Genomic DNA, 115,343 nt, shown 5'->3' with positions numbered 1-115,343 from the left:
CAGATGGATTAAATACAACTTCTGCTCCTTTTAATCCAAGCAGCCTTGCGCCCTCTGGAAAATGACGGTCATAGCAAATATAAACCCCGACTTTTGCAAAGGCCGTATCAAAGACCGGATATCCTAGATTCCCAGGTTTAAAGTAATATTTCTCCCAAAATCCACAGCCTTCATTTCCAACTCCTACGTGAGGAATATGCTGTTTTCGGTATTTTCCTAAATAAGAACCATCAGCATCAATGACAGCAGCTGTATTATAGTATGTAGCGATCCCTTCCCGTTCATAGATCGGCAAGACGATGACCGTCCCTAATTCCTTGGCAAGTTCCTGGAATCTTTTCGTTGTCGGCCCATTTGGAATTTCTTCTGCAGAATCATACCATTTCGTACTCTGCTCGGCGCAAAAGTATGGTCCATAGAAAATTTCCTGCAGGCATATTATGTTTGCACCTTTTTCAGCTGCTTCCCTTACTAGCTTGATATGTTTTTCAATCGCTTTTTCTTTGTGCACACTGACAGGTTCTCCGCCATCAACATCATGTGTAGCTTGAATTAATCCAATTTTCACCTTATCTGACATTTAAAGTCCTCCTTGTGAATGATTGATTTTATTCAGTTAACAAAAAAAAGCTTGCCTTAATTTATTTCGGTTTTAATAGTAAAATCCCTCCTTAGTTTTCAGAATTTTTTAACTTTTAGTACATTTTACACCTTGTTCATTTGCTAATCACTATACATTATGTAAAACTGAACAGTTGTATGATTGTTCAATTTGTAAAATGGATGGCTGATTTCACTGGAATGAAAATAAAAAAATGCAGCTGTGCATTCAGCACAGCTGCATTTTTTTTAGGCTATTCTTTTATCGAATTTGGCCGTTGCCTCTCATTTTGAACTTCACAGTTGTCAGTGCAGGAAGCCCCATTGGTCCGCGGGCATGAAGCTTTTGCGTTGATATTCCGATTTCTGCACCAAACCCAAGTGCTCCACCATCAGTAAATCGCGTGGAAGCATTGTGGTAAACTGCAGAAGCATCAACAAGATCCAGGAACTTTTTCGCAGTCTCTGCATTTTCAGTGATGATTGCCTCTGAATGCTTCGTTCCATACTGTTCAATATGATCCAAGGCTTCATCTAAATTCGAAACGATTTTTACTGCAATCGCCAAATCCAAATACTCATTTGCCCAGTCTTCTTCTCCAGCCGGGACGGCATCTGTGAAATACTCAAGCGCCTTTTCATCTCCATGTACATTGATTTTTCGGCTGATCAATGTCTCATTTAAAATTTTATGATTTTCCTTCAGCCACTTTTCATGGATAATCAACGTTTCAGCAGCATTACAAACAGCAGGACGATCTGTCTTCGCATTCACGATGATATCCAATGCCTTTTTCACATCGGCATCTTTATCAATATAGAGATGACAATTCCCTACTCCTGTTTCTAATACTGGGACTGTCGCATTATTCACAACAGCTTTGATCAATGAGCCGCCGCCTCGCGGGATCAATACATCCACATACTCGTTCATCGTAAATAGCGCTTGGGTTGCTTCACGGTTTGTAGAATGGATGAATTGGACGGCATCTACCGGTATTTCAGTCTTTTCCAACGCAGAATGGATGACATCCACAATTGCTGAATTGGAAGAAATCGCTGAAGACCCGCCCTTTAAAATAATCGAATTACCTGATTTCAATGCTAATCCCGTTGCATCGACTGTAACGTTCGGACGTGCTTCATAAATCATTCCAATCACGCCGAGTGGAACCGTCACTTTTTCAACATTCAATCCATTTTCCAGCGTCCAATTGGAAATGGTTTTGTCAGTCGGGTCTTCCAGCTTTGCAACTTGGCGCAGCCCGTCTGCAAAGTTAACAATCCTTTCCTTCGACAAAGCCAAGCGATCCATGAAAGCATCTTCAAAACCTTTTTCTTTTCCTTTTTCCAGATCGATTTTATTGCTTTCAAGAATCTTTTCATAATTCGTCTCTAGTTCATCTGCAATGATGTTCAAGGCTTCATTTTTTTGTTCCGTTGTTAATTGACCAAGTTTCTTAGACGCTTTCTTTGCAAGCAATCCTTGCTTCTCAACATCAGCTTTCACATCATTTTCTTTTAAAATCATCCAATTCCTCCTTAGAATTTAGACTCCCATAGGGATAGAAACTTCCAAATGGCAAACCAAATGTTCAATATCCACTGCAACATCCATCAATTCATCTTTATCAACTTTTTCAAGCATCTTTTTCAGTTCATTTGAAGAATAATTCACGACGCCCAATCCGAGTTCATCACCATTCAAATCCAATACTCTGACGACAGAATTTTTCTTGAATCTGCCTTTGACATGATAGATTCCTGATGAAAGAATGCTCTCTTTTTTCTCCGTAATCAATGTTTTCGTATCGTTATCAATGATCAATTCACCTTCAGGACCGGAGTTGAAGGCGATCCACTGTTTCTTTTGATCCAGGTTGATATGGTCCTTATGGGCATCGAAATACGTTCCTTTTGCTCTTTCATGAATGGCATCAATCAATATATTAGGTACATCCGCTCTACCAAGGAATGCTTGAATGCCGGATGCCATCGTGATTTTGAACGCGTCGATTTTGGAACGCATGCCGCCGGTACCGACCGAGCTTCCCGGCTCGCCTGCTGCATCTTCGATTTCCGGTGTAATATCCTCGACTTTTCTCAACAGATTTGCATTTTTATTCTTGCGTGGGTCGTCATCATATAATCCATCAATATCGGATAGAATCATCAACATATCTGCATCGACAAGACCTGATACTTTTGCAGAAAGCGTATCGTTGTCGCCAAATTTCAAACGTTCGATCGTAACAGTGTCATTTTCATTGACGATTGGGATGATTCCGCGTTCTAATAGTACATTAATCGTATTACGGGCATTGTTATATCTTTTTTCATCGGAAAAGTCACTTCTCGTTATTAATATTTGTGACGCTACATAGCCATGTGATAAAAAGATTTCGGAATATGCTTCCATAAGCAGCCCTTGCCCGATGGACGCTGCAGCCTGTTTTTCAGGTAAGGTATCTGGTCTTTCCAGACAACCTAATTTACGATATCCCGCTGCAACAGCTCCAGAGCTTACAAGAAGGACTTCATGACCTTCGTCCTTTAACTGCACGACTTGATCTGATAGTCGTTCCAACTTTCTTCTGCTGATTTCCCCGTGGCTGCTTGTCAATGAACTGCTTCCTATTTTAATGACAACTCTTTTTTTACCGCTATTTTGTGTCAATCCTATCACTCCTGTATTACGTACTGATTTATTGCGTTACCAGTTGTTTTTCCAATTGTGAACTGATTTCTTCCGACCTTTTTGCTGCACCTTTTACAGCTTCTGTAATCGCTTCTCCGCCACCAAAGTTTTTCAGTGCCTCAAGTCCAGCTGCAGTAGTGCCATTCGGTGATGTCACTTTTTTCCGTAGCTCTGCTGGTGTATCTTCCTGCTCCAGCATCATTTTTGCTGCTCCAAGTATCGTTTGAGCCCCGATCTTCCTTGCCAATTCTTTGTCTAGTCCTCCTGCCTGGCCAGCCTTTTCCATATGCTCCATTAAATAATAGAAGTAAGCTGGTCCACTTCCTGCAATTCCTGTAAAGATATCCATTTGTTCTTCATCGATCACATATACCTCTCCAATGCATGCAAGAAGTTCCTTCATTTCGAGAACATGATCCATTGCTACGTACTTTCCTGTGGAAATGGCAGTAGCTGATTCCTGAAGCATGCTCGAAGTATTTGGCATGACCCGGACGACCGGCTGATTTTCTGGCAGCTGTTTCTCCATATATTCCGTAGAGATCCCTGCTAATACAGAAACAATCAGTTGATTTTCATTTACTTTATCTTTAATGGAATCTAGTGCTATATCAATATCTTTTGGCTTCATTGCCAAAATGAAAATGTCAACATCTTCAAATTCCAATTTATCTTTCGGCATGGCTTTGATTCCGTATTTATTTCTAATCTCTTCCAACCGTTCTTCATTGCTTCTATTAGTTGCAATCACTTGATCTTTCGGCATGAGTTCTGAATGTACGATTCCGGAAATCATTGCCTCTGCCATTGATCCTGCCCCGATGAATGCAATTGTTTTATTCTTCAACATCTATACATCTCTCCCGTTTGTTCGCTTTTTTGTTCGTATCTTTTCACAACGTTTTTTATACTAACATGCTGATATATATTATCAAGGGTATTTCCGGAAGTAGTGGGGATATGGTCGAGATAGTGAGTGAAAACGGTATCATTTTCATTTATTTTTATCTAATCCGTTCATATGGAGAATAAACAGAGGAGAGAAGCTTATATAAGGATTTTTGGTTGCCGTATATATAAACGCCCTATCCACAGACTTCTAATATAACTCTTTCGGAAGGATGTTCGCTTTCCGAAGGCCGGCATCAGCTTGAAACCGGCTTACATGGACAACACGTTTATTCTGACCCTAAAAAAAGCCCCGGTATTTTACCGGGGCATGTGAATTATGAGCTATGCAGAAATTTGATCTTGATCTTGATCGGGATTTTTCTGTGCAGCGTTTTGTTTTACCTTTCCATAAAAAAAGATTCCACTTGCAAGCAAGCCTATGCCAAATAGGAATGTTTTCATATCTGCGGTGCCGGCAATGATAACCCAAACTGAATATAACGTGGACAGGAGTCCTACCAGTCCATCGATGATCCTGGTTTTCAATTGATTTTCATACGTTTCCCCAGTCCATGCGAGTTTTACTTGAAACACAGATGAAATAAAATATGGTACAAGATAAGAAAGTGTTGCGACGGTTATCACAAAATTAAACGCATCGGAAATTGAATTTGATATGGTCGAAAAAATGAAAAGCTGTGCCAACCCATTTGAAATAATGAGTGAAAATTTAGGGATGCCTGCTTGATTCTCTCTCAGGAAAGCTGGCAGGAATAGCCCTTGTTTCGCAGCTTGATAAGGTACTTCAGCACTTAGCATCACCCATCCGATCGTGGAGCCCAATAAGCTGATCAATCCCAACCCGGCTAGGCATTTCCCTCCTATTGGCCCTGTTACAGCTGCAATCGCATCGATTAAAGGCTTATCTGAATGAAGAAGCTCCTGTTGGGTAAGCATGCCCATTACGAGAGTACTGATTCCGATATAAATGGCCAATGCGATCAATAGTCCAAGCATAGTAGCTCTTTTGACATCAATTTGATTTTTCGCTCTTGAAGCAAAAACCACAGCGGATTCTACTCCAATGAATGCCCATAAGGTTGCGACTGCCGCATGATTGATTTGGCCAAGCAATCCGATGCTTTTCCCGCTTTCATCGATATGTGGAGCCATAAAAGGAACAATATTGGATTTTTGAAAAGCGAATATCCCAATCACGATGAATAAAAAGAAACCAATCACTTTCGTTGCTGTTGCAGCAAAATTCAATTTCCCTGCATTTTCCAAACCTCTTAGAATGATGAAATGTGTCGCCCATAATAATAAGGTACAAACTAGAAATGTCAGGACATTTCCAACTTTTAGCGATAAGGAGCCTATCGTAAACCATTCCGCCTGACTCGTTAATACTGGGAAAAACGATGATAAATATCCTGCAAACGTAGTAATGATGGCAACATTCCCTGCAAAATTGCCAATCCAATAACCCCATGTAGACATGTATCCGGATAAAATGGATGCTTGGGAGCCTTCTTTGAATAGCTCCTTGGCATATATTTGAGGTCCTCCCGTCAAATTTGGCTTCCTTATGGCTAAATTTCCAAATACCAATGCAGTCACAAGTACGCCAAATCCGGTAAATATCCAGGCAAACATCGCCCCGCCAGGACTTGCGACTTCTGCCAATGTCCTGGGCAGCATGAAAATTCCGGAACCAACCATATTTCCAACGACAAGGGCCGTAAGCACCCAAAGTCCCAATTTATTTGTCTTCTCCAAGATGAATCCCTCTTTCTTTTCTTGTTGTATATCAAGTCACTGTATTTGTTGAATAAAAAAAACACCTGTATAGGGTGTTTGGGCATTCCCCGCATCTAACAGCAAAATGATAGTTCACCATAGGAAATCCTATGACAGTCCTGCACCTATTCGGATACAGTCCCAGCTTCCATCATCAGAGAATGATGGAGCTTCGGCAATGATTCCTTTCAAAGATGAAAAATGAATTCCCTGCTTCGTTCATTCTCTTACTCTTAATCACTGCGCCCTCTACCTCATCTTGCCTTGATGAGGATTTATAATTATTCATTTACATTCATTACGATACATTTTTTGTCGAATCATGTCAACAAAAAGTTTTATTACGATAAAGTGGTAGTGAATTAAAATATCATTCTTTTCGAAAACAGCCTTTTCTTTTTACTTTCTTTTAGGCTAAGTTAAAGCCTATTGTTGATTTGAATTTTAGGGTGTTTCAAGCTGATTGGAACAAAAGTTGTAGACTCCAGCGGGAATAGCGGTTTCAGATACACCCCGCAGCGAAGCGAGGAGGCTCCCGACCCGCCCGCGGAAAGCGAAGACTTGCGTGGAATTCAACAGCGGTATATAAATAAGGCATCCGCTTGATGTTGCATTCATATCCGATGTATTCCTTCCATATACAAAGAATATATATGAGAAAAAAACATTCATTGAGGTGCAGACTATGACAAATGGAATTATTCAAGATGAAATAGAGCGGATTGTCCAGCAATTGAAACTGGATCAATTACCCAATGGATCTTGGGATTATCCATTTGAAACAGGGGTCATTACTGATGCGTATATGATTATTTTGCTGCGTTCATTGGAATGGAATGATGAAGAACTGATCAGATCTCTTGTGGCACGCATTAAAAGTTTGCAAGAAGGCAATGGGGCATGGAAATTATTCCATGATGAACCTGAAGGGAGTCTTTCATTAACGATAGATGCTTATTATGGATTGCTGTTTTCAGGCTATAGTAAAATCAATGAGCCGCATATGATCAAAGCACAAAAGTTTATCATTAAGCATGGAGGATTGAAGGAAGCAAAATTATATACCAAGCTCCTTCTTGCTATGACTGGACAATACAAATGGCCATCTTTCTTTCCTCTCCCACCTGAATTCATGCTATTACCAAAGTCATTCCCCATCAATTTTTATGATATATCCGTATTCGGCAGAGCAAATCTAGCCCCATTGATCATCTTGGCAAGCAATAAATATCATCATGATCAAAGCGGCCCTTCATTGTCACATTTATACATTACTCGGAGCGGACAGGATGACTGGGAAGAATACCGGTCGAAGGATTGGAACACTTTTTTCGCATCTATCCAAAGGGGTATCAAATCACTCGTCGGGGTTCCGGCCCGGTTAAAAACGATGGGAATCGAAAAGGCAAAGAATTACACCCTTGATAGAATTGAAACAGACGGAACGATGCTAAATTACTTTAGCTCAACCTTTTATATGGTTTTTGCGCTATTGAGCCTGGGGTATCCGAGAGATCATGCAATCATTCAAGCTGCGGTCGACGGATTGAAATCAATGGCATGTACCATTGATGGGCATGTACATATCCAATACACGACAGCGAATGTCTGGAATACAGCTTTGATCTCACATGCCCTGTTTAAAGCTGGTGAACCGGAGGAAAGTCAAACATTAATGAACAGTGTGCACTACCTTCTCACACAGCAGCACAATAAATATGGCGATTGGATGTACCATAATGATAAAGCTAAGCCCGGAGGTTGGGGATTCTCACATGATAATACGATCAATCCAGATGTAGACGACACAACCGCCTCCTTAAAATCCACCATACCCTATATCCCTTTGGATCCATATTGTATGGAGGTTTGGCAAAATGGCATTCAATGGGTCATTTCCATGCAAAATCCCGATGGTGGTTGGCCAGCTTTTGAACGGGAATTGAATAACCCCATTTTGCATTTAATACCTATGGAAGGTGCGGAATTTATTCTGTTGGATCCTTCGACACCTGACCTAACTGGAAGGACGTTGGAGTTTCTAGGGAATCACACGCATTCTATAAAGCCAAGAAAGAAGCTGCAGCGTGGCATCGATTGGTTGATAGACAACCAAGAAAAAGATGGGTCATGGTATGGCCGTTGGGGAATTTGCTATATTTATGGCACTTGGGCGGCTGTCATTGGAATGATTGCTGCAGGTATTTCCCCACTTCATCCGTCTGTTCAAAAAGCTGTCCAATGGCTAAAAGATATACAAAATGATGACGGTGGCTGGGGAGAATCTTGCTTAAGCGACACTCGTAAAACCTATGTTCCTTTAAATGAAAGTACACTGACCCATACATCTTGGGCTTTAGAAACTTTAATAGCTGCGTCGGATGAACCGACAAAAGAAATTGAAGAGGGAATTCACTTTTTAATTCGAGAAGGAAGAAGGAATAATTGGACGACAGCTTATCCAAAAGGTCAAGGAATGGCGTCATTCTTCTATATCCATTATCACAGCTATCGACATGTTTTTCCTCTGATGACCCTCTTGAGCTACAAAGAAAATTTTGGCGAAATTTGACTTTTTGTGTCTATTTCCCGAAAAATAAAATTATTCTGAATATTATAAAATATGTACGATATGATGGTGATTTCTGCTGCAGGATTTTCCTTTACGAGGGGCGGGCAGTGGGCCTGCGCGGCTCACACCTTCCGCTCATTTTTAAAGCAATTTTAAGATTGTTCCTCTATACCATTACATGCATTCTTTAAATAGGATAAATACTCTTCCCGCCGTTCCTTTTCCATTGTCTGATTTTCTTCGATGGCTTCGCCGAGGAAGATAAAATTATCGATCAAATGATCTGGTTTCATCCCTCTGCTAACTAAAACGCTATTCAGCCAACATGCATAATCAGCAAATACGTTGCTGTTCTTCACTGAATAAGCACTATCCAAATATCTTAAATGATGAAGATTATCCTCGTAGCATTTCTTTTTGCCTTCTTCCCCATATTTTTGAAGGATCACAGGGTATTTATCATAAATTTTTTGGACTACCTTTTCTAAAACGGGATTGAGCGCTCGTTCAATCATCGTGCCACAACCCTATATTTTTGTATAGTTGGAACTACAGCAGCCAATTCTTGATCTGGATATTTTTTCTCCAGTTCATGGATTTGCTTAAACTCCTTGCTTGTTACCCAATTCATATAATTCTCTTTGGAATCCCATTCCATATGTACGGTTAATTCGCCTTGCCTTTTTTCATTTTGAAACAATAAAAATTTTTGAAACCCCTTCGCTTGATCGACAAGCCTGGAACGATTTTGGTAGATGGAAATAACTTCATCTGCCTTGCTATCTGGAACTTTAAATGTAGAATGGACTACATACATGCTGCACACCCCAATTCGGTTTATTCACGAATAATTACTAATATAATGATAACATGAAAAATGATAGTACATTTACTTGTTCAACTAAAATCCCCAATCTCCATTTTCCATGATTGTCACTTTTCTTCCATCTTTGCAGAATCCTGAGATACACATATCTCCAGAACCGATCATGAAATCTTCGTGAACCACACTCTCATTCAAACCGACTTCCTCTTTTTCAAAGTCATCCATTTCGGTTCCGTTTTGGATGCAAGTAGGATACGCGGATCCGATCGCTAAATGACAAGAGGCATTTTCGTCGAATAAAGTATTATAGAAAAGAATGCCTGAATCGGATATCGGGGATCGATGAGGGACAAGCGCCACTTCACCTAAATATGCTGCCCCTTCATCTGTTCGGATTAATTTCCCAAGTATTTCCTGACCTTCTTGAGCAGTGAAATCCGTTATCTTCCCTTCAATGAATGTCAGGGTGAAATCCTTGATCACTTTTCCTTTATACGCCAGTGGTTTGGTACTGCTGACCACCCCGTTCACCCCTGTTTTCAAAGGAACAGTATACACTTCTTCTGTGGGCATATTCGCAATGAATTCAGTCCCTGCAGGAGTTTGACTTCCGCCAGTAAGCCATTTATGCCCATCCGGGAGCTCAATGACAAGGTCGGTGCCTTTTGACTTGAAGTGAAGTGATTTTAAATTCAAATCATTCAATTGTTGAGCTCGATTGGATAATCGTTTCATATGCGATCGCCATTCAGCTGTCGGGTCCATTTTATCCAACCTGACAGCTTTGAAGATTTCTGTCCATAGTGCTTGCATCCTCTTCTCTGGAATCAAATGAGTAAATACTTTGTCTGCCCATTTTTGTGAAGGCATCGCAATGATTGACCAGCTGATATGATCATTGTCGATTGCTTCATAGAATGACTCCAAAGCAACTCCTTGTGCCTTTTCGTATGACACTATTCTCTCAGGATCAATTCCACTTAAGAGGTCCGGGTTTTCTGCTTCCACTTGCAGAAAGGCAGCATCGTTCTCCACAACCCATTGGTGAGCCGCCACCAACCAGCTCGGATATTCCGTAAAAGCTTCATTTGGTGCCATTTCATAATGGGTCTTTAAAACTTCTTCATCATACCATTGGACTTGTACTGATTTAGCACCCGCCATATAAGCGTATTTTACAATTCTTCTTACAAGCACTTCTGTTCCGAGTGAAGCGGAAATCCATAGAGGTTGTCCTTTTTGAACGTTTACTCCAACTTCCACAGCCATTTTAGCGTATTTATCTAGATATTCTTCGAATTGCTCATTAACCATCATTGAATCAGCCCTTTCCGCACTTATATAACTTTATATCGTCATCTATGCAAATCCTCCAAGATGACTGCATGGAAATCTTTTCATTCCTTCTTCAAACATTTAAATTGCCTATTATGTGACATGGTGTTAAAATTTCTTCATTATTGCACAATGGGGGAATAATATGAGTAAACAACATGAACTCGCCACTTTTGCGGGGGGATGCTTTTGGTGTATGGTTCAGCCATTCGATCAGCAGCCTGGAATCATTTCTGTCGTATCGGGCTATACAGGTGGACACGTTAAGAATCCGACATATGAGGACGTAAAAACAGGTGATTCAGGGCATTACGAAGCGGTCCAAATCACATTCAATCCCGAAATATTTCCATATGAACGGTTATTGGAATTATACTGGCCGCAAATCGACCCTACTGATGATGGAGGTCAATTCCATGATCGCGGAGACTCCTATCGGACCGCGATTTTCTTCCATAATGCGCATCAAAAGGCGTCTGCCCTTCGAACAAAGAAAGAATTGGAAGAAAGCCGCAAGTTCAGCAAGCCGATCGTAACGCAAATTTTACCGGCTGACACATTTTATCCCGCTGAGGATTACCATCAAGATTTTTACAAAAAAAAGCCGGATGCATATAAGGAAGACAGGCAAAAATCCGGCAGGGATGAATTCATCGAGTCACATTGGAAATAATCATTCGAAAAGACCGGCATTAAAATTGGCCGGTCTTTTCCTTTTGTGCTAAAAATATTTTTTCTTCCAAAAGATAAAAGCTGTCACGCTTGCCAAAGCCCCTGCCAACGCCAGAGTAATCAGGAAGGCATGAGTGCTGTGCTGGAAAGGAACATTCACATTCATACCATAAAAGCTTGCCACCATTGTCGGAAAAGATAGGACAATCGTGATGGAGGTTAAAAACTTCATCACGATATTCAAATTGTTTGAAATGATGGAGGAAAATGCATTCATCATCCTGCTCAATATCGAGCTGTATGTTTCAGCCATTTCACTTGCCTGCGTATTTTCGATGATGACATCTTCCAGCAAATCCTTGTCTTCCTCATACATCTTGAGGTAGTTAAATCGCATGATTTTATCCAAAACTACCTTATTCGGCTTTAATGAAGTCGTAAAATATACTAAACTCTTTTCCAGGGCAAGGAATGCATACAATTCTTTGTTCTTCATCGATTGATGCAATTCCCTTTCCACTTCATTCATTTTTTTATTAATCTGTTTTAAATATCGTAAATAATAAGAAGAGATGACCGATAAGATTTGCAGAGCAAATCTTGTTTTCTTGAACGTATAAAATTCTCTTATTTTGTTGCTTTGAAAAATATTAAGTATGGGCGTTTCTTTTAAAGATACCGTAATAAAGCATTTAGGAGTAATTATTAGTCCAATCGGGATCGTTTCATAGATGGGAAAGCCTGATTCATCATGGGATGTGTAAGGGTAGTCAACGATAATCAGTACATTATCATCTTCTTTTTCTATCCTTGACCGCTCTTCATCATCAAGTGCATCTTTCATGAAGTCCAGTGGAATATCTAATTTTTCAGATACATAAAGAATTTCATCTTCTTTCGGTGCAATCATGTTGATCCAGCAGCCGTTAGTAATATCATCCAGCTGCTCCAGTTGTCTTTCTTCATTCGTTTTATAAATTTCGAACATCATTTAACCTCCTTTTCGACAAAGGAAGCCTCAATCTTTAAACGTTTGGAGCTGATATAAAGGAATCGGCCAGCCCCATACAACTAAATATGAGCTTCCTCGATATATATGGGTCTGGATCTGTTGGCATACTCAAAATATCAACTCCCTATTCATGAAATACTTTTCTATTTTATACCCTAGCTGATAAAAGCTCAACACGGATTCAAGGCAAAAAGCAAAAATAAATGGCAGATTCGCCATTTATTCAGCCAATCTGCCTTTTATCTTTTTGTTCCTCTTTCATGATGAGCTCCGCCGTCAATTGTCCGGATAACGACACCATTGGCACCCCTCCGCCTGGATGCGTCGATCCCCCGACAAAGTAAACATTTTTCAATACATGGCTTTTGTTCGGGATTTTAAAGCCGCCATTCAGTTTCCGATCGGTTATGGCACCGTAAATTGAGCCGCCATTGGATCCGTATAAACTTTGTATATCATTCGGAGTGAACGTATATTTATATTCAATATGATCTTGAAGACCCTCCATGCCCATTCGTTCCAATTTTTCCATGATTATCTTTTCATATTTTTCCCTATATCGACACCAATCTTCGCCTTTTTTCAGTGGCGGGACGTGGGTCAACACAAACAGATTTTCCTTCCCTGCAGGTGCCTGAGAAGCATCCGATTTTGAAGAAATACCGATATACACAGTCGGGTCATCTGCCAGTTTCTTTTCGTCGAAAATTTGCTTAAATTCTTTTTCGGGGTCTCCGGAAAAGAAGAAGTTATGATGCGACAAGTGAGGATATGTCTTATTGACCCCCAACAATAAAACCAAACCGGAAACAGTAGGCTGGAATTTCTCTAAGTCCTTAACGGCCATCGAAGAGTAGTCATATTCTTCCAATAATGATTCGTAGCAGGGAATGGCTTCTAGATTTGATACTACTATATCAGCTTCTATCTGCTCACCTGTCTTTAACTTAACTCCTTTTGCTTGAGTCCCATCGGTCTGGATTTTTTCCACTTCTGAGCATACCCTTATTTTCACTCCCAGTTCCTTCAATACCTTTTCCATCGCTTCAGCAATTTTATACATGCCCCCCTTCACATAATAAACGCCAATCCCAAGCTGGACATGTGTCAGTTGTGAGAGGATCGCAGGTGCATGATAAGGTGAAGAACCTATATACATGACCAAAAAGTTGAAAAGCTGCTGAAGATGCTTGCTTTTGAAATATTTTTTTGTGGACTGACTCATTGTTTTCATAGGATCCATTTGCAATAATTCTTTGACAGGGTGCATCATTCTCAAATCATTCAAACCGGATATGCTTTTTTTATAGAAACTTTTCATGCTAAGATCATACATTCTTTGGCAATAGGACAAATAATCAAAAAACTGATTCTTATCGTCATCAGAGACTTTCTTCAATTCATTCAACATTTTTGGTAGTTCGGAAGTTAAATCAAGCACGGTCCCGTCTTCAAAAAAAGTCCTCCAGCCCGGCTCTATCTTCATAATTTCCACATAATCATGGAGATCACGATCAACATGTTCAAACAGTTTTTCAAGCACCCACGGCATTGTCAAGATCGATGGTCCGGTATCAAATGTATACCCATTCCCCTCCCTGATATTTAATTTCCCACCAAGCCGTTCTCCTTTCTCCAAAATCGTCACATCATAATGCTCCGCAGCGAGGCGGATGGCAGCTGACATTCCCGCCAAGCCACCGCCTACAATGACCACTTTCTTTTTCATTCAGAATCCTCCTTATGAAAATCCATTTTTTTGACAACACTAGCGTCTATTAGATCAGGAAAGGAAGTAATACCATGGAAGGTTCCATTAAACCAGCCGATGATATGATAAGCACTGCAAAACGCCAATCAACGTACTGGAAACAAACCAGCATCAATGATCGAATAACTTACCTCAAAAAACTGCAAAATGTGCTTATCAATCAGCTTGATCATTATGTTGCATGGATTTCAAAGCGGACCAATAAACATCAACTGGATGTATTGACAGGGGACTTTTTGATCGTTTTTTCTGCGTTGGATTACTACATCAAGAACGGAACCGAAATCTTGAACCCAGTGAAGAAAAAGTCACCCTTCCCTTTTTGGGGATGCACGAGTTATGTCCGCTATGAACCATATGGTGTGGTCCTGATTTTTTCCCCATGGAATTATCCTTTTCAGCTATCCATTCTTCCCATCATTTCAGCTTTCATAACAGGCAATACAATCATTTTAAAATGCTCTGATCAACTTCCTGGCTTTGCTCCATTCCTACGGAGCATTTTTGATCAACTAAACCTGCCGGATGGGATATTGCAAATAATTGATGGAAATGCCATGGTGGGACAGACGTTGATTGAAGCAAAACCAAATTTGGTCTTTTTTACAGGCAGTCATACTACTGGGGATAAGGTATACCAAAAAGCCGCTTCATTAGGTATCCCCTGCATATTGGAACTGAGCGGAAAAGATCCGATGGTTGTTTTTGACGACTGCCACCTCGACCGTGCTGCAAATGCAGCAGTTTGGGGGAGCCTGGTCAATGGAGGACAAGCATGCGTAAGTGTGGAAAGAATTTATGTTCAGTCTGGAATCTACGGATCGTTCGTAGAAAAGGTGAAAGATATTTTGAAAAAAATTGATTCAAAGTCCTTTTCTGGCATGACCACAAAAGAAAGCATGGAACATGTCAAAAAACAAGTGATGGATGCCATAAATCGAGGGGCCTCCCATTTTCGACCTGATTTCCATGATGAACCTTTCCCCATTTTTCTACCTCCCACATTGTTAACAAATGTTAGCCATGAAATGGAAATCATGAGAGATGAAACGTTCGGTCCAGTCATCGCTGTTATGCCTTTTGAGACAGAAGATGACGCAATCCGCTTAGTCAATGATTCCCCTTATGGATTGAATGCGTATCTTTTTACAAGAAACAAATCCAGGATCCGACGGATGATCCCTTTGATTGAAAGCGGAAGCATTTTCATCAACGATGTCGTTACGAACATTTCCAATATACATCTTCCATTTGGCGGAGTTAAATGCAGTGGAATCGGCCATTATCATGGGCGCGAGGGACTGCTGAACTTCTGCAGCCCGAAATCGGTTATGCAGAATAACAAAAACAGTGGCCGTAATGTCAATTGGTATCCATACAATAAAAAGGCGTATTCGTATATTAGAAATTGGATAAAATGGCGATACAAGGCTAAATAGGAGGTTTAAAGATCATGATGTTTTGGTTCCTGGCATCATTCCTGCTTCACATCGTTTTATTTTGGAGAGTCCCTGTCATACAAAGGGATTGCAATCCACGACATTTCTCTAATGTACGCAAGACCTCTGTCATCATACCTGCCCGTAATGAAGAAAATAACCTTCCCAATTTACTGAATTCCATTCAAAGGCAAGAAGTACAGCCTATGGAAATCATTGTCGTCAACGATGGTTCTACTGATCGAACGAAAGAAATCGCGCTTCGCAAAGGGGTGCGCGTAATCGATGCCCCACCCATTGAACATGGATGGCAAGGGAAGTCATGGGCCTGCTGGCAAGGGGCAAATGCTGCTAATGGGGATTATTTATTATTCATCGATGCTGATGCTTGGTTTGAGGATGGGGGTTTGCTTAGAATCATGGGCGCATACCAGCAGCAGTTGGGAAAAGGCATCATGACTATACATCCCTATCATAAGATCCGTGATTGGTATGAGGTTTTTTCTTCCATTTTTCATTTAGTGACTTTTGCTTCGATTGGATCATCAAATATTTATTCTACTCCCAATTCTCTGTCAGGAGGGTTTGGCCAATTTCTTTATTGCCGGTCCTTTGACTATTTTAAAATAGGGGGGCATCGTGAAATAAGAAGTGCTGTAGTGGAAAACATGGAATTAGCCAAATTGGCCAAATCGAAGAATGAAAGCATTTCTGCTTGGAGCGGAAAGGATGCAGTTTCGATGAGAATGTATCCGAATGGAAAAAAGGAAATGATTTACGGCTGGTCCAAAAGTTTTTTCTCTGGGGCTCTGCAAACCAATCCTATCAACTTCCTGCTTATCGTTTTTTGGATAACAGCAAGCTTATCTTTCATTTTCTCAGGAATTGGCACTCTCTTTTCTGAACCTATCCTTGTACTGTTGTGCATCATCACTTATATTTGGGCATTAACACTGAGTTTAAGAAAAATAGGAAATTTTCACTTCATGGATTTGTTGCTGTTTCCCTTGCATTTGCTCGCTTTTGTTGGGATATTTTTCTATTCGATCTATTTGACTTTCTTCACAAAAAGCTCAACTTGGAAGGGACGATCCATCATCACTTCCAAGGAAAAGGAAGAGAATTTGGAATGAAGGTTCTATTGGTTAATGCAGCTATATGGGCGTTTCTCCATATTTCGATTTCATTTTTTTGTTTAAAATTGAATGAAAGAACAATTTTTAAAATAGGATCCAATTTAAAAATATCCTTGTGGGAAAAAGAATCTGGCTTTTATCAAATGATCGGAATAAAAAAATGGAAAGATCGGCTCCCTGATGCAGCGGATTGGATTAGAGGATTTCCAAGAAAAAGTTTTTCCCAATATCGCAAGGGAGAATTGCTGAATGGATTTTATTGCGAACTTTTACGAGCAGAAATCAGCCATTGGCTGCAAATGCTGCCGTTTCCATTATTTTTCTTATTCAATGATTTCAACAATTTCATTTTAAACATGGCATACGCGATATTCTTTAATTTGCCTTTTATTTTGATTCAGCGGTTCAATCGTACTAGAGTCGAAAAACTGTTCTTGAATAAGATCAGCCGTTACAGCCGAGACCAGAAAAAGTTAGATCAGCCAATGTAGGGGTTGAGACAAAACTAAATCACTTCACTCTGGAGACGAACAATATCAGGAGTAATCATCTGTCATTACACCGCTGTTGATTTCCGTGCAAGGCTTCTCTTTCCGCAGGGCGAGCGGTGAACCTCCTCGCTAAGCCGCGGGAACTCGCCAGTCCCGCTAATCCCTCCGGAGTCTTCGTCTTGCACTCCAATCAACATCAAGAATATGCCAATAATAACAAACACGCTTAAATATGAAAAACCCGAATGAATCCGGAGTCTATGTAAGATTTCGCATTATAGTTCGGGTTTTTCTAGGACAAAAATAGTTTTGTCCGCTACTCTTATGGTGGTTTATTTATACGGCTTAATGTGAAGAAGCGTTGCAACATCAACGAGTTTAAATCCTCGTTTTTGCAGATTTTCAATGACGGAAGCAACAGATTTGGCAGTGACCTCCTGAGAAGAGTTGGTATGCATCAATATGATATCCCCGTTCCTTACGTTTGAAAGTACATTCCTTTCAATATTGGCTGAATCTTTTTGCGACCAGTCCAATGTATCTATTGACCAAAGCACAATATGATCGTTATTTTCTTTTGCCAATTGAACAACCTCGTCACTTGTTTCTCCATATGGCGGTCTTAAAATGGCCGGCTTTTTCCCGATTATTTTTTGGATTGCGCTTTCTGTTGATTGAATTTCATTTTGTACATCATTCTCTTTCAGTTGTGTCAAATCAATATGATCAAATGTATGGTTCAGAATAAGGCTTCCTTGATCATATGCCATTTTTACGACATCTGGGTATTTCTCCACCTTGCTCCCAATAAAAAAGAAGCTGCCTTTTACCCCGTACTTGTTTAATACTCGAACAACTTCAGGCGTGACATACTGATCCGGCCCGTCGTCGAATGTCAAAGCAACTTGTTTCACATTCTGTCCATTAAGGAAGACCTGTTTTGAGTGCTTTTTGGTGAATTGAAGCATATTATTCCGCCAATTCAACATGTTGGTCCAAGCCCGATCGGTTAATTTATTCGAATTCCCTTTTATGGACAGAAAATAATCGGTAACATCACCGTCTTTTTGACCATCGGCAGATTGTGGGCTCGATTGATGGGCACGTGCATTATCATACACGGAAATATGATCAACGAAGCCTGCCGAAGAAGGAATGACGAATTTTAAATCGATAGAATTCCCTAAATGATATACATAAATATTATCATCCATGTTTACTCGGTATTCATCAGGCTTGCCAAGACTTTGTTCAATCTTCATATAATTGATTTCATGCAATAACTGATTATACGACCGTATATCGAAAATGATATTGCTGCCATTATAGCCAAAAGTGGTCATCTTTGAAGGATAACTTACATAGTTCCCGATTGCGAGATGATCCACATGTGATGGTGCTCCCCATTTTTTTTCAACTTCAGAAAAACTTTGATTTATTTCAAAGTCATTTCCAGCTATCCTTCCTTGCTTGGCGAAAGCGACAATCTTTGTCAACATTTCATTTTCGTTGACTTTTGGTGATTCGGTATGGGTTGAAGATTCATGCGCATATTGACTATTTTCCACCGGGGCAGCTTGATCCTTTGTGCAGCCAGCCATCATGACACCGCTTACGATCAAAATGGAAACTAGATGGATTTTTGGCTTTCCTTTCATTTTAAGATCCTTTCTTTGCGTGGTATTTCGAAGCTTTCCTGTTCAAAAAGAGTATTCTATAGTATTTGATATTAATTTGACGTTCCTCGAAGATTTTTGTTTCACTCATGATAGAAAAATTTCATTATTTCCAAAGAGCCATTTGATTGCTGAGGGAAATCTCTTTCTCCAATGAATTTCATTATGTACACCTTCTGAATCCAAGACGAATTTTAATAGATCATTTTTCACTCCATGATGAAGAAGCTGATTCTTTAATTCGTAATGATCCGCTACTGTCTGTACATTAAAATCAGGATTGTCCGATTCTTTTTCCCCGGTGTCCATATATATTTTCAGCGGATCATTCAATCGATTGGTTTTTATCATCTCGAGCAGCCTTCCTTGATCATGCCAGAGAGCATTCGACATCGCTAATACTTTCCCGAACACTTCCGGATATTTAATCGAGGCATAAATGGACATGTATCCGCCCAAAGAACTCCCTGCCATGGCTGTATGCAAACGCCCCCTGATTGTCCGGTATCTTTCATCAATAAAGGGCTTCAACACTTGAACGATAAACTCTAGATATTCGTTCCCCTTCCCTCCAAACTGATGCTCCTCCAAGAACCAGGGATTTAATTCGTTCAGCCTTTCATTTCCGCCGTGGTGAATCCCTACAACAATAAGGTCCGGCGCACCCGGCATGGAGAGTGCGACATCAACTTCCCATTGCTCCCTCCCTCGTTCCACAAATAGATTTTGTCCATCATGCATATATAAAACTGGGTATCTTCTATCGGTACTGCTGTCATAGCCTGGCGGAAGGAAGATGGAACATGTTCTTTCACAATCCAGACCCGGGATAATCAACTTCTCGTTAATGATCATGGAAGCCCACCTCGTCACTATTATTTGCTCTATCATTCTACAAGATTTAAGATTTAAATGGAACTAATTATCGGAAAGGATGGGGACATATTGAGATTTCATAACAAATTGTGCGAATTATTCCATATTGATCTACCGATTATCCAGGCCGGTATGGCAGGAGGCCCAACCACCCCTGAATTAGTGGCAAGTGTTTCAAACAGCGGAGGACTAGGGACCCTCGGCGGTGCATACTTAACCCCAAAAGACCTTCGAAGTGCGATTAAAGAGATTAAAAAACAAACAAACCGACCATTTTCCGTAAATTTATTCTGCACAGAATTAAAGGATTCTGTTGAAGGTACAGGACAAGTACAACACGCCTTAAATGCATTCCGAAAGGAACTGAACATTGATGAAACAGTCGCACCTCCTAACACGGTCAATCACTTTGAGGAACAATTTGCCGTCCTCATCGAAGAGAACGTCCCGGTCATCAGCACCGCTTTCGGACTGTTGCCGACTGATAAAATGAGAACTGCAAGGAAGAATGAGATGAAGATCATCACGATGATCACGACTGTCAAAGAAGCACTGCTCGCCGAGAATCACGGAGTAGATGCCATCGTTGCTCAAGGAAGTGATGCGGGAGGGCACCGAGGCACATTCGATATCCACGAGCATCCGAACGGCGCCAATATCGGCACCTTTTCCCTCATCCCCCAAGTCGCGCAGGCCATAAACATTCCTGTCATTGCAGCAGGCGGTATCATGAATGGGCAGGGGCTGGCCGCGAGCCTTATCCTCGGAGCCCAAGGCGTTCAAATGGGCACGAGGTTTCTAACATGCAAGGAATCAGGCGCGAACTCAACTTATCAGCAGGCTTTATTGAACAGCAATGAAGAGGAAACCGTGATTACGAAAGCCTTTTCAGGTAGGCCTGCCAGGGGCTTGATGAATAAATTCATCCGCCGCTTTGAAGCTTCAGGCATCCATCCGCTTCCCTTTCCAAGCCAAAACACATTGACAAAGGATATACGAAAAGAAGCGGCAAAGCAGAAAAATAAGGAATTCTTATCTTTATGGGCTGGACAAGGGACAAGGCTGCTGACTGGGGACCTTACTGCAAAAGAAATCATCGATGAAATCATGGAAGAGGCTGAAGAAGCGTTCAAAACGATGGAATTTTAATGAGATTCGGAATGGATCATGTTTTTCCTTCAAATGCAGCAATAAGCTGCCCCCTCTTATTAGTAGTATGGGGGCAGCTTATTGAAGAATCATTTATTTAGATGTTTCTTTTTTCTTGTTTGTATTTTTTGCTTCTGCAATTTTTCCTAGAAAAAAACCATCGATTTCATTTATTTTTCCACGCCAAAGGATTTTCCCCTTTGCAGGAGTGGACTTGCTGTCACCACAATAAACTTTAGTGTTCTTCATATGGATGAAATGTGCTTCTGAATCGGGGCTAGAATCAATCGATTCACTTGCGACGGAAAGCTGCTCGCTTAATTGCTGCGCGATTTCACTTCCATCTTCGAAAGACTCGCTCAGTTCATCAAAGTACTCCTTTGCTGATATCAATGTTCCGGAAATGACCGCGCCTTTGACATTTAACGTCAAATCCAGAGTGAACCCATGCGTATTTGATGCTTTTACAAAAAACTCCAAAACGTTGTCTTTTAAAGCGCTGCTCATCTTCTATCCTCCTCCAAACTCTATCTCTATTCATTTCCACAATTCATAAGGAATCACAACGGATATTGTTGAAAATTACCATAAAGGTCGTGTGAAAGGTATTCAAAGTTCATCTAAAACAATTACTAAATATACTAAAAACATAGTGTATTAGATATATCGGCCAATTTTTCTTATATCAGCCGTTTCCATGAAGATATTAGCCAAAAATTCGATATATCAGCCAGTTTTACCCACTTATCGGCGAATCGACAAAATCAGACAAAATTAGGGTAAATGACTCAGCAAAATTTGAGCTCCAATTTTCACAATCTCAACATCCCTGATCAATCAAGCCGCCTCTGCTTTTCTATTAAGCTGATGTATCGTCATCGCTTGAAAGTGAGGTTTCATCAGCATCTTCATCTTCACTATCTTTTTTCGATTTTGATGAGTTCGTTTTTTTCGATTTTGATTTTGTTGACTTCTTTGTGCTCTTTTTATTTTTTACATCGTCTTCCTCTTCTGAATCATCATCTTCTTCATCTTCGTTGTCATCATCCTCTTCTGAGCCATCTGATTTTGCCTTTGTCTTTTTGCTCTTTTTCTTTGTTGGAGCATCCTCATCTTCTTCGTCTTCATCGCTTTCCTGCGCGAATTGATTCATTTTTTCCTCTAGCTTCCGAAGACGTTCCTGAAGCTCTTCATTTTCATGTTTTAATGTTTCATAGTCTTCGTTTTCCCCTTCATCAGAACGCTGTGTTTTATCTTTTTTGAATAGATTTGCTGCTGATGATTTTAGGGTTACTGCGCCTTGCATGGATTTTTCCTTCGCTGCCTTACCGAAATCTGCAGCTTTGTTTTTCAATTCATCCGTATCGATGCGGGCAAGGAGCTTCTTTCCGTTTTCAGGTGTAGCCAAATAACCAATCGATGCACCAAGAAGGCTTCCGGCGACAGTTCTCTTAATCGGTGCGCCTCTTTTCGTTTTCTTTTCTTTTGTAGAATTATCATTTTGGGTATTTTCAACTGTTGTGTTTTCTAATTTTGTTTGGTCTGCCATCATTAATTCCTCCATTTGTTATTGATTATTTGTATTTAAACGATTCGAGCTGACTTGTTTTTCAAGCTGCTCAAGTCGTTCATTCAGTTTTTGGTTTTCTTCTTTCAATTCCTTTGTATGATTTTCAGATGCCTTTGAATTAAGATAAGGGTCATTTTCCCACCAATCCATTCCAATTTCTTTCGCCTTATCTACAGATGCAACGATTAAGCGGATTTTGATGGTCAACAGTTCGACATCCGCGATTCCTACCGTAATATCCCCTGCAATGACCACACCTTTATCCAAAATCTTTTCTAACACATCGACAATCGTACTTGATTGTCCTTGATGTTCAATGGGCATATTCATGTCCCTCCTATTGGCCAGCTTAGGCTAAAGCAAGTTTCCCAACGGGCCAAGATCGATATTCAAGTCATCAGCTGTAAGACCGAAAACTTCTTTTAATTCATCCATTTTTTCTTCCAAGTTCATCAATGCTATTCCGAGGTTTTCAATCTGCTCTTCGGTCAAAGTACCGCCTTCTACCCTTCGCAGTGCATGGCGTTCCACAATTTGCCTGAGAAGCTCGACCACCGTCAGGACAAGCTGTGCAAGGCCATGTTCGGCCTTTTCAGGATCAAGATTGATTCTGCCATTTGTTTGGCTGGCCGTTTGCATCGATTAACGCCTCCCTTTGTATGTCAAATTGTTTGGAATCGATTGTTCTCCGACTTCCATCCCTTGTCTGGACAAGTGTTTCTACGGAAGCAATCAAAACCCTTAAATCCAAATACACCAAATCCACCCCAGCAATGGAAATGATCAGATCTCCCTTTATTGCCACTCCTTTATCCAGAATGACGTCCAATATATCGATCAATGCGATATCTTTGTTTTCCATTGATTCCTTGAGAGACATATGCGGATTCCCCATTTCAGAAATTAAGCAAAGCTTGAAAAGTGATATGCGGGCCATGGCCCGGATGCTTCAAGTCTCCATCCTCGCGATTCCATCTCTTTTTCAAAACGTTGTATCTGTTCCAGAAAGCGTTCGACGCCTTCTTCTGGAAGAAGAAAGACACTGTTCCATGTCATGATTTCCTGTCTTCCAGTCGCGTCCTTGCTCCAATTTTTCTTGATTGCTGCATGTAGTGAAAATTCGGTAAGAACGGTATGGACTTCTTCGCATATTCGGTTCTTTTCATTTTCCAGCTGGGTTTCAGCCAGGCGATCCAGCTTCTTCATTTCAAAAAATTTCCTTCCGGGTGAAAGTTCATTTATTTCATTTCTTTTCGCCTGCATGACAGGATCTTCATTGGTGATATATTCCTTCAAAACAGAGTCATCACAGTATATTTTCAAATTCCACTCTTCGTTTCCATGTAGGGTCGAAAATGATTTTTCCACAATTCCTTTGTTGATTTCCACGGTATGACGAAGGCTTTCCTCGCTTTTATAAATCGTACAAAATTTTAATGGAATGATCGTGAAATATTTATAAAAAGCCGCAACGGTTTCGTGGTGGTGAAAAGCTTTTTCTTGCAGCCAATCCATATCATTTTGGATGTTTTCTTTTATGGATTCTTCTGAGTGCTCATTTGAATCCAGCGTACAAACGATCGCAGTTATGGTATCCATTGGAATGGTGAATATCTCCTCTTTGCCACCAAATCCCTTTAATGAAGGAAACGATGGAACGGATGCCATTTCCTTAGTTGGAATCAAACCGTATAAATAAATCAAACTGTCCATCGCATCTCCCTCATTTCTGATTTTTCGTCAATTTGTTCCATTCTTCCAATTCCTTTTTTTTCGCTGTTTCATATCTTAGCAGCAGCTCTTCTTCCTTTGCTTTAAATGCTGCTTCTGGTATTTCGCCTAACTCATACATCATTTGGAGCTGGATGAGTTTTTGTTGAATGGTCGGAAGGTCATAAAGTTCCTTATCGGCTTCTTCCTTTACCTTTTCTGCAATTTTCACCACAACATTTATTGGAGCAGTAATCAATTTATGAATCATCAAGCTTCCTCTACTTTTAAGCGGATATTTACGAAATTATAAGCTGGCCATGGGCCACTGTAGCTGAAATCGACTTTATCCTTCCATTTTTCATGCACCTGATTGACGATTTGATCAAATTCTTCTTCTTTATCGCGGTCAATCAGAAATGAAGCGTTCAGCAGCATCTTCTCACCTGATAGGTCATTTAACTTTGCAGCTTCGGCAGCATCCTCAAGATCGGGATAAATCTCTTCCTTTACTGTTTTTTGGAGAGAAGCAAACAGTTTCTGCGCTGCCCCTCCGAGTTGAATTCGATCATAATAGCCGGCTGCTTCTGATTTCCCCTGTATCGCTGCAGCCATCTTTTTGACTTCAGAATTTTCTTTGACGACTGATTCCAACCATTCTTTTTTTCCAACCACCTTTAATCCAAGCTCTATTTTTCCTTTTATGGCTGGAAAGAGTTTTTCAAACTGGGGATATAATTTTTCCAATAAAGCCTTAACGTCTTCCTTTGATTGGAAAATGTTACCAAAACTGATTGGGACGACGGTATCATTCCTATTCATAACCTGTGAGACAGCATTTTGGTGCATCATCAGATTCTGCCTGTTAGGATGATAGATTTTCATCGGAACTTCTGCCGCCACCATGGCTGCGTCCTTATAACGGATCAGAAATGTTTTTCTTTCTTCTCCTTCGATGTCAATGGTGCCGAAATCATCATCATTCATAGTTTGTATCCCACAAAAGATATAGACTCCTGTTCCGTTCTGTTCATTCATCATTTCACACTCCCTGATTTCATAAATCTAAATCTATATACTTTTACATTCATCGATAATCATTTTTTCTGCGTCAGCTTTTGGATCTTCCGTTTTCAAACACCGACTTACAGGGTGAGATAAAACATCGATGCATAATTGTTGAAAGCGTTGATCTTCCCCATCTATGGAAATGTCCTCTTCAAAAGCCAGGCTTGCAATCATCAGCGAGGCTCTTAAACTAGGACCATTATTTTTATTAGTTGTGCATTGTCCCCTTAGATTGGCGACAAGCTTGGTGATCATTTTCGTTTCCTTTTGATCAAGCCCAGTTTTTTCAGTCAAAATTTGTGCTTCTTCTTCACTATTTTGATATTGAAGGAAAATGGTGATCATTCGATCCAATAGTGCATCCTGTGTATCATAGACACCTGCATATTCGAGAGGGTTGCTTGTGAAAATGACCGAAAATTCAGGATGAACACGAATAAATGGCTCTGTCAATTTCGTTCCGTATAATGGAAGGATCCCCTCTTCCAGTATGGATAAAAAGATATTATTTGTAGTAGGGCGTGAGCGTGTAAATTCATCATAAACAAGTGTATATCCATGTTTGACAGCCTGAAGCAGCCTTCCATCCCTCCAGGTTTCACTTACATTTTCCTCTTTTTTGTAGACGGACCGCACGAATTGGTCGACTACTTTTTTACTTGTGTATCCTGTGAAACCTCCAATTAAATCATTGTTATTCAACTCATGATTGCCATGGATGAGCATGACCGGCCTCTTTCTCTTTTTTGCCAGTGCCAGGGCAAGGGATGTTTTCCCTGCACCAGAAGGTCCCGTAAAGTGTACCGGGTAGCCTGATTTAAGATATTTCAATGACCTTGAAAGTAGCTCTTTCGTTTCTTTTCCTTGTATTAAGGCTCTTGACTTACTTTTTGCTTTTAAGACCGTCATGTCCTTCCCTCCCAAAGACTCAACAACTAAGTTTCTTGACCGATTGCACTTCGATAGCGGATATCCCTTCTCTTAAAGGATGTCACTTCCTTTTCTTTATTCACCCGGACCTCATAGGTCCCGATCATTTCGTCCTTTGCGTATTTTTTCATATACTCTTTCTCTTCAACGACTTCGATGAGTACTTTCCAGCCACCTTCTTCGGCTGCTTCCACAGAAGTAATTTTATGAGGTGGCGCTACATGTTCAGAGAAAAAGTCTGTAACGGATTGCATTATTTTTTTTATTTCCATAGTCGCCTCCACAAATTGATGATTAAGGGTGGAACCATCCAAAAAAGGATGATTCCTGTGTCCTTGGGAAAATCCGATTTACTTAAAAGCTTTTATATACTGAATTGCGGACTTCGTTCATTTGACTGTGAGGAAATCCCCTGCTCTTCCACTTCATCCCTGAGCAGCCCGACTGCCTCTGCATAGCGCAGCCAAGTATCCACACTTGCGATCACCACACGGGCTTCTACAGTCAGAATTTCAATTCCTACGACGGACACTCTAGCAAATGCATCAATGACAATCCCTTTATCCAAAATTCGATCGATAACCTCCGCCAAGCTTGAACTATCAGCACTTTTTTGCACTGCCATTTTTCAGTCTCCTCTCAAAAAGATTTACGAACTCTGTTTCTTGATATCTTTGGATGTTTTAATATTTTTATAGCTTTTGATGGTTGTGGAGCTCTTAATATCATGGACGCCCTTTATTTGTTGACAGCTCTTTATCTTGTCTTTTTCATCTGATGAAGAGACCTTCTTTTGAAATTCCTCTCCGGCTTCTTTTACTTTTCCCAGCTTATCTTTGACATTCAAAAGGACATCCTGTAATTTCTCTTTCGCTTCTTCTGCTTTTTCATGTAATTTTTCTGCGTTTTTTTCAGTTTTACTCTCAAGCTTTTCAGAAACCTGTTCACCTTTTTCCTGCATTTCTTCCTCTACATGATCAGCAAATTTCTCCTTGGCTTCTTCAATAATCTTTTTTTTGATTTTCTTTCTGAGTGGTGATGGAGCGAATCGAACTAATTTCTTCCCTGCTTTCAATGCAGCTTTTTCAATTTTATGCTTAGCCACCCAATCAACCCCTTATCAACAAAAAGGTCATTTTTTAGAGTCGAGAAGCTGGTTAAGCTTTTCATCAATTTTCGATAAATGATCCTTTAATTGCTTATTTTCCTCTTTCAATTCTTTGTATTTCGTGGATAATTCATTTTCAGGCCCTGTATTGGCGGCAGCTTGATCATCATCTGCCTTTAAGATCTTGGAAGTTATCAGATTTCCCCTTCCTTTTTCCAAATAGCCTGCCGCTGTTTTCCTAATTTGGATAATAGCCTGATCAGTAATCACTTCTTGTGCAGTCCTTCTTAACTCCTTGCCAGCCACTCTTACCGCTTCCGATTGTCCAATGCTGCTCAAAACTTTTTTTCCGGTCCCTGGGTTGGACAGCAAACCGATTCCCGCACCGACAAATCCACCTAAAATGGCCAGATTGATCCGGGATGAATTTTCATTATTCTGAATTTCGCTCTTCTCTTTGGGCTCGCTTTTATCATTGTTCGCCATACTATCACTCTTTCTTTTCGTATTCTCTAATTTAATGATTCAGATTTCATATTTGCTTAAAAACTGAATTGTTGACTACGTTCATTTTGCTGATTAAGAAGGCCCTTTTCCTCGACCTCATCTCTTAACAGTCCAACTGCTTCGGCATAACGAAGCCAAGTATCCACACTCGCAATTACGACTCTTGCTTCAACCGTAAGAATTTCAATTCCAACCAGTGAAACTCTGGCAAAAGCATCAATAACAATCCCTTTATCCAGGATCCGGTCGATCACTTCAGCCAAACTGGAACTATCGGCACTTTTTTGAATACTCATTCCTAACTAGCTCCTTTCATTCTTCCGGATATCAAACGATCCCATTCACATGGTTACTTCGGTTATACCTCCTACATTTCGAGTTAAAACACGAACTGGATATATGTTGAAAAAAACCGGTATATTTTACTAGAAGCCTGATTCATATAAAGGGTTTTGAAATAATAAAACCTTTATAAAATCTGCTTTTTAAAGAGACATCAATTCTGATTAAGACAATTAAGTCAAATTGATTACAATTTAACTTTTTTCACGATCGCTGGGTGCAACTCCCGGTTACACTCTTTTAAAAATAGCTTCTGTTAAAAATCACTGTTGATTTCCGTGCAAGTCTCCGCTTTCCCCGGACGGGGTCGGGAGCGTACTCTGCTAACGCCTCCAGTGTCTCCCTGCCTTCGCTTTTCCCGCTGGACATTGAATTGGCTTCATTGAATCATCCCCGCACGATGAAGATGCATTTTCGAGGAGTCTACGACTTTCAGTCCCATCAACAGCCGGAAACAGGCAAAACAAGCCAAATCTTAACATAGCCAAAACATAAAAAAGACACCCATCAATCGATGAGTGTCATAGTTCATTCCTGATTCAATTTAAGATGGGTCCATCCGTCTTCCTGATAAATTTTCCCTTCCTTCATCAGCTTACCAAGAGCACGTTTAAAAGCTCCCTTGCTCATTTCAAAACGGGCCTCGATATCTTCAGGCTGACTTTTATCCCAATACGGTATGGAGCCTTTACGTGACAGCAAGTAATCAAAGATTCTTTCTGAATCATCCTTCATTTTATCCTGTTTGCGGGGCATCAGGGAACCGTTCAAAGATCCATCATCCTTCACATCGATCACCCGAATGTCCACAAGCTGTCCCAATCGTGGCTCCTCTTTCCTTTCGGATTCGTGTATGAAGCATCGATAGCCTTCTTCTGTAATCACAAACGTACCTACCTTCAACAACCGATATACTCTTGCTTTTAAATCTTGATTCATAACCGATTTCGGGGCAGGTGCGACAAGTTCCTGGATGATGTTTTCTGTGGCCAGCTTTCCATAAAGTCTTCCATTCCGGTCTGTGGTCAATGTCATATACAATAAATCGCCTTCAGCTGGCCAAATATCATCATAAATCGGAAGGTCATCTGCAGAAACAAGTACATCTTTTGCAATCCCAATATCGACAAAGACACCTAGGTCATCATTCACCCCGACCACTTTGCACCAATCATATTCCCCTTGTTGAATCGTAGGCATTGTCATCGTAGCCGTGATGCGACCTTGTTTGTCATGATATAAAAAAACATCCACTTCCTGATCGATTTCGACCTCGCCCTTGACTTCCGTTCTGTGCAAAAGCACATCTTCCACCCCATTGGAGAGGAAGTAGCCAAAAGGTGCTTCCCGCTCGACACGAAGACTGATTATCATTCCTGCTTCTAATTGATCTCTCATTATTTTCCTCATTTCTATCTCATTGCATGTTTTCTAATAGGTATCTACTTTGATTAATCTAACATGTTTTCACTTCAGTGTATAGAGCCTATCCTTGGTTGGACATGACCACCATTGCAGATAATCCTCTTCATTATTTGACTTTGGCTATTATCCCATTGTGGACTTTAATATATCCATGTTTTAGAATATCCAATCCATTTTCATAAAGATATAAACCCATTTGTTGAATAGTCATCAATTCACGATACGTATGATTCATGACATCTGACATTATTTCATAATAAAATTTGGATCGGAGCTGCGCCCGTGGTGTAGTCATGACGATATAACCCCCGGGCTTTAAGAACTTCCGATGCCACTCCACCACTTCTGCCTTGTATGCATCCGGGAAATGCTCGAGCATCCCTACGCTCAGTACGATATCAAATTCCTTTCCATATTTAAGCTTCCTTATGTCTTCCACCTCATAATGAACATGAAAATCTTCCTTGCGATAAATTTTATGATTGCCGGTTTGCTCATTCATGCCCAAAAAAGGATAGCTATCTGGAAATTCCGCAAAGCGTGTATCCTTGCAAAAATTATCATAGTCGACCATAACAATTTCTCCTCCAGGATACAGGGCAGAAAGCTGCATGGCTTCATACCCTTCTGCTGCACCAAGGAACAATATTTTCGGACGCTGCACGTCCAATCCTTCAAATAATGCCCTTTTTCCACGTGGATCCCAAATTCCATCCTCTATCCGATGGGCATAATTCCAAAGGTGAATCCTCATTACATCACCAAGAGCAGATTTTACGCCATTCAAATTAAAACGCTTCAATTGTCCTATGAATTGCTTCTTCTCTTTATCGATCTCAGCAGGTACATCCTTCACGAACCAGGAATGGAAAGAACGATTGAACATTTCCCATGATGTGTGAACGGGCAGCTCGCTTTCGTTGTCCTTCTCCCAATCTAATTTTTCTTTTGCAAAGGTCGTAACTTCATAAGGCTTGCCGATATCCTTCCATGTTAATTGAGACCAATCATTTACGCTATTTAGTTTAACAAACTTATTATATTCCTTATCGGAGTATTCCCTTAGGTCGATTCTGAATGATGGGGTCAATTCGGTCCGTTCGCATTCGACAGGCGAATGAATTTCTGCAAGTTTCATCAGCAACCACCCTCTACCTTTTCTTGCATACTAATTTCGCTTATTTTATTAATTCTCCTCCTTTCTGGAGATAATGTAAAAGGGTGATTGAGATGAAGAAACAACTTTTTTTCCTTGCCTCTGTATATGCTGCTACTTTATTGGTGGTCTTATCGATGGATCTCATCCAGCGATACACCTGGAGGGAAATAAAATATAATTTTTTTAATATGTTTTATACATTGCCTAAAGATGATATTTTTTCATTGATGATAGCTTTCGGCCTTCTTTTCTCCTATTTGGTGATCAAGAAAGGGAAATAGGCTCCTTTTTTATTTTTTTCTTTACGAAAACCACTCCTGATAAAATGATTGGGAAAATGATTTGCAGCGGAACATGCAAATAATAAGTGACGATATCTATACCTTCCTTGATGTGCTGAGGAAAATTAGGCGAAATGGCCAAAGAACAATAAACAACCAATATGCCAAGTGGAACGATAATCATATTCTTATCTGTATTTAATAACTCCTTGCTTGATTCGATGGAGGCAATAAAAAATACACTGGTTTTTACAAAACCTAATATGATTGTCAAAATGACAATCAAAGAATCCACCCTTTGGATGAAGTCGGATATGTTAATGACGGAAACGCTGGAGAGAATTGGAAAATGAGTACGATTGACCGTGACTGCACCTAATATGGCAACATGCAAAAAAGAAGTGGTTACCAATATCCATGTCCCTACCCCGACTGCTCCGACAAACTTGAATCCAAATTTCTTTTCTTTTTTCACTTTTACGAAAAACACCATCAATACAATAAGTTCACCAAAGGGAAAAGTAAGTACTTTAGGGAAAATCGTTGTTAGTACTGGCCCCCACCCGTTTTCAAGAAATGGTCTTACATTATCAATATGGATAATGCCTGAAACAACCTCAAACATAACTGCGACGATGAATGTGGCAAAAATGATGATGAACAAATATTTTGTCAGGATGAAAAATACACCGATCGGTTTTTCTGCAAAATACATGATGGCGAGCATCATCAGCATGGCCAGTACTGCAAGGGAGACTTTTTGGAATGCAGCGATTTGAAGGATTTCACTGAAATCCCTTAACACTCTTGAGGTTATATATAGAAAATAGACAATATATATGAAGTTGACCGCACTTCCAACCCATTTGCCGAATGCATACTGAAGTAGCTTTAGGAAGTTTAAGCTTTCATTCGTTTTGTACAATAAATAATACATACAATTCATTGGGATGAAGAATAAATAGGCCATAAAAATGGCGAACCAGCTGTCTTTCATGGCATCCCTTCCCACATCCAGCATGACTGCACTTCCAACGATGAAAAGTACCACTAATGATAAAAAGTCATTTTGTCTTATGTTGTTCAATCCTGCTCATCCACTTTCATATGGTTTCTCGTAGAACCTGAGTTATTGATATGAAACTCAACCTTCACCTTCATATCAGCTTTGCTATACGTTTCAGGCCAACTGCTCTTTATTTTCTTCCATTCTTTTGGATTGTGTATACGAATGGATTGACCGAAACCTAAAAAATCTGATTGATGTTTTTCCGTAACATTCAACAATTGTTTAATATTATTTTTTATATCTTTGCTTACTTTTTGTTCGATTTTCTTATAGTCTTCATCCTTGCTCAACGTAATGTCAGAACAGCCGTTGCTGTCAATATTACCTTCTAGATACGCGTTGACCGATAACAATGGTTTCTTTCCAAAGAATTTCACGGAGCTATCAGATTTCGAATATGAAACATTTAGACTGATATGTTTATTTTTTCCACATTTTTCAGAATAAATGGTTTCCTTTAAATCATTTCTAAGCAGGAGGGTCGTTCTGGCAAGTTCATCATCGATCCAGTAGTTCAACTTTCCATTTTTATGAAAGACTGCTATCCCATTCACTTTGCTTGTCAGTGGAGATGATTGTTCGATATTACTCTGAGAGCCAGCAAAAGGATCATCTTTTGGAGCGGTGGCACCGCTTAAGATAGGGACAGTCTTTTCATCCTCAAAAGAACTGATGAGTTCGTATAATTTAATATCCACAGTCTCCCCGAATAAATTTTGCACGTTTCTTATCTTTCCAATCAGGGAGACTACAGGGATATTTGTAAGTGCCGTCAAAGTATTAAGGACATCAAATGCCATCTCGTTCCTTGCAATGAGAACAGGTGTGTTCTGCCGTACTTGTGAATCTCGCTCGAACGTATCAAGCACTTCCAAAATCCCTTTTTCAGCCAATGCTTGTCCAATGACAATCAAGGATAAATGGGCATAAAAGTTTGGTCTGGAAACCTTGGTAGTTGCACTTTGCAAGGCATCTACAACAGTTTGCCCTTTGCCCACAACGTTTATTATCGGCACGGCTTTAGGACCGGATGTGGTATTCCCTCCAGCCACAATTGCACTGGGGTTAACGATCTGCAAGGTTAATTGGTAAGTGGAGTCATCTACCATGTCAATGCCCACCCCAATAATGATGGACATTTCATTTATTTCATGTTGGCTCCCGCAACCTGATAGAATTATGGAGCATATAAGGAAAGAAATCAGGAATTTTTTCATCATGTCATCACCTATGTCGAAAGTTTATTGCTTAAGCTTCTTAAGTACGGACGTCCGATGGAAGTGATCATTATGAGATGACCGAATAGAATGATCAATCCTAGCAGCAGCCCATAAAATCCTATGAAGTACGATAATCCCATAAAGACAAACCGAAGAATCCTGGCGGTGATGGCCAAGTTATAATTGGGCATTGTAAAGCTTGAGATTGCTGTCATCGAAACTACAATGACAACCGCAGTGGAAACCAAACCTGCCTGCACAGCAGTTTGCCCGATAACAAGTGCACCAACGATGGAAACTGCCTGACCGATTGCACGGGGCATGCGAACCCCCGCTTCCCTTAATATTTCAAATATGAATTCCATCAGCAATGCTTCAATGATGACTGGAAAGGGAATCCCTTCCCGCTGTGCATACAGGCTGATTAAAAGAGGTGTAGGAATCATTGCATGATGATGGGTGATCAATCCGACATATAAAGCAGGCGCCACCAATGACAAAGAAAAACTGATAAAACGGAGACTTTGAATCAATATGCCCATATTGAAATTATGGTAGTAGTCCTCCGGCGACTGGAAGAATTGGAAAAAAGTGATGGGGCAAAGCAACACGAATGGGGTATTATCAACGAATATTGCAATTTTGCCCATCAGGATATTACTTACTACTTCATCCGGTCTCTCCGTGTTCATGACCGTCGGAAAAATGGTTTGTTGTTGATCTTGAACCATCTTTTCAATATATCCTGTTTCCAGAATGATGTCCGCCATGCCTTTTTCGATTCGCATCCTCAGTTTATCCAAGCATTCCACATCGACTTGATCGGCTAAATACATCAATTCAACATTTGTTTTGGAGGTATTCCCAACTTTAAAGCTTTCAATCCTCAATTGTTCACTTCTCACTCTTTTTCGGACAAGGGATGTATTACTCCTTAGGGATTCGATAAATGCTTCCTTAGGGCCACGAATGACTGTCTGGGATGTCGGCTCCGTGATATCCCTCTTTTCGTATTTTGAAGAATCGAGAATGAAGACCTCACTGCTTTCACAAAAAAATACAACCGTATTGCCATCCAACACGGCGGAAATTGCAGGAGAGAGATCACTACCTAATTTTATAGTCGTTACTTTAATGCCGATTTCTTTTAACTCTTGTTGAATATCATGGAGAGAAGCAATCCCACTCAGGTCAAGTTGATTCATAAATTCGATGCTGATCTTCGAATCGGATATACCATCAATGCGAAGCATATCAAAATGCATTTTTTCATCATTGACACTGATTTCTTTATGTAAAATGACTAAATCAGAAGGGTTTCCAAGCAGCTCTTTCACCATTTCTACCTTTTTTCCGGTGTCTTTCTCCGAATGTTTTCTCATTCTATTACCTCAAAGTGTGTAGTTAGTGAAAGTCTTCCACAAACCTTTCTGTTTTATGAGGTGCGGCAATAAATATAAGACCTATTAAGGTCCAACCAACGCACGATGACTGAGTTAACGGCCTTTAGAAAATAGCACAAACAAAAAACTGTCATCCCATGCTCTTCTGCACGGAAATGACAGTTTTTTTGTATTGACTCCTAAAGTAATATATAGGCGATTGGCGTCACGATCAGAATGGTTAAAATTGTCCGCTCCACCCAAATCACTATTAATTTTGGCAATGTTATCGGGATATCCGTTGAAAGAATGCACGGAACCAGGGCGGAAAAGAAAATAATCGCTGAAACAGAAACGACTGCAATCACAAACTTCGTTGCCAAGGCGGCTTTTGTGACTAAAAGAGCCGGCAGGAACATCTCTGCAATCGAAACAGCGCTCGCTTTTGCAGCCAACATCGGTTCCGGCACCTTCATCAATGCCGTGAATGGATAAAAGATATAGCCGATGACATCAAATACAGGTGTATATTCTGCCAATACCAACCCAAGCAAACCTACCGACATGATGGATGGAAGGATTGACATGGTCATGATGAAACCATCTTTTAAATTGATCCATATATTTAGGAAGAGATTAGGTGAATTCTCTGCTGTTTCCATCGCCGCTTTCCAAGCAGTGCGGAAGCGGCTGCCGCTCACCGGTTCTTCAGGAGACCCTTTTCCATCGAAGAATTCCTCGCTCATGGATTTTAATGGCCAAATCCGTACCGTCAATGCTGTGACAAGGAATGTAACGATCAATGTAGTCCAAAAATACGTATTCCATATATCCATGAGACCGAGCGTCTTGGCAACGACGATCATAAATGTCGCAGAAACGGTAGAAAATCCGGTTGCGATGATGGCTGCTTCCTTAATGGAGTATTTTCCTTCCTTGAATACACGATTTGTAATAAGGAGTCCTATAGAATAACTACCTACAAATGATGCAACGGCATCAATGGCGGAGCGTCCGGGTGTTTTCCAAACCGGCTTCATGACCGGCTGCATTAATATTCCAATAAACTCGAGTAGACCATATCCGACCAGCAACGCTAAAAAAATCGACCCTATCGGGACGAGCAACCCGACTGCAATGACCAGTTTGTCAAATAAAAACGGTCCCATATCCGGATCAAACAGCCATTTGGGCCCGATATTGAAGACGATCATACTCCCAGTCACGAACCCCAAAATTTTTAATATGGAAAATACCACATTAACTTTGTTTTTCTTCCATGTTTTTGCGGCAAAAGGATAGATGGCACCGGCTAATATGACTAGCAGCGCATAGTAGGACACGACAGCTGGAACTTCATTCCTTATTGCTGACACGATATGATCCAGCAAGATGGAGGAGGCTCCATTGATTGTGATTGGAATAAAAAACATGAATATTCCTATTCCGCTGTAAATCAAAAATTTAGCAGTATTCTTGGCAGATGATCTAGGTGTAGAAATCTTTGGATCTTGCTTTTGTTTCAAAACCGCATTCTCCATATTTCTCCCGACCCCTTCAGTTTATTTTTCTCCCCTCTTACAATACCCAGATAAAAATGACAAAAAGACATGCGTTCCCGCTTTGACGGTTGGCTGTGCCTGATGGTCTTTTGTCGGGTCCAAACACACGATGTCCATCGACTTCACTTTCGGATGGATCCCAGCATGGAAGACTGCCTGAAAAAGTTCGTCGGTCAACATCCCACCTGGTGTGGAAGCTGGCACTCCAGGGGCCCCTGCTATATCGAGAACATCCATATCCACCGTCAAATGGATGCGATCGACGTTTTCCGCCAAGCTTTCGAGCGCATTTTGGACTGTGTTCACAATCCCTTGTCTCCTTGCATTTCTCATCGTCGTGAAATTCAGACCTTCTTTTTTTGCATAATCAACCAACGACTTCGTATTGAAGAATCCATGAAGCCCAATATTATGGACATTTTCTCCCCTTACAGAATTACTTTCAATCAAGTTTCGTATGGGCGTCCCATTTGTCGGTCCATGGCTTTTCAAGTCACGTAAATCAAAATGCGTATCGAGCTGCAGGATCCCGATCGACTCCTCAGGGAAGGCTTCTCTTATCCCTTTCACAAGCATCGCTGTAATGGAATGGTCCCCCCCTATGGCGGAAATCATCGATCGGGAGAAATTTTTCGAAACACCTTCCATCGTTTCCAGAATGTTGGAATGGCATTTCGTGATATCTGTAAAATGCATTGCGACATCCCCTATATCCAACACATTCAACGACTCCAAATCAACCTCTTCATCCAAGTTGTAGGTCGAAAAACCCTTCCACGACTTACGAAATGCATCCGGAAATTCAGATGCTCCCGATGCACTGATGGAAGAACGGGATAATGGAACCCCAAAGAATACCACATCCCATTCCGAATCCACTTTGCCGTCAAGTCTTTCAACTGATTGTATCCAATCGTGAACTTTACCCTCCGTGCTTTTTGACTTTGCCCATGCAAATGCCGGGGGCTCCAGCGGCAGCCCTTGTAATGTTTTTAACATAGCTTTCCACCCTTAACGACAATGTGTCCATTTTTGATAACGGTATCTGTATGATTCACACCATAATGGTATTGAAGCTTCATATAGTTTGAAACATCCATGATTGTGATATCAGCCTTTTTATCCACCTCGATGCTGCCGATTTCATGGCCGCGGTTGATTGCATGAGCTGCGTTAATGGTAGCAGCAGCAATTGCCTCAGCAGGAGTCAATCCCATGTGCATGCAAGCAAGGTTCATCATCAAAGGGAGGGAAGTTGTCGGTGAGGACCCTGGATTACAGTCTGTGGAAAGGGCGATAGACATTCCCATATCGATCATCCTTCTTCCTTTTGCAGATTCTGCCATCAAGAAAAAGGCTGTTCCTGGAAGAAGCACACCAATCACATTATTTTCTGCCATCCGTTTTATCCCTTCATCAGAAGCACGCAGTAAATGATCTGCAGAAATTGCACCAACTTCTGCCGCCAGCTCGGCACCTTCATATGGTTCAATTTCATCTGCATGAATCTTGGGGATCAATCCAAGTTCTTTCCCTGCTTTCAAAATTCTCCTCGATTGCTCCGGAGTAAAAACGCCGCGTTCGCAAAAGACATCATTGAATTCTGCTAATTTCTCACCAGCAACCTTTGGCAGCATTTCATTAATGACCAAATCCACGAATTCATCCGGGTTGTTTTTATAAGCGGCTGGAACGGCATGAGCACCCATAAACGTTGAAACCACATCGACCAAATGTTCCTCATTCAACTGTTTTGCTACACGAAGCTGTTTTTCTTCCGTTTCCCAGTCAAGCCCATAACCGCTCTTAGCTTCAACAGTGGTTACCCCATGCATAAGGAAAGAATCCAGCCTTTTCTTGCTTTCCTTCAATAATTCATCAGGTGATGCTTCCCGTGTTTTGGAGGTCGTGGCATGGATCCCTCCTCCATTGTTCATGATTTCCATATAAGTGGCCCCGTTCAATCTCATATTGAACTCTTCTTCACGGCTCCCGGCGAAGACAAGATGCGTGTGTGGATCTACAAGCCCAGGCAAAACGATTTTCCCTTCAGCATCTATGACCTCTGCTTCTTCGATTTCATTTTTATATTTTTCTACTAAATCAGTTTCATTGCCAATCGCAGCAATGCGATCATCGATGATCAATATACTTCCGCCTTCGATGATGTGAAGTTCATTCATTTCTTTTTTCTTTAAGGGTTTTGTTGAATTTCCATGAAGTGTGATCACTTGATTTGCATTTTTAATGAATAATGTGTGGTTTGACAATGTTCGGCCTCCTTCGTAATTTGTAGTGAGTGGATTTTATTAAAAAGAGATAAAAAAATTTTTCAGCCAATGGCTGACTTCCGCTGCACTTCCCTGTTAGTCTTTCATCATTGGAATGTTGATACCGTTTTTCCTCGCTGTCTCCTCTGCAAGTTCATACCCTGCATCGACATGGCGAACGACTCCCATCCCAGGGTCTGTAGTCAATACCCGCTCCAGTCTTTTTTCTGCTTCCTTCGTCCCATCGGCAACAATGACCATTCCTGCATGGAGGGAGTATCCCATACCAACTCCGCCGCCATGGTGCACGGACACCCAGCTTGCACCACCAACAGCGTTGATCAATGCATTTAAAATCGGCCAATCCGCTACCGCATCACTGCCATCTTTCATTCCTTCCGTCTCACGATTAGGTGATGCAACCGAACCAGAGTCAAGATGATCGCGCCCGATGACAATCGGTGCTGACAACTCTCCGCTGGCAACCATATCATTAATGATCTTACCGAATCTTGCGCGTTCACCATACCCGAGCCAACATATGCGGGATGGAAGCCCCTGGAATTGGATTTTTTCCTGTGCCATCCGAATCCATTTGCATAGTGCCTCATTTTCCTTAAACTCTTTAAGGATTACCTCGTCCGTCTTTCTGATATCCTCCGGATCACCGGATAATGCCACCCATCTAAACGGACCTTTTCCTTCACAAAACTGAGGCCTAATATAAGCAGGGACAAATCCTGGGAATTCAAATGCATTTTGCACGCCTTCATCCAGTGCAACTTGACGGATATTGTTCCCGTAATCAAATGTAATGGCTCCTTTTTCCTGCATGACAAGCATCGCCTTTACATGATTGGCCATACTTGCTTTTGATCTTTTGACATAATCATTCGGATTTTTTTCACGGAGCTCATCGGCTTGATTCAAGCTGTACCCTTCCGGAACATAGCCATTCAATGGATCATGCGCGGACGTTTGGTCGGTCAACACATCCGGAATGAATCCTTTTTCAATCATTTCTGGAAGGACTTCTGCAGCGTTGCCAAGCAGCCCGATCGACAATGCCTTACCGTCAGCTTTCGCCTTTTTGGCCATTTCAATGGCTTCATCCAGTGAATCAGTGCTTACATCCAAATATCTTGTATCGATTCTTCGCTGAATGCGAGTCTTATCTATTTCGATTGCAATGCAAACCCCGTCATTCATCGTCACAGCTAGAGGCTGAGCGCCTCCCATTCCTCCTAGTCCAGCTGTCAGAGTAATGGTTTGCTTGAGAGACCCGTTAAAATGTTGTCTGCCCAATTCAGCAAATGTCTCATATGTTCCTTGCACAATCCCTTGGCTTCCAATATAAATCCAGCTCCCGGCTGTCATTTGTCCATACATCATCAACCCTTTACGATCCAGTTCATGGAACGTTTCCCAATTCGCCCATGCCGGGACCAGATTGGAGTTGGCTATGAGAACTCTCGGTGCATCGCTGTGGGTCTTGAATACAGCAACCGGCTTTCCTGATTGAACAAGCAGCGTTTCATCCGTTTCGAGCTCATGCAAGGTCCGGACAATGGCATCATAAGATTCCCAGTTCCTTGCGGCTTTGCCGATTCCCCCATAAACAACCAATTCTTCCGGCTTTTCTGCCACATCTTTATTTAAATTATTCATCAACATTCTCAATGCCGCTTCTTGAACCCAGCCCTTGGCGTGCAGTTCTGAACCTTGATAATTTGTTATCGATCTATTTGTATCCGCTTTCATAATTTATTTACCTCCTTTTTGTTCTTATTGTTTATTTTATCTTTGATAACTGAATAGAACTGAATAAAAAATTTAGAATTTTTATATTTTTCTTATATATATAAATTATCATACAATGAAAAAATGGACTTTGTTTATATTTTTATTTAATTTTTATACTTATTTTTGATTTTCCATATGTTTCTAAAGTTGAATTTTTATTAGAAAGGTTATTTCATGTGGAATGTGGTAGAAGTGTTAGAACAATTCACTAACACTACATAAAATTGGAGGTAATCTCTTGTTCACGCTAAACGATATGTGGATGTTTTTTCTGGCGTTTTTCCTGACTCTTCCGATCGTCACTTTCATTCATGAAGCAGGCCATGTCCTATCAGCACGTGTTTTTGGAGCAAAAATCAAGTTTATTCTTGGCACAGGAAAAACGCTACTGCATGTTGGGCCAGTCGAAATCAGAAGACTTTATTTTATGGAGGGCTGGTGTCAATATCAGGATCTCACTTATGATAAAAAATGGGTCCATGTCTTGATATACATTTCAGGAAGCATGTTTAATCTGACGGCTATTTTATTTGTAAACTCTCTTATCTTTTCAGGTGTATTTCAACCGAGTATCTTTTTCTATCAATTTGTTTATTTTTCAGTCTACTACATTTTCTTTTCACTATTCCCTTTCCGAACAGGGGACGGAAAACCAAGTGATGGACAAGCTATTTTTGATGTCATCAAGTACGGAACCTCTAAAGACCCATTGGATTGAACAATGGCTGGGTAAGTGCTGTGCCAGTTGGCCTTTTCGGGTTTTGGTGTATTATTGGTGCCCGATATCATTTGCTGACAGCATTGACCGGCACCAGTTTGACATTCTAATGACCGTGGACTCGCGTTTTCCGTGCTGTCGGGCACCAAACCACCTTTCTGATTCCCGCCAGTTCGCGTTTTCCGGCTTGACGGGCATCAAACCGACCTTCTGACTCCCGCCTGCTCGCGTTTTCCGGCTTGACGGGCATCAAACCACCTTTCTGATTCCCGTCAGCTCGCGTTTTGCGGCTTGACGGGCATCAAACCGACCTTCTGATTCCCGCCTGCTCGCGTTTTGCGGCTTGACGGGCACCAAACCATCATTCTGATTCCCGTCAGCTCGCATTTCCCGCCTTGACGGGCGTCAAACCACCTTTCTGATTCCCGCCAGCTCGCGTTTCCCGGCTTGACGGGCATCAAACCGACCTTCTGATTCCCGCCTGCTCGTGTTTCCCGTGCTGACGGGCACCAAAGCACCTTTCTGATTCCCGTCAGCTCGTGTTTCCCGCCTTGACGGGCACCAAACCACCTTTCTGATTCCCTCGAGCTCGCGTTTCACGTCTTGACGGGCATCAAACCGACCTTCTGATTCCCGTCAGCTCGCGTTTCACGTCTTGACGGGCACCAAACCACCTTTCTGATTCCCGTCAGCTCGCGTTTCACGTCTTGACGGGCATCAAACCACCTTTCTGATTCCCGTCTGCTCGCGTTTTGCGGCTTGACGGGCACCAAACCGACCTTCTGATTCCCGTCTGCTCGCGTTTCCCGCCTTGACGGGCACCAAACCACCTTTCTGGTTCCCGTCAGCTCGCGTTTTCCGTGCTTAAGGGCACCAAACCACCTTTCTGATTCCCTCGAGCTCGCGTTTCACGTCTTGACGGGCATCAAACCGACCTTCTGATTCCCGTCAGCTCGCGTTTTCCGGCTTGACGGGCGTCAAACCACCTTTCTGATTCCCGTCAGCTCGCATTTCCCGCCTTGACGGGCACCAAACCGCCCCTCTGATTCCCGTCAGCTCGCGTTTTCCGTGCTGTCGGGCACCAAACCACCTTTCTGATTCCCGTCAGCTCGCGTTTCCCGGCTTGACGGGCACCAAACCACCTTTCTGATGCCCGCCAGCTCGCGTTTCCCGGCTTGACGGGCATCAAACCGACCTTCTGATTCCCGCCTGCTCGCGTTTTGCGGCTTGACGGGCACCAAACCATCATTCTGATTCCCGTCAGCTCGCATTTCCCGCCTTGACGGGCATCAATCTGTCAGATGAGTATCTCTCACCAGTGGTGCTCAGTGAATATCATCCCCATCCTCATCCATTTCTTTCCGCATGCTCCATGCGAAACATTTTTGGGGATGTCTCTTCCTGTTTATGGAAAACACGGGAAAAATACTGCTGGTTTTGAAATCCACACAAATAGGCAATTTCTTTTAATGGCAATTCTGTTTCCAGGAGTAATTTCTTTGCTTCATGAATGCGGATTTCATTTAATTTTTCACGGAACCCTTTACCAGTTTTTCTTGTAAACAAGTTGCTTAGATATGAGGGATTGCGCTGAATGATATCGGAGACGATCTGTAAATCGAGTTCTTTATTCCAATAATTCTTTTTCATGAAGGAAATGCTCTTCTCGATGAGATCATGATGCTTGCTGATTTGACTTTTTTCATTGATGGCAGCCAATACCTTTGAAATAAAATGAACAAGCCTCTCAACAATCCTGTGAATGAGAGGGGCATATAGTATGCAGTCAAAGACTTCCAGATAGTCCGATTCCAGTTCACCTTCGTTGACTCCATGGGATGTCATGTGCCGTCTGACCTGTGCCAATACACTTGTCAGTCTTGTACGAAGCAATCCTGGATCGGGGTAAGGATGGACAAACGTTAAAAATTCGTCGTAAAGCCATCCTCTCACCAGATTCATATTTTGTTGATTCAGCCAGTCGATCCAGTTACGCTGTTCAGTCGGTGTCAGGAATGGGTCGATGAATTTCCATACTAATGGCTGAAAGAATTCATGAACCAGCTCATATCCTTCAAAAAATGTTACTTCAGTCATTTTCCTAATTTCTATGTATCTATCATTTATGGAAGATTCATCCCCTGAGTGAATCACGATGGAGATGGCTCCCCTTCCTATCTCATTCCAAGAGGCTAAAAAACGTTTGAATTCGTCCAGCCAATTTTCATTCTTTTTGGTGAATATACAAAGGATGTGATCATCCATCGGCAAGAATGACGGCCTGATGGAAAAGCGGTATTCTTCCACAAAGGAGAATAAGCTTCGATAATCAGAGTGCTTTTCACTCTTAATGGCAATCATCGTAAATGGTTGTGTCTTTTTATTGGATGGAAGAAAAATATCTTTGTATTGAATAACACTCTGATTTGGATACAAGGAGGGATGAACATGTGATTTTGAAGCTGATTCGAAGTCTCGGATCAGACTCTTTACCTTGCTCACCATGGATTGAGGTGCATATGGTTTAATCAATAATTCTGAAGTCCCCAAATCAATCGCTTTCTTTGCCACTTCAAATGTATCTTCAACTGTAATCGTCATTACATGGGGCTTCATAATTTTTATTGATTTTTTCAACTGCTCGATTTCATCCTGAGCCATTAAATTCATATCGAAAATTAAAATGTTCGGTTTTTCATTTTCAAGGACATCTATCGTTTCTTTAATAGATGCGGCGACAAGGACTTTGATATTTGAAATTGATGAATCCAGAAGCCATTGGACACCTTTTGATTCAAATTCATCCCCAATTGCTGTTAAGATTTTATACAAGACCCTCACCCCCGCTGACTATTTCAAGGTCTACACACTCTCTCAGGTACTTCTTTTCAAAAAGAACCTATCTTCATTATTCCACCTGAAAGTCTGCATGTAAATATTTTGTTTACATAATATTATTATGATTAATTTTAAAAAATAAGAGAGGTTAAACCCTCTCTTTCGCAGTTGCCAAAAACAATTTTATCATAAAATAACTGATTTCCTCAGGCAGCTGCTCTTTCATGTCTTTCAGCTTTTCTGTGCCGACTATATCTATTGCCTTCTGAATCAATTCTTGGTCGTTTTCAGAAAGATACCCCTCAAGATCGATTGTTTTTCCTTCATCTATGGATTTTAAAATATGGTTTTCGATTGTTGGAAGGGCCAGGCCTCTTTTTTGGGCTATTTCATCGATGGACAATCCGTCCATAAGCATTTCATAGGTTTCATGATGCGATTTGCCTTCAGTGTTGGAAGAATTGGCAGCTTTCTCTTTGGCAGCATAGTCGCTGATCACTGTTACAAATTCATCGCCGTACTTTTGTTGTTTATGCTCACCAATACCTTTTACTTCAAGGAACTCCTCAAGATTCATTGGAAGCTTGCTGCACATTTCTCGAAGGGTTTCATCTGAAAAGATCACGAATGGCGGCACGCCTTCACGTTCTGCCAATTGCTTTCTTAATGAACGCAATTCTTCAAATAATCCATTGTCTTCGACGATCTTGTGGATTTTCAAACTTTCTTTCCTGTATACATGAACCTTATTCAAAAGCACTTCTTTTCCTTTATTTGTGACATATAGGACTGGATATGCACCGGAGGTCACTCCAATAAATCCTTCCGAAGTAAGAAAGTCGATCAACTCCCCTACTTCCTTTGAGCTTTTATTTTTTAAAAGGCCGTATGTCGTCAATTGATGGAAATGAAGTTCTCGGATTTTTTTGCTCTTGGAACCGGTGAGCACTTGGGCTATCAATGTCTTTCCGAATCTTTCCCCCATTCTGATCATGCAGGAAAGGATCATTTGGGCAGTTTTCGTGATTTCAACTTTTTCCCGATCATCTTGACAATTCCCGCATTTACCACATGGAAGGGGGTCCTGCTCACCGAAGTATTCCAAAATGTATGCTTGAAGACACCCGTCGATATGGCAGAAATCAATCATCTGCTGGAGTTTATTCAACTCTTGATGGGCACGATCTTCATCATTGGAGGATTGTTCGATCAAGAAGCGTTGAATGTGAATATCCTGTGCACTGAATAGCAGTATGCATTCGCTTTCGAGGTTGTCCCTTCCTGCCCTTCCTGCTTCCTGATAGTAGCTCTCCATATTTTTGGGAATTTGATAATGAATGACATAACGGATATTCGATTTGTCGATTCCCATTCCAAAAGCATTGGTGGCGATCATCAAAGCGACATCATCCTGGAGGAATCTCTCTTGCTCCTGGGTCCGTTCTTTTTCGGACATTCCACCATGGTATTTGGCAACTTTTATGCCGATATTACTTAAGCGCTCATGTAATTTATTGACTTCTTTCCTGGTCGATGCATAAACGATGCCAGCTTCGTCTTTATTTTTTAATACATATTGATGCAAATATTTTTCTCGATCTGCTTCCTTGCTGACGTAAAAAGATAGATTCTCCCTGGAAAAGCCTGTCGAAACAGTTGAATCGGATGAAATGCTCAACCGGCTGCATATATCCTCTTTCACCTGCGGAGTTGCGGTAGCGGTCAAAGCTACAATGTTGGGCTCGGAAGACAATTGTTGGATCATTTTATCTATGTAAAGATAGCTTGGTCTGAAATCGTGCCCCCACTGTGAAATACAATGCGCTTCATCGACGGCAACCAATGGAATTTTGATCCGGTTCAACTGATGAATGAACTGGGAAGCCTCCAACCTTTCCGGGGCAATATAAAGAAGTTTATAACGCTGCTCCATCGCTGCTTTCATTCTTGTCGCAATGGCTTCATTCGAAAGTGAGCTATTGATATAAGTAGCTGCAATACCAAGCTGGCTCAAGGCATCCACCTGGTCTTTCATCAAGGAGATTAGAGGGGAAATGACAAGGGTCGTTCCTTCCAGCAGAAGAGCCGGTATTTGATAGCAGAGAGATTTCCCTCCGCCTGTTGGCATGATGCAGGCCGTATTCTTTCCTGTCATTACACTTAATATTGTTTGTTCTTGTCCTTTTCGGAAAGACTCATATCCGTAATAAGTCTGCAACTTTTGTTTTGCTTTTTCAAGCATGATTTCGCTCCTAACTGATATCTGATCTACCATTTATCATAACATAATTCCTTGCCTGCTTTAGGGGAATTTTACTATGAGCAAAACGGTTCACAAAAAACAAAATAGAGGATACAATAATATATAATAATTCCAATAAGAAAGGTCGGAATAAAAATGGAAATGAATGCTCGATCTATCCCACGACCTCTTGTCCGTACAAATCAATGGTCGATTGTACTTTCTGTCGTGCTCACTTGGACCACGGGATATACTTGGTTTTTGGCCATTCCATTCATTGCAGGAGTGTTAGGATTGCTGTTCAACTTAAACCCTATCATGCGCATCGCCAAATTATTTTTAAGGAAATCTCCAAAAGATTATATTCCCGAGGACTGGGAACAGCAGCAATTCAATCAAAAAATCGCTGTCATTTGCCTTGGTGCCGCGTTGATTTCCTATATATTCGGATGGACTATCCCCGCTTACTTTTTCACCGCAATGGTTGCGCTGTCCGCTTTTATTGCTATACTCGGGTTTTGCATTGGCTGCTTTATCAGATATCAGTGGAAAAAATATCAGCATGAGAAAAAAGTGCTGCGATCTTAATAAATATAATCGATTCCCCGCCTCGGCATGATGGCGGGGAATTGTTTTTTTGGGGTAAATTCGTAAAGTTTGTTGCTAATCATTAATGGTTGGACAAGGTTGATTTCCACGGCAAGGTGCTTGCTTCCCGGGGAGGCGGTTAGCCCTCCGAACCGCTCCAATCAACATGCTATGAAGAATTCTTATCAGAAAAACCGTTAAAAACAACCATGCTGGAGAAAATAGCCTTTTTATAAGTCATTCACTTTTCTCATGTTTATTTAATATTCATATCTTTAAAAATTCACATGTTTATCCAGCTGTTATTATGATAGTATAGAATCTGCGTGTTAATTATTGGTCATAATGATAGATGGTGAAGATAATGAAAATAATTAAAAATAAATATGTCTCACTTAGTTTAAAGTTATTGTTCGCTTTTGGAATGATTCTTTTGCTGTATTTTGAATCCAGAAAGATGCTCCGTAATTTTGATTTTCATTTGGTTGAGCGTCACATCCATGAACTTACGCTGCAGCAGATCGTTGTTTTGTTGGTGGTTGGGATGGTGGCAGTCCTGCCGATGTGCCTGTATGATTTTGCTTTGGTCAGGTTCTTTCATATTCGGATTCCGCTATTGCGGACTTTACGATATGCATATGCAGCAAATTCTTATTCAAACTTTTTAGGGTTTGGAGGAGTGGGCGGCGCAGCGCTGAGGGTTTATTTTTATCAAAAAAATAAATTTGATAAGTTCCATTTGGTAAAGGCCATTGCGAGCCTATCCCTTTTTTATTTGACAGGCCTATCGATCATCTGCTGGACGATTGTGTTTCATATATTCTTTACACCTGTGCTTACTGAATTAAAATGGGTTAAGTTTGTTGTTTGGGGATTCGCCTTATATACACCGATATTGCTGGTTGTCTATTATGTTCGAAAATCACAAAACAATATCATTTTCAGAAGAAAATATGTTTTATCTTTTATTTGTACTTCATTTTTAGAATGGACTTCAGTATTGGGGACACTTTGGGCCATCATGTTCGTCCTCCATGTGCCGCTGCCCTTTCATGTGTTGATGCCCATTGCACTTGTCTCCATCTGCGCAGGGATCATTTCCATGATTCCCGGAGGGGTAGGATCATTTGATCTGATATTCTTGATGGGATCAGAATTAGCGGGTGTCAAAGCGGAAGAAGTCTTATTAGGGCTTGCCCTTTATCGATTGATCTACTATGTATTTCCGTTTGTCATTGGATCCATGCTTTTTATTGTTGAATGGATAAAAGACAGAATGCGATCCAAATAAGAATTTGACATGAAAAAGGCCGCCACGTTTTGTGGCGGCCTTTTTCATTTATCGCTGGTTCGGGAAAATTCTTCTTAATGTTTCGGAAATTTCTTGGCCAAGCCCTTTAACAGGTTTTCCTGCCTGTATTTTGTCAGCATATCCTTTTAGCCTATCTGCGAAATCAGGGTTTGTGGATACATATACATTATTAATGCTTGGATCCGCCTTTTTAACCATATCGGAAATTTTATGTTCCATATCCTTCGTTTTGTTTCCTTCTTTCTTTCCATTCAATTTAGCAGCGACATATGCTGTGTGATCTGTGACCAATACATTCGCATTGCTCACATTATTCAAGCTATTGACTTTGTCAGCGACTTTATTTGCTACCCTGTAGTTGCCATTTGTATTGTTATACATGTTGTTATTTGGATTGTTGTCCATAGTCGTATCGTTTACAGTACCAGGGTTGTATTTTACATTTTGAAATTTTTGATTCCTACTCAAGTTATCATTGTTTTTAGTGGCACAGCCGACAAGAGGAACGACAAGAAGACTTGATGCAAGAACAATTTTCATTAATTTCATTTTCATTACCTCCATTCATATTTTCAACCATAGTCTTTACCGTGGTTTTTAAAATATGTATGAACGGAAAAAAATAATTTCTCAAAAGTAAGAGCCATATGTGAATCATGATATACTCCAATTAATGATGATTTTTGAGAGGATGACCGAAATGAATGAAAGACTATATTATTCTGCACCTGAGCTATTTTCATGGAACACAATTATATTGGAAAAAATAACAAATGAAAATGGATTTTTTATCATCCTGGAGGAAACTGCTTTTTACCCAGAAGGCGGAGGGCAGCCTGCAGACACCGGCTTTATAGCGGAAGCAGCAGTTATCGATGTGATTGAAATGAATGATGAAATTCTACATAAGGTCGATCGTCTTCCCGAAACCGGCATTGTCGAGTGTCGAGTCGATGCCGACAGAAGATCGGACCATACTCAGCACCATACCGGCCAGCATTTGCTTTCATCTGTTTGCATCGAACTCTATAATGCTGAAACGGTCAGCTTTCATCTTGGTCAAGAGTATGTCGCCATCGACCTGAATACGCCTTCTTTATCTGAAGGACAGATTGAAGCTATCGAGAACAGGACGAATCATTATATTCAATCTAATATTCCAATCAAAACCTATTATCTGGAAGAAAATCAATTGAATACGATTCCATTGCGAAAAATACCGAAAGTAACAGAGAATATACGCATCGTTGAAATCCAAGGTTTGGATTATTCGGCATGCTGTGGTACACATGCAGCTTCTACAGGAGAATTGGGGATGCTGAAAATTTTAAAGACTGAAAAAAACAAGCAATTCACGAGGGTCTATTTTGTTTGCGGGAGACGTGCCCTGACTAATTATCAACAAGCACATAAAACACTGCGGGACATTTCCCTTCATTTTTCAACTGGTCAAGATGAAGTGTTGGAAAGGATACAAAAACTTGAGAAGGAAAACAAGTCCCTTCAAAAGCGCGCCAAGGAAATTTCAGAAGAGAATGCCATATTTACAGCACGCAAACTGATTCAGGAAACCACTTCTTCTTTTATTCAAGAATGTTTTTCAGAGAAATCTTTAAGTGAGATACAGGTCATCGCTAAAGAGCTGGTAAAGGATGGGTCGCGCATCGTATTGGCAGGAAGCCTTCAAGAGAAAAAAGTATTGTTGATGCACAGTGGGAATATGGATATTCATTGCGGACAACTTTTCAAAGAAACTCTACCTTTATATGAAGGGAAAGGTGGTGGAGGCTCAAATCAAGCTCAAGCCTCCTTTAACAGCACTGAAGAGCTTACTTCTTTTATGGATCATATTTCAGTGACTTTGGCGGATCATACCATTCATTAAATTTGGGCAATTGAAATGCAAAATAGGCAAAAAGGCTGGGACAAATGTACTTTAGTTGAATAAAAACCCGAACTATAATCCGAATTCTTCCTATAGAATTCAGATTCGTTCGGGTTTTTCATGTTAAAGCGTATTTGTTGTTATTAGCATATTCTAGGTGTTGAATGGAGTGCAATACGAAGACTCCGGCGGGATTAGCGGGATAGTTAGAAAAGCGGCGGGGCTTTGCCTAGGGGCTTATGACCTCGAGCCCCTAAGCCCCAGATCTAGACAGGTGAGACCCCGCAGCATAGCGAGGAGAAGTAAGGCGGATGTTCGATTAAGTTCGGCACGTCGTGTACCAACATCGAACGACCTCACTTCGTGTGAGGCCCCGCGGAAAGCGAAGTCCTGCACGGAAATCAACAGCGGTGTAATGACGTATGATTAATTCCGATATGATTCGCCTTTAGAGTAAGTGATTTAGATTTGTCCCATCCTCTCTGACGAAAAACTGAATCTGCCTCAGCCATTGACTCTGCCTGAAGAATTCTCATAAAATTCAGCTTTGATCCTCTCAAGCAGGTCCCTGTCAGTTAATACATCATACCCTGTAAGTGCCAACGCTTTGATTCCTTGAATCAGGGCTCTTTTTCCTTGTTCCGATACGGTCAACTGTGCCATCTCCCGTGTATGCCCAATCAGGCCGGGACAATCCAATCCAATGTAAGGATGAATTGCTGGGACAACATGGCTGACATTCCCCATATCAAGGGATCCAAGGCCCTTGCTTGCCTGCTTCACCTCATCTACTCCTGCAAATTTAAGGTTAGCTGTAAATGCTGAAGACAGTGCATGATTTGTCACCATATCATCATAGCTTAATTCGTAATTATTCATTTTCAATTCTGCACCGGTCATTCGGGATGCTCCTTCTGCAATTCCTTTTACCTTTTCCACTATTTCATTTAAATAGCCGCGATCCTTTGCACGGAAATAAAATTGTGCACGTGCATAATCTGGAATTACGTTTGCCGCAACTCCACCATCCGCTATGATTCCATGCATCCGGACGTCCTGCCTCACTTGCTGCCTGAGAGCATTAATCCCATTAAACAGCATTAGCACCGCATCCAGGGCATTGATCCCTTTTTCCGGGGATGCAGCTGCGTGAGAAGTCTTACCATGATATTCAAATTCAATGGCATCCATGGCAAGGGATTCACCGCTCTCATAAGATTGCCCTGACGGATGAACCATCATTGCCGCATCAATACCTTCAAAAACCCCCTGCTCAGCCATGGCAACTTTTGCACCATTTGTTTCCTCTGCAGGAGTTCCAAGTACCATGATTTCTCCGCCTGTTTCCGAAACGAACTTGCTTAAGATGACACCTGCTGCCATGCTCATCGTGCCGATCATATTGTGCCCACACCCGTGGCCAATCTCCGGCAATGCATCGTATTCGCATAAATAGGCAATTACAGGACCAGGTTTATCACTTTTGAATACAGCTTTAAATGCAGTTTCTCGGTTTACAATACCCTTTTCAACGTAGAAACCGTGATCTTTTAAAAATGTAATCAACTTTTGTGAAGATTTATATTCCTTATCACCAAGTTCTGGATTTTGATATATGTATTCACTGATTTCATAAAACTCTTCTTTCATTTTATCGGTTAATTCCATCAAAGCATCTTTCAAAACTGACACCCCTCCCTTTTCTATAAAATTATTATACTATCATTAATCCTTGGAATACATTCATTCATCAAAAAAACCTTGCACTTCATTAGAGTTGCAAGGCTGCTAAATACGCCGCTATTGACTATCAGCAATATATTCCAGGTCCCTTTTTGTAAAGTTTGTTGTATAAGAGTTAAGTAATATTGATTTCCGCCGCAGGATCCCGCTTTCCGAGTGGCCCGCTTCAATTAACAACCTTTGGAAAACAGACTATTTATATGATTCTTCACCTGGCATTTTTCCGATGTATTCGGAGGTTGGACGGAATATGGAATTATTTTGTCCTTGTTCGATAATATGCGCCGTCCATCCTACAACCCTGCTTGCAGTGAAAGTAGGGGTGAATAGGTCCTCTTCCATTTGTATGGCCCTCATGACAGCGGCTGCATAAAATTCTACATTTGGATACAATCGTCTGCCAGGCTTATATTCTTCGAGCAGTTCAGTTGCCAAGGACTCTACATGAAGCGCAAGATCAAGCCAACGGTCCTGTCCGGATACTTCCAAAGTCTTTTGCCTAAGCGCAACAGCTCGTGGATCGATTGTTTTGTATACACGGTGACCGAATCCCATCAGCCTTTCCCCACTGCTGATTTTATTTCGGAGCCATCCCTCTGCCTTCTCGATTTCACCTATTTCATCAAGCATTTTGAGAACACCGGATGGAGCGCCGCCATGAAGCGGACCTTTCATCGTGCCAATGGCGGAAGTAATGGCCGAAACCATATCAGACTGTGTTGATATCGTCACTCTTGCTGAAAATGTGGAAGCATTCATGCCATGTTCCAATGTCAGAATCATGTATGCTTCCAAAGCTTTTATGTGGATTTCACTTGGCATTTCACCTGTCAGCATATATAAATAATTGGCAACATGATTCAGCTGATTGTTGGGAGCAATAGGGTTCAAACCTTTCATTCTTCTTTTGCGATAAGCGATGATCGACGGGATGATCGCAGTTAATTGGATTGCCTGATCGATGCTCGGCTGCCATTGGAAGAATTCATTTTCCATTGAAGATATTAACGTCCTAAGAACCCCCATCATGTCCAAATCTAGCGGAAGTTCATCAATCACCTTTTTGACATAAACCGGCATTTCACGGTTTGCCTTCAGCTTATCACTTAATTCTTGATATTGGATCTCGTCCGGTAAATTACCAAACCATAAAAGGTATGCCGCCTCTTCGAACGTGTAGTTCAACGCAACATTCTTTGCATTCAGCCCGCGATACACCAACTGCCCTTTTTCCCCATCAATGAAACTGATGGATGTTTGTGCAGCTATGACACCCTTTAATCCTTGAATCATTTTCTCTTCCCCTCTCCTCGTTATAATTTCAGTATATATGGTATAATCATTTTAAAAAATTAAATATTTTTAATTATTTTAATAAAAGTATTTAATCGATATGAGGAGCTGATTGAAATGGAAATGAAATGGCTGCATACTTTTATTTCGGCGGCAAAGCATGAGAACTTTCGAAAAGCTTCAGAAGAACTTTTTATCTCGCAGCCCTCGGTTTCCATTCACATCAAACTTATTGAAGAGGAGTTGTCCTGCAAGCTTTTCAACAAAAAAGGACGGAACATCCTATTGACTGAAGAAGGCAAGCGCTTCCTCCCCCATGCGGTGTCGATGATCGACCAATATGATAAAAGCCTATTGGAAATACATCGAATGAAGCAGGGGTATTCGCAATCCCTCAATCTTGGAATTTCCCCATTGATTGCAGATACAATCATGCCATTTGTCTTGAAGCAATTCATGAATGCCTTTCCAGCGGTGGAAATATCGGTTCAGATTATCGAATCTCTAGCCATCGAAAGCGCTGTCCACAAAGGGGAAGTGGATATTGGGCTCAGTTGCCTCCAGATTCAAAACGCTGATTTAATATGCCGCTTATTGTATGAAGACCCAGTCATTTTCGTAGCTCCGCATGATGGAAGGGACAGCGAAACAGCACCTCCATTAGATGTACTTGAATTATTGGCTGATTATCATTTGATTACACATAACCACCCTGATTATTGGGATAAGCTGCTTCGCACCATCAGAACGAAGGCAGCTGGATTGAAAACGATGACCGTCTCACAGGTTCATGTAACCAAAAGGTTCATAGTCGAAGGACTTGGCGTTTCCTTCCTCCCGTCTTCCACCGTAAGAAGGGAACTTATGGAGGGCAGGCTGCTGGAAGTCCCCTGTACAGGATTTCAAATGCCAACTGCCAAAACATTTGCAGTATTAAAATACGAACACTCACTGGAAAAAAAGTTTTTAGAGTTCCTGTCGCAATATAGAATTTGACCAACACTATACATGTGTAGAATACGAAAAAAAACTGGCAGGAGCAATTCTGCCAGGCATACCAGATTATTTTGCTTCCATTTGAGATTTACTTTTTTCTAAATCTTTGACTGTCGTACTTAGTTCCACATCCTTTTCATCTTTCAATGTTCCAAATAAGACATCAATAAATGGGCTCGAAACCCCAAACCAGAAATTCTCATTTTTATAATGATGGAGAATGTGACCCTTTTTCAGCCACTTCCCCAATTTGGTCTTTGGTTTAATCGGACGGTGTGCAACATAATGCGTCCATTCATAAGTGATCAACATGGTCAGCAATCCCGTAGAAAAAGCAAATGTTTCGAAAGCAATTGGATGGATCAAATAATAAATGGCAGTCAGGACAACCATGCTTGGGAGGCTGTACCAGATTGGAAGAAATAACAAATGCAGCTCGTTCGGATATACATGGTGGTCATAGTGGAGTCTGCGCAACAGCTTCAACAGGAATGGATTCTTTGGTGCTTTCAAATGAAAGACAAAACGGTGCGTCAAATACTCACTGAACATAAACACAATCCATCCAAGCAAGTAAGATACCGCCTTTCCCCAATTCCACCCTGTTTCAGTTACCACACTTAACAGTCCAATCGTAATTAAAAACAAGATTACAAGGTCACGATGTAAAAAGAAATCCTTGTAAAGATTTTTCACCTCGTTATCCCCCTAGACCTTCAATTCACTTTGCGTTTAAAAAAGAATTAACCAAATGGTGGGGTGAGTTCTCGAATAATGACAAATAATTCAGTGCATGTTTCTTAGGGAACAATTCATTTGAAATCGCTTTAGGGGGAAATCCCTTTTTGTTCAGCTCGAGAATCTTTCCTTCCATCTCCTCTAAATAATTCAGTTTTTTCTTGATATCCTGCTTTCCATTCCGAAGGATGCCGGCGTGGGAACAAATATATGCATCGAAATCATAGGATAAGACTTTCCTTAATGAGTCCATGACCATAGGCGCGCTCTCGAAAGCAAACATGCTTTTGGGCTTGCCTAATACATATAGGTCACCGCCAAACATCCAGCCTTTTTCTTGGTTGAACAATGTGACATGATCACAAGCATGACCGGGAGTATGGACAGCCCTCCATTCATAATGATCGCTGTGAAATCGATTTGGAAGTTCAATTGGTTCAAATGGAGCCCTGCTCCCCCAAAATACCCGGCGGTAAAGCGGAAGTTTAGCTTTTTTCTGGCACAATTCGATTCCTGAGGAATGGATGAAAAGAGGGACATCTTTATTCTCCTGTATCCAATGTGCCAGTCCCGTATGGTCTTCATGATGATGCGTCAGCACCACTTTATTGAAGTTCCAGTTTTTCAATAATTCCTTCAATTCCTTATGCCGTGAATATGGGCCGGTGTCCACCAGCATCCCATCGATCATATACATATAAACAGTCAATGCCTGCCTGCCAAAAGCTACTTTTATTTCTGCCATCTGAAGATCTTCAAACTGATGTGTTTTCATTCATTCTACTTCCCTTAAAAATGATTTATTCTATTATTTTAACAATATTCAAAATTTTCTATGAATTAAGGCGCTTTTCGTAAAGTTTGTTGCTATTCATCAATGTATGCAAGGTTGATTACCGATTCAGGATGCTCCCTTCCGAGGGGCCACACACGAAGTGAGGTCGTTCGATGTTGGCACACGGATTGCCGAACTTAATCGAACATCTGCCCAACCTCTCCTCGGCTTCGCCCCAGGGTTCTCGCACCTGCTGCTCCAATCAACATCAGATGACAAAAATTTTTGAAAATCAACGACAAAAAAACAATCTTTTAGAAAACATCCTAAATTAAAAAATCACCCCGCTCTTCATTCGTAGAGCAGGGATGTAGGGCGTCTATTGATGAATCTCGTTCAGCTGCTCCCTCAGCAGGAATTTTTGGATTTTACCGCTTGCATTTCGAGGAAGGGCTTTCACAAATCGATAGTTCCTTGGCCGCTTGTAATCAGCCAGCTTCGAACTGTTCTTACAGAAAACGTCCAATTCTTCTGCAGTCAAGCTTACCGATTCTTTCAGAACGATAAAGGCAGCCACCTGTTCTCCCCACTTTTCATGAGGTTCGCCAAGAACCGCGACATCCAGGATCCCTTCATGTTCATGAAGAAAATCTTCTACTTCCCGAGGGTACACATTCTCCCCACCGCTTATGATCATGTCGTCCACTCGATCTGCAATGTATAAGTAGCCTTCATGGTCCATGAACCCTAAATCGCTGGAATGATACCATCCTTTGTAAAGAGCCTTTTCTGTCGCTTCCTCACGATTGAAGTATCCAGCCATCATCGAAGGGCCCCTCATGATGATTTCTCCAACTTCCCCCGGTGGCAAAATGTCATCTGGTTCAGAGGGACCTTTTTCATTCGTCCGGACTACTCTTATCTCATGGTTGAAACAAGCTTTTCCTGCAGATCCTGCTTTCGTGATTTGCTCATCTTCAAGCAAGAAGGTGACGGCTGGTCCCATCTCCGTCTGGCCATATGCTTGGATCAAATCGATTCCAAGCTTTTCCTTGACAGCCATGACAAGGACAGGAGCCATTGGCGCCGCTCCATAGAGACCTACCCTTAATGTAGGAATCGTTTCCTTTTTGAAATCTTGCTGTAGGAGCATGTTCCACATCGTCGGCGCCCCAAACATCGTTGTGATTCCCTCTTTATTTATAACATCCACTACATTGGCCGGGTCAAAATGATGGATGATCACATTTTTCGCCCCGACATGCACCCTCGGCAAGAAACAGCAGTGCAGCTCGGCACAATGAAACATAGGTGCTGCCACTAATCCTATGTCGTTCGGACCTAGCTTCTTAACAGCCAAGCAAACGAGGCTTTGCTCTACCATATCACGATGGCGATGGAGCACTCCTTTTGGTCTACCCGTCGTACCGCTCGTATACATGATGGCGTAAAGATCTTTTTCATCTACGTCCTGCTTCGGCAATACATCTGAAGCGCTTACAATCAAGTCCCAAAAACCTTTTGCAAAGGTAGGAGGATTTATGTCGGTACACCAAAAGGAAGAATGGGGAAAACGCTCATGGATGCATTCGATTTGATCCGAGAGCATGGGTTCAAAAAGAACTACTTTTGGCGCTGCGTCGTTTAAGATGTACGCGACCTCTTCGGATTTCAAACGGAAATTGATCGGATTCAGCACTGCCCCAATTTTGGCGCAGGCAAAAAAGACGATCGCGAGTTCACTTCCATTATATAAGAAGGTAGACACACGATCTCCCTTTCTTACTCCTTCCTGAAGCAATGCATTGGCAGCACGATTAACATCATCGTTCCATTCCTCGAATGTCCACCGTTTTTGCCGGGTCATATCGACCAATGCCTCTTTTTTAGGGGATCTTTTGACGGATTGTTCAAATACATCGCCTATCGTAGGATACATCATCCAGCCTCCTCAGTTATTTGAATACTGCTCTTTTAATTGATCTCTTAGCGCTCTTTTTAAAAATTTCCCGACAGAAGTCTTCGGAATTTCTTCCATGAATAGAACATCATCCGGAAGCCACCACTTGGCAAATTGGCGGGACAGATATTCGAGGAGCTCATCCTTTGAAACCTTGCCATGATAATCGTCTTTCAAAACGACGCATGCAACCGGCCTCTCCTGCCACTTTTCATGCGGGACAGCTACAACTGCTGCCTCGAAAACAGCTTCATGCGACATAAGAGCATTTTCCAAATCCACTGAAGAAATCCATTCTCCACCACTTTTGATCAAATCTTTGGTCCGATCCATGATTTTGATGCATCCTTCCATGTCCATCACTGCTATATCGCCTGTGTACAGCCACCCATCCTTAAAAGCATCAGCACTTCTATCATCTTTGTAATACTCATCTGCAACCCAAGGGCCGCGTATGAGTAATTCCCCCATCGTCTTGCCATCCCATGGTACCTCACCATTTTCATTCACGATTTTGATATCCAGTCCTGGCACGACCAGACCCTGCTTGGCCCGCACTTCGATAATTTCTTCCTTCGAGGCGTCCACCATCCCGCTTTTCAGTGTGGACAATGTAGCGACAGGGCTTGTTTCCGTCATCCCATATCCATGAATGAAAGGAACATGGTATTTGTTTTCAAATGCCCTGATCACGCTTTTAGGGGCAGCAGCGCCTCCGCAAATCAATGCCCTTAAGCTGCTGATGTCATAATCCCCCTTTTCAAGCTCCTTCAACAGTCCGAGCCAAATGGTTGGAACCCCAGCGGTGAAAGTGACCTTTTCCTGTGTGATCAATTCAGCGATGATAGCCGGTGTCATGCCAGGACCGGGAAAAACTTGGTTAGCCCCAAACCAGACGGCAGCAAACGGCATGCCCCAAGCATTGGCATGAAACATCGGCACTACCGGCATGCAAGTATCCCTTTCCGAGATCCCAAGCGTATCCACCAGCCCGATCGACATACTGTGAAGGTATATGCCACGGTGTGAATATACGACACCTTTCGGATTTCCTGTCGTCGCTGATGTATAGCACATTCCGGCGGGAGCATTTTCATCGAGGTGTTCATCAAATGGATGGTTTTCGTCGCTTTTTTGCAATAAATCTTCGTAGGAATAAACTGGTGATAATGAAGTTTCGGGGAGTTCTTGCTTATCGGTCATGATGATATATTTTTCCACTGTGGCAAGTTTATCTTGAATATTTTCAATCAATGGAATCAGATCTTCATCTATTAATAAAATTTTGTCTTCTGCATGATTGATCACATAGGTAAGATGTTCAGGCGACAATCTGATGTTGATCATGTGGAGAACAGCCCCGCTGCAAGGGACAGCAAAATAGGCCTCCAAATGACGGTGGTGGTTCCAAGCGAATGTCCCGATTTTCATTCCTTTTTCCATCCCAAGGGATGTCAGTGCAGAAGCCAGCCTCTTCGTTCTTTTTACATATTGTCCGTATGTAAAGCGGTGAATGCCGGATAATGTACGGGAAATGATTTGTTTTTGAGGAAAGTATTTTTCTGCCCGCTGAATAAATGAAGTCAATGTAAGCTGAGTGTTCATCATAAGCATCGGATCCCCCTTTAAAGACTCACTATTATTTGATTTCCATTTTCGTTTTCACTTGAACTTCTCCAAGTCCATTCGTCAATGAATATTACATTTAGATGTTTGTCCGGTTCATCACCTCCCATAAAATCACGTATACCACCCTCCGTTAATATGGAGGACTTGACCATTTGTATAATTGGATAGTGGGGATGCCAAGTAAAATATTCCTTGTGCAGCCTCGTCAGGTGTGCCTCCTCTTCCTTGTGGGATGGACTTTTCAAACATCGTCCTAACTTTCTCAGGGATCCCCACTTCAACGCCATTCACTTTTTCTCCGATTTCCTTCTTTTGTGTCAGCCGCGTATCAATTAAACCAAACGCCACTGCATTGCAATTCACATTGAATGCACCCCATTCCCTAGCGACCGTTTTGGTTAAACCGATCAGGCCAGCTTTTGCAGAGGAATAGTTTGCTTGTCCAACATTTCCCATTACCCCGGCAACGGATGAAACGTTGACGATCTTTCGATACTTCGGGGTGCCATTTTCGATGTCCTTTTTCCCTGCTTCGCGGAAATATGGCGCTGCTTCACGAATGAGCTTAAATGGGGCAATCAGATGAATATCAAGCATCGCCTGAAATTGCTCATCTGTCATCTTGTGAATCATTCCGTCCCAAGTGTATCCCGCATTGTTGACTAGAATATCAATGCCGCCAAACGTTTCAGCAGCTGTTTTCATGATTTCTGCAGCGAAATGAGAATCTGTTACATCTCCAGGAAAAGCCAAAGCTTCTCCTCCATTCGAGCGTATTTCTTCCACAACCTCCATCGTTGGAGCTTCATCGCGATCGGATACGACGACCTTCGCCCCGGATTTTGCCATTTGCAGGGCAACCGCCCTTCCTACACCTCTTCCTGAACCTGTTATGATGGCCACTTGATTTTCCAGCATACTCCCAACCTCCTATTTTTGAAGAACATTAAAACTACCGGAAAGCTTTACTTCCCCTTCCTCATTTTCGACGCTGATCTCTCCTCTGGACAGTCCCAACCCATCTTTGTCAAGCTCACCTTCTATCAATCTACCTTTTACTGTCAATACTTCTCCTGGGTAGGTCATCTTTTGAAAGCGGACTTTAAACCCCCGTAAGCTTTCCCGTGGAAACCATGTTCCCAATGCTTGGCCAGCCATTCCCATCACAAGCATGCCATGTGCGATACAATCCTTTAATCCAGCTTCCTTCGCAACTGGGACAACAGTATGTATGGGATTGAAATCACCGGATGCTCCAGCATACTTAACCAATTGTGAATGGGTTATTACCGGCTTATTAATATTCGGCAACTCCTGCTTCATATCAATTTCCTCCTTCCTGTCAGTGGCGTTCGATAACTGTCGAACGAGCGATGAGCACGATTTCTCCATATTGATCTCTGAACTGTGTTTCAAGCTTGAAAAAGTCCATCTTCCCTTTTTGAAAATGCTTGGCTACAACCATCTGCCCAGTAATGACTTCTCCTGAACAGATTGTCCTGAAGTACTCGTATTCTTGCTCTCCGTGCAGCACATTTAATGGATTCATTTCTAAAAGCTCAATCAATTGTTCAAAATCAAGCCCTCCCCACATTTCCATCACTGTCGCAAATGTCGGCGGGACAGGGATGTCTTGAAAACCTTGTTCCAAAGCTGCATCTAATTCATAATAGATCGGATTGGGATCGCCGATTGCCTGTGCGAATTCCTTTATTTTTCCCCTTTCCACTGTGAATGAAAATTCTTTAGTTCGTATCCCTTCCTTGTTGGAAGCTGCGTTCATTTTATCCACCGCCTTTTAAAAGTACTTAATTTCTTCAATCCTTACATTCGTGCCGTTCAAACAAAAAGACAGCTGCAGTTTAATGACAGTGTTTTTCTTGAATATCCCTCACGACCTCATTCAACGAGTTGGGGACTTGCGGAATCGAGTATCCCACAAAGATTGGTGATGTAACAAATCTAGGCATGATTTTTACATATATGTTTGATTCAAGATGATAAAAAAATAAATTATAGCTGCTGCATTTGAATTGATACTGATGCATGATGTAATAAACAGTCTTTTGGACAAAGTCCGCAAGCTGTGAAACATCTCCACCAAATTGCATTTTGACATTCCATTCATAAAACCCGATCCTCGGAGTGCTGGAAACGTTCCAAGAAACCCCTTTTCTTTCATCCATGGATACCCCTTGAAAATCTTCAACTTTTATCTTTTGGCGGTAATCGATTTTTTCCAATCCGACAATCTGCATGTGAGGATGTTTAATCGTACCACCGGATAAAGGTCCATGATTTTTGAAGAAAATGACGGATTTGAACCTTGGGTCCTGTTCCAGTTCCCTCCATTTTTCAAATGCAAATTGAAACAACGTGTGCAAATGGGGCCTGCTGTATTCGGATAAATCAGCTTCACAATCAGCAGTTTCAATCAGCACGGTTTGGAATGTATCTTCGAGAACGGGATACTTATTCTTCAACCAAATGATCTCCCCCTTCTCGGCAAGGACGCCAGTAAGAGCATCCTTTTCGCAAAAGGGACAGTAGGTATTCTTGCTGAGGATGTTTTCAGGTTTTTGTACCGCAATGGATGAATTAAAAATCAAATGATTTTCGTGCATAGAACATTCTCCTTTTCTCACAGTTAAAACATTCTGTAAATCTCCCTGAATTCCTTTATTAAAAATTTTTTAATTTGGCAAAAGTGCGTATGGTTGATTTCCTCTGCAGGATGCTCGCTTTACGAGGGACAAGCGGTGAGCCCTTCGAGGTATCGCGCCTTCCCCTCAAATTAACAACAAGTGGTGAATGTTATAAGTAGTACATTATATATATCCAGAAAACTACTCCAATCCCCATAAGGATGATTTCAAAAATGAGAGGAAGACAACTCCATTTAAAATGGCTGCACTGATGAACACGACCGGTGCACCTTGCCATGCGATGACAAAACCCGATGCGAACATTGTGAATGGCATCCCAACCCGAAACAATGTTCCTGTGATTCCGGTAATTCTCCCTATCAAATGTGTAGGTGTCTGCTCATGTCTGATTGTATATACAGACACACTATTCAAGGCTGTTGCGAATCCATGGATCAGCAGCGCTGCAGCAAGCAGTGCTCCGGAGTCTGCAAGAAACATCATGAAGTACGAAACCCCGTTGATAATCGCAGATATTCCTAAGACTTTTCCAAGCCCGAACATCGATCTGAATTTATTGGCGACCAAACTGCTAGCCAATCCTCCAATTCCGGCACAAGAAAAAAGGATGGCGAGCAATGAATTGTCCAAATGCAAATGATCTTTCGCAAAATATATGACCGTTGTACTCACAACGACAAATGACGAATTTAATAGAATGGTAACCATCGTTGTTTTGTATAATATTGAATTTTTTCTAAAGGCTGTCCATCCCTCCTTCAATTCATCCAACATTGAAAAATCGCTTTTTCCATGAACAGGTTCTATTATATTCAGCATCCTGATGAGAAAAAAACTGATTAAGTACATAAATGATGCAATGAGGATCCCATCAGAAAATCTGGCCAGCAGGAAAAGGAGCCCGGTAAACACCGGTCCCATTATCCCTATCATGGATTCAATGAATGAAAATTTTGCATTTGCAGAAGTCAATTGACAAGCAGGAACCGATAATTTGATCAGGCTGACTTGAGTGTTGAAATACCCATAATTGAATGTCATTAACATAAATCCAAGCCCATAATATACCCATACAAAATGGATATGAGCCATAGCCAACAACGACATGGCCATTAACAGTACAGCTTGAATCCCAATCATCGATAATGCCCATAATTTTTTATTCATCCTGTCTACAATCACACCTATCAAAATAGCAAACAGGAGATTCGGAAGCAGCTCTGCCGTCCGCATTGTGCCCATGGCAACTGAGGAATGGGTCACTTCGTACATCATCAACGGCAATACCAATTCATATATTTTGTTTCCTATACTTAAGAGCAAGCCATTTGAGAGCAAAATAACAAATGGAACACTTCTCCATATACTTTTCGTTTTTTCATCAATTGTTGCTGAAACAGCATTCGAATTCATTCCAATCCCTCCAACTTAAATCGTGTCTTATCGCTAGTGTATTCTTTTTCAAAAAAAGAAAAATCGTAAAAACACTCCACCATCTTTCGCCTTTTTTTAAGGCATGAATGATGTAAAAGTTTTGTCGAAAAAATATATGGATTTCCATCGTCAATAGGATTATTTTAGAAATAGATATTGCGGATATTCTTTAATTAATAGGCTGTTTTAGCAAAGATTGTTGTTTTTTACAGGTTTTCATGTAAATCATTCATTTGATTGGAGCTAAAGGTGCGAGACTCCTTAGGGATTAGCGGGTCAGGTGAGGCCCCCTAGGAAGTCGAGGAGATATAAGGCGGATGTTGGATTAAGTTTCGGCACGTCGTTTGCCAGCATCGAATGACCTCACTTTGAGTGAGGCCCCTCGGAAAGCGAGCATCCTGCCGTGGAAATCAACCTTATCCAACCTTTGATGAATGGCAACAAACATTAAGAATATAGCCAATAAATAAGAATCCTGCTCATCAAGCCTAAAAGTATGGGGGATCAATAGATGGATCGAGTAAAGGAAGACTTTCTTTCTCTTCGAAAATCATATGAACATATTCCAAATGGGCAGACGATTTCCGTGTCGATGGGTGAACTGACCCGGATGTTTTTTTGTACACCACGTAATGCAAAGCTATTGATTGCTAAAATGCAGGCAAATGAATGGCTCACATTTGTACCGGGCAGAGGAAGAGGGAATTTTTCGCAGCTGACATTCTCATTGGATTTCAACACAGCATTCTTATCCGAAGTAAAGGTCCTCATTTCAGAAGGGAAGATGGAGAATTTATCAGACCTTGCAAATACATACGATAAAACGGGTGTCATGAAAAATGCAATCGTTTCACTTATACAAAGTCATTTCGGCTATCACTTTGAGAAAAAAGAAGATGTTCAATTTGAATGCTTAAGGTTTCCAATTTTCAGGTCCATTACTACGCTGGATCCTGCATATGCCTTCTTTGAATTTGACAGCCATATCATCAGTCAAGTCTTTAACACCCTTGTGCATTTCGATGCAGAAACAAACTGCTTTCAACCAATGCTTGCGCACGATTGGGAATGTACAGAAGACGGATTGGTTTGGACATTTCATATATACAAAGGTATTCGTTTCCATGATGGCAGAGCGCTGACAGCACAAGACATTAAACACTCGTTTGAAAGACTGAAATCAAGCCCGCACCGGTGGTTGGCATCTTCTATCAACGAAATAGAAATCATTACTTCAACAGCCGTTCAATTCAAGATGAAAACGAAAAACCATTTATTTTTGAAATATCTCTCCTTGCCACAGATGTCCATTCTTCCATACAGTGATAACGAATCGATGTCCCCTCTGCCAATCGGGACTGGCCCATTTCGGATAGCACAATTCAATAAACAAAAAATTTATTTGGAAGTAAACGACCATTACTTTCGGCCAAGGCCGCACTTCGATCGCATCGAGATCATACGATTGAACCAGTATTGGCAGCCGGTGGACTTTCAACTCGAAAAGATCTTCTTTAATCATGATGAAGGGATTCCATATCGAAACGATCATTGGGAAGAGATGGATTTGATTTCAGAGGGGTGCCTTGTGCTGACGTTTAATTTTCGCAAAAAATCGATTGCAAGCACTATCCATTTTAGAAAATCAATGTCCATCCTGATCGATCGTATCAGACTAGTTCAGGAATTAGGAGGCCCAAGGGTGTCTGCTGCAGATGGATTTACCCGAAAGCATCCCCCACATCCAATTCATCGCACAGATGATTCCAAGAGACCTATGCGTGTGGAACAATTATTGCTACTCTCCGGCTACAAAGGCGAACAGATAATCGTAACAACATTTGAACGCCATGCCCAAGATGCCAATTGGATCCAAGCTGAAGCTAAAATGCATGGGATCGATCTGGAAATCCGGATTGTCGATCTTGCTGATCTTCAAATGGAGGAGACCATCCTTGAAACGGATTGCATTTTGTACGAAGCTGTCTTTCCATTTGGTGAAGTAAGTAAATTTCAAGACTTTTTATATGAAAATAGCTTTCTCAGGCTCCATTTGGATCAATCTGATTTAGTCTTTATTGAGAAAAAGATAGACCAATTGATTATTGAGCCGGATAAGGACATAAGAGAAAATTTAGTGAGAGAGATCGAGAAACACATGCATGATCAATGCCTTGTCCTTTTCCTGGTCCATAAAAAGATAGCCGCAACCCACCATCCCTCCCTTAGAGGCGTACATCTGAAACGGAATGGGTGGATAGATTTCAAGGAATTATGGATACATCCCCAAAAATCATTTTAAAAATTCTGAATTTTTATATTAAAAAATTTCGATTTCTTTTATAATTAAGAAGTTAGGGAATCGAAATAGTTTGATAAGGATGGTGGGTACATATGGAAAAGACAAAACAAACAAGGTTGAATAGAAGTGACGTTCCTCTTGAACAGACGTGGGATCTAGGTGACCTTTTCGAATGCAATGAGGACTGGTCCCTTGAAATGGAATCCATTCCAAGCGATCTTGCCTCAGTGACCCAGTACAAAGGAAAACTGCACCTTGGGGCAGATGTTCTATTAAAATGTCTAATGGCACAAGAACAAATTTGGAAACGTTTGGTCAAGGTCGTCACCTATTCGAATCTACGCCAGGCAGAGGATGGAACTAACCCAGAAAATCAGGCGAATTCTGCTCGAGTCGCCACTCTTATGTCGCAAGTGAACGCAGAGCTTTCCTTTGCATCTTCAGAAATCATCTCCCTGCCGGATGGAACGATTGAAAGATATTTAAAGGAAGAAAAAGAATTATGGCCATTTAAAATACTACTTGAGGAAATTCTTGATGAAAAACCGCATATGCTTTCTCCAGAAACGGAAGAAGCTCTGGCAGCTCTAGGGCATGTCCATGAAGCGCCATATTCCATTTATCAGCTCGGGAAGCTGTCTGATATGCAATTTGATTCGATTAAAGACAAGAATGGGAACGAGCTCCCGAATTCGTTCAGTCTATACGAAGACCGCTACGAACTTTCCCCGGATACAGAATTGCGAAGGAAAGCGTATGCTTCTTTTACAAAAACGCTTAAACAATATCAAAACACATTTGCTGCAACCTATGCCACAGAAGTGAATAAACAGGTCACACTCGCAAAGCTGAGAGGTTATGAATCGGCAGAACATATGCTATTGAAACCCCAAAAGGTTACGATGGAAATGTATCACAATCAACTGGATACCATCCTAAATGAACTTTCTCCACATATGCAGCGATTTGCGCTCTTGAAAAAGGAGGTGTTGGGCTTAGATACAATGAAATTCTGTGATCTGAAGGCACCGCTGGATCCTGAATTTAATCCTAAGACCACATATGAAGAAGCTTCTGAAATGATCCTGAAATCGCTTGAAGTGATGGGGCCTGAATATTCCGCCATCATGGCAAAAGCATTGTCAGATAGATGGATCGATATCTCAGACAATGTAGGAAAATCAACGGGCGCCTTCTGTTCAAGCCCATATGATGTCCATCCGTATATATTAATCACTTGGACAGACACGATGCGAGGCGCATTTGTCCTTGCTCACGAACTTGGCCACGCGGGGCATTTCTATTTGGCCAATAAAGAGCAAAGACTTTTCAATACACGTCCATCCACTTATTTTGTCGAAGCACCTTCCACAATGAATGAAATGCTTCTTTCTCAGCACATGTTGGATGAAACGAACGATACGAGGATGGAAAATTGGATCATTACGCAATTATTGGGTACGTACTATCATAATTTCGTCACTCATTTATTGGAGGGCGAATTCCAAAGAAGGATCTACCGCCTCGCCGAGGAAGGCAAATCACTGACAGCCAAAGTCCTCTGTGAACAAAAAGCCGATGTTCTAAGCTCATTTTGGGGAGATACGGTGGAAATCGATGAGGGTGCCAGTATGACATGGATGCGCCAGCCGCATTATTATATGGGGCTATATTCATACACGTATTCTGCTGGATTGACTGCATCGACGGCCGCTGCACAACTCATAAAAGAGGAAGGCCAACCTGCTGTGGATCGCTGGCTGGACGTATTAAGGGCGGGAGGAACCAAATCACCGCTTGAACTAATGAAGCATGCGGGAGTTGATATGACAAGTCCTCAACCAATCAAAAAAGCAGTTAGCTATGTCGGATCCTTGATAGATCAGCTCGAGAACAATTACCATTAAACGAAATTAAAGGCATTGCCGCGTTATTTCGCGGCAATGCTTTTTTGTAGAGATTTGTTTGCATCGGAATTGAAAAATGGAATGTATATTGCAACCTTTTTTGTTAAGTCTCATTTCGTAAAGTTTGTTGCTGTTTTTTTAATGGGGAGTGAGGTTGATTTCCGCTGCAGGATGCTCGCTATCCAAGGGGCCTCACACGAAGTGAGGTCATTCGATGTTGGCACACGACGTGCCGAACTTAATCGAACATCCGCCCAACCTCTCTCGGCTTCGACTAGGGGCCTAATCTGACCGCTGATCCCTCCGGAGTCTCACACCTTCCGCTCAAATTAAATACCAAGACTGTTTTATTTCGATCAAAACCACAATTTTTGAGAAAACAGTCCTTGTTGATGATCCTTGGGCATTGCTACCGTTTGTCGGACTCACTCACTGAAACGGGCGCTATTCCACAGGATAGATTATCTCCGCCATATCCACCTTATTCTACTCCCATTCATTCCATATCCTTACTCATCCCCTCAACATGTCCCTTGTTCATTTGTTTGCCTATTTTTCGATTTTCTTTGCTGTCAAATATGATGGAAAAATCATAATCCTCGGGATACAATTCTGCAGCTTCAATGTATAGGCTGATTCTCTTTTGATTGATTATTTGCTTATCTCCTTTGACTTGGACAATATAATTGCCTTTTTCATCTGGCCCTTTATACACAATCCCATACTCTCCGCTGGCCATGATTTCCACATTATCCCCTTGCTTATAAACGCTAGTATCTTTTTGCCTCTTCTTTTCCGTATTCCTTTTCCCATATTTCCGAATATAGCGGTTTTGCGCCAATTGTCTATCCATTTCCCTTCTATCCATGGACGATAACCATTCACCGTCATAACCCTTTTCTTCCTTATAGGTGATTTTGTGAGCTTTTTGAATGATCTTTGGATGCACGCCCAAGCGTTGGGCAATCGCGAACGCCTGGCTCTCTCCGCCTTTTCCGACAATTAGCCTATAGGTAGGCTGAAGTGATTCAAGATCAAACTCCATGGACCCATTCATGAAGCCTTCGTGAGAATCTGCGAACTCTTTAATTTCATTATAATGTGTCGTGGCAAGCATCATGGCCCCTTTGTTATACAACTCTTCCAAAATGGCTGTCGCGAGCCCCATCCCTTCACTTGGATCGGTCCCTGATCCGATTTCATCGATCAATAATAGGCTCCTCTCGTTTGCTTCTTTTAAGATGGAAATGATATTCACGATTCTTGAACTGAATGTGCTTAAGTTTTGTTCGATGCTTTGGCCATCCCCGATATCGACAAGCACTTTTTGGAAAATACAAATTTCAGATCCTTCCTCTGCAGGAATATGGAATCCTGCTTGCACCATAAGGGTAAGTAAACCGACCGTCTTAAGTGCAACGGTTTTCCCGCCGGTATTAGGGCCGGTTACGACTAGTGCATCATTTCCTTCTCCCATTTCTATTGTAAGAGGGACTGCCTGATTACCTAGAAGTGGATGGCGTGCTCCAATCAGGGAAATAAAATGTTCTTCATTGAGTCCAGGGGCTATCGCTTCAATGGCACGGCTGTATTTCGCTTTGGCAAACAATACATCATAATGAATCATTGTTTCCACCGCCAAAAATATCTGCTGTTGATTTGCTTCGACCAATCCGGTTAGATAGCTTAATATTCGTTCACATTCAACCGTTTCATCCGCTTTCAAGTAGAAAATTTCTTCCTGTATGCCGGTGATATCTGCAGGTTCAATAAACAGCGTCGAGCCTGATGCTGATGAATCCAGCACCGAACCTTTAATTTTTCCTTTATATTCTTTTTTTACAGATAGCACGTGCCTCCCATTCCTTTCACTGATGATGGATTCCTGCAAATATGGGGCATATTTTTTCGATTTCACCATTTGGCCAAGCTTTTCTTTCAACCGCTCCTCACTGATTGAAATCTGTTTTCTGACTTTGAGCAATTCCTTGCTTGCATAATCATCGATCATCCCGTTTCTGATGCACCGTTGAATTTCTTCTGCCAAAAGCGGGATTTCTTCATAAGAATATACATAGGAGGACACTCTTGGCGCTACAAATTCTTTGTCCTTCATGAATCTTTTCAATTTCCGGCAGCTATCCAAAAAACCATACAACTTACTTAAAGCTTCCGGCCTTAATGGGACACCTTTGTTCAATTGCTTCATCAGCCGTTCGATGCCTTCCAAACCATGGATGGGCACGCTGGATGATTTTAATAAGATTGCCTTTGCTTCGGTCACTTCATCCAACCAACGATTAATCTGTTTTAAGTTGACCGATGGCATGATCTCAAGCACCGCTTTCCTACCAGATTCCGTAATGACATACTGTGCAGCTTCTTCCTTGATCCGTGTAAAATCAAGAACGTCAAAGGTTTGAGAATTCAATGTTTTTCCTCCTAAAGAATGTGGATTTCCCCTTGACGAATTTTCATTGAACAAAAAATAAAACCGCAATGAACAATGTTCATTGCGGTCCATTCAGCGAAAAAACGCCAAAAAGCTATTAAATGATTTAGGTATATTGTACATGGACAATAAAAAAAGCTGTGCACGATACACAGCTTTCCTAAATAGGAATTAATGAGCTATGACCATTGTTCTTAACATTCATTCCTCAGGCATGACAAATAGATATCCGAAATCGCTTTTTTCGGACGGGCCTGTTGGAATGACCGTATAAAATTACGGATTAGTTAAGAACGACACCCATCATAAAACATTACTCCTTTGAATGCAGATAATAATGAATATTACAACACTATCATATGCTTCTGAATATAAAATGTCAAACTATTCCTATGAATAATCAGATAAGGCTCCATTTTCCAGAGTTGGAATCATTGACATCCGGATCATTCACAACGGTTATCGGGATATAGACCGGTGCTAAATCACCGTTTCCTTCTCCAAATCCTTGGTTTTGTTTGGTCGAGACAAACAAATCTATTTGTTGGTTTGGACCTACATTTACTACCGCAGAACGATCAGCTACATTCACCTTGAATCCCAATAAATTTACGACCATCGGGGCAAAAAGCATCCTACTCCCCCTCACCTTGTTCATGAGATCTAACAGCTTCAAATGTGCTTAACGAATCCATTTGGTCCCGATCATCAACCATATTCCTCGTGCCGATAAATCCGCTTCCATCCCCAAAATTTTGACCGAATCCTTGATTTTTCTTATCGGAATTATGCCAATCAGATAAATAGTTTTGGCCAATATTTACAGCAGATGCATTTTCAAAGGAATTAATTTTAATCATGTAAATATTAATATTTACATAAGGAGTTGCGACGGGCATGGTATTCACTCCTTTCCTTTTATTAACTATATGTGCAAAGGACTACTCATATGTTGAACCCGTTAGGAGGTGTAGAAATGGATCCTGATAAAATTAAAAATTGGATGGATTTTGCCCAGCAGATGTATGGCCAGGATTTTTGGAAGAACATTATGAATCAGGAAAATATGAAAGATTTCATGGGAGACACGCAAAGACAGCAGCCCATCCATAATCACGCCGCCTCAAATCCCCCCCCTCCATTTCCTGCGGTGGATATCATAAAGACACCTTCACATTATGTCTTATTGATCGATCTTCCCGGATTTCAAAAAGAGGAGATTAAAATTATCCTTAATGGGGATTCATTAGTTTTACAGGGCCAATCCCAAACACTTCAACATACCTCGACTTTTATACAGAAAGAAAGATTTCATGGTTCTTTTGAAAGACAAATTAAGCTTCCCGAACCTGCAAGCAAAGATCATTTTTCTGCAAAGTTCATTAATGGGATCCTTCAAATCACTTATTCCAGGCTTGAATTGGAAGGTGAGGTAGTGGAAATAGAATAGTTAACCTTAGAGGAGCCGCTGTCAAATTCATCACCATCTTCTACAATGTAAATAGGAAAGATGCATTCAACATAATCAGCATTTTGTTCTCCAAATCCTTCATTTCTTTTGATAGAACTAAATTTCCTGGATATATGGGATGTCCCTGTATTAAATACACAACCCCCACCGACCTTATTGATTTTCAAACCTTGAATGTTCAATCCAGAAGATAAAAAACTCATGATAAACCACCCTTTCGAATATGCATATAAAAATGGACAACGCTCATGATTCCAAAAAATGAAGCAGGGATAAAAATGTTTTTTAAAAAATTATTCGAACAAAAAAAGAAATATGAGAAGAATGTTTCCGTCTTAACGAAAGAAATCAAAAAATTAAGGAAAGAGCTTAAAGATATCAAGGAACATCAACAATCGGTCGTGATTGAACATGTAAACATCGAAAAGCTGATGATCGATAAATATGAAACAAATAACCACCTCGGCCAGCTCGGGATCAAAGAATTAAAAGGAAAGCTTTATATTGGCGCAACTTACGGCGAAGGATATTCGTCATTGATAAAAAATGAAGAAGAACGATCAATTGAAGAAGATAAAACTCGTTCCAAAGTACAGGAAAAGCCGAAAGAGGGTCCGAAAATCAATATTCGGTAGGATAAAAACAAGGCAAACGAACCATTCTATGAAAAACGACAAAAAAGAGGGATAAAATGGAGTTCCCAACCATACACACAAACTTTTGGGATGCAGTATTAGCCATACCTGTCATTATTGCCGCGACCCAATTTATTAAATTAACAGGAAAGCTCCCCAGGAAATATGTTCCGGCGCTGGCGTTATTTTTAGGATTGGTGATTTCAATCTTTTACAGCCACAAAGGACACCTGATAGCCGGGCTTTTCATGGGATACTTTTATGGATATGCAGCCATTGGCACCTATTCTTCACTTAAAACAACACTGACGACATGGAGAATGAAATCGTGACGGGCTGAACTTCGAAAATGGAAGTTCAGTTTTTTGTTTTTTCAGCATCGAAAATATCTGTGAATTTATATCATGGCAGTCTAGAAAACCACTGCGAAATCTTGTTCGCAATCTCCGCTGTATAATGATATAATTTGCTAGATATTAGTTTTGGAGGAATTGACTATGATTACCGTAAATAACGTTGGTTTGCGATTTGGTGATCGCAAACTATTTGAAGATGTTAATATAAAATTCACGCCTGGCAACTGCTATGGTCTTATCGGGGCAAACGGTGCAGGCAAATCGACATTTTTAAAAATATTATCAGGGGAATTGGATCCACAAAGCGGATCGGTCTTTATGACGCCAGGAGAACGGCTAGCCGTTTTAAAGCAGAACCATTTCGAGTATGAAGAACATGAAGTATTGAAAGTCGTAATAATGGGCCATGCGCGTTTATATGAAGTCATGCAGGAAAAGGACGCCATTTATATGAAAGAGGACTTCAGTGATGAAGATGGCATGAAAGCAGCTGAGCTAGAAGGCGAATTTGCCGAATTGAATGGCTGGGAAGCTGAATCTGAAGCTGCCATTCTATTGAAAGGCCTTGGAATCGGCGAAGACCTTCATGCCAAAAAGATGTCAGAACTTACTGGTTCTGAAAAGGTAAAAGTATTATTAGCACAAGCATTGTTTGGCAAACCGGATGTCCTCTTGCTGGATGAGCCGACAAACCATTTGGACATAAAAGCAATTCAATGGCTCGAAGAGTTCTTAATTAATTTCGAGAATACAGTCATTGTTGTATCGCATGACCGTCATTTCTTAAATAAAGTGTGTACACACATCGCCGATCTTGATTTTGGAAAAATCCAGATTTATGTAGGGAACTATGATTTCTGGTACGAATCCAGTCAATTGGCGACAAGAATGGCCCAGGATGCCAATAAGAAAAAAGAAGAGAAAATCAAGGAATTGCAAAATTTCATTGCCCGATTCAGTGCAAATGCATCCAAGTCCAAACAAGCGACTTCCCGGAAGAAATTGCTTGATAAAATCACCCTTGATGATATCAGGCCATCTTCCCGCAGGTATCCGTTCGTAGGCTTTACCCCAGATCGTGAAATCGGAAATGATTTGCTTCGCGTCGAGAACATTTCCAAAACGATTGACGGTGAAAAGGTACTTGATAATGTAAGTTTCATCATGAATAAGGATGATAAAATTGCATTGGTCGGTGATGATGAAGCAGCGAAAACGGCCTTATTTAAAATATTGGCTGGTGAGATGGAGCCTGACAGCGGAACATTTAAATGGGGCGTCACCACTTCACAAGCTTATTTTCCAAAGGATAACTCTTCTTATTTTGAAGGTTGTGATTTGAATTTGGTTGACTGGCTGCGCCAATTCTCTCCAAATGATCAAAGCGAAACCTTTTTGCGAGGATTCCTTGGCAGGATGCTATTCTCCGGGGAAGAAGTCTTGAAAAAAGCGAGTGTGCTTTCAGGAGGAGAAAAAGTCCGCTGTATGCTTTCCAAAATGATGCTTAGCGGAGCTAACGTCTTATTATTGGATGAACCGACAAACCACTTGGATTTGGAATCCATTACAGCAGTGAACAATGGACTGATTAGTTTTAAAGGATCGATGATATTTGCATCACATGACCATCAATTCATACAAACGATCGCTAATCGCATCATTGAAATAACCCCTAATGGACTTATCGACAAACAAATGTCCTACGATGAATTTCTTGAAACGGTAAAGGGATAAAAAAAAAGACTGCAGGAATTTACTTGCAGTCTTTTTCTTATGGCTATTTTCGTAAAGTTTGTTTCCATTCCTTAAAATAGAGAATGAATGAAATTAATTTCACGCCAGCTCTGTCAATCATTTTCAATGCGCATCCTGTTTGGAAAATGCATAATATTCCTGAACAAATGCATCCCCTTTATCCGTCAATGGTTTGACCATATAAACCTGTTCAACACTAGTTTCGAAGCCATTTTCTAAAAGCAAGGCAACGAGATTTTTGTTGGAAACCGGAATAAATGCAGCCGTTCGTTTAAGATTTTCGACTTCGGGCTGGAATACCTTCCTGACCAAAGCCTGAAGGAGGCTACCCCCTTCTTGATCAGCTGCGGTATTTGCTTGAAATAGCGTAACTGCCTGTAAGGTACCTTCTTCATTAAAGTGGTTCTTATAAATGGCATATCCATTTACATTTCCTTCTTCATTAATAGATATCCATGCCTCCGCATCCGCGATATGCTCCCATTGCGCCTGCCAAGGCCCCTTATCCTGGTATAGAGCAAATTGTTTTATGTCTGTGATACTTCCTTTTTTGATATTGAAGAATCTTTTTCCGTCATCTGTTTCCTGCCATTCACCTTTCAAAGTATAGTGATTGATTCCATCTACAATTCGATACCCCATTTTTTCATAAAGTTTAATTGCTTTCTCATTTTGGGAAATCGCTTCCAATGTGGCAACATCTACATTCTCTTCTTGATAGATGCTCATAGCCTCAGCCATTAATTCCTTTCCAATTCCATGTCGGCGATATTCTGTGGCGACACCTGTCCCCCCATTCCACGACATCGTGACTCCTCTAACTTTTCTCTTCCCACTAAGCACGAGCCCAACAGGTGATCCATCTTCAAAGGCGATTATGGAAATGGATGGCTGCAGTCCGTCGGAGATCATTCTTTTCGTAAATCGATCGACATCGGTAGACGCATCAAAATAATACCCTTCAAAGCCTTTGTTCCAAGCAGTGACTGATTCTTCTAGGGTACATTGAAAGAGCCTTTTCATTAATGCCACATTTAACACCCCTTTATTTGTTTTATCAAAACCGACTGTACGGTTTATTTTATTCTATAAAAAAACTAAATATCCTCCTTATGATACTCGGATTTGTGATTTATTTCTTTTAAAATCATTTCCCCTGCCTTCTCCATCACTTTACGGTATGGATAATCATCTTTCATCACACCATAATAGGTGGAAATACCATCGATGATTGACCAGAACAAGATGGAAATTAAGGTTGAATCGAGACTTTTGGAGAACTCCCCCGTGCGTTTCCCTTCTTCGAGAATGTCAAAAATCAATTGTTGATAAATTTCTTTCATTCTCTTTTCAAGGAGTAGTTTTAATTTTTCATCCCTTGAAGATTGAAGCCAAAATTCGATATGGACTCGAATATTGTTCTGCCACTCCGGATTTTTTTCAGCTTGAAGGCTATATACATTTAATAAGAATTCCATTTGCTTTTTGGCTGAAGGAATGGCTGAGAGCTTGTCTTTAAGCTGTCCAATGCTTGTCTTTGTTCTTTCCTCCATCAAGGCAATATAAATGTCATCTTTACTTTTAAAATAATTGTAGATCGCTCCCTTGCTCATGCCGGAATTTTTGACAATATCATCCATCGTGGCGACCTGAAATCCCTTTTCAGCAAAGCACAAAAAAGCAGTTTCCATTATTTTTTTTTTCATTTTTTCTTTATATTCTCTCGAAACAATTGGAGCCACTTTAATCATCCTCATTATTGCAAAGTTAAAAATCCCATCGAGAAAAGGCTGTCCCATAAGTTTTCTCACCTTAGGGACAGCCTTTTCAAAGAATCATATTAGTCTTTAATCGGACTGTTGTTATCGACAACTTGAAGTACTTTTGTCGTAGATTCCATTTCACTACCACAAAGAGGACAGCGAGGATCTTCGCTGCTTTTGAAATTATCTCGTATCCATCCTTTGCAGGAATCGGATGTACATTCCCAAATCTTTGTTTCGGCTGTAATAATCTCTTCTTCAGGTTTTCTTCCAAATGCCATATGGAACTTACCTCCATTGGTAGTATTTATATTTGATAAAGCTGTTTTCGGAGTCATTGCTGTAATTTTCGAACAGCAATCCTTCGGAAATAGCCTTTTATAAAAATAGCTACCCATGTTAGGATAGCTATTCAATAAACCAGAATCTGCTGATTATAATTTTACAACGTTAGCTGCTTGTGGGCCACGATTGCCTTCTACGATTTCGAATTCAACCTGTTGGCCTTCTTCCAATGTTTTGAAGCCTTCGCCAGTGATAGCTGAGAAGTGAACAAATACATCATTTCCGCCTTCAACTTCGATGAATCCAAAGCCTTTTTCTGCGTTAAACCATTTTACAGTTCCTTTTTCCACGGTAAATCCTCCATTACAATCAAAAATATTAATATGCTTCAATTTTATAAATAAAAAATTCACATATTATAAAAAGTACCGCTTCCTGTGATCACTCTTTATAATATGTGAATAGCGAACTCATTATTTGTAAAATGTTTATTCTTTTAAATAATTATACAACACTGAAAGAGAATGTCAAACTGAGAGCTTTCCTTGATGTAGGAGTATATTCGGTCATGTCAGAAAATGATATACTTTAAGTATAAATTTCCATATGAGGAGTAAAAAACCTTTGTCAATATATACTCAATTCAAAAAAAGAATGCTGTTCAATTATCTGATAGGTTCACTTGTCGCAGTATTGGGGATCGGGTCGATATTTATCTTTCAGACATTGAATCTGTCGGCCACAGAAGTAAAAGCAATCTGGTTCATCTTGGCATTTTCTTTATGCGTCATGCTGTCCTCGGAGATGATCGTCTATCGATTGCATTTGAAACCTCTTTATGAAATTTATGTAAAGGGGCAAATATCAAAAAATCAGCTGCTTACAGCATACAAAGTGATTTTGCAGTTCCCTTACTTGACTGTTAAGAGGATATTGCTCCCCCACTTTCTTGGGTTGGCTATCCCATCAATTGTATTGACGCTGATTTTCATCCGAATCGGGATATTGAAAATTCCGTATTCGTTTATTATTTTGGCTTTTATCGGTGCTTTGCTCATCGCTTCTATGCATGCTTTAATTGAGTTTTTTTTAACCCAACAATCCATCAGAGCGATCATATTGGATTTGCAGGAGAGGTCCATGAGCCTGTATCAGTCGACGCTAGCGTCCGATCAACATTATTTTTTCAGCATTAAAAGGAAGCTGCTGATCGGAGCATTGTTTTTATCTTTGTTTCCAGTGCTCCTCTTCAGTCTCGCCACACAGGTTAGATTCGTTGAGTCATCCATCGTTGTCTCAAATGAATATTTGAGCTGGGCAGCCATCATCATCTTTGTTATCATCCTTTTCAGCATCACCGGGGCAATCTTGCTTTATAAAAGCATTCAAAAGCCGCTGCTCGAAATGCAGTTAGGATTTAAAGAAGTGCAAGAGGGCAGTATTTCAATGCTGCCAAATCACCATACGGATGAATTCGCTGAATTAATCCATGGCTTCAACCATATGATCCTATCGATCAAACTTCGGGATAAGCAAAACTCTCAGCTGCTCGATAGTTTTTTCACGGTCATTGCAGCTGCGTTGGATGCGAGGGATCCTTATACGGCAGGTCATTCACAAAGGGTGGCTGACTATTCTTTATTAATTGGTGAAAAAGCACAATTGTCTGCAGATCAATTGAATTGGCTGGTAAAATCAGCTCTGCTGCACGATATCGGGAAAATCGGGATCAAAGATGATATCCTTCTGAAGGATGGTAAATTAACCAATGAAGAGTTCAATCAAATTAAAGAGCATCCTTTGATTGGTGCCCAAATTCTTTCAGAGGTCAATCTTCCTGAAAATATGCGACAGCTTCTCCCGGGGATCAAGCATCACCACGAAAGAGTGGATGGCAAAGGGTATCCCTCTGGGCTTGCAGGAAAAGACATCCCCGTATTTGGAAGGATCATTGCCATAGCAGATGCCTATGATGCCATGACCTCCAACAGACCATATAGAAAAGGTATGAATCCAGACAAAGCCCTTGCCATCATAAATGATGGCCGCGGAACTCAATGGGATGAACATTATGCAGGAATCTTCTTGGAAATAATGGGCAGCAGGTCCAGTTCGAATGATCATGCAGAAGAAATGATATATCCCCGCGTCGGACAGGTAAAAAACTTTTAGTTAAAAAAGGGCATCTCCTTTACGTGTCCGCATAAAACGGTTATAATTCAATACAAGGAGCATAAGTTATTATAGAGTTCTGGCGGCAACCAGAACTCCAGGTACAGCTATCACTGCAAGAAGTGCAGCAGCCCTAAGTAAGAGAGAAGTAACTCACCCTTTTTTAGAGAGCAACAGGGTGGGTTACTTCTTTTTTTGTGTAACCGCCACAATGGCAATGATTAATGAACCAAAAGCAATCATTAACTGCATCGTTTCAGCAATTGGAATCATTAAGCGACCACCTCCCTTCCCGGGAGTAGCCACTGCCCACCCTGCTATGTAACTGTACAACCCCATTTTAGCACATTTTTCTATACGAACAAACGTTCTGTTGTTCTTTTTGTAAAAATGGTAGTTTATACCTAACCTTCCTGCCTTGTTTTATCCACATGAATTTCGCATAATAACGCGATATTTGGTGATGATAAAATTATTATAGGAGGTGTTTTTTTATGTCAAAAAGAATTGGTGTAGAACAGTCTCTTTCTGATGTTTCTCAAGTCCTTCGGGAAAAAGGTTATGAAGTGGTGGATTTAAAGAATGAAAATGATGCGACTAACTGTGATTGCTGTGTAATCACCGGGCAAGATCAAAACGTAATGGGCATTCAAAATGTCACTACTCAAGGTTCTGTCATCAATGCTCATGGATTGACTGCCGACCAAATTTGTCAAGAGGTTGAAAGCAAATTTCATTGATCATGCAAGAAAGGCTGTCCGTAAGTGTTTATACTTTTGACAGCCTTTTTCATTTCGGTTCTGTTATATCCCTCAGTTGTTTTGCGTGCAAATTCTCGCTTTCACTGTGCTGGCCGAGCTCCTCCACTTAATTAATGGCTATTCACCCTCAGGTTTAATAAGCGTTTTTCTTTCTCTTTATCCAGCCCTGCGTTTCTTTTGAGTTCCTGATCACGAGAAGATGCCCACTCATACGTTTCTTTGATCGTTTCTTTCAAAGGCCGGGTCTTCAATCCGAATTCCTTGACTTTGCGAATATCCAGCCCATAGCTATTTATCTGAGGAATCCACAAGGGGAGTTCCATCCATGGCTGTACTTCATTCTCCAATAAAAACTGGTCGGACACCTGCACAAATTCTGCGTGTGAATTCAGAGTTTGTTTGCATTCGGTTAAAAAGTCGCCAAATCTCAGCGGTTCTGTCGGACCGACCACATTCCATATGCCATTAAGGCTTTCTTCGATCATGGTAAACACCCAGGATGCCAAATCTCTTACATCAATAAATTGAATGAGACAATCCAGGTTGTCGGGTACCAGCGTACTGCCCCCTCTTGAAATTCGCTCTACCCAATAGGTAAAGCGGTCTGATGGATCATAGGGTCCGACAATCAAACCTGGACGAATAATCAATGCATCCTTTCCAAACGTATTCATGACCTCGCATTCGCATAATTGTTTCAGTTCTCCATAATACCTTTCCACAGGCAGTGAACCTTCTTCATGCAATCGAGATTCATCACCCTCTGAAAGCTTCAACGTTTCAGATTCTTCAGTCACCCCTGTTGCTTTAAACGCGTCTTTATAGACTGAACATGTAGAGATGAACACATATTTACCAGTAGAGTTTCTAAGGATATCCATTGCTTTTTGCACCGAATGAGGCTGGTAGCCGCATGTGTCAATGATGACATCCCAGTGGCTCCGGGCAATTTGTTCAAGGTCATTTACATTGTCCCGATTCCCGATCATGACAGGTACTTCCGGAAATGCATCAGGGTTCGTTATACCCCTATTGAACAATGTCACATCATGGTTTCTTTCTAATGCTTCAGCAGCAATACTTCTCCCAACAAACTTAGTTCCTCCGATGATTAAGATATTCACCAGTTTTCCCCCATCCCCCGTAAATTGCTCACACTATAAATGGAATAGCTTTTCTTCCTCTTCCTTTACATCATATGGCTCATTTCCATACATCAGCATCAAGCCAAGATAAATTTGAAGGTCATCATCACAGCCTTCGCAAAAATTTCGTTCCCCTTCATTCCAAAATGCTGCCATGATTGTTTTTTTCTGTCTCATTCGCTGATATACACTCTTAAATTTTTCTGCTTTTTCATTAAAGAATGAGATAGCCTTTTCCTTATCATCAAATGATTTTTCAAGGACGATATCCTCTTCCCAATCTTCAAAGAACCACCAAGGTTCATTTTCACCTTTCATAATAATGACACGCCATCCTAAAGACACTAAAACCACTCCTGTATTAATAAGTACTACTAGTGTATCGAAATCCCTTCTATTTGCAAAGCAATGTTCTTTCATGCTGTTTAATGGACGGTCTTTGTCAATCGCCTCTGATGATCTCCCAAAAAAAGCACCCTTATAGGATGCTTACTTTACTTCTGTCCAAGGGTGAACACTCCCAATTTGATCATTTAAATCGATTGTATCGATAAGTTCATCTACCTTGAAGCTTGAATCCCCTCCAGGCAGACAGATTAAACAATCGGCCCAAGCAAGTGAAGAGACAGTGCTTGATTTATCGAGACCGACTGTTGACACCTTGATTTTCCCGTCGTCATATATGTATCTGCCTCTTATGAATCTTGTAAAAGTATTCGGTTTTTCAAAGCTCGAGCATAGATATGCCTGCCTTTGTTGAAGAAATGGTTTATCTGAATGAAGCCAATGGCGCAAGATCGGACGGGCAAACAACTCGAAGCCGACAAAGCACGCTGATGGATTTCCGGAAAGACCGAACAGAAGCTTACCGTTTAATTCTGCTACAGTCGTAACACTGCCAGGCCTCATCGCTATTTTATTGAATAATACATTCGCTCCTAGTTTTTCATATATTTCTGGGAGCAAATCATAATCGCCTACAGAAACTCCGCCCGTTGTGATGAGAATGTCAGATGATACTAATGATTCTTCCACTTTTTCCAGAATCGTTTCAAGTCTATCTTCACTAACAGAGATTCTATATGGGATTGCTCCAGCTTTGATCACTTGGGATTCGATCATATATCCGTTGCTGTTCCTGATCTTTCCAGGTTGAATCGGCTCATGGATGTCAAGAAGCTCAGTACCGGTTGCTATGATCGATACTACCGGCTTTCGGACAACGGGAACCTTGGCATATCCGAATGTCGCCAACAAAGCTTTCACACCGGGAGTTACCACAGTACCATTATCAACGAGGTGATGGCCACTTTTCAATTCCTCCCCTCGGAAAGAAATATTTTCCCCTTTCTTGACATTGATCTTAGGTTTAATGAATCTGTACCCGCCGGATGTAATTTCCTCAACATCTTCCAGCATAATGACACAATCCGCACCGTTGGGGATTTGTGCACCGGTCATGATCCGGATTGCCTCCCCTTCCTGAAGAATATGGGGACTGACTTCACCAGCACCGATTTCATCAACGATCAAGAGGTTGACGCCGCTGACATCATTTTCAGATGCCTTTATGGCAAATCCATCATATGGTGAACGATCGAAAAGTGGGATATCATGATCGGCAGCTAACGGTTCGGCTAAATACCTTCCATCAGACTCTTCGATGTTGACATATTCAATTACTCCCTTTGTTTTATAAGTCATCACTTGCATGATGGCTTCTTTAATAAGTTTAGGTGTTCGATTCCTCACATTTCTCCCCTCCCGTACGACTGGATTCAGCCGCCTATATAGGACATTTCGATTTTTTTCTTATTTTTCACGGTCTCTTCCGTTCTTTCATCCGAATATCGATCATTTCGTTTTTCCCATATTCCCGCAATGAATTCCCTCAATTGTGCATCCGTCGATCCACTGCGCAAAAAACTTTTTATGTCATGCCCGTTTTCAGCAAATAAACAAGTATAGATCTTTCCATCGGCAGATAATCTGCCTCGCGTACATGTGGAGCAGAATGATTCAGAAACAGAGGTAATAAAGCCAATTTCTGTTGTTTGATCATCATATTGATAGCGTTTTGCTACCTCTCCATAATAGTTGGCATCCAAAGGGTTAAATTCAAAATGTTCAATCAATTTCGCCATGATTTCTTTTTTGGTGACGATTTGATCCCAATTCCATCCGTTAGAAGTTCCAACATCCATGAACTCGATAAACCTTAAGGTCAAATTGTTATCACGACAATAATCAGCCATTGGAACGATTTCTGATTCGTTGATGCCTTTCTGGACGACCATATTCACTTTCACTTGCAATCCTGCCTGTTGAGCAGCACGAATGCCCTTTTTAACATTTTCAGGGCTGATGCCCACTCCATTCATCTTTGCAAATAATTCTTCATCTATTGCATCCAGGCTGACATTTATTCTTTTTAATCCTGCTGATTTTAATTTAGCTGCCAAATTGGGCAAGAGCATCCCATTCGTTGTCAATCCTATATCCCGGATGCCTTCTATATTGAACAGCTTGTGGATCAATTCAGGCAGCTGTTTTCGAAGAAGCGGTTCTCCTCCAGTGATTTTCACTTTTTCAACGCCAAGCTGGGCTGATGCATTCACAATTCTTTCGATTTCTTCAAAGGTCAATATTTCCGAGTGCTTTAAAAATGGGAAATCAGGGCCATATATTTCAGCCGGCATACAGTATCGGCAGCGAAAATTGCACCTGTCTGTTACCGAAATTCTTAAATCCTTCAATGGACGGGAATATTGATCAATAGCTGCTTCATTCATGAGCTGTCCCCCCTTTTTCATCTAAATGATTGCTTCTACTATAGCATTGTTTACCAGCGACCGAAAGAATGAAGTATTGGAGGATGCAAAAGAGGCTGCCGCATAGTCATATCACCTATGGGGCAGCCTCGCCTGAAATGATTCAGCGTTTTATTTTCCTGATGAGTTTCCTGATGAAAAGCGTGGTCATGAAGAATAACATAATTGACACCGCACTGACCATTATTGAAGAATGCAGATCAGAATCTTCTTTCTTACCCTTGTGTGGAAGATCCCCTTGTGCCGCATGCACTTTCTTCTCTGATAAAGGGAATTCGTCAATTACATCCCCGGTTTTATCCACTATTTTTAATAGTCCGTTTTTCTCCACTTCTTCTTTGACAGAAGTACTTAAATTTTTTGTGAAAAATAAATCCTTGTTGGCTTCGTATTTTTTCTTTCCTTTCGTAAACATACTGCCTTTTGGGACTTTAATCGTTTTGAAGTGGGAAAACCCGTAGTCAAGGAGAGTTTTCGTATCCTTGTATGCATTTTTTTTATATATGGCATCCATTGTAATAACCGTCAAATGGATATTTGAACTTTGTGCTGTCGTGGCAAGAGTGTGGCCAGACTCATTCACAAAACCCGTCTTGCCTCCTGTAATGCCCTTGTAAGGTATTTCACCTTTGAGCATCCGATGATGGGTATATAAGGTTGTATTCCACGATTCTCCATTCCACTTAAGCTGTTTTGTACCAAAAATTTGGCGGAACGTTTCATTCTTCATTGCATAATTTGTAATCTTGGCCAGATCATTTGCAGTTGTGTAATGTTCTGGATCATAAAGTCCATTAGGATTTACAAAATGAGTGTGTTTGACACCAATCTGCTTTTTCAAATACGCATTGATGTGTTCAGCAAATTTTGGAACGCTTCCATCAATGTGTTCCGCAACTGCAATTGCTGCATCATTTCCGCTGTTGATCAGCATACCTTGGAGGAGGTGCTTCAAAGTCACAACTTCTCCTTCATCTAAGTAAACCCGCGTTCCATCAACGGAAGCCGCGTTTTTGCTCACGGTCACCTTGTCATCCAGCTTTCCTTTTTCAATTGCATATATCGCCGTCGCAATCTTTGTAAGACTAGCCGGGTACATTTTTTTATTTCCGTTTTTCTGATATAGTACTGTACCAGTGGTCGAGTCCAATACCGCTGCTGCTTGACTTCTAATCGTTAAAGATTCATCTTTGTCCTTTGCAAAAGTATGGTACGAATTGCTTAAAACAAAAATCAATGCAAAAATCATCATTGTCCATCTTCTAATCATACATCCACCTAACCTATCTTCCTACATTCTAAGCCATATTTTATCATTCACATTCATAAGCACGGGAAAAAAGTAGTGATTGTTAAGAAAATGAAACAGCGATGACATGCTAAAGCGGTTTTTGAAAAAAACATGGTAAAAATTACTTACTTTTCAGTTTGTACACCAAAGGGATCGAGAGAATATCCTCTCGATCCCCTTTGGTCCTATTCTTAGCCTCGGAAGATGTCAACCGGAGCAAGCAAGCTGCTTGCCCCTCGCTCAGAAAGGTGACTAGAATTAGAATTTGAACACCTGTTTAAGATTTACGCGCTTGGAGTGCATCAGATTTTGATTCTGGTGACCATTATATAGTTTTTCGCGCTTGACGGGCATCAGATCTCGATTCTGGTGACCGTTATAAAGTTTTCTGCGCCTAAAGGGCATCAGATTTCGATTCTGGTGACCGTTATATAGATTTTCGCGTCTAAAGGGCATCAGATCTCCACTCTGGTGACCGTTATAGAGTTTTCCGCGCCTTAAGGGCATCAGACACCAATTCTGGTGACCGTTATAGAGTTTTCCGCGCCTTAAGGGCATCAGACCCCGAATCTGGTGACCGTTATATAGTTTTCTGCGTCTAAAGGGCATCAGATCTCCACTCTGGTGACCGTTATATAGTTTTTCGCGCTTGACGGGCATCAGATCTCGATTCTGGTGACCATTATATAGTTTTCCGCGCCTTAAGGGCATCAGACCCCGAATCTGGTGACCGTTATATAGTTTTCCGCGCCTAAAGGGCATCAGATCTCCACTCTGGTGACCGTTATAGAGTTTTCCGCGCCTTAAGGGCATCAGACCCCGAATCTGGTGACCGTTATATAGTTTTCCGCGCCTAAAGGGCATCAGATCTCCACTCTGGTGACCGTTATAGAGTTTTTCGCGCCTAAAGGGCATCAGATCTCCACTCTGGTGACCGTTATAGAGTTTTCCGCGCCTAAAGGGCATCAGATCTCCACTCTGGTGACCATTATATAGTTTTCCGCGCCTTAAGGGCATCAGACCCCGAATCTGGTGACCGTTATATAGTTTTCCGCTCCTAAAGGGCATCAGATCTCCACTCTGGTGACCGTTATAGAGTTTTCCGCGCCTTAAGGGCATCAGACCCCGAATCTGGTGACCATTATATAGTTTTCCGCGCCTAAAGGGCATCAGACCCCGAATCTGGTGACCGTTATAGAGTTTTCCGCACTTGACGGGCATCAGATCTCGATTCTGGTGACCATTATATAGTTTTCCGCGCCTTAAGGGCATCAAGAATGAATTCCGCCAGCGTGCAGTGGAAATCCCCTCCACGGTTCTGTATGGATTAAGTAGTTCTCCTTATATTCATTATTTCAAACTGCGATTGAAAAAAATTGCGGGTATCGCTGCGATAAAAGACATTGGATGTTATTTCGCCTTGAAGGAGCATATCGAGCATCTTTAATGACTCTGAAATATAAGGTCCTTTATTTAACATGATGCAATCTGATTTGCTCCCTAAAAAGACATCTGAGATTTCAGACCTGCTTGGCTGACCTTTTTTGGTTAACAGCTCCAGTACTTCTGTTGCCCAAATCACAGGCACATGTGCAGCGTTGCACATACTGATAATATGCTGCTGAATTGAAATCATCGTTTGAAAGCCGATTTCGACTGCTAGATCACCCCTGGCAATCATAACACCGAATTTTGGATATTGAAGACCTTCCTCCAAAATGCTGGAAAGTTGATTGACACCTTCCTTCGTTTCAATTTTTGCGACGATGCCAATATCGGTTCTCCCATAATCTTCAAGTATATCCTTTAGCTTTTTTACGTCTTGAGGATGATTGACAAAAGATAACCCGATGATATCTGCATGTTCAATGATGACAGGCAGGTATTTTAGATCTTGATTCGTCAAATTCGGCATCATTAAATGAACAAAGGAATCGGGAAAGTTCACTCCCTTTCCAGCCTTTATCTTTTTTGCCTTTTCAGACGGAGTGAGAATCAAAAGCTCAATAAAATCAGGGGTTATGCGCATCACCTTTCCCTCGACTTGGCCATCATCAAAGTAGACCCTGTCTTTCAGCCTCACATTTCTCAATGCCTTTGGATGTGAAACAGAAATACAAGCGCATTGGCTGTTTCCCCTGATTCGTTTGAAATTGTTTTCATCTAGATAAATTCTTACTTTATACCCTTTTTTCAGTCTCATCTGCATCGGATCAAGTTGTACATTTGTAATATCAATTCCAGTGTTTCCGATAAACAGCTTACAATTCTGGTTGACTTCGAATGACTCATGCGTTTCAACCAATAAGCTGTGGTCATCCAATACCTTAATAATGTTCAGTTTAGCTTTCTGTTCATTCCCTTGTTTAATTTCCAGCACTTCATTTCCTTCAATCGATTGAAAATGGTCCCTTCCCTTGATTTCTATCATAAAACTTGCTTTGACATCCTCGACATCGTTCATCTTCCTTTCTGCCACCATTCCTTGCTTGGCTTCATCAGAATTGACGGAAACCTTCGTCGTATATGGATTATATAATATATTTTTTACACGAATCTTTGGCCCAGGGAGATCCATGAATATTTGACATCCATCATTGCCGATGGCAGCCTCAATCTGTTTGATTTTATATATCATTTTGATCCATTCTCCTGGACTGTCGTGGGAGCAATTAATCCTTGCCAAATCCATCCCGCACTTGAGAAGCCTCTCAATTGTTTCATTACTCATATTCATATCCATGGTGACCATTTTTTTTACTGTTTTCTCCGAATCGTATGCACCGAATAGGCATGTTGCCCTTTCCTTTCTTAACCGCGTGGCTTTCCACCAGTCATATCTTCCTTCGCTTCCGATAGGACGGTTTGTTAAATTTTCGATGCTCTTTTGTAAAAAGTGCTCTACGTGTTCTTCTGACTGTTTGAATGACCCGAGGCCTTCCGATAGCATCTTTGATTCCAGATGATGCAGCCGTAACCTTCTCAGCTTTAGGTACGCATACAAATTACGAATGCTGAAATCTATCTCATTCAAACAATTTCCTTCATTCTCTATCGTCTCTTCGTATATTACTTGAAGCCATCTTGCTAATTTCAATCTATTAACCACATTTTGGTTTTGATATACGGACATGACTGTCACCCCAGCCTAAAGATGCTTATAATATATTCCTTCGTTCAAAAGTTGTGCCATTTTAGCAAGCTCCTTTCAAAAGGGAAAAAAACGGAAAAATTACAGGCTTGTCTGCATATAGTTAAGTAATTTGATATTGAAGGGGGAAGAGATTTGAATTTCATTGTCATCAAAAAGAAGAATATTGTCGCAATTCTATTATTATTCTTGGCGATCATCGGTGCCGCAGCATGGTTTACTTTAAAGCCTGATAGTGTGGAAACCATAGTAGATGCTGATAAAGGGGTTCGTACGATCAATATGATCACTGCAGAATTTAAATCTACGACGAAGGATGGTAAGATGATCGAGGCATACAGATGGGATCCCGGTACGATCGTCCTGCAAAAAAATGAAAAGGTCAATCTGAAAATATATGGGGTCAATGGTGATGAACACCCTTTTTATATTGAAGGTACTAACATTAAAGGGACTGTGAAGAAAGGAAAAGAAACAATAGTACCATTAAAATTCACGAAAGAAGGCGTATATCGCATCATCTGTAATATGCACGAAGATTATGCCCATCAAGGGCCGATGATTGGCTATATTGTTGTTGATTAATCGATTAGGAGGCAAATATCAATGGCGGAATTTAAGCTGAATGATGATACCATCCTTTTTTATACGGACAGTGGAACAGGCACTCCCATCATTTTCATTCACGGAGTTTGGATGAGCAGTAAGTTCTTCCAAAAGCAAATTCCTTTTTTTGAAAAGCAATTCCGGACAATCACGATTGATCTGCGGGGACACGGAAAGTCATCCAAAGTCCCCTCTGGACATACAGTTTCATCGTATGCCGCTGACCTCCACTCCTTTATAAACAAACTGAAATTAAAGGAAGTCATTCTAGTCGGGTGGTCGATGGGTGCTTTTGTTGTATGGGAATATTTAAAGTCTTTCGGAAACCAATCAGTCAAGGGCACAGTTATTGTCGATGAGTTAGCTTCGGATTTTAAATGGTCCGATTTTGATATCGGAGCGTTTGATTTACCTACGCTTATTCATTTTATGCGGCAAATCCAAACGAACAGAGAGCAGTTTGTTTCCGAATTCATCCCCCTGATGTTTAAGGAACCTTTATCGTCAGAGGATGCAAAGTGGATGAATGAAGAAGTGAATAAGGTGCCAGAATCCATCGCCAGTGCCATTTTATTCGATCAATCCATCGTCGACTATAGAGATTTTCTTCCGTCAATCGCCACCCCGACTCTTCTCTGTTTCGGACGGGACGAAAAACTGATTCCTGTAGCTGCCGGCGAACATCTTTATCATTCAATTCCGGGATCGGTTTTACAAATATTCGAAAACAGCTGCCATTGCCCTTTCTTGGAAGAACCAGATGAATTTAATCGATCTGTCGCCAATTTTATCAAATCCCTATAGGTCATCATTTTCAGATGATAGACAAGCAATGTGTTTGAGATTGCCTTCAAATCGAAAGGATTTTTTGGCTATTAACGAAACAAAGATTATTTTTGAACAGGTTTTCTGGTCCCGAATTAATCATATTAATGGTCGGAAGGTGGGTGACTCCTCGAAAATGCATACGCATTTTCTTCGTGCGATGTTAGGCTCGAAGAAGTGAATGCAATGTCCTGAGGGATCACCGGACGCCGCTCAAAAAACGAGCATCCTCCAGCGGAAATCACACTTTTTAGAGTAATGAAACATTCATATTTTTTACATGGTGATATGTGAATGTTATAATCCTTGCCAAAGATAAATCGAGGTGAGGCTGCATTGATCAAAAGCGCTAATATTTTTGTAACGGGCAAAGTACAGGGTGTCGGTTTCCGGTTCACTGTCCAAAAAATCGCCATGGAAAATGGTTTATACGGGTGGGTCAAGAACCTGGGAGATGGATCAGTGGAAGTTTTCGTACAAGGTGATGAGAAAGTCATCTATCCTTTCATCGACAAACTGAAGGATAACCCCACTCCCTTTTCAAAGGTAAGGGATGTACAATGGACATGGAAGGCAACAGAAAAAGAATTTTCATCTTTTGATATTTTATATTAGGAAAAAATTGGAGGTGTGCAAATGCACTCCTTTTTTTGTGCACAGAATGGATTTTGAAGACACCAAAGAAAAAGATGCACCATCCATGTAGGTGAACAACTTGCTTGCCGGAAGTCAATATTATAAGATGGAGTTACCAAATTGAGGGAGCCAAAGACGATGAAATCTTTCATGCGCTATATCATAAGAAGCTGCATTTCAACTCTATCCGGGATCTTTATTTGGCTTTTGAGCTTTTTTTCATGGAATATCCCATTTTCCCTTACTAGCGTTCTTGCAATAAGTTCTTCAATCGCCATTTACTTCATCATCAAGTGGATGCAAACAGCCAATATCCATAAGCAATATGGCCTCGACCGTAAAGAGTATGCATACATACGGCAACAATTAAAAGAATCCAAACAAAAAATAAAGAAGCTGAATAAATCAATATTTCAATTAAAATCCATTTCTGCCTTTAGACAGTTCTATGAAACCCAAAAATTATCCAAACAAATATTTCATACTGTAAAACTAAAACCTCAATTGTTTTTTTCCTGTGAGCAATTTTTTTATCAGCATCTCGATTCGGCTGTTGAAATCACAGAAAAATATGCTGCACTATCTGCCAATGGCTTAAATGATCCATCCTTTCGCAAAACGATGGGCGAAGCCAAGGAGGCTTTGAGCTTAATCAATCAATCATTGAATGATGATTTAATCAAGCTCCATTCGGGTGACCTCCATGACCTTCAGGTGGAAATCGAGTACGTAAAACAAAAACATTGGTGATTTCATATGACAAACAGTAACTTTAGTAAGGAGATGCCTATAGCCGGGAAGAATATCCCCGATATCTCAGGAATCGAGGATGAATGCAGGCGTCACTATTCCAAACTTAATTTCTTCGACTCCCATTTATTGAATCACATCCATTCAAGTGAGATGAGACACGTTCATCAATTATTGTCAGAAATATTGACCAAATTGGAAAGCATAGACTTTCGAGACTTAAGGAATATTCAAAAAAGCCCGTCCCGAAAATGGTTTTTTGGATTGAAAAACAGTCCGCGCCCCCTCCTTTCAAAGTGCTTGCAGGTTGAAGCTCAAGTGGAAAGGCTACAACTTAAGCTTGGTCGAATTCTTGATACTTTATTGAATGAAGAGAAAACAACACTTGCGAAATTGGAAGACGATTACGAGTACCACAACGCAAAAATAAAGGAATTCATTCAATCATTATCAATTCTTCAAAAAAGAATGGCCCCCACCTTGGATGGAGGCACTGAAAAAAGGCTTGCGGATTGCATAATTGAGTTAAATGTGAGATTGGTCATTTTTCAGGAAACAAAGCAGAAATTGGAATCGCTTCATCATTCCATGAAAGTTTTGATACGATTTATTCAATTCAATCTGAATGAAGCAATCCCCCGCTGGAGGGAACAATTAAAAGACATGCTTCATTTGGTTCAAGAAGGCAGCGTTTCATTAAAAACAGAATGCCTGAGATTTGACCATATCCATAATCAATTTATTTCAAGCCTCCATGAGATGATTCAAGAACAAGCAAAAAATTCCCCTTAAAAACGTTTGATCTCCATCCTCTGGGTATATAGAATACTAGGAGATGGTATCATGACTAAACTGTATAAATGCAAAGACTTCAATAAAACGGGGTATGTCAAGCTGCCACGCAGATGGCTGGATGAATTCGACCTGAAACCCGGGAACCAGGCTGAAATATTTTATTATGACGGTTCAATCATCATCAAAAGCCCTGACAATCCTACAGTGCATAATATAAGGATGGTATCTGAAAAAGGAGCCGTCCTCATACCAAAAGAAATCCAAAACCTTATCGGCCTTTCCCCTTTAAGTGAATATTGTATTTTGGTTGACGAAGACCATGAACGATTTGTCATTACCATTTTTGATGAGAAAGGAGGAAATCCATAATGGATTTCCTCCTTTAGCTTTTAAACTTTAGGCTTTGTTAAAGCTTATTGTTGTATAAGCTCTCCCCAGCTGTTGATTGGAGGGCAAATCGAAGACTCCGGCGGGAAAAGGGGAGTCAGGGAGACCCCGGAGACGATAGCCGAGGAGGCTCCCCGGCCGCGGATAGCGAAGTCTTGCGCGGAAATCAACAGCGTTGTTTAAAAAAGCCAAGCTTTAGTGCTTTTCTCCAATTTTGACGATTGAATCAGTCACATCTTCATGCTCTTTTTCAGCCACTTCATTTGAAATGATGTCCTCACGCAATAATTTATCAATTGCTTCGTGCTCGGCATATAGAACGTGCTTTTGCAAAGTTGATAATTGATCTTCTTTAAATTCCGGATTCGTTTCAAATATATGGGTCAGCTGAGCTTTGACCATGTCGATTCTCTTTTCATATGTTTCAATTAATTCTGTTGAGACGTGCTCAGTGATAAACAGCTTTTGCTTGATCCGGTGTATTTCCTGTATGGCTGTTTCATACCGGTGCAGCTGTGCCAGCAGCTCTTCATACTCGATCATGGCCTCACTCTTTTGCTTGATCCCGAGCTTGCCGATCAATGGTTTGATGGATAGCCCCTGCACCACAAGGGAGAACAGGACCACACTGAATGCCAAAATCAGGATATCTTCTCTTCCTTCAAAATCATGCGGCAAACTTAATACAAGGGCGATGGATAAAGAGCCCTTCAATCCACCCCAGTTGATGATGTGCTTCCATTTAGTCGGAAAGCTTTTGATGAAAGCCAGACTTGAGTATACTGCAATGGTCCTGGCAATCAAAACGAGGACAATCGCCCCTACGATCAATCCCCATTTATCCATGAGATTAATCCTTGTAATTTCCAGTCCGACCATCAAGAATACAAGCGAATTGGCCAACAATGCAGCAACATCCCAGAAGTTGCTTATGTTCAATTTGGTAGTAGGGCTCATCCCGATTCGTGCACCGAAATTTCCAAAGATGATGGCAGCAGTGACTACAGCGATTACCCCTGATGCATGCAGGCTTTCTGCCAGCAGGAAAGATCCATAAAACAAAATGACGCTGAACATGATTTCCAAAGGATAGTCATCATAGAACTTAGTCAATATGGAAAATGCATAACCTAAACCTCCACCAACCATCAAGCCGAGGGAGATGACCTTTATGAATTCCCAAATCCCGTTCCCAAGCCCAGCCCATCCTGCATCGATGTACGAAAGAAGGTAAAAGGCAGAAATGTTGAACAGTACAACCGCCAAACCATCATTGAAAAGACTTTCCCCTTCAACGACTATGGCCAATCTTTTTTTCACACCCAAACTTTTGAAAATCGAAAGAACACTGACCGGATCGGTTGCGCTCATCAGAGCAGCAAAGACAAATGAAGCTGGGATCGGAAAGTCGAAAAGATAATGGATGGAAAACCCGATGATTAGAAATGATATTAAAGTTCCTCCGAAAGCCAGCGCAGCAATTGGTTCTTTATTATTCTTTAAATGTGGATAAGGGAGTTTCAGAGCGGCTTCACCTAATAATGCAGGTAGAAATAATGTAATCACGACGAAATTAAAAATTTCCCCTTTTGTAATAAAAAGCTTTAATGATTCCAGACCCGGGATATCAAACGTCCCAATGACCGCACCGACAATCACCAATGCTATGGGATAGGGCTGGCGAAATTTCTTGGCTACAGCAGTTATTCCAGCTGCCAGCATCACTAATAATAGTCCAAGTTCAAACACATAATGTGGATCAAGTTTGTGCAAGTAAAATGCCTCCTCTTGTAGCTGTGCATTTACAATTACCAATCAAGGGATGGACCTGCCCAGTATGTATATTAGATTGTCCATTTTATTAAGTTTTATGGTAAGAGTATCTTCCATACATTTTACTAGTTTTTTCCTCGATTTTCATTAATATTTGTTTGTTTTTTGCAAAGCAGCATCATTCAACTCCTTAACCTGCATCTCCAGAAAATCAAAAAGGGTTGAAATGAGTGGCCCTTTTCCCTCATTTCAACCCAAGATGCTCAAGCTAAGCTTTTTCTTCTTTTTTTCCGGAAGATAAAATCATACCTTTTGGCTGTTTCAGAACGAGATGATTGATACTTCCATCCCTGTTCATCAATAAATTTCTGTCTTGCTTTTATTTCATTCACATTGGCAGCCATCATCATATAGCATCCAATATCCATGTTTGATCACTCCTTATCGCTTATAAGTTCATTATAGAAACAATAAGGGATTTCCACATTGGCTAGTGGAATGATTTGGATTCGGGCTGCAGAATGATTTTCTTATTCCCTTCAGAAGGAGCATCAAAGGCTTTTATACAGCAATTTTCTCAACAATGGGAAGAGAATATCAGGCAGATCCTCGATATTGGAAACGAAAAGACTGAACCTGCCATACATATTTTGGATGACCTTCTTCTGGCTTTCTTCGATTTCAACGTTGGAAAGAAATACATTGATGACTTCAATCCCTTGTTTGCGTGCTTCCAAAACCGCCTCATGAGTGTCAACGATCCCATTCTGTTCATATCCCATTGCAGCAGGTTCTCCATCCGAAAAAACAAGCAGGAATTTCTGCTTTTCATGTCTTTGAAGAAGCTTCTCCATTGTGATCCTTATCGCGTATCCATCCCGATTGTCCTCCTCGGGCTCAAGCTGCATGATTTCTGCGCCGCTTCGCTTCAAGGTGGAAGATGTGTAGTCGATGACGGTCTTGAAATAATTGGGCTGACTCGTCTCTGTTGCATCGTTTGTATCTTCCCAGAACCCTACAATTTCATGTGGGACTGCCACTCCCTTTAAGGCTTCATGAAATAATGCGATACCGATTTTGGTTTCATCCATCTTGTCGAACATAGAAGCGGAACAATCGACCAGTAAGCTGAAAACGGCATCGATTTCTCTGGATGGCTCTGATTTTTTGTAAAATAATCTTGGTGCATCATCTGTAAAATAACGAAGAAGCCTTTTGCTTAATCTTCCAAAATGCAAATCAGTCCTTGGCTGTATGCGTTTGTGCTCAAGGGTCTTTTCAATCATTTTCTTCAATTTCTTCTGATACGTGCTGATTGATTGAACAAGTTGATTGTATGTTTTGATTTCCTCCGGTGCCGGAGGATCAGGCTTGAGGAAGATAGGGTAGGCATATCGATTTTCCTTGCCGAATTCAAGTCCTTCCTTTCCTTCCTTTGCATCACTTTTTTCCACTGCTTCCATTTGCGAATAATCATTCCGTGATGTTTGTTTGGAAGATCCCTGAACGATTCCGAGTGCCTGGTCTCCAGCATCCCCCTCCCTGACTCCTTCACCGAGGAGGTCAGTTTGTGTGCCTTGGTCAAGATCGAACTGCAGGAAGCTTTTGCTCATGTCTTTTGTTTCCCGATGCCAAGTTTTCATTTCTTCTTCAAAAACTTCTTCGTTTTCTTCTTTCTCCTTTTCTTGGACATCCCTATTTTTCAAAGGATCTTTACGCTTTAAGTCATCAAAGGTTTCCGAGGTCTCTTCCTTAAAATAAACTTTCTCGGGAAGATGGAAATATTCGTTTAACATGTCCTTTTCCACAATTTCATCCAAGACATCAATCAATTCCAAACAAATATTTATATTTTCCTTCGTTGACTTTGATTCATAAACCTTCATTAGTTGCTGTCTGATGAATGGAAGTGCGAGCTCAATCTTTTCGGTGATCGTCGGAACTTCTTCTAGCGGGGACGTAGAATGAATCAGCAAATATATGGTATTGAACAATGCATCAGTAAAGACGCTTTTAACTAAATTCACATTTTGCTGGGTTTCAAAGTGTTTCCGATAAATGGAACGCCTCACCTGAAATGCCTTCGTTGTCCCCGGCCTCTCCCGTTTGATCATTTCTTCTATTCTCAAGTCTTCAAAAACGACAAATAATTGTTTTCCTAGGCTAGACAGCCCCGTCTTCTTCAATTTTGAAATAAATGCAATCACTTCATTGAAATCTGTATACTTCAAGTTTCCGACTGTCCTCAAGAATACATCGCTCTTCATTCCTGCCCAAATTTCATCTTGCGTCCGATGATTCCAGAAGTGGCTTACATATACTTTTTTACCAATTAAATCCAAATATGACTGCACACCGAACTCAACTTCATATTCTTCGTCTTTTGCCAACGTCTTTGCCAAATCGGTCAATTCCATGAATAGCATGGAATCTATTTTTTCATCATTGAATTGTATGAATCGCTGCATGGCCATTCCCTCACTCAAACAGCGTCTGGGCAATATTATAGATGGCTGCTCTTTCTCTTTCATCCTCCACCTTATCAACGATTCCACGTTGGATGGCCCTTAATGGCGGAAGGTATACCGCTAAATCACATGCGTCGATCAAGGCGCGGATGGATGCGGCCTCTTCTGAAACTTGTCCATTATTGACTTGGATGATCAGGTCACTGGACAGGGTGACGAACTTATCAATCAGTTTGGGATCTTGCAGCCTGCTTTGCTGTTGAAGAACCTCCTTAAGCACTTCCCGTTGAATATAAGGCACTTCGATAATGACAAACCTATTTTTAAGCGCTTCATTTAACGGAACTGTTCCAACATAACCTTCATTGATGGCTGCAACTACTCCAAAGCTTCCGTCTGCTGTAATGACTTCCCCGGTGAATGGGTTGGTGATTGTCCTGCGGTAATCGAGGACACCGTTTAATATAGGCAAAGTCTCAGGCTTGGCCATGTTGATTTCATCTATATATAAAAGATGGCCTTTTTTCATCGCTTTGATGACAGGACCTTCGATAAACTCTATCCCGCTTACCCCTTCCTTATGACTGATTGTCTTATAACCCAGCATCGCTTCTGCATCTAAATCCACCGAACAGTTGATGCTGTGCATCGGCTGCTTGAATAAATTGGACAATGTTTCGGCTAATTTGGTTTTCCCGGAACCCGTCGGCCCTTTCAAAAGGACATTCTTCCCGATAGCCAATGCAGTGATGGCATCGATCAAAATGGATTCTTCGGCAGCTTTATATCCACTATTTCCAACCAGGCCATTATCAATGGATTGGCTGAATTTTTTTCTTCTATCATTTACTAATTCTTGAATTTCTGTTTGTATATTCATAAATCCTATTCCTCTCTACGATTCATTATTGACATGGGGTATTTTATCTTGTTAACCGTTTTCAATGCAAACCTTACGGACTAGTTATTCATTATCGTTTCTTTAATAAATGTTTTTAATGCTTCAGAAACCGCAGCCATATATTGATCAACTTGTCGTTTGCCCATGATGGCCATCGAGACGTTGCAGGAATATGCCAAGGGCAAAAAGAAAGAAGGATTTGAGATTAGACTTCGTTGTTTAATCAGTTTTGGTTCTAAATCGACTTTCGGAACAATATGTATCAAAAAGGAATTTTTGTTTTTTTCGATTTTTAAATGTAGATTATTAAGGAAAATAGTACTCTTATACCGATCACCGTCGCGTTCTTCGTTAAATTTCACAGTGAATCGGACCGCATGTTTGGACAAGATGTTATTCTTGCTTACAATTTGAAACTCGATGCTTGCTTCGTTTTCCAATATGGGATAAATCAAATGATTTTTTTGGCTCAACGCTCTCACTCCGCTTACATTATTATTAAGCTTTTTCACAGTTGATTCTCGCTGCAGGCTGGTCCATCAATCAATACTAGGTGATGTATTATCATTAAGAAAAATTTTTGAAAACAACACTCCTTATGAAAAAAGTATTTTATTAATAATATTGAGCCTCTGTTAAAGCTTGGTGTTGATATTAGCCTGTTTCCAGCTGTTGATTGGAGTGCAAGACGAAGACTCCGGCGGGATTAGCGGGACAATTCGAAAAGCGGCGGGGCTTTGCCTAGGGGCGACAAGCATAAGACCAATCTGACTGAAAGGCATCCTTTGCCTTTTTGACAGAATCGGCTTATGACCTCGAGCCCCTAAGCCCCAGAGCAAGACAGGTGATGCCCCGCAGCCAATCGAGGAGGGCTTGCCTGGAAATTAACAGCGGTGTTTAACAGAGCCAATATTGAAGAAATTATGAAATACTTGAAACTTTTATATGAATTTTTCGTATGATTGTTGAAAAAGAATTTGAGAATGGAATAAAAATAAGCTATACTCAAACAGACAAGATTGAAGGTGGCGAACGGAAATGGACTATTTGTTCGAATTGACAAGTGATCCGGTCGTGTATTCCTTTTATGTAAGTATTATTTTTAGCTTCACCGTCTTTAAAACATGGCGTTGGTTTATTGATCAACCTATCACACAAGATGGCGTACGTCCAACAGTTTCTGGTTCATTCAAATCGGAATCCAAGACTGAGAACCTGAAATCAACGGTTTATACGCCTGTTATTATGTGGATATTGAAAACGGTTAAAAGGAAAGAGCGGCCGAATGATGATCAAGATGATCATTTGCTCCTTCTCTACTCATACTAACAACTGAAAGATAATTTGAGGAGGATATATTTTGAAACGTCTTATTACTATTTTAATGTTAGCAGGATCTACATTTTTATTATCAGCTTGCTCAGCAGCTACCAATAATGATAGCTTCTTTCATAAATCATTGGTTTCCCCATTTGCTGAAGCCATCAAGATGATTGCAGACTTTACAGCAGGAAGCTATGGAATTGCCATCATCATCATTACTCTTTTGATTAGGTCTATACTTTTGCCGCTTACATTGAAAACCTATAAAAACCAGCAGCAGATGAAAGACAAAATGGCAGTCATGAAGCCTGAGTTGGATAAGGTTCAAAAGAGACTGAAACAGGAAAAAGACCCAGCCAAGCAAAAAGAGCTTCAAGCTGAAATGATGGGACTTTATAAAAAGCACGGCGTCAATCCATTAAATATGGGCTGTTTGCCTATCCTGATCCAAATGCCGATCTGGATGGGATTATATTATGCCATCCGAAGCTCCCATGAAATTGCTACACATAGTTTCCTTTGGTTCAACCTTGGACAACCTGATATTCCGATGGCCATCCTGGCAGGAATTGCATACTTCTTCCAGTCCCGAGTGACGATGGTCGGTATGACAGAGGAACAGCAAAAACAAATGAAGTTCATGACATTGCTTTCCCCAATCATGATTTTGGTCATATCCTTCAGTGCTCCAGCAGCCCTTGCACTCTATTGGGCAGTAGGAGGGGTTTTCTTGGTAGCACAAACGTTGATTGCCAAGAAGATATATCAAAATAAGCCAGAAACGACTACTTCAAAATAATTAACTGTGATGATATGCAAAAGAGAATGGATCTTTCCATTCTCTTTTTTTATGGATCTTATCTAACGTTTTTTGTTGCTATTCATCAAAGGTTGTGCCATGTTAATCGGCGCGGAAGGATGCTCGCTTTCGGAGGGACGGCCGGTGAGCCTCTTCGCTTTGGTCCGGGGTTTTTCGAAATGACCAACGGTTCAGTTCTGAGACTCGAGTCTCGCTCCCACCACTTAATCCCACCTCTTCTTATTCTTCCAAACTTTCTTTCAAAGTAAATCCTATCCTTCTCGGTGCTGCATTTTCTGTGCGCTTCGGCAATGCCATCAACAGGAAGCTTATTTGGCTTACATGCTGAACGAGTTTTACTTTCGCCCCATCCCCGAGCTTGCCGATAAACGTAATCAGGCTTGGGTTGTAATAGCTGACATCCTCTATATGAAATTGGATCGAATGGCCGAATGATACAAGCCTGATTCCGATTTCCTCCGTTTCATCCAATTCAGCTTCAAACATATGGATCATTTCAATGATTCGGCGGTAAAAGGCACTAGCGAGGTCAGGGTTGAAAAATTCCGGGTTGATTGTATACGGTGTCACTGGGGGCATTTTGTCAGTCGGCAAGGATTCCATATTGATCCCTCCACTATTCAATGTGTGTTCAAGAAGATTAAAAAATGGGGTCTACGTATACCTTTAATTCATTCCTCCTTTCTTTAAGTCCTTACTAAAATATTCGACATGATTCGTCATTTTTCCTCTTTCTTTTGCTTTGACCACAAAAAAAACGTTTGGATCACATTTTGTGAACCAAACGTTTTTACCAAGTCTTCATTATCGCATTGGAATTCTTTTCAAAGCTTCCAGGTCCTCATCTAGGTTCTCCATTTTTTGTTCAAGGACGAACTTTGAATCCTGTACTCCCTGATTATAAATAAATGGACCAAACTCCTTAAGGATGAAATGAAAAAAGTTCTCTGCAGCAAGATCGCCTATTTCTTCACCCCGGTCTTCGTAAAAATAGGTTTGAATCCTCCCGATTAGAAGTTGTTTTTGCTCTTTCGGCAATTTAATATCAAGCATTGGTTTCCCTCCTGAAAGTTATTTCTTCTATTATAATAACATCTGAAATTCTTCCAGTGTAAATGATTATGAAAGCAGCAATGGAATCCAAATATATGCCCAGACAATGGTAGCAAGGGCGCCGAGGATCATGGCAATACTCGAAATTGACCCTTCCACTGTCCCTATTTCAAAAGCCTTTGATGTACCGGCTCCATGGGCGCCCATCCCTAGCAGTACACCTTTTGCAATGGGGGTTTTAATGGCACACATGCGAATGACAATAGGACCAACAATGGAACCTATGATTCCAGTGCAAATGACGAAAGCGGCCGTCAAAGTGGGAATGCCGCCTAACGTCTTTGAAACATCCATGGCAATAGGTGTCGTTATGGATCGGGGAATCATGGTGCTCTCCATTTGACTGGAAAAATGGATCCACTTGCTTAAGAGAAAAGAGGTCATAACCGCAGTGATCGAACCTGCTGCAACACTCAGCATCAATTCAATTGCATATTTCTTGATCAAGTCCAAGTGCCTATATACAGGCACGGCAAAAGATACTGTTGCCGGTCCGAGCAAGTAGCTGATCGACTTTGTCCCAGTGCTGAATTCCTTAGCGGGAACCCAAGACATCATAATGACAAAAGCAAGTATGCTTGGGCAAAGTATAAGTGGATTTAATAAAGGATTTTTATACTTTATATATATACTTTTTGTCAAATAGTATAAAGTGATTGCGAGAACGAACCATATCATAAAAGATTCCTATTCCTCTTCTTGTGAATGAATTCAGCAACTACACCTGTAACTCCCATGACCATTAAGGTGCTTAATAAGATAATGAATATAATCCTCAGACTAGATAGGCTTAGTGCATCCGGAAATCCGGCAATCCCTGCAGCGGAAGATGGGATAAAAAATAAAAGGAGCTCTGCCGCAAGCCATTTAGCCCCTTTTTCAACCCATTTCATCTTGATAATTTTCATTTTCAAACAGACAAACAGTAAGACCAGGCCAACCATGCTACCAGGAATCGGTAAACGCAGCCAACTTGACAAAGAAATACCGCTCAGATAAAAGAAATTGATGAAAATGATCTGAAGTATGATCATCCATACACTTTTCATCGATACTAGGCTTCTTTTGCTTGATACAGATCTCTTTCAGCAAATACCTTTTTAGCAACGCGCAATGCATTCAAAACTCTTGGGAAACCAGTATAAGGAATTAATTGTATAATAGATTCCACTATCATATTAGGAGATAATCCCGATGTTAAGCCTGTATTGATATGGAGCTCCAGCTGCGGTTCTGTCCCTTGTGTGGCAAGGGAAGAAATCACGATCAATGCCCGTTGTTGATTATCCAGTACAGGTCTTGTATAAATCTCACCATATGCGAATTCAATGATAAAGTTTCCGACATCAGGGGCAAGGTCTTTTAGATCATCGACAATTTTCAAATGCGTCGAAACTTTTTCATTTCCTTCTGTTGTATATTCCATTAATTTATTTAATCCTTTTTGATATCTGTCGTTATTCATTTCCGACTCCTCCTTATATCTTGATGCAATTCATACTATACACCTGGGATTAAAGATGAGTAAAATATATATTCTTTATCATTATTATAACTTTAGGCTATGATGGCAGTCCTTGTTTCCAATTCTTGATTTCTTCTATAAATGCTTTACCTACGTAAGGAACATACCTGTTTTTTTTCATGATTACAGATAGTTCCCAGAGAAGAGAAGCTGGCTTTAAAGGAACTATTTTAATGGCAGGGAGATCAATCTTTTCAGAAATGGAATTCGGAAGGATAGTAATCCCTATATTTACCGCAACCATTTCTACAAGAAAATCCCACTGCGAACTTTCAAGCACGATTTCTGGATAAAAACCTTCTTTGATACATGCCTGGATAATTAAATCATGCAATGCAAAATCTTCATTGAATAAGATGAAATTCTCATGTGAAACTTCCTTCAAATGGATGAAATCCCTTTTTGATAGTGGATGTGACTCATGGACAATAACGCTCATCCCTTCCTTCAGAAATGGAATTTGATCAAAAATATCATCCTTAACAGGCAGAGGGACGACTCCGATATCAATCAGGCCCTCTTCAATGCTGTCCTCTACTTTTTTCGCACCAAATTCCATAATCTTTATCACTACATCCGGATATTTCTTTCGAAAATCAGCCATGATCCCAGGGAAAAAAAGTGAGCCAATGATTGGAGGAAGACCGATTTTTATGGTTCCCTTCTTCAAATTGATGACATCATATAAGGATTGGTCCAAATCAGCCATAAATTGAACAACCTTCACTCCTTTCTCATAAACCACTTTGCCGGCATCGGTCAGTTCCATTTTCTTATATGTACGGTCGATTAAAGTCACATCAAGTTCCGCCTCTAGGTTTTTGATCATTTTACTTAATGCTGGTTGGGAAATATGCAGGATATGAGAAGCTTTTGTAAAGTTCTTTTGCTTTGCCACCTCTATAAAATATGTTAAATGTTTGATGTCCATTTTTATCACTCCTATAACTAACAGTTATCATTGGTATTTATTATATGTATTTTACTTATATTTTTCTTAGGATTACACTTGTATAAGTCAATAATAAATGTTTTGGGGGAATAAAAATGAACATGAAGGACCGAACAGCTTTTATCACGGGGGCTGCCAGTGGAATCGGCTATGAAATCGCTAAAGAATTTGCAATCGCAGGTGCTAATGTGGTGATTTCTGATATTAACGAGCAAGCAGCGATTAAGGCTGCAAATGATTTACAATCAGATGGATTTAAAGCGATAGGGATCGCCTGCAATGTCATGAAAGAAGAAGAAATAATCAATGCATTGGAAATGGCCAAACAAACGTACGGAACCATTGATTTGCTAATCAACAATGCCGGCTTGCAATACGTAGCGGACATTGAAGACTTCCCAACAGAAAAATTTGAACAAATGATCAAAATCATGCTGACGGCTCCATTCATAGCAATAAAAAACGTTCTTCCTGTCATGAAAGAACAAGGCTTCGGCCGAATCATCAATATGGCATCAATAAATGGTCTGATTGGCTTTGCTGGAAAAGCCGCATATAACAGTGCAAAACATGGTGTGATCGGGTTAACGAAGGTTGCTGCTCTTGAAAGCGCACCAAACGGGATTACAGTAAATGCTCTATGCCCCGGCTATGTTGACACACCACTCGTCCAAAAGCAGCTGCAAGGAATTGCTGATACCCGAAAAATCTCAGTTGAGAAAGTTTTCGAAGAAGTGATTTACCCGTTGGTTCCCCAAAAGAGACTGATTTCTGCAAAAGAGATTGCGGACTACGCTCTCTTTTTATGCAGTGATCAGGCGAAAGGCGTGACTGGACAGGCAGTTGTTTTGGATGGAGGATATACTGCACAATAACTAAAAGAACAAATAAAGACTGGCCCAGGATAAATGGACCAGTCTCTTTACTTTACATTGTTGTTTCGCTGCCTTCTTGTCCGCCGATTGTATCGGCTTGTTCACAAGCTCGCATCGCCTGCTGTACAGAATTTTCAATTGCTTGTTGATTATGCGGCTCCTTGCATGCATTGCAGGCTTGCTGCACAGCATTATGGATATCTCTTAGCTGATCTGCCTTTTCTCCTGCTTCAGTTGAGTTCATGCATTCTTTCAAGGCTGCTGTTGCTCGTTCAAGTTGATCTACAGAGCCAAAAGTATTTTGCTGGGCTTGCTGCAGTGCTTGTTTAGCCTGTTGGATTGCTTGTTGTGCATTTGTCATGTGGACTTCCTCCATTCAACCTTATCTTTTTACATGTAATAAGATTTGACAAGAAAGCTCCGTTTATTCCTATTTATTAATAATTTCTATGCGTCCTGGAAATATTCCTTATAGAAACCGCCTATTTTCCCGCTATTATCGATGACGAAATAATATTCATCCGTTTCATTTTTCACTTCATAAAGGTTTCCTTCTGTCAATACATTATTAACCATATATTTTTCTGCATTTGTATGTACGCATTTGACTTTCTTTAATGTTGGTCTTTCTGTCCAATCGTAATGAATCATTTGATGACTTCCTCTCTTTTCATTTTGTAATTGTTAGTATAATTACTTTTTTCACTCCAAGCAACCTATAGCAATATAAATGAAACTTTTTCATAGGCTGTTCGTATAGTTTACTACAGACTTATGAAGGAGGAAATGACAATGACGGAAAAAGGGTGCATTAAGTGTGGAAGCAAGGACGCTGGCCAAAAGGAAATTGCAACCACCGGAACCGGGCTTTCAAAAATGTTCGATGTTCAGAATAATCGATTCCTTGTCGTATATTGCAAAAAATGCGGGTACTGTGAATTTTATAATAAAGATTCCAGCACAGCGTCAAATATCCTCGATTTATTTTTTGGCTAATAGAAAAAGGACCAACAGGCAGCTTCTTTTTGCCTGTTTTTTTATGCTTTCTCGTCGAAAATATTCAAAATTTATCGGGTATTGGCTAATAAAGACGAAAAAAATTCATTGAATTTTGCGAATATTAATAGTACGATGGAATATGTAAGCGTTATCAAAACGTTATGCATTTTGTACGATTCATCTTAAGGCCGTACATAAAACTTCACAATCGGGAGGTAAAAAAATGAGTCAATTAATGGTGAACGTAAACAAAAAGGTTGAAGAGTTTCTACAAGGAACAAAAAAATTGTATATTAATGGTGAATTTGTCGAAAGTGCAAATCAAAAAACATTTGATACCCCTAACCCTGCCACAGGGGAAGTACTGGCAACATTATATGAAGCTGGCCCAGAAGATATCGATCGCGCCGTAAAAGCTGCAAGAAAGGCTTTCGATGAAGGCCCTTGGTCTAAAATGAGTGCAGCTAAACGCAGTCGAATCATGTACAAGCTGGCTGACTTAATGGAAGAAAACAAAGATGAACTAGCACAACTTGAAACGTTGGACAACGGAAAGCCGATCCGTGAAACTGCCAACGCAGATATTCCATTAGCGATTGAACATATGAGATATTATGCTGGATGGTCAACGAAAATTGTGGGACAAACGATTCCTGTTTCCGGTCCATTCTTCAACTACACTCGACATGAAGCAGTTGGTGTGGTTGGCCAGATCATCCCGTGGAACTTCCCATTGTTGATGGCGATGTGGAAGCTCGGTGCTGCACTTGCTACTGGCTGTACAGTAGTTTTAAAACCAGCTGAACAGACTCCTCTTTCTGCACTTTATCTTGCAGAATTAGCTGAAGAAGCTGGATTCCCGCCTGGCGTACTGAATGTGGTTCCTGGATTCGGCGAAACTGCCGGACAACCATTGGTCGATCATCCACTTGTGGATAAAATCGCCTTCACCGGTTCCACTGAAGTCGGAAAGACAATCATGAGCCGCGCATCAAAAAATTTAAAGCGCGTCACTTTGGAACTTGGCGGAAAATCTCCAAACATCATCCTGCCAGATGCTGATATGTCCAAAGCCATTCCTGGTGCGTTGAACGGGGTCATGTTCAACCAAGGTCAAGTATGCTGTGCGGGGTCTCGCGTATTCATCCAAAAGAAACATTTCGATAATGTTCTTGCAGATATGGCTTCACATGCTAAAAACATTAAACAAGGCTTCGGACTGCATGAAGATACTGAAATGGGACCACTAGTTTCCCAAGAACAGCAAAATCGGGTCATGAGCTATATCGAAAAAGGCTTAAGCGAAGGTGCAGAACTATTGGCTGGTGGGGTTAAACCTTCCGAACAAGGTTATTTTGTTGCTCCAACCATTTTTGCAGATGTAAATGACGAAATGACGATTGCCAAGGAAGAAATCTTCGGTCCTGTCATTTCTGCAATGCCTTATGAAGATTTGGATGAAGTGATCGAACGCGCTAATAATAGTGAATATGGATTAGCGGCAGGCGTTTGGACACGTGATATTGCCAAAGGCCACTACATTGCCAACAAGCTCCGCGCAGGTACGGTTTGGGTCAATTGCTACAACGCATTTGACGCAGCTTCTCCATTCGGGGGCTATAAACAATCCGGCATCGGACGTGAAATGGGCTCCTATGCATTAGACAATTATACAGAAGTCAAGAGTGTCTGGGTCGGAATGAAGTAATAATATAAAAAGAAGGAGCTGACTCAAAAGGCATTTGTCAATGACCTTTTCTAGTCAGCTTCTCTTTTTATTTTCGAATTTTGATTTTGGGTGATTGTGAGGGAATCTACGAGACTCCTCGAAAATACATTCGTATTTTCTTCGTGCAGTGTTGATTTAAGGAAATCTATTCTATGTCCTGCAAGCTCCCTTCAGCGAGGCGAGGAAGCTTACCAATTCGTCCGCGGAAGGAGTAGATTTAATCTTTCTCAGCAATTCCATTGATTAGAATGGCATAAATAAGAAGAGGGTGGCCCAAATGATCTATTTTTGGGTTACCCTCTTCTTATTTAGAAGCTCCTTCACTTTTTGCACATTGAAATAAAAAACTATCACATAGGACAAAAGAATGATAAGTGAAATCTATTACGGGAATGATAGAGAAATTCTTTCAATTATGTTATTTTTTTATAAGTACATAGTTGGAGGTACATCCCATGAATCGTTGGCCAAAAAAAATAATAGGCTTTTGTCTCTTGATTTTTTTCATTTTTTCAATATACCTTAGACCTACCCTCTCCGATTTTGACCATTGGCTATCCGACAACTATCATGTCAGCTGCCAAAATGATGAGTGTTCTCAAGTTATCTCAGAGGATAATAGTGTGCCTATCATACAAACTAGCAGCTTCATAGAAAACGGTTATTTGATTTTTAATACAGTGGAGAAAACCTTTGAAACCATTGACGGGCACCAGGTCATCATTAAGGCATTTGGGTTTTGCGGCAAATATATACCGATCGTCGAAAAAAATACGGACTTGCTGGATAAGTCTAATACATAATAGAGGCTGTGCTCCAATGGTGCACAGCCGTTTTTCTGAAAGGCTCTTTTCTCAAACTTTGTTGCTTTAACAACTAAAAAAGGATTGTCCATTTAATTTTTAAACTTTAAAATGGCCGAATAAGCGAGAAAAGAGCCGGGATCCTATATTTCAACGAGCTAAACATCTATTTAGGCGTTAAAATGTGCAGTAAGATTTTTAACAACAATCTTTACGAATTCGCATCTAAAAAATCCTGCTCAACTTTTTTCTATTACCTTTTCAGTACAAAAGTGGATAGTGGTGAAATATTCACTTTATTGCCGTGGATGATTTTTATTGTTCGGATTCCTGATTTTTCTCCATTCACGAGAAGATGCCAGGTTCCGCTATACGGAAGTGTTACCGTCTTCTCTTCTTGGTTGGCATTGTGAATGACCACAATCTCATTTGCCTTATCATGCAATGCTTTTGCATTTAATGAGTATGCAACAATATTTTTTGATGCAGGGATGAATTTCAATTGTTTCTCTATTTCTCCTGCAGTCGTCATACGGAATGATTTATAGTGCTTCCGGAGCTCTATTAGGCCTTTTACATAGTCTACTTCCGAACTAAATTCTCTGCACCTGCTCCAATCAAGTTGATTTATGGAATCTGGTGATTGATAGCTATTATGATCCCCATACTTCGTTCTCATGAACTCCTGCCCAGCATGAATGAAAGGAATCCCCTCTGATGTCAATAGGATGGATGATGCAAGCTTATGCATCTGCTTCAAGGTCTCCTCATCAGCCTCTGGGTTGGTAAGCTTCAGTTTATCCCATAGTGTCAGGTTGTCATGGGCTTCGACATAGTTAATTACTTGTTCGGGATCGCGGTAAGTGGCAATGTCATCAGGATAGCTGATGCCCGCTTGTATGCCTTCCTTCATGATCTCCTCTACCCCTTGTTTTCCATTGACAAACCCTGTATCCAAGTCATTGAATACACTTCCCTTTAATGCATCACGGATACTGTCATTGAAGTGTGCGATTCCTGGCATATCTTCTGCATTTTTTTGGTCCGCCTTCAAGGATGGATCCAAAGGTGTGTTTAGGTCCCAGCCTTCTCCAAGAATAATGATGCTTGGATCGATTTTATTCAATGCGTCCCTCACTGCATTCATCGTTCCCGTATCATGAATTCCCATTAGATCGAATCGGAATCCATCCATATGATATTCCTTGGCCCAATAGGATACAGAATCGACAATGAATTTTTTCATCATTTTTCTTTCGGAAGCTGTGTCATTTCCCACACCAGTTCCATTGGCCAATGTTCCGTCTTCGTTATACCTGAAATAATAGCCTGGGACCAACTTTTGGAAATTGGATTGACTTGCACTGAATACATGGTTGTAGACTACATCCATGATTATCCTGAGCTTGCTATCATGGAGTGTTTGTATCATTGTCTTCAGTTCAATGATTCTATCATAAGGATCGGCAGGGTCCGTTGAATAAGATCCTTCCGGCACATTATAATTTTTAGGATCATATCCCCAATTGTACTGCGATTGATCCAGCTTGGTTTCATCAATGCTGTTAAAATCGAATATTGGCAGGAATTGGACATGTGTAACACCTAATGCCTTAATATGATCCAATCCTGTTTTGACTCCATCTGGCCCTTTCGTGTTCTTTTCGGCAACACCTAAAAATTTCCCCTTATGCTGAATCCCACTGTTTGGTGAAATCGATAAGTCCCTCACATGCGCTTCATAAATGATGGCATCCTCAGGATGAATCAATTCAGGTTTATGATTGTTCCAATGATCTGGGTTTGTTTTTGATAAATCTACGACAACTCCACGATCGCCATTTATGGTTACTGCCCTCGCATAGGGGTCGACGGCTTCTGTCCATACACCGCCGATTTTCACCTTATAGGTATAAACAAGCCCATCTTGATTTCCTTTTAAAGCTGCTTTCCATGTCCCATTTTCGCCTGAAGACATTGGGATTTCTTTGGTTTCCGCAGATGCAGCATCAGGATAAACGGCAAGCATTGCTTCAGAAGCAGTGGGAGCCCAAAGCGTGAATTTCGTTTCTTTTTTGTCATACTGATTGCCAAGCCATCCATCGTAAAAATATTTTTGATCAAATTCATCAGAGCGTACCACTTTTCCGACCGTAATCGCCCTAGTACCAAAATCATTAAATAAAAGAGTGTACGACTTGGTAAGATCAAGATCTTCCTTTGTGAATATTTTGATTTTATTAGTCAGATCTGTTAAATTATCATCAAAAGAGGCAACTCTTTCAATATCAGCACCTTCTATTTTGATTTGATCGGCTGCATCCTTTAATGAAAAAGGAACGTTTGTCTCCAATGTAATTTGATTGAAAGCATCTATCGACGCATGCGTAATTGCAGGGTTCAAATTCACAAACCCTTGATTTTCATATATCGTCTCCTGCCCCTGGACGAGCCATACTTCTGCTGTTCCATCAGCATCAAACCTTGTGATATAACGGTCGTGATCTATATCCTTGGATGCCCAATCATTCCCTTCGGTACTCTTTCTGACAATGAATCCCAGCTTTTCAATACCATCCGGATCGTTCAATTCCACTTCAGCTACTTTGCCGTAATCATCCATGGCATCAAAATTTACTTTCTGGCCATCATGTTCCGGATTCCATACCCATAAGTTCCATCCATCATAATTTTGGTCATATCGATGGTAGTGAATCTTGACCTTAATATGCTGATAGCTTGGGATATCACGATATTCCCCATCAGGCGGGGCGGTGTATGTTTGGTCATCCCCTGCTTTAACCCATACTTCACCAACACCGCTGGATGTATCAATCCATCTGTCCCCGCCGTCCTTATCCCAGCTGTCAGTACGGACAATGAATCCAATTTTTTGATGGATGCCGCTGACTTCGACCTCCGCCACTTTACCATAGGCATCTTCACCAGTAAAATCATATTTTGCTCCATCTCCACCTTCTGGCCATACCCATAGATTCCAATCTTTTTGATTATCCGGAGCTTCTTGGTAATGAATAATTATTTTTGTGGAATCGGTTTGTGCAACCGCTTGCATAATTGGGTTAAAAAAATTCCCCAACAGCATAACACTCATGACCAATAATGAAAAAACAACCTTCAACATCCTTAATTTCATTCAGTTTCCTCCCCTATCATTCTATTCTTTTCCATTTTACCAAATAAAAGAAAACGTTATCATAATCAAAATTACCCATATACTTCAAAAGTTTATGGGTAATTTTAACTATTTCATTGTTGTAAGATCGTTTTTAACTCTAGTAATTGCTTTTCTTCCAATTTCAATTCCACAAGTTGATTATATAATTTGTTCATATAATCTTTGCTCACATGCGGGTTGGCTCCTCGCAGGATTTCCCTTGCATAATGCAAAGGAGGTCGAGACTCTTGATGCTTGGCAATCACGATAAAAGTAAGAACATCATCATATGTACGATATGATGTTTCTATATCCACCAATGCGGCGCGGTACCATCCGGGCGCTACTCCTTCCCTTTCAAATAGGTAGTCAAAAGCATCCCAGTTCACTCTATAGAGAACACCCTCTGTTTCCCCAAAATCTTCGACAATATCTCCCCTGCCGCCATCATGGACACAAAACGTATATTTCATCGAGAAATTTTTCAACCTTCCTCCGCCAACGATATCAGTAAAGAGATGATCTACCTTTGCCTTCTTGAAGCGTTCATTATCCATACATGAACCATACGCAAAATAATATAATTCTTCCGGAGGATTTTGAATGAATTTATGTACTCTCCAGTCACCGGATTTGATTTCTTCTATCAGAAAATCACGATTTCCAGCTGTGTAATAGCTTGCTTCTTTTTCTCCCAAGTCAGTATGGATGATTCCTGTTCTTCGAACAAAAAGATTGGATTCCCTTCCCTCTTTGAATCCCTCCACCTCATCCAAATCTGATAAAATATCTTGGTCAATCTCGTAAAGTTCACCATATACTGCCGAATCACCGTTTAAATCAAGGGCTGGATAGCCTTTTGCAGTATCATATAAAGTGCCTTTCAACCATGCCTGGCTTGCTATGAGTACAGCGTCCTTTAAGAATGAATGATTACTCTCTTTTTTACGGAAAGTCCCATATACAAATAGATAACCCATTTTAAAGCCCCCCTATTTTGGTTAACATAATATTATTATCTGAATCTAATTGTAACTATGATTCTCAGAAGCTCTTTTCGTTAGGCCCATTTCTCATATTTTGTTGCTAATTTTAATAAAAAATCTAATAAATACAACAATCTTTGAGAAAAAGCCTTAAATAAATATATCATCTTCTCAATATTCCTTCAATTCCAATAAATAAATGGACCTGGCCATATTCCGTGCCAGGTCCATTTATTTATTATTTATCTACGACCAGGCTCACTGCCTCTTCCCTTAGCCTGAACTTCTGGATCTTACCTGACGCTGTCATTGGATAGGAATCGGTAAATTCGATGTACTTAGGAATTTTGTGCCTGGAAATCTTGCCTTTGCAATAATCCCTAAGCTCCTCTGGACTGGCATTTTGGCCATCTTTCAAAATTACCCACGCCATGACCTCTTCCCCAAATACTTCATCCGGAATACCGACAACCTGCACATCTAAAACCTTTGGATGGGTGTATAGGAATTCTTCAATTTCTCGAGGATAAATATTCTCACCACCACGTATGATCATGTCTTTTAACCTGCCCGTAATCCTGCAATATCCATTTTCATCTTTTATCGCCAAATCGCCCGTATGAAGCCAGCCTTCTTCATCGATTGCTGCCTTTGTCGCTTCTTCATTTTTATAATAGCCTTTCATGACATGGTAGCCTCTTGTACATAGCTCCCCTTGTTCTCCATCCGGTACTTCTTCAGCCGTTCCAGGTGCCACAATTTTCACTTCCACTTGCGGCAGTGCCCTTCCTACTGTCTCCACTCTTAAATTGATGTCATCATCTGTCCTTGTTTGCGTAATCACTGGAGAAGATTCAGTCTGTCCGTATGCAATGGTAATTTCAGTTGCTCCCATTTTTTCAATGACAGCTTTCATCACTTCAATCGGACAATTGGAGCCGGCCATGATGCCGGTCCGGAGTGTAGAAAGATCATAGGAAGAAAAATTAGGATGGTTTAATTCAGCAATGAACATGGTGGGAACACCATGAAGACCTGTACATTTTTCTTCCTCAACTGTTTTCATTACCGCCTCTGGATTAAACTCCTGGACAGGGACGATTGTTGCACCGACCGATACACAGGCCAATGTCCCCAAGACACATCCGAAACAGTGAAAGAATGGAACGGGGATGCATAATCGATCATCCTTTGTCAGTTTCATACAATTTGCAATGTTAAAAGCATTATTTACTATATTTGAATGGGTCAGCATCACTCCTTTTGGAAAACCCGTAGTACCGGATGTATACTGCATATTGATCACTTCAGAAGCTGCCAATGAGTTCATTCTTTCATCTAACTCTTCATTGCTTACACCATGTCCTGATTCTTCTATATCACTCCAGGAAAAAGTACCAGGATATCTCTTATCTCCCAGAACCACAACATTTTTTAGAAAAGGTAGGCTTTCGCTCCGTAATCGCCCAGGCTTTGAATAGGCGAGTTCAGGACAAATTTCATAAATCATTTCGATGTAGGATGTATCTCGAAATTTCTCGATGAGGATAATCGTGGTGGAATCGGATTGCTTCAGCAAATACTCAAGTTCAGCCCTTTGATAATTTGTATTAACTGTCACCATCACCCCGCCCATTTTGCCTGTAGCGAATTGACATGCAAGCCATTCTGGTGTATTCGTAGACCAGACCGCTATATTCTCCCCTTTTTCAATTCCCAATTTCATGAAACCTTTGGCAATCTTCTTGCAATAGTCATCAAATTCCCTATACGTCAATCTCAATCCGCGGTCGGAATATACGACTGCCTCATGGTCGGGATGCAGGTCCGCTTTTTCCTTTAATAACTGCCCGACTGTTTGATGTAACAGCTTGTCCATTGATAACTCCCCCTATTCCCTTCGTTTCATTACAGAAAAAATATGTATGTAGGTTTTGTTTGCGCTTACATTTCGTTTTAATTTTTAGAATATTCAATTATATAATATCCCATCCGGGCTTTAATCTCAAATGAAATCCATCCTTATAAAAAGTCTTTCTTTGTATAGTTTGCTTCTAAACATCAAAGGTAGTTTTGCGCGGATGTTCGCTTTCAGGGGGACTAATAAAGAAACTGCCGCTTTTTAAGCGGCAGTTCTATCATTCTAATTGCTATCGATAATAGGCACCAAGAAATTCGGTATATGTGGAAAATATGCCTGGACTGAATTGGATGGCCACTGGCCTCTCTCCCTTACTTTCCAGAATTTTTGTCAAAGGGCTGTTTCGGAATGGCTCAAGAAACACAAGGTTTGCATCTCCTAAAGTAAACGCCTTTCGCTTAGCCCCCCACTCAGGATCATCGATTACCATATCATCCATATCCAGGTCAAAGATACCCGCCCACTCTTCGACAGTCTTTGCAACGCTTCTTACTGCAATTAGAATAGCATGGATCGATAATTCTTTGTTTTGCGGCTGAAGGATTCCTTGGTTTATTAATCGCTGCATTCGGGAGTCGTCCGATTCCTCCCACTCGATGAAAAATGGCATCGGCAGATTTTTTTGATTCCCACCGACTATAAATAACATTTTCCATTTCAATAATTGTCCATTCTCCTGAAGTCTTTGGCCATTAATGATAGTACTTGTTTTCACTTTTTTTCTGTTCAAATCCGATTTTAATCGTAAAATGTCATCTGTCCTGAAGCAAATTTGGCCTAGGCCATCCCCTGCCCTTTTATCACTTGCTAAAATGGCAATAAGAGGATTATCGGCAGCCATGGACTTATCCTGATCTATAATCCTTAAGAATTCTATGTAGGATAAACCAGCGTGAAATATGCTGTTTTCCGTTCCCCAGGCAGCATGTCTCCCACCTCTGACGGCATGCAGTCCTTTGCTGTCGAGAAACTTGATCGGCAAATCTATATCTTCATAAACAAAATGAACAATATGATCAAGCCTTAGATTCATTCAATCGCCTCCATTTATTCAAATAAGGATACAGCACTGCAATCTTTCCCGATCAAATTCAAATATAAAAATAATTGTTCTCTATGATGCGTTAGATGGACTAATATTTCCAGCAGCCATTCAAAACGGGTATATGTTGTCCCCCAGTAGGACGTCGTCTTTTTAAAAAGTTCTTCTTCAGCCTGACCAGTATAAAATTGAATCAGCCTTTGTTGGCCATCTGTTAATTGGACTTGGCATTCCCTTACAGTCCGAGTGTTTGCATTATCATAAAAATGGTTCATTTCCTTTTGTGAAGCACCATTTGCTATCATTAAATCTGCTTTTAGAATCAGGGAAATGTGACTGGCAAGCTCCCCCAATGTGAATTTATTCTGAAAAGGTACAGACGGCCAATCCTGAGGGTCTATCATGTGAAATAACTGATCGATGCTTTTAACGGTCACATCTATTTGATGAAGCGTATTTTGAATAAAAGCACTCATCCCATAATCCCCCAATCGTTTTCATTACATATTTTATCTTCCTTTCTACATATTACACTTATTTTCCGTTTATTTTTACAAATTTCGTACTTTTGAATTATTTTTTAAATACCCCCTTTTCATTTAGGAGGAAACACGTTAGAATGTATAGAAAATATAGAATATTCTAATTTCATAAGGAGGGCTTTTACTTGAAAATTATGAGTAATGAACAGTTGGTAGCGGCCTACAGAGACGCGGAGAAAAACGGTCAGGATCGTGATTGGGCAAAGCTTTTAAAAGATGAAATTAGAAAAAGAGGAATTAATCCACTTAAATCAAGACGCTGAAGAAACATTTCATTCTCCTGTAAAATAAGACAAGGGCGGGCATAAATTAATCACTACCTTTTCCTGGCGGGTCCATCACCCCGTTGAGGAAGGTCTGTGATTAATCATGCCGGCCCTCTTTTTAAAATTCCGTTGGCATTTTTGTGGTTTTGTTTTGGCATATGTTTTGATATTGTTCATGATCGATCACTTTAAATTTTTTTAAGATCATTGAATAGCCCATTATTTTTTTATTGATTCTTTTACTCATATCCTTAACTCCTTTTTTATAGTTTATGTCGCCAGAGCCAAAAAGTTTCCTTAGCGCAAAAAAATCAGGTATCTATACTAACAACCAAAATAAAAGAAATTGGGATACATCACTCCACTCTATAGACGAACAATTGCAGAAATCATATTTCCTCAGGTGGACGGTGAGCATCCTCATCGATGCGCTCCTGCGGGGACTCACCTGTACCGCTTTTCCCGCTGGAAATTGAATCAGCTTCCTTGAAATCACTGCGCACGAAGAAAATGCGAATTCGTTTTCGATGAGTCTTCGTCTTGCACTCCAATAACAGCCAGAACAAGCTATGATCAACAACACGCTTTAACATAAAAAACCCGAACTAATCCGAATTCTAATGAAAGATTTCGAACTATAGTTCGGGTTTTGCTTCGACTAAAACACTTTTGTCCCAGCCTCTA

At 40.8% G+C, this 115,343-nt stretch carries 119 protein-coding genes and 1 riboswitch (1 of these 120 only partly in view); of the genes, 33 read left to right on the top strand and 86 right to left on the bottom strand.

Annotated elements, in window-relative coordinates:
* The 5 genes from D9X91_RS10775 to D9X91_RS10755 all read right to left on the bottom strand — a co-directional run.
* On the bottom strand, positions 1-580 hold the 5' portion of the coding sequence (locus tag D9X91_RS10775) for a nitrilase-related carbon-nitrogen hydrolase (RefSeq protein WP_121680622.1). Its footprint begins 311 nt before the window's first position; 580 of the gene's 891 nt are visible here — the first part of the coding sequence; its start codon is at positions 578-580; its stop codon lies beyond the left edge, outside the window.
* A 282-nt stretch (positions 581-862) separates the two neighbouring features.
* Complete coding sequence (locus D9X91_RS10770; protein ID WP_199738097.1) at positions 863-2,131, bottom strand: glutamate-5-semialdehyde dehydrogenase; 1,269 nt, start codon at positions 2,129-2,131, stop codon at positions 863-865.
* An 18-nt stretch (positions 2,132-2,149) separates the two neighbouring features.
* On the bottom strand, positions 2,150-3,277 hold the full coding sequence (gene proB, locus D9X91_RS10765; protein WP_121680621.1) for a glutamate 5-kinase: 1,128 nt from the start codon (positions 3,275-3,277) through the stop codon (positions 2,150-2,152).
* Positions 3,278-3,305: 28 nt separating this feature from the next.
* Positions 3,306-4,148, bottom strand: coding sequence for a pyrroline-5-carboxylate reductase (proC, locus tag D9X91_RS10760; RefSeq protein WP_121680620.1), 843 nt, complete (start codon positions 4,146-4,148; stop codon positions 3,306-3,308).
* A gap of 383 nt (positions 4,149-4,531) precedes the next feature.
* Positions 4,532-5,968 carry an amino acid permease gene (locus tag D9X91_RS10755; protein WP_121680619.1) on the bottom strand — a complete coding sequence of 479 codons (1,437 nt, stop codon included), beginning with the start codon at positions 5,966-5,968 and terminating at the stop codon, positions 4,532-4,534.
* Positions 5,969-6,070: 102 nt separating this feature from the next.
* Positions 6,071-6,249, bottom strand: a riboswitch (Lysine riboswitch).
* A gap of 425 nt (positions 6,250-6,674) precedes the next feature.
* Here D9X91_RS10755 and shc point away from each other — a divergent pair.
* Positions 6,675-8,561, top strand: a complete 1,887-nt coding sequence (gene shc / locus D9X91_RS10750; RefSeq protein ID WP_121680618.1) for a squalene--hopene cyclase — start codon at positions 6,675-6,677, stop codon at positions 8,559-8,561.
* 152 nt (positions 8,562-8,713) lie between these two features.
* On the opposite strand, the gene D9X91_RS10745 is transcribed toward shc, so the two are convergent.
* The 3 genes from D9X91_RS10745 to D9X91_RS10735 form a co-directional block, all read right to left on the bottom strand.
* Positions 8,714-9,076: a hypothetical protein gene (locus D9X91_RS10745; RefSeq protein ID WP_121680617.1), complete on the bottom strand. Its 363-nt coding sequence runs from the start codon at positions 9,074-9,076 to the stop codon at positions 8,714-8,716.
* Complete coding sequence (locus D9X91_RS10740) at positions 9,073-9,378, bottom strand: antibiotic biosynthesis monooxygenase family protein (protein WP_121680616.1); 306 nt, start codon at positions 9,376-9,378, stop codon at positions 9,073-9,075. Before D9X91_RS10740 ends, D9X91_RS10745 begins: the two co-directional genes overlap by 4 nt.
* Positions 9,379-9,462: 84 nt before the next feature.
* On the bottom strand, positions 9,463-10,704 hold the full coding sequence (locus D9X91_RS10735) for an aminopeptidase (RefSeq protein ID WP_233569768.1): 1,242 nt from the start codon (positions 10,702-10,704) through the stop codon (positions 9,463-9,465).
* A 163-nt stretch (positions 10,705-10,867) separates the two neighbouring features.
* Here D9X91_RS10735 and msrA point away from each other — a divergent pair, with 163 nt between their 5' ends.
* The gene (gene msrA / locus D9X91_RS10730; protein WP_121680615.1) at positions 10,868-11,395 is read left to right on the top strand and encodes a peptide-methionine (S)-S-oxide reductase MsrA; all 528 of its coding nucleotides are present in this window, start codon (positions 10,868-10,870) and stop codon (positions 11,393-11,395) included.
* A gap of 48 nt (positions 11,396-11,443) precedes the next feature.
* On the opposite strand, the gene D9X91_RS10725 is transcribed toward msrA, so the two are convergent.
* A complete protein-coding gene (locus tag D9X91_RS10725) occupies positions 11,444-12,382 on the bottom strand; it encodes a magnesium transporter CorA family protein (protein WP_121680614.1) in 939 nt (312 codons plus the stop codon).
* Positions 12,383-12,629: 247 nt separating this feature from the next.
* Complete coding sequence (locus tag D9X91_RS10720) at positions 12,630-14,135, bottom strand: phytoene desaturase family protein (RefSeq protein WP_121680613.1); 1,506 nt, start codon at positions 14,133-14,135, stop codon at positions 12,630-12,632.
* 74 nt (positions 14,136-14,209) lie between these two features.
* Here D9X91_RS10720 and D9X91_RS10715 point away from each other — a divergent pair, with 74 nt between their 5' ends.
* The 3 genes from D9X91_RS10715 to D9X91_RS10705 are packed head-to-tail and all read left to right on the top strand — an operon-like array spanning position 14,210 to position 17,243.
* Complete coding sequence (locus D9X91_RS10715; protein WP_121680612.1) at positions 14,210-15,616, top strand: aldehyde dehydrogenase family protein; 1,407 nt, start codon at positions 14,210-14,212, stop codon at positions 15,614-15,616.
* 14 nt (positions 15,617-15,630) lie between these two features.
* Positions 15,631-16,749 (top strand): glycosyltransferase, encoded by a 1,119-nt coding sequence (locus D9X91_RS10710; protein ID WP_121680611.1) that lies wholly within the window; start codon positions 15,631-15,633, stop codon positions 16,747-16,749.
* Positions 16,746-17,243, top strand: a complete 498-nt coding sequence (locus D9X91_RS10705; protein ID WP_121680610.1) for a glycosyl-4,4'-diaponeurosporenoate acyltransferase CrtO family protein — start codon at positions 16,746-16,748, stop codon at positions 17,241-17,243. Before D9X91_RS10710 ends, D9X91_RS10705 begins: the two co-directional genes overlap by 4 nt.
* Positions 17,244-17,575: 332 nt before the next feature.
* Here D9X91_RS10705 and D9X91_RS10700 read toward each other — a convergent pair whose 3' ends face one another.
* Both D9X91_RS10700 and D9X91_RS10695 read right to left on the bottom strand, forming a co-directional pair.
* Positions 17,576-18,901 carry a polysaccharide deacetylase family protein gene (locus D9X91_RS10700; protein ID WP_121680609.1) on the bottom strand — a complete coding sequence of 442 codons (1,326 nt, stop codon included), beginning with the start codon at positions 18,899-18,901 and terminating at the stop codon, positions 17,576-17,578.
* A 105-nt stretch (positions 18,902-19,006) separates the two neighbouring features.
* A complete protein-coding gene (locus D9X91_RS10695) occupies positions 19,007-19,774 on the bottom strand; it encodes an alpha/beta hydrolase (protein ID WP_158598290.1) in 768 nt (255 codons plus the stop codon).
* 90 nt (positions 19,775-19,864) lie between these two features.
* Here D9X91_RS10695 and D9X91_RS10690 point away from each other — a divergent pair, with 90 nt between their 5' ends.
* Positions 19,865-20,944, top strand: coding sequence for an NAD(P)H-dependent flavin oxidoreductase (locus D9X91_RS10690; RefSeq protein ID WP_233569767.1), 1,080 nt, complete (start codon positions 19,865-19,867; stop codon positions 20,942-20,944).
* Between the two features lie 93 nt (positions 20,945-21,037).
* Here D9X91_RS10690 and gvpU read toward each other — a convergent pair whose 3' ends face one another.
* The 16 genes from gvpU to D9X91_RS10610 form a co-directional block, all read right to left on the bottom strand.
* Positions 21,038-21,451: a gas vesicle accessory protein GvpU gene (gvpU, locus tag D9X91_RS10685; RefSeq protein WP_121680606.1), complete on the bottom strand. Its 414-nt coding sequence runs from the start codon at positions 21,449-21,451 to the stop codon at positions 21,038-21,040.
* 352 nt (positions 21,452-21,803) lie between these two features.
* Entirely contained in the window at positions 21,804-22,493 is a 690-nt protein-coding gene (gene gvpT, locus D9X91_RS22495) for a YtxH domain-containing protein (protein ID WP_158598289.1), read from the bottom strand.
* Positions 22,494-22,511: 18 nt separating this feature from the next.
* The gene (gvpJ, locus tag D9X91_RS10675) at positions 22,512-22,838 is read right to left on the bottom strand and encodes a gas vesicle protein (protein ID WP_121680605.1); all 327 of its coding nucleotides are present in this window, start codon (positions 22,836-22,838) and stop codon (positions 22,512-22,514) included.
* A gap of 30 nt (positions 22,839-22,868) precedes the next feature.
* Entirely contained in the window at positions 22,869-23,153 is a 285-nt protein-coding gene (locus tag D9X91_RS10670; protein ID WP_121680604.1) for a gas vesicle protein K, read from the bottom strand.
* Positions 23,113-23,394 carry a gas vesicle protein gene (locus D9X91_RS10665; RefSeq protein ID WP_121680603.1) on the bottom strand — a complete coding sequence of 94 codons (282 nt, stop codon included), beginning with the start codon at positions 23,392-23,394 and terminating at the stop codon, positions 23,113-23,115. The genes D9X91_RS10670 and D9X91_RS10665 overlap by 41 nt, the downstream gene beginning before the upstream one ends.
* Before the next feature lie 23 nt (positions 23,395-23,417).
* Entirely contained in the window at positions 23,418-24,227 is an 810-nt protein-coding gene (locus tag D9X91_RS10660) for a GvpL/GvpF family gas vesicle protein (protein WP_121680602.1), read from the bottom strand.
* 10 nt (positions 24,228-24,237) lie between these two features.
* Complete coding sequence (locus D9X91_RS10655; RefSeq protein ID WP_121680601.1) at positions 24,238-24,495, bottom strand: gas vesicle protein GvpG; 258 nt, start codon at positions 24,493-24,495, stop codon at positions 24,238-24,240.
* Positions 24,495-25,262: a GvpL/GvpF family gas vesicle protein gene (locus D9X91_RS10650; protein ID WP_121680600.1), complete on the bottom strand. Its 768-nt coding sequence runs from the start codon at positions 25,260-25,262 to the stop codon at positions 24,495-24,497. The genes D9X91_RS10655 and D9X91_RS10650 overlap by 1 nt, the downstream gene beginning before the upstream one ends.
* A gap of 33 nt (positions 25,263-25,295) precedes the next feature.
* Positions 25,296-26,201, bottom strand: a complete 906-nt coding sequence (gene gvpN, locus D9X91_RS10645; protein ID WP_121680599.1) for a gas vesicle protein GvpN — start codon at positions 26,199-26,201, stop codon at positions 25,296-25,298.
* Positions 26,202-26,227: 26 nt separating this feature from the next.
* Positions 26,228-26,494 carry a gas vesicle protein GvpO gene (gene gvpO, locus D9X91_RS10640; protein WP_121680598.1) on the bottom strand — a complete coding sequence of 89 codons (267 nt, stop codon included), beginning with the start codon at positions 26,492-26,494 and terminating at the stop codon, positions 26,228-26,230.
* Positions 26,495-26,586: 92 nt separating this feature from the next.
* A complete protein-coding gene (gvpJ, locus tag D9X91_RS10635) occupies positions 26,587-26,847 on the bottom strand; it encodes a gas vesicle protein GvpJ (protein ID WP_121680597.1) in 261 nt (86 codons plus the stop codon).
* A gap of 24 nt (positions 26,848-26,871) precedes the next feature.
* A complete protein-coding gene (gene gvpQ, locus D9X91_RS10630) occupies positions 26,872-27,327 on the bottom strand; it encodes a gas vesicle protein GvpQ (protein ID WP_121680596.1) in 456 nt (151 codons plus the stop codon).
* A gap of 27 nt (positions 27,328-27,354) precedes the next feature.
* Positions 27,355-27,816 carry a GvpT/GvpP family gas vesicle accessory protein gene (gene gvpT / locus D9X91_RS10625; RefSeq protein WP_121680595.1) on the bottom strand — a complete coding sequence of 154 codons (462 nt, stop codon included), beginning with the start codon at positions 27,814-27,816 and terminating at the stop codon, positions 27,355-27,357.
* 56 nt (positions 27,817-27,872) lie between these two features.
* Positions 27,873-28,133: a gas vesicle protein GvpJ gene (gene gvpJ / locus D9X91_RS10620; RefSeq protein WP_121680594.1), complete on the bottom strand. Its 261-nt coding sequence runs from the start codon at positions 28,131-28,133 to the stop codon at positions 27,873-27,875.
* A gap of 574 nt (positions 28,134-28,707) precedes the next feature.
* Positions 28,708-29,577, bottom strand: a complete 870-nt coding sequence (locus D9X91_RS10615; RefSeq protein ID WP_121680593.1) for a CvfB family protein — start codon at positions 29,575-29,577, stop codon at positions 28,708-28,710.
* 133 nt (positions 29,578-29,710) lie between these two features.
* Positions 29,711-30,742 (bottom strand): class I SAM-dependent methyltransferase, encoded by a 1,032-nt coding sequence (locus D9X91_RS10610; protein WP_121680592.1) that lies wholly within the window; start codon positions 30,740-30,742, stop codon positions 29,711-29,713.
* A gap of 92 nt (positions 30,743-30,834) precedes the next feature.
* Between D9X91_RS10610 and D9X91_RS10605 the strand changes: the two genes are divergently transcribed.
* Positions 30,835-31,044 carry a hypothetical protein gene (locus D9X91_RS10605; RefSeq protein WP_121680591.1) on the top strand — a complete coding sequence of 70 codons (210 nt, stop codon included), beginning with the start codon at positions 30,835-30,837 and terminating at the stop codon, positions 31,042-31,044.
* Here D9X91_RS10605 and D9X91_RS10600 read toward each other — a convergent pair.
* The 7 genes from D9X91_RS10600 to hutU all read right to left on the bottom strand — a co-directional run bounded on the left by D9X91_RS10600 (position 31,028) and on the right by hutU (position 40,308).
* Complete coding sequence (locus D9X91_RS10600) at positions 31,028-32,131, bottom strand: GerAB/ArcD/ProY family transporter (RefSeq protein ID WP_121680590.1); 1,104 nt, start codon at positions 32,129-32,131, stop codon at positions 31,028-31,030. The two genes, D9X91_RS10605 and D9X91_RS10600, sit on opposite strands and share 17 nt — an antisense overlap.
* Positions 32,128-33,330: a Ger(x)C family spore germination protein gene (locus D9X91_RS10595; RefSeq protein ID WP_158598288.1), complete on the bottom strand. Its 1,203-nt coding sequence runs from the start codon at positions 33,328-33,330 to the stop codon at positions 32,128-32,130. The genes D9X91_RS10600 and D9X91_RS10595 overlap by 4 nt, the downstream gene beginning before the upstream one ends.
* An 11-nt stretch (positions 33,331-33,341) precedes the next feature.
* Positions 33,342-34,715 (bottom strand): spore germination protein, encoded by a 1,374-nt coding sequence (locus tag D9X91_RS10590; protein ID WP_121680588.1) that lies wholly within the window; start codon positions 34,713-34,715, stop codon positions 33,342-33,344.
* A gap of 200 nt (positions 34,716-34,915) precedes the next feature.
* Entirely contained in the window at positions 34,916-36,256 is a 1,341-nt protein-coding gene (locus D9X91_RS10585; RefSeq protein WP_121680587.1) for a YjiH family protein, read from the bottom strand.
* A gap of 21 nt (positions 36,257-36,277) precedes the next feature.
* On the bottom strand, positions 36,278-37,276 hold the full coding sequence (locus D9X91_RS10580) for an agmatinase family protein (protein WP_121680586.1): 999 nt from the start codon (positions 37,274-37,276) through the stop codon (positions 36,278-36,280).
* Positions 37,270-38,547 (bottom strand): imidazolonepropionase, encoded by a 1,278-nt coding sequence (hutI, locus tag D9X91_RS10575; RefSeq protein WP_121680585.1) that lies wholly within the window; start codon positions 38,545-38,547, stop codon positions 37,270-37,272. The genes D9X91_RS10580 and hutI overlap by 7 nt, the downstream gene beginning before the upstream one ends.
* Positions 38,548-38,643: 96 nt before the next feature.
* A complete protein-coding gene (gene hutU / locus D9X91_RS10570; RefSeq protein WP_121680584.1) occupies positions 38,644-40,308 on the bottom strand; it encodes a urocanate hydratase in 1,665 nt (554 codons plus the stop codon).
* Positions 40,309-40,588: 280 nt separating this feature from the next.
* Between hutU and D9X91_RS10565 the strand changes: the two genes are divergently transcribed.
* On the top strand, positions 40,589-41,068 hold the full coding sequence (locus D9X91_RS10565) for a site-2 protease family protein (protein ID WP_233569765.1): 480 nt from the start codon (positions 40,589-40,591) through the stop codon (positions 41,066-41,068).
* Positions 41,069-41,340: 272 nt separating this feature from the next.
* On the opposite strand, the gene D9X91_RS22350 is transcribed toward D9X91_RS10565, so the two are convergent.
* From D9X91_RS22350 to recQ, 5 genes are all read right to left on the bottom strand, one after another.
* Positions 41,341-41,586 carry a hypothetical protein gene (locus D9X91_RS22350; RefSeq protein ID WP_148709069.1) on the bottom strand — a complete coding sequence of 82 codons (246 nt, stop codon included), beginning with the start codon at positions 41,584-41,586 and terminating at the stop codon, positions 41,341-41,343.
* 78 nt (positions 41,587-41,664) lie between these two features.
* Entirely contained in the window at positions 41,665-41,898 is a 234-nt protein-coding gene (locus tag D9X91_RS22345; protein WP_148709068.1) for a hypothetical protein, read from the bottom strand.
* 170 nt (positions 41,899-42,068) lie between these two features.
* Positions 42,069-42,317 carry a hypothetical protein gene (locus tag D9X91_RS10555; protein ID WP_148709067.1) on the bottom strand — a complete coding sequence of 83 codons (249 nt, stop codon included), beginning with the start codon at positions 42,315-42,317 and terminating at the stop codon, positions 42,069-42,071.
* A gap of 98 nt (positions 42,318-42,415) precedes the next feature.
* The gene (locus D9X91_RS10550) at positions 42,416-43,900 is read right to left on the bottom strand and encodes a helix-turn-helix domain-containing protein (RefSeq protein ID WP_158598287.1); all 1,485 of its coding nucleotides are present in this window, start codon (positions 43,898-43,900) and stop codon (positions 42,416-42,418) included.
* Positions 43,901-44,054: 154 nt separating this feature from the next.
* A complete protein-coding gene (recQ, locus tag D9X91_RS10545; RefSeq protein ID WP_121680580.1) occupies positions 44,055-46,148 on the bottom strand; it encodes a DNA helicase RecQ in 2,094 nt (697 codons plus the stop codon).
* Between the two features lie 156 nt (positions 46,149-46,304).
* Here recQ and D9X91_RS10540 point away from each other — a divergent pair, with 156 nt between their 5' ends.
* Both D9X91_RS10540 and D9X91_RS10535 read left to right on the top strand, forming a co-directional pair.
* The gene (locus D9X91_RS10540) at positions 46,305-46,736 is read left to right on the top strand and encodes a DUF4395 domain-containing protein (RefSeq protein ID WP_121680579.1); all 432 of its coding nucleotides are present in this window, start codon (positions 46,305-46,307) and stop codon (positions 46,734-46,736) included.
* A gap of 364 nt (positions 46,737-47,100) precedes the next feature.
* Complete coding sequence (locus tag D9X91_RS10535) at positions 47,101-48,027, top strand: lysylphosphatidylglycerol synthase domain-containing protein (protein ID WP_158598286.1); 927 nt, start codon at positions 47,101-47,103, stop codon at positions 48,025-48,027.
* A 48-nt stretch (positions 48,028-48,075) separates the two neighbouring features.
* Here D9X91_RS10535 and D9X91_RS10530 read toward each other — a convergent pair whose 3' ends face one another.
* The gene (locus D9X91_RS10530; RefSeq protein ID WP_233569764.1) at positions 48,076-48,597 is read right to left on the bottom strand and encodes a YhcN/YlaJ family sporulation lipoprotein; all 522 of its coding nucleotides are present in this window, start codon (positions 48,595-48,597) and stop codon (positions 48,076-48,078) included.
* Between the two features lie 151 nt (positions 48,598-48,748).
* Between D9X91_RS10530 and D9X91_RS10525 the strand changes: the two genes are divergently transcribed.
* Positions 48,749-49,933 carry an alanyl-tRNA editing protein gene (locus D9X91_RS10525; RefSeq protein ID WP_158598285.1) on the top strand — a complete coding sequence of 395 codons (1,185 nt, stop codon included), beginning with the start codon at positions 48,749-48,751 and terminating at the stop codon, positions 49,931-49,933.
* 504 nt (positions 49,934-50,437) lie between these two features.
* Here the strand turns inward: D9X91_RS10525 and D9X91_RS10520 are convergent.
* Positions 50,438-51,616 (bottom strand): M20 family metallopeptidase, encoded by a 1,179-nt coding sequence (locus tag D9X91_RS10520; protein ID WP_407644186.1) that lies wholly within the window; start codon positions 51,614-51,616, stop codon positions 50,438-50,440.
* Between the two features lie 252 nt (positions 51,617-51,868).
* Positions 51,869-52,969, bottom strand: a complete 1,101-nt coding sequence (locus D9X91_RS10515; RefSeq protein ID WP_121680575.1) for a citrate synthase/methylcitrate synthase — start codon at positions 52,967-52,969, stop codon at positions 51,869-51,871.
* 117 nt (positions 52,970-53,086) lie between these two features.
* Here D9X91_RS10515 and D9X91_RS10510 point away from each other — a divergent pair, with 117 nt between their 5' ends.
* The gene (locus D9X91_RS10510; RefSeq protein WP_121680574.1) at positions 53,087-53,965 is read left to right on the top strand and encodes a LysR family transcriptional regulator; all 879 of its coding nucleotides are present in this window, start codon (positions 53,087-53,089) and stop codon (positions 53,963-53,965) included.
* A 66-nt stretch (positions 53,966-54,031) separates the two neighbouring features.
* Here D9X91_RS10510 and D9X91_RS10505 read toward each other — a convergent pair whose 3' ends face one another.
* The 9 genes from D9X91_RS10505 to D9X91_RS10465 form a co-directional block, all read right to left on the bottom strand.
* Positions 54,032-54,661 carry a sterol desaturase family protein gene (locus D9X91_RS10505; protein WP_121680573.1) on the bottom strand — a complete coding sequence of 210 codons (630 nt, stop codon included), beginning with the start codon at positions 54,659-54,661 and terminating at the stop codon, positions 54,032-54,034.
* A gap of 25 nt (positions 54,662-54,686) precedes the next feature.
* Positions 54,687-55,478 (bottom strand): MBL fold metallo-hydrolase, encoded by a 792-nt coding sequence (locus tag D9X91_RS10500; protein ID WP_121680572.1) that lies wholly within the window; start codon positions 55,476-55,478, stop codon positions 54,687-54,689.
* A 379-nt stretch (positions 55,479-55,857) separates the two neighbouring features.
* The gene (locus tag D9X91_RS10495) at positions 55,858-57,417 is read right to left on the bottom strand and encodes a fatty acid--CoA ligase (RefSeq protein WP_121680571.1); all 1,560 of its coding nucleotides are present in this window, start codon (positions 57,415-57,417) and stop codon (positions 55,858-55,860) included.
* A 12-nt stretch (positions 57,418-57,429) separates the two neighbouring features.
* Positions 57,430-59,046 (bottom strand): long-chain fatty acid--CoA ligase, encoded by a 1,617-nt coding sequence (locus tag D9X91_RS10490; RefSeq protein WP_121680682.1) that lies wholly within the window; start codon positions 59,044-59,046, stop codon positions 57,430-57,432.
* Between the two features lie 132 nt (positions 59,047-59,178).
* Positions 59,179-59,985, bottom strand: a complete 807-nt coding sequence (locus D9X91_RS10485) for an SDR family NAD(P)-dependent oxidoreductase (protein ID WP_121680570.1) — start codon at positions 59,983-59,985, stop codon at positions 59,179-59,181.
* 12 nt (positions 59,986-59,997) lie between these two features.
* Complete coding sequence (locus tag D9X91_RS10480; RefSeq protein WP_121680569.1) at positions 59,998-60,390, bottom strand: MaoC/PaaZ C-terminal domain-containing protein; 393 nt, start codon at positions 60,388-60,390, stop codon at positions 59,998-60,000.
* A gap of 19 nt (positions 60,391-60,409) precedes the next feature.
* Positions 60,410-60,850: an FAS1-like dehydratase domain-containing protein gene (locus D9X91_RS10475; RefSeq protein ID WP_121680568.1), complete on the bottom strand. Its 441-nt coding sequence runs from the start codon at positions 60,848-60,850 to the stop codon at positions 60,410-60,412.
* A 79-nt stretch (positions 60,851-60,929) separates the two neighbouring features.
* The gene (locus D9X91_RS10470; protein ID WP_121680567.1) at positions 60,930-61,691 is read right to left on the bottom strand and encodes a DUF4931 domain-containing protein; all 762 of its coding nucleotides are present in this window, start codon (positions 61,689-61,691) and stop codon (positions 60,930-60,932) included.
* A gap of 222 nt (positions 61,692-61,913) precedes the next feature.
* Positions 61,914-63,146 carry an MFS transporter gene (locus tag D9X91_RS10465; protein WP_121680566.1) on the bottom strand — a complete coding sequence of 411 codons (1,233 nt, stop codon included), beginning with the start codon at positions 63,144-63,146 and terminating at the stop codon, positions 61,914-61,916.
* A gap of 532 nt (positions 63,147-63,678) precedes the next feature.
* Here D9X91_RS10465 and D9X91_RS10460 point away from each other — a divergent pair.
* Positions 63,679-65,469 carry an ABC transporter substrate-binding protein gene (locus D9X91_RS10460; RefSeq protein ID WP_121680565.1) on the top strand — a complete coding sequence of 597 codons (1,791 nt, stop codon included), beginning with the start codon at positions 63,679-63,681 and terminating at the stop codon, positions 65,467-65,469.
* 92 nt (positions 65,470-65,561) lie between these two features.
* Complete coding sequence (gene pepF, locus D9X91_RS10455; RefSeq protein ID WP_121680564.1) at positions 65,562-67,376, top strand: oligoendopeptidase F; 1,815 nt, start codon at positions 65,562-65,564, stop codon at positions 67,374-67,376.
* Positions 67,377-67,872: 496 nt separating this feature from the next.
* On the opposite strand, the gene D9X91_RS10450 is transcribed toward pepF, so the two are convergent.
* The 3 genes from D9X91_RS10450 to D9X91_RS10440 all read right to left on the bottom strand — a co-directional run bounded on the left by D9X91_RS10450 (position 67,873) and on the right by D9X91_RS10440 (position 70,727).
* On the bottom strand, positions 67,873-69,807 hold the full coding sequence (locus tag D9X91_RS10450) for an endonuclease MutS2 (RefSeq protein WP_121680563.1): 1,935 nt from the start codon (positions 69,805-69,807) through the stop codon (positions 67,873-67,875).
* 421 nt (positions 69,808-70,228) lie between these two features.
* On the bottom strand, positions 70,229-70,462 hold the full coding sequence (locus D9X91_RS10445; protein WP_121680562.1) for a hypothetical protein: 234 nt from the start codon (positions 70,460-70,462) through the stop codon (positions 70,229-70,231).
* Between the two features lies 1 nt (position 70,463).
* On the bottom strand, positions 70,464-70,727 hold the full coding sequence (locus D9X91_RS10440; RefSeq protein ID WP_121680561.1) for a hypothetical protein: 264 nt from the start codon (positions 70,725-70,727) through the stop codon (positions 70,464-70,466).
* A 77-nt stretch (positions 70,728-70,804) separates the two neighbouring features.
* Here D9X91_RS10440 and D9X91_RS10435 point away from each other — a divergent pair, with 77 nt between their 5' ends.
* The 4 genes from D9X91_RS10435 (at position 70,805) to D9X91_RS10415 (ending at position 74,024) form a co-directional block, all read left to right on the top strand.
* Positions 70,805-71,278, top strand: coding sequence for an Hsp20/alpha crystallin family protein (locus tag D9X91_RS10435; RefSeq protein WP_158598284.1), 474 nt, complete (start codon positions 70,805-70,807; stop codon positions 71,276-71,278).
* A gap of 299 nt (positions 71,279-71,577) precedes the next feature.
* Positions 71,578-71,934: a hypothetical protein gene (locus tag D9X91_RS10425; RefSeq protein ID WP_148709066.1), complete on the top strand. Its 357-nt coding sequence runs from the start codon at positions 71,578-71,580 to the stop codon at positions 71,932-71,934.
* A gap of 56 nt (positions 71,935-71,990) precedes the next feature.
* Positions 71,991-72,266: a hypothetical protein gene (locus D9X91_RS10420; protein ID WP_121680557.1), complete on the top strand. Its 276-nt coding sequence runs from the start codon at positions 71,991-71,993 to the stop codon at positions 72,264-72,266.
* Between the two features lie 165 nt (positions 72,267-72,431).
* Positions 72,432-74,024 (top strand): ABC-F family ATP-binding cassette domain-containing protein, encoded by a 1,593-nt coding sequence (locus tag D9X91_RS10415; RefSeq protein ID WP_121680556.1) that lies wholly within the window; start codon positions 72,432-72,434, stop codon positions 74,022-74,024.
* Between the two features lie 123 nt (positions 74,025-74,147).
* On the opposite strand, the gene D9X91_RS10410 is transcribed toward D9X91_RS10415, so the two are convergent.
* The 4 genes from D9X91_RS10410 to cspD all read right to left on the bottom strand — a co-directional run bounded on the left by D9X91_RS10410 (position 74,148) and on the right by cspD (position 76,443).
* The gene (locus D9X91_RS10410) at positions 74,148-75,068 is read right to left on the bottom strand and encodes a GNAT family N-acetyltransferase (protein ID WP_233569772.1); all 921 of its coding nucleotides are present in this window, start codon (positions 75,066-75,068) and stop codon (positions 74,148-74,150) included.
* A 74-nt stretch (positions 75,069-75,142) separates the two neighbouring features.
* Positions 75,143-75,844 (bottom strand): TetR/AcrR family transcriptional regulator, encoded by a 702-nt coding sequence (locus D9X91_RS10405; RefSeq protein WP_121680554.1) that lies wholly within the window; start codon positions 75,842-75,844, stop codon positions 75,143-75,145.
* Between the two features lie 41 nt (positions 75,845-75,885).
* The gene (locus D9X91_RS10400; protein ID WP_121680553.1) at positions 75,886-76,089 is read right to left on the bottom strand and encodes a cold-shock protein; all 204 of its coding nucleotides are present in this window, start codon (positions 76,087-76,089) and stop codon (positions 75,886-75,888) included.
* A gap of 153 nt (positions 76,090-76,242) precedes the next feature.
* Positions 76,243-76,443, bottom strand: coding sequence for a cold-shock protein CspD (cspD, locus tag D9X91_RS10395; protein WP_121680552.1), 201 nt, complete (start codon positions 76,441-76,443; stop codon positions 76,243-76,245).
* A gap of 274 nt (positions 76,444-76,717) precedes the next feature.
* Here cspD and D9X91_RS10390 point away from each other — a divergent pair, with 274 nt between their 5' ends.
* The gene (locus D9X91_RS10390; RefSeq protein WP_121680551.1) at positions 76,718-78,265 is read left to right on the top strand and encodes an HD domain-containing phosphohydrolase; all 1,548 of its coding nucleotides are present in this window, start codon (positions 76,718-76,720) and stop codon (positions 78,263-78,265) included.
* A 183-nt stretch (positions 78,266-78,448) separates the two neighbouring features.
* Here D9X91_RS10390 and D9X91_RS22490 read toward each other — a convergent pair whose 3' ends face one another.
* Positions 78,449-78,538 (bottom strand): putative holin-like toxin, encoded by a 90-nt coding sequence (locus D9X91_RS22490; RefSeq protein WP_158598283.1) that lies wholly within the window; start codon positions 78,536-78,538, stop codon positions 78,449-78,451.
* 221 nt (positions 78,539-78,759) lie between these two features.
* Here D9X91_RS22490 and D9X91_RS10385 point away from each other — a divergent pair, with 221 nt between their 5' ends.
* Positions 78,760-79,005, top strand: coding sequence for a YkuS family protein (locus tag D9X91_RS10385; protein ID WP_121680550.1), 246 nt, complete (start codon positions 78,760-78,762; stop codon positions 79,003-79,005).
* A gap of 131 nt (positions 79,006-79,136) precedes the next feature.
* On the opposite strand, the gene D9X91_RS10380 is transcribed toward D9X91_RS10385, so the two are convergent.
* The 6 genes from D9X91_RS10380 to D9X91_RS10350 form a co-directional block, all read right to left on the bottom strand.
* Positions 79,137-80,150, bottom strand: coding sequence for an NAD-dependent epimerase/dehydratase family protein (locus tag D9X91_RS10380; RefSeq protein WP_158598282.1), 1,014 nt, complete (start codon positions 80,148-80,150; stop codon positions 79,137-79,139).
* A gap of 33 nt (positions 80,151-80,183) precedes the next feature.
* Positions 80,184-80,516 carry a DUF1033 family protein gene (locus D9X91_RS10375; RefSeq protein ID WP_158598281.1) on the bottom strand — a complete coding sequence of 111 codons (333 nt, stop codon included), beginning with the start codon at positions 80,514-80,516 and terminating at the stop codon, positions 80,184-80,186.
* 144 nt (positions 80,517-80,660) lie between these two features.
* Positions 80,661-81,884: a molybdopterin molybdotransferase MoeA gene (locus tag D9X91_RS10370; protein ID WP_121680681.1), complete on the bottom strand. Its 1,224-nt coding sequence runs from the start codon at positions 81,882-81,884 to the stop codon at positions 80,661-80,663.
* A gap of 65 nt (positions 81,885-81,949) precedes the next feature.
* Entirely contained in the window at positions 81,950-82,963 is a 1,014-nt protein-coding gene (moaA, locus tag D9X91_RS10365; protein ID WP_121680547.1) for a GTP 3',8-cyclase MoaA, read from the bottom strand.
* A 142-nt stretch (positions 82,964-83,105) separates the two neighbouring features.
* Complete coding sequence (locus D9X91_RS10360) at positions 83,106-84,272, bottom strand: D-alanyl-D-alanine carboxypeptidase family protein (protein WP_121680546.1); 1,167 nt, start codon at positions 84,270-84,272, stop codon at positions 83,106-83,108.
* A gap of 1,348 nt (positions 84,273-85,620) precedes the next feature.
* Positions 85,621-87,426 carry a pyruvate kinase gene (locus tag D9X91_RS10350; protein WP_121680544.1) on the bottom strand — a complete coding sequence of 602 codons (1,806 nt, stop codon included), beginning with the start codon at positions 87,424-87,426 and terminating at the stop codon, positions 85,621-85,623.
* Positions 87,427-87,579: 153 nt separating this feature from the next.
* Between D9X91_RS10350 and D9X91_RS10345 the strand changes: the two genes are divergently transcribed.
* From D9X91_RS10345 to D9X91_RS10320, 6 genes are all read left to right on the top strand, one after another.
* Positions 87,580-88,029 carry a cupredoxin domain-containing protein gene (locus D9X91_RS10345; RefSeq protein ID WP_121680543.1) on the top strand — a complete coding sequence of 150 codons (450 nt, stop codon included), beginning with the start codon at positions 87,580-87,582 and terminating at the stop codon, positions 88,027-88,029.
* A 21-nt stretch (positions 88,030-88,050) separates the two neighbouring features.
* Positions 88,051-88,854 carry an alpha/beta fold hydrolase gene (locus D9X91_RS10340; protein ID WP_121680542.1) on the top strand — a complete coding sequence of 268 codons (804 nt, stop codon included), beginning with the start codon at positions 88,051-88,053 and terminating at the stop codon, positions 88,852-88,854.
* A gap of 357 nt (positions 88,855-89,211) precedes the next feature.
* A complete protein-coding gene (locus tag D9X91_RS10335) occupies positions 89,212-89,490 on the top strand; it encodes an acylphosphatase (protein WP_121680541.1) in 279 nt (92 codons plus the stop codon).
* A gap of 159 nt (positions 89,491-89,649) precedes the next feature.
* Positions 89,650-90,261, top strand: coding sequence for a 5-bromo-4-chloroindolyl phosphate hydrolysis family protein (locus tag D9X91_RS10330; RefSeq protein WP_148709065.1), 612 nt, complete (start codon positions 89,650-89,652; stop codon positions 90,259-90,261).
* A gap of 6 nt (positions 90,262-90,267) precedes the next feature.
* A complete protein-coding gene (locus D9X91_RS10325) occupies positions 90,268-91,053 on the top strand; it encodes a hypothetical protein (RefSeq protein WP_121680539.1) in 786 nt (261 codons plus the stop codon).
* 51 nt (positions 91,054-91,104) lie between these two features.
* The gene (locus D9X91_RS10320) at positions 91,105-91,425 is read left to right on the top strand and encodes an AbrB/MazE/SpoVT family DNA-binding domain-containing protein (RefSeq protein ID WP_121680538.1); all 321 of its coding nucleotides are present in this window, start codon (positions 91,105-91,107) and stop codon (positions 91,423-91,425) included.
* A gap of 213 nt (positions 91,426-91,638) precedes the next feature.
* On the opposite strand, the gene D9X91_RS10315 is transcribed toward D9X91_RS10320, so the two are convergent.
* From D9X91_RS10315 to D9X91_RS10300, 5 genes are all read right to left on the bottom strand, one after another.
* Positions 91,639-93,216 carry a cation:proton antiporter gene (locus D9X91_RS10315; protein WP_121680537.1) on the bottom strand — a complete coding sequence of 526 codons (1,578 nt, stop codon included), beginning with the start codon at positions 93,214-93,216 and terminating at the stop codon, positions 91,639-91,641.
* Positions 93,217-93,479: 263 nt separating this feature from the next.
* On the bottom strand, positions 93,480-93,644 hold the full coding sequence (locus D9X91_RS22485; RefSeq protein WP_158598280.1) for a hypothetical protein: 165 nt from the start codon (positions 93,642-93,644) through the stop codon (positions 93,480-93,482).
* A 123-nt stretch (positions 93,645-93,767) separates the two neighbouring features.
* On the bottom strand, positions 93,768-95,684 hold the full coding sequence (locus D9X91_RS10310) for a vWA domain-containing protein (protein ID WP_121680536.1): 1,917 nt from the start codon (positions 95,682-95,684) through the stop codon (positions 93,768-93,770).
* 10 nt (positions 95,685-95,694) lie between these two features.
* Positions 95,695-96,564: an ATP-binding protein gene (locus D9X91_RS10305; RefSeq protein ID WP_121680535.1), complete on the bottom strand. Its 870-nt coding sequence runs from the start codon at positions 96,562-96,564 to the stop codon at positions 95,695-95,697.
* A gap of 80 nt (positions 96,565-96,644) precedes the next feature.
* Entirely contained in the window at positions 96,645-97,058 is a 414-nt protein-coding gene (locus D9X91_RS10300) for a hypothetical protein (protein ID WP_121680534.1), read from the bottom strand.
* 565 nt (positions 97,059-97,623) lie between these two features.
* Here D9X91_RS10300 and D9X91_RS10295 point away from each other — a divergent pair.
* Positions 97,624-97,914, top strand: a complete 291-nt coding sequence (locus D9X91_RS10295) for a hypothetical protein (RefSeq protein WP_121680533.1) — start codon at positions 97,624-97,626, stop codon at positions 97,912-97,914.
* A gap of 31 nt (positions 97,915-97,945) precedes the next feature.
* Complete coding sequence (yidC, locus tag D9X91_RS10290) at positions 97,946-98,707, top strand: membrane protein insertase YidC (RefSeq protein ID WP_121680532.1); 762 nt, start codon at positions 97,946-97,948, stop codon at positions 98,705-98,707.
* A 240-nt stretch (positions 98,708-98,947) separates the two neighbouring features.
* On the opposite strand, the gene D9X91_RS10285 is transcribed toward yidC, so the two are convergent.
* From D9X91_RS10285 to D9X91_RS10260, 6 genes are all read right to left on the bottom strand, one after another.
* Positions 98,948-99,331 carry a DUF6173 family protein gene (locus D9X91_RS10285; RefSeq protein ID WP_121680531.1) on the bottom strand — a complete coding sequence of 128 codons (384 nt, stop codon included), beginning with the start codon at positions 99,329-99,331 and terminating at the stop codon, positions 98,948-98,950.
* 201 nt (positions 99,332-99,532) lie between these two features.
* Complete coding sequence (locus D9X91_RS10280) at positions 99,533-99,781, bottom strand: DUF2164 domain-containing protein (protein ID WP_121680530.1); 249 nt, start codon at positions 99,779-99,781, stop codon at positions 99,533-99,535.
* 66 nt (positions 99,782-99,847) lie between these two features.
* The gene (locus D9X91_RS10275; RefSeq protein WP_121680529.1) at positions 99,848-100,519 is read right to left on the bottom strand and encodes an LrgB family protein; all 672 of its coding nucleotides are present in this window, start codon (positions 100,517-100,519) and stop codon (positions 99,848-99,850) included.
* Positions 100,516-100,890: a CidA/LrgA family protein gene (locus tag D9X91_RS10270; protein ID WP_121680528.1), complete on the bottom strand. Its 375-nt coding sequence runs from the start codon at positions 100,888-100,890 to the stop codon at positions 100,516-100,518. The genes D9X91_RS10275 and D9X91_RS10270 overlap by 4 nt, the downstream gene beginning before the upstream one ends.
* 5 nt (positions 100,891-100,895) lie before the next feature.
* The gene (locus D9X91_RS10265; RefSeq protein ID WP_121680527.1) at positions 100,896-101,306 is read right to left on the bottom strand and encodes a carboxymuconolactone decarboxylase family protein; all 411 of its coding nucleotides are present in this window, start codon (positions 101,304-101,306) and stop codon (positions 100,896-100,898) included.
* Positions 101,307-101,403: 97 nt separating this feature from the next.
* The gene (locus D9X91_RS10260; protein WP_121680526.1) at positions 101,404-102,297 is read right to left on the bottom strand and encodes a LysR family transcriptional regulator; all 894 of its coding nucleotides are present in this window, start codon (positions 102,295-102,297) and stop codon (positions 101,404-101,406) included.
* 116 nt (positions 102,298-102,413) lie between these two features.
* On the opposite strand from D9X91_RS10260, the gene D9X91_RS10255 reads away from it, so the two are divergent.
* Complete coding sequence (locus D9X91_RS10255) at positions 102,414-103,193, top strand: 3-hydroxybutyrate dehydrogenase (RefSeq protein WP_121680525.1); 780 nt, start codon at positions 102,414-102,416, stop codon at positions 103,191-103,193.
* Positions 103,194-103,245: 52 nt separating this feature from the next.
* On the opposite strand, the gene D9X91_RS10250 is transcribed toward D9X91_RS10255, so the two are convergent.
* Positions 103,246-103,554, bottom strand: coding sequence for a hypothetical protein (locus D9X91_RS10250; protein WP_121680524.1), 309 nt, complete (start codon positions 103,552-103,554; stop codon positions 103,246-103,248).
* Positions 103,555-103,640: 86 nt separating this feature from the next.
* Positions 103,641-103,844, bottom strand: a complete 204-nt coding sequence (locus D9X91_RS10245) for a DUF6501 family protein (RefSeq protein ID WP_121680523.1) — start codon at positions 103,842-103,844, stop codon at positions 103,641-103,643.
* A gap of 141 nt (positions 103,845-103,985) precedes the next feature.
* Here D9X91_RS10245 and D9X91_RS10240 point away from each other — a divergent pair, with 141 nt between their 5' ends.
* The 3 genes from D9X91_RS10240 (at position 103,986) to D9X91_RS22340 (ending at position 106,724) form a co-directional block, all read left to right on the top strand.
* The gene (locus D9X91_RS10240; protein WP_121680522.1) at positions 103,986-104,189 is read left to right on the top strand and encodes a zinc ribbon domain-containing protein; all 204 of its coding nucleotides are present in this window, start codon (positions 103,986-103,988) and stop codon (positions 104,187-104,189) included.
* A gap of 226 nt (positions 104,190-104,415) precedes the next feature.
* Positions 104,416-105,900, top strand: coding sequence for an aldehyde dehydrogenase family protein (locus tag D9X91_RS10235; RefSeq protein WP_121680521.1), 1,485 nt, complete (start codon positions 104,416-104,418; stop codon positions 105,898-105,900).
* Positions 105,901-106,544: 644 nt separating this feature from the next.
* Positions 106,545-106,724, top strand: coding sequence for a hypothetical protein (locus D9X91_RS22340; protein ID WP_148709064.1), 180 nt, complete (start codon positions 106,545-106,547; stop codon positions 106,722-106,724).
* A gap of 253 nt (positions 106,725-106,977) precedes the next feature.
* On the opposite strand, the gene pulA is transcribed toward D9X91_RS22340, so the two are convergent.
* From pulA to D9X91_RS10205, 5 genes are all read right to left on the bottom strand, one after another.
* On the bottom strand, positions 106,978-109,881 hold the full coding sequence (pulA, locus tag D9X91_RS10225; RefSeq protein WP_233569763.1) for a type I pullulanase: 2,904 nt from the start codon (positions 109,879-109,881) through the stop codon (positions 106,978-106,980).
* A 113-nt stretch (positions 109,882-109,994) separates the two neighbouring features.
* A complete protein-coding gene (locus D9X91_RS10220) occupies positions 109,995-110,882 on the bottom strand; it encodes a gamma-glutamylcyclotransferase (protein WP_121680519.1) in 888 nt (295 codons plus the stop codon).
* 244 nt (positions 110,883-111,126) lie between these two features.
* Positions 111,127-112,758: an AMP-binding protein gene (locus D9X91_RS10215; RefSeq protein WP_121680679.1), complete on the bottom strand. Its 1,632-nt coding sequence runs from the start codon at positions 112,756-112,758 to the stop codon at positions 111,127-111,129.
* A 280-nt stretch (positions 112,759-113,038) separates the two neighbouring features.
* Positions 113,039-113,842 (bottom strand): VOC family protein, encoded by an 804-nt coding sequence (locus D9X91_RS10210; RefSeq protein ID WP_121680518.1) that lies wholly within the window; start codon positions 113,840-113,842, stop codon positions 113,039-113,041.
* A gap of 14 nt (positions 113,843-113,856) precedes the next feature.
* On the bottom strand, positions 113,857-114,327 hold the full coding sequence (locus tag D9X91_RS10205) for a DinB family protein (protein ID WP_121680517.1): 471 nt from the start codon (positions 114,325-114,327) through the stop codon (positions 113,857-113,859).
* Positions 114,328-114,527: 200 nt separating this feature from the next.
* On the opposite strand from D9X91_RS10205, the gene sda reads away from it, so the two are divergent.
* Positions 114,528-114,656, top strand: coding sequence for a sporulation histidine kinase inhibitor Sda (gene sda, locus D9X91_RS10200; protein WP_325050515.1), 129 nt, complete (start codon positions 114,528-114,530; stop codon positions 114,654-114,656).
* Positions 114,657-114,777: 121 nt separating this feature from the next.
* Here the strand turns inward: sda and D9X91_RS23045 are convergent, their stop codons facing one another.
* Together D9X91_RS23045 and D9X91_RS10195 are read right to left on the bottom strand one after the other, a co-directional pair.
* Positions 114,778-114,906: a hypothetical protein gene (locus D9X91_RS23045; protein WP_267900810.1), complete on the bottom strand. Its 129-nt coding sequence runs from the start codon at positions 114,904-114,906 to the stop codon at positions 114,778-114,780.
* A gap of 142 nt (positions 114,907-115,048) precedes the next feature.
* The gene (locus tag D9X91_RS10195) at positions 115,049-115,252 is read right to left on the bottom strand and encodes a hypothetical protein (protein ID WP_121680515.1); all 204 of its coding nucleotides are present in this window, start codon (positions 115,250-115,252) and stop codon (positions 115,049-115,051) included.
* Positions 115,253-115,343 lie beyond the last annotated feature (91 nt).

The sequence above is a fragment of the Falsibacillus albus genome (assembly GCF_003668575.1).
GTDB classification, from domain to species: Bacteria; Bacillota; Bacilli; order Bacillales; family DSM-25281; genus Falsibacillus; species Falsibacillus albus.
Note: the sequence above shows the minus strand (reverse complement) of the source record. Positions and strands in the feature narration are given on the sequence as shown.

Excerpts from the sequence above, each read along its gene's own strand:
- D9X91_RS10770 (WP_199738097.1), bottom strand. The coding sequence starts at position 2,131 with ATGATTTTAAAAGAAAATGATGTGAAAGCTGATGTTGAGAAGCAAGGA.
- proC (WP_121680620.1), bottom strand. The coding sequence starts at position 4,148 with ATGTTGAAGAATAAAACAATTGCATTCATCGGGGCAGGATCAATGGCA.
- shc (WP_121680618.1), top strand. The coding sequence starts at position 6,675 with ATGACAAATGGAATTATTCAAGATGAAATAGAGCGGATTGTCCAGCAA.
- D9X91_RS10745 (WP_121680617.1), bottom strand. The coding sequence starts at position 9,076 with ATGATTGAACGAGCGCTCAATCCCGTTTTAGAAAAGGTAGTCCAAAAA.
- D9X91_RS10740 (WP_121680616.1), bottom strand. The coding sequence starts at position 9,378 with ATGTATGTAGTCCATTCTACATTTAAAGTTCCAGATAGCAAGGCAGAT.
- D9X91_RS10735 (WP_233569768.1), bottom strand. The coding sequence starts at position 10,704 with ATGATGGTTAATGAGCAATTCGAAGAATATCTAGATAAATACGCTAAA.
- msrA (WP_121680615.1), top strand. The coding sequence starts at position 10,868 with ATGAGTAAACAACATGAACTCGCCACTTTTGCGGGGGGATGCTTTTGG.
- D9X91_RS10725 (WP_121680614.1), bottom strand. The coding sequence starts at position 12,382 with ATGTTCGAAATTTATAAAACGAATGAAGAAAGACAACTGGAGCAGCTG.
- D9X91_RS10720 (WP_121680613.1), bottom strand. The coding sequence starts at position 14,135 with ATGAAAAAGAAAGTGGTCATTGTAGGCGGTGGCTTGGCGGGAATGTCA.
- D9X91_RS10715 (WP_121680612.1), top strand. The coding sequence starts at position 14,210 with ATGGAAGGTTCCATTAAACCAGCCGATGATATGATAAGCACTGCAAAA.
- D9X91_RS10710 (WP_121680611.1), top strand. The coding sequence starts at position 15,631 with ATGATGTTTTGGTTCCTGGCATCATTCCTGCTTCACATCGTTTTATTT.
- D9X91_RS10705 (WP_121680610.1), top strand. The coding sequence starts at position 16,746 with ATGAAGGTTCTATTGGTTAATGCAGCTATATGGGCGTTTCTCCATATT.
- D9X91_RS10700 (WP_121680609.1), bottom strand. The coding sequence starts at position 18,901 with ATGAAAGGAAAGCCAAAAATCCATCTAGTTTCCATTTTGATCGTAAGC.
- D9X91_RS10695 (WP_158598290.1), bottom strand. The coding sequence starts at position 19,774 with ATGATCATTAACGAGAAGTTGATTATCCCGGGTCTGGATTGTGAAAGA.
- gvpU (WP_121680606.1), bottom strand. The coding sequence starts at position 21,451 with ATGAGCAGCGCTTTAAAAGACAACGTTTTGGAGTTTTTTGTAAAAGCA.
- gvpT (WP_158598289.1), bottom strand. The coding sequence starts at position 22,493 with ATGGCAGACCAAACAAAATTAGAAAACACAACAGTTGAAAATACCCAA.
- gvpJ (WP_121680605.1), bottom strand. The coding sequence starts at position 22,838 with ATGCCCATTGAACATCAAGGACAATCAAGTACGATTGTCGATGTGTTA.
- D9X91_RS10670 (WP_121680604.1), bottom strand. The coding sequence starts at position 23,153 with ATGCAAACGGCCAGCCAAACAAATGGCAGAATCAATCTTGATCCTGAA.
- D9X91_RS10665 (WP_121680603.1), bottom strand. The coding sequence starts at position 23,394 with ATGTCTCTCAAGGAATCAATGGAAAACAAAGATATCGCATTGATCGAT.
- D9X91_RS10660 (WP_121680602.1), bottom strand. The coding sequence starts at position 24,227 with ATGGACAGTTTGATTTATTTATACGGTTTGATTCCAACTAAGGAAATG.
- D9X91_RS10655 (WP_121680601.1), bottom strand. The coding sequence starts at position 24,495 with ATGATTCATAAATTGATTACTGCTCCAATAAATGTTGTGGTGAAAATT.
- D9X91_RS10650 (WP_121680600.1), bottom strand. The coding sequence starts at position 25,262 with ATGAATGAACAGAACGGAACAGGAGTCTATATCTTTTGTGGGATACAA.
- gvpN (WP_121680599.1), bottom strand. The coding sequence starts at position 26,201 with ATGACGGTCTTAAAAGCAAAAAGTAAGTCAAGAGCCTTAATACAAGGA.
- gvpO (WP_121680598.1), bottom strand. The coding sequence starts at position 26,494 with ATGGAAATAAAAAAAATAATGCAATCCGTTACAGACTTTTTCTCTGAA.
- gvpJ (WP_121680597.1), bottom strand. The coding sequence starts at position 26,847 with ATGGCAGTGCAAAAAAGTGCTGATAGTTCAAGCTTGGCGGAGGTTATC.
- gvpT (WP_121680595.1), bottom strand. The coding sequence starts at position 27,816 with ATGGCGAACAATGATAAAAGCGAGCCCAAAGAGAAGAGCGAAATTCAG.
- gvpJ (WP_121680594.1), bottom strand. The coding sequence starts at position 28,133 with ATGAGTATTCAAAAAAGTGCCGATAGTTCCAGTTTGGCTGAAGTGATC.
- D9X91_RS10615 (WP_121680593.1), bottom strand. The coding sequence starts at position 29,577 with ATGAGAGATCAATTAGAAGCAGGAATGATAATCAGTCTTCGTGTCGAG.
- D9X91_RS10610 (WP_121680592.1), bottom strand. The coding sequence starts at position 30,742 with ATGAAACTTGCAGAAATTCATTCGCCTGTCGAATGCGAACGGACCGAA.
- D9X91_RS10605 (WP_121680591.1), top strand. The coding sequence starts at position 30,835 with ATGAAGAAACAACTTTTTTTCCTTGCCTCTGTATATGCTGCTACTTTA.
- D9X91_RS10595 (WP_158598288.1), bottom strand. The coding sequence starts at position 33,330 with ATGAAAAAATTCCTGATTTCTTTCCTTATATGCTCCATAATTCTATCA.
- D9X91_RS10590 (WP_121680588.1), bottom strand. The coding sequence starts at position 34,715 with ATGAGAAAACATTCGGAGAAAGACACCGGAAAAAAGGTAGAAATGGTG.
- D9X91_RS10585 (WP_121680587.1), bottom strand. The coding sequence starts at position 36,256 with ATGGAGAATGCGGTTTTGAAACAAAAGCAAGATCCAAAGATTTCTACA.
- D9X91_RS10580 (WP_121680586.1), bottom strand. The coding sequence starts at position 37,276 with ATGTTAAAAACATTACAAGGGCTGCCGCTGGAGCCCCCGGCATTTGCA.
- hutU (WP_121680584.1), bottom strand. The coding sequence starts at position 40,308 with ATGAAAGCGGATACAAATAGATCGATAACAAATTATCAAGGTTCAGAA.
- D9X91_RS10555 (WP_148709067.1), bottom strand. The coding sequence starts at position 42,317 with ATGATGGTTTGGTGCCCGTCAAGCCGCAAAACGCGAGCAGGCGGGAAT.
- recQ (WP_121680580.1), bottom strand. The coding sequence starts at position 46,148 with ATGCTTGAAAAAGCAAAACAAAAGTTGCAGACTTATTACGGATATGAG.
- D9X91_RS10540 (WP_121680579.1), top strand. The coding sequence starts at position 46,305 with ATGGAAATGAATGCTCGATCTATCCCACGACCTCTTGTCCGTACAAAT.
- D9X91_RS10535 (WP_158598286.1), top strand. The coding sequence starts at position 47,101 with ATGAAAATAATTAAAAATAAATATGTCTCACTTAGTTTAAAGTTATTG.
- D9X91_RS10530 (WP_233569764.1), bottom strand. The coding sequence starts at position 48,597 with ATGAAATTAATGAAAATTGTTCTTGCATCAAGTCTTCTTGTCGTTCCT.
- D9X91_RS10525 (WP_158598285.1), top strand. The coding sequence starts at position 48,749 with ATGAATGAAAGACTATATTATTCTGCACCTGAGCTATTTTCATGGAAC.
- D9X91_RS10515 (WP_121680575.1), bottom strand. The coding sequence starts at position 52,969 with ATGATTCAAGGATTAAAGGGTGTCATAGCTGCACAAACATCCATCAGT.
- D9X91_RS10510 (WP_121680574.1), top strand. The coding sequence starts at position 53,087 with ATGGAAATGAAATGGCTGCATACTTTTATTTCGGCGGCAAAGCATGAG.
- D9X91_RS10500 (WP_121680572.1), bottom strand. The coding sequence starts at position 55,478 with ATGAAAACACATCAGTTTGAAGATCTTCAGATGGCAGAAATAAAAGTA.
- D9X91_RS10495 (WP_121680571.1), bottom strand. The coding sequence starts at position 57,417 with ATGTATCCTACGATAGGCGATGTATTTGAACAATCCGTCAAAAGATCC.
- D9X91_RS10490 (WP_121680682.1), bottom strand. The coding sequence starts at position 59,046 with ATGATGAACACTCAGCTTACATTGACTTCATTTATTCAGCGGGCAGAA.
- D9X91_RS10485 (WP_121680570.1), bottom strand. The coding sequence starts at position 59,985 with ATGCTGGAAAATCAAGTGGCCATCATAACAGGTTCAGGAAGAGGTGTA.
- D9X91_RS10480 (WP_121680569.1), bottom strand. The coding sequence starts at position 60,390 with ATGAAGCAGGAGTTGCCGAATATTAATAAGCCGGTAATAACCCATTCA.
- D9X91_RS10475 (WP_121680568.1), bottom strand. The coding sequence starts at position 60,850 with ATGAACGCAGCTTCCAACAAGGAAGGGATACGAACTAAAGAATTTTCA.
- D9X91_RS10470 (WP_121680567.1), bottom strand. The coding sequence starts at position 61,691 with ATGCACGAAAATCATTTGATTTTTAATTCATCCATTGCGGTACAAAAA.
- D9X91_RS10465 (WP_121680566.1), bottom strand. The coding sequence starts at position 63,146 with ATGAATTCGAATGCTGTTTCAGCAACAATTGATGAAAAAACGAAAAGT.
- D9X91_RS10460 (WP_121680565.1), top strand. The coding sequence starts at position 63,679 with ATGGATCGAGTAAAGGAAGACTTTCTTTCTCTTCGAAAATCATATGAA.
- pepF (WP_121680564.1), top strand. The coding sequence starts at position 65,562 with ATGGAAAAGACAAAACAAACAAGGTTGAATAGAAGTGACGTTCCTCTT.
- D9X91_RS10445 (WP_121680562.1), bottom strand. The coding sequence starts at position 70,462 with ATGCTTTTTGCCCCGATGGTCGTAAATTTATTGGGATTCAAGGTGAAT.
- D9X91_RS10440 (WP_121680561.1), bottom strand. The coding sequence starts at position 70,727 with ATGCCCGTCGCAACTCCTTATGTAAATATTAATATTTACATGATTAAA.
- D9X91_RS10435 (WP_158598284.1), top strand. The coding sequence starts at position 70,805 with ATGGATCCTGATAAAATTAAAAATTGGATGGATTTTGCCCAGCAGATG.
- D9X91_RS10425 (WP_148709066.1), top strand. The coding sequence starts at position 71,578 with ATGTTTTTTAAAAAATTATTCGAACAAAAAAAGAAATATGAGAAGAAT.
- D9X91_RS10420 (WP_121680557.1), top strand. The coding sequence starts at position 71,991 with ATGGAGTTCCCAACCATACACACAAACTTTTGGGATGCAGTATTAGCC.
- D9X91_RS10415 (WP_121680556.1), top strand. The coding sequence starts at position 72,432 with ATGATTACCGTAAATAACGTTGGTTTGCGATTTGGTGATCGCAAACTA.
- D9X91_RS10410 (WP_233569772.1), bottom strand. The coding sequence starts at position 75,068 with ATGAAAAGGCTCTTTCAATGTACCCTAGAAGAATCAGTCACTGCTTGG.
- D9X91_RS10405 (WP_121680554.1), bottom strand. The coding sequence starts at position 75,844 with ATGGGACAGCCTTTTCTCGATGGGATTTTTAACTTTGCAATAATGAGG.
- D9X91_RS10400 (WP_121680553.1), bottom strand. The coding sequence starts at position 76,089 with ATGGCATTTGGAAGAAAACCTGAAGAAGAGATTATTACAGCCGAAACA.
- D9X91_RS22490 (WP_158598283.1), bottom strand. The coding sequence starts at position 78,538 with ATGATTCCAATTGCTGAAACGATGCAGTTAATGATTGCTTTTGGTTCA.
- D9X91_RS10385 (WP_121680550.1), top strand. The coding sequence starts at position 78,760 with ATGTCAAAAAGAATTGGTGTAGAACAGTCTCTTTCTGATGTTTCTCAA.
- D9X91_RS10370 (WP_121680681.1), bottom strand. The coding sequence starts at position 81,884 with ATGCAAGTGATGACTTATAAAACAAAGGGAGTAATTGAATATGTCAAC.
- moaA (WP_121680547.1), bottom strand. The coding sequence starts at position 82,963 with ATGAATGAAGCAGCTATTGATCAATATTCCCGTCCATTGAAGGATTTA.
- D9X91_RS10360 (WP_121680546.1), bottom strand. The coding sequence starts at position 84,272 with ATGATTAGAAGATGGACAATGATGATTTTTGCATTGATTTTTGTTTTA.
- D9X91_RS10350 (WP_121680544.1), bottom strand. The coding sequence starts at position 87,426 with ATGTCCGTATATCAAAACCAAAATGTGGTTAATAGATTGAAATTAGCA.
- D9X91_RS10340 (WP_121680542.1), top strand. The coding sequence starts at position 88,051 with ATGGCGGAATTTAAGCTGAATGATGATACCATCCTTTTTTATACGGAC.
- D9X91_RS10330 (WP_148709065.1), top strand. The coding sequence starts at position 89,650 with ATGAAATCTTTCATGCGCTATATCATAAGAAGCTGCATTTCAACTCTA.
- D9X91_RS10325 (WP_121680539.1), top strand. The coding sequence starts at position 90,268 with ATGACAAACAGTAACTTTAGTAAGGAGATGCCTATAGCCGGGAAGAAT.
- D9X91_RS10320 (WP_121680538.1), top strand. The coding sequence starts at position 91,105 with ATGACTAAACTGTATAAATGCAAAGACTTCAATAAAACGGGGTATGTC.
- D9X91_RS22485 (WP_158598280.1), bottom strand. The coding sequence starts at position 93,644 with ATGGATATTGGATGCTATATGATGATGGCTGCCAATGTGAATGAAATA.
- D9X91_RS10310 (WP_121680536.1), bottom strand. The coding sequence starts at position 95,684 with ATGCAGCGATTCATACAATTCAATGATGAAAAAATAGATTCCATGCTA.
- D9X91_RS10305 (WP_121680535.1), bottom strand. The coding sequence starts at position 96,564 with ATGAATATACAAACAGAAATTCAAGAATTAGTAAATGATAGAAGAAAA.
- D9X91_RS10295 (WP_121680533.1), top strand. The coding sequence starts at position 97,624 with ATGGACTATTTGTTCGAATTGACAAGTGATCCGGTCGTGTATTCCTTT.
- D9X91_RS10285 (WP_121680531.1), bottom strand. The coding sequence starts at position 99,331 with ATGGAATCCTTGCCGACTGACAAAATGCCCCCAGTGACACCGTATACA.
- D9X91_RS10280 (WP_121680530.1), bottom strand. The coding sequence starts at position 99,781 with ATGCTTGATATTAAATTGCCGAAAGAGCAAAAACAACTTCTAATCGGG.
- D9X91_RS10275 (WP_121680529.1), bottom strand. The coding sequence starts at position 100,519 with ATGATATGGTTCGTTCTCGCAATCACTTTATACTATTTGACAAAAAGT.
- D9X91_RS10270 (WP_121680528.1), bottom strand. The coding sequence starts at position 100,890 with ATGAAAAGTGTATGGATGATCATACTTCAGATCATTTTCATCAATTTC.
- D9X91_RS10265 (WP_121680527.1), bottom strand. The coding sequence starts at position 101,306 with ATGAATAACGACAGATATCAAAAAGGATTAAATAAATTAATGGAATAT.
- D9X91_RS10260 (WP_121680526.1), bottom strand. The coding sequence starts at position 102,297 with ATGGACATCAAACATTTAACATATTTTATAGAGGTGGCAAAGCAAAAG.
- D9X91_RS10255 (WP_121680525.1), top strand. The coding sequence starts at position 102,414 with ATGAACATGAAGGACCGAACAGCTTTTATCACGGGGGCTGCCAGTGGA.
- D9X91_RS10250 (WP_121680524.1), bottom strand. The coding sequence starts at position 103,554 with ATGACAAATGCACAACAAGCAATCCAACAGGCTAAACAAGCACTGCAG.
- D9X91_RS10245 (WP_121680523.1), bottom strand. The coding sequence starts at position 103,844 with ATGATTCATTACGATTGGACAGAAAGACCAACATTAAAGAAAGTCAAA.
- D9X91_RS10240 (WP_121680522.1), top strand. The coding sequence starts at position 103,986 with ATGACGGAAAAAGGGTGCATTAAGTGTGGAAGCAAGGACGCTGGCCAA.
- D9X91_RS10235 (WP_121680521.1), top strand. The coding sequence starts at position 104,416 with ATGAGTCAATTAATGGTGAACGTAAACAAAAAGGTTGAAGAGTTTCTA.
- pulA (WP_233569763.1), bottom strand. The coding sequence starts at position 109,881 with ATGAAATTAAGGATGTTGAAGGTTGTTTTTTCATTATTGGTCATGAGT.
- D9X91_RS10220 (WP_121680519.1), bottom strand. The coding sequence starts at position 110,882 with ATGGGTTATCTATTTGTATATGGGACTTTCCGTAAAAAAGAGAGTAAT.
- D9X91_RS10210 (WP_121680518.1), bottom strand. The coding sequence starts at position 113,842 with ATGAATCTAAGGCTTGATCATATTGTTCATTTTGTTTATGAAGATATA.
- D9X91_RS10205 (WP_121680517.1), bottom strand. The coding sequence starts at position 114,327 with ATGAGTGCTTTTATTCAAAATACGCTTCATCAAATAGATGTGACCGTT.
- sda (WP_325050515.1), top strand. The coding sequence starts at position 114,528 with ATGAGTAATGAACAGTTGGTAGCGGCCTACAGAGACGCGGAGAAAAAC.
- D9X91_RS23045 (WP_267900810.1), bottom strand. The coding sequence starts at position 114,906 with ATGAGTAAAAGAATCAATAAAAAAATAATGGGCTATTCAATGATCTTA.
- D9X91_RS10195 (WP_121680515.1), bottom strand. The coding sequence starts at position 115,252 with ATGTTAAAGCGTGTTGTTGATCATAGCTTGTTCTGGCTGTTATTGGAG.